The sequence below is a fragment of the Bacillus sp. 5w2 genome (assembly GCF_054353775.1).
Map to the genome: position 1 here is coordinate 1 of NZ_JBTIWT010000005.1, position 115343 is coordinate 115343.

General features: G+C 36.0%; 132 protein-coding genes, 1 tRNA gene, 3 pseudogenes and 2 riboswitches (1 of these 138 running past the window's edge). Of the genes and pseudogenes, 31 read left to right on the top strand and 105 right to left on the bottom strand.

Going from position 1 to position 115343, the window contains the following annotated elements; genetic code table 11:
* The 18 genes from ACXY7N_RS11730 to ACXY7N_RS11815 form a co-directional block, all read right to left on the bottom strand.
* Positions 1-526, bottom strand: a 526-nt coding sequence (locus tag ACXY7N_RS11730) for a L,D-transpeptidase (RefSeq protein ID WP_488592422.1), incomplete at its 3' end; no start/stop codon positions are given.
* Positions 527-542: 16 nt separating this feature from the next.
* Positions 543-1511, bottom strand: coding sequence for an aromatic acid exporter family protein (locus ACXY7N_RS11735; protein ID WP_016086363.1), 969 nt, complete (start codon positions 1509-1511; stop codon positions 543-545).
* A gap of 100 nt (positions 1512-1611) precedes the next feature.
* Entirely contained in the window at positions 1612-2334 is a 723-nt protein-coding gene (locus ACXY7N_RS11740; protein ID WP_016086362.1) for an amino acid ABC transporter ATP-binding protein, read from the bottom strand.
* Entirely contained in the window at positions 2327-2986 is a 660-nt protein-coding gene (locus ACXY7N_RS11745) for an amino acid ABC transporter permease (protein WP_001046918.1), read from the bottom strand. The genes ACXY7N_RS11740 and ACXY7N_RS11745 overlap by 8 nt, the downstream gene beginning before the upstream one ends.
* Positions 2987-3022: 36 nt before the next feature.
* Positions 3023-3802 (bottom strand): transporter substrate-binding domain-containing protein, encoded by a 780-nt coding sequence (locus ACXY7N_RS11750; protein ID WP_000735473.1) that lies wholly within the window; start codon positions 3800-3802, stop codon positions 3023-3025.
* A gap of 400 nt (positions 3803-4202) precedes the next feature.
* Positions 4203-4616, bottom strand: a complete 414-nt coding sequence (locus ACXY7N_RS11755; RefSeq protein ID WP_170959980.1) for a BrxA/BrxB family bacilliredoxin — start codon at positions 4614-4616, stop codon at positions 4203-4205.
* A gap of 142 nt (positions 4617-4758) precedes the next feature.
* Positions 4759-5166 carry a YjdF family protein gene (locus tag ACXY7N_RS11760; RefSeq protein WP_016086360.1) on the bottom strand — a complete coding sequence of 136 codons (408 nt, stop codon included), beginning with the start codon at positions 5164-5166 and terminating at the stop codon, positions 4759-4761.
* 121 nt (positions 5167-5287) lie between these two features.
* The gene (locus tag ACXY7N_RS11765) at positions 5288-5752 is read right to left on the bottom strand and encodes an NUDIX hydrolase (RefSeq protein ID WP_016086359.1); all 465 of its coding nucleotides are present in this window, start codon (positions 5750-5752) and stop codon (positions 5288-5290) included.
* Between the two features lie 69 nt (positions 5753-5821).
* Positions 5822-6526, bottom strand: a complete 705-nt coding sequence (locus ACXY7N_RS11770; RefSeq protein WP_016086358.1) for a DUF421 domain-containing protein — start codon at positions 6524-6526, stop codon at positions 5822-5824.
* A 106-nt stretch (positions 6527-6632) separates the two neighbouring features.
* On the bottom strand, positions 6633-7811 hold the full coding sequence (locus tag ACXY7N_RS11775; protein WP_000831202.1) for an FtsW/RodA/SpoVE family cell cycle protein: 1179 nt from the start codon (positions 7809-7811) through the stop codon (positions 6633-6635).
* A 340-nt stretch (positions 7812-8151) separates the two neighbouring features.
* The gene (locus ACXY7N_RS11780; RefSeq protein ID WP_016135325.1) at positions 8152-9468 is read right to left on the bottom strand and encodes a dihydrolipoamide acetyltransferase family protein; all 1317 of its coding nucleotides are present in this window, start codon (positions 9466-9468) and stop codon (positions 8152-8154) included.
* Between the two features lie 15 nt (positions 9469-9483).
* The gene (bfmBAB, locus tag ACXY7N_RS11785; RefSeq protein ID WP_016086356.1) at positions 9484-10467 is read right to left on the bottom strand and encodes a 3-methyl-2-oxobutanoate dehydrogenase subunit beta; all 984 of its coding nucleotides are present in this window, start codon (positions 10465-10467) and stop codon (positions 9484-9486) included.
* A 13-nt stretch (positions 10468-10480) separates the two neighbouring features.
* Positions 10481-11482 (bottom strand): 3-methyl-2-oxobutanoate dehydrogenase subunit alpha, encoded by a 1002-nt coding sequence (gene bfmBAA, locus ACXY7N_RS11790; protein WP_000852549.1) that lies wholly within the window; start codon positions 11480-11482, stop codon positions 10481-10483.
* Between the two features lie 27 nt (positions 11483-11509).
* A complete protein-coding gene (gene lpdA, locus ACXY7N_RS11795) occupies positions 11510-12931 on the bottom strand; it encodes a dihydrolipoyl dehydrogenase (RefSeq protein ID WP_016086355.1) in 1422 nt (473 codons plus the stop codon).
* Between the two features lie 4 nt (positions 12932-12935).
* Positions 12936-14039 (bottom strand): butyrate kinase, encoded by a 1104-nt coding sequence (gene buk / locus ACXY7N_RS11800; RefSeq protein WP_000115778.1) that lies wholly within the window; start codon positions 14037-14039, stop codon positions 12936-12938.
* Positions 14040-14126: 87 nt separating this feature from the next.
* Entirely contained in the window at positions 14127-15227 is a 1101-nt protein-coding gene (locus ACXY7N_RS11805; protein ID WP_016086354.1) for a leucine dehydrogenase, read from the bottom strand.
* 34 nt (positions 15228-15261) lie between these two features.
* Positions 15262-16161 (bottom strand): phosphate butyryltransferase, encoded by a 900-nt coding sequence (yqiS, locus tag ACXY7N_RS11810; RefSeq protein WP_016086353.1) that lies wholly within the window; start codon positions 16159-16161, stop codon positions 15262-15264.
* Between the two features lie 195 nt (positions 16162-16356).
* Positions 16357-18429, bottom strand: coding sequence for a sigma-54 interaction domain-containing protein (locus tag ACXY7N_RS11815; RefSeq protein WP_016135326.1), 2073 nt, complete (start codon positions 18427-18429; stop codon positions 16357-16359).
* Positions 18430-18565: 136 nt separating this feature from the next.
* Here ACXY7N_RS11815 and ACXY7N_RS11820 point away from each other — a divergent pair, with 136 nt between their 5' ends.
* Positions 18566-18799, top strand: a complete 234-nt coding sequence (locus ACXY7N_RS11820) for a DUF2627 domain-containing protein (protein WP_016086351.1) — start codon at positions 18566-18568, stop codon at positions 18797-18799.
* A 49-nt stretch (positions 18800-18848) separates the two neighbouring features.
* On the opposite strand, the gene ACXY7N_RS11825 is transcribed toward ACXY7N_RS11820, so the two are convergent.
* Positions 18849-19577 (bottom strand): glycerophosphodiester phosphodiesterase, encoded by a 729-nt coding sequence (locus ACXY7N_RS11825; protein WP_016086350.1) that lies wholly within the window; start codon positions 19575-19577, stop codon positions 18849-18851.
* 50 nt (positions 19578-19627) lie between these two features.
* On the opposite strand from ACXY7N_RS11825, the gene ACXY7N_RS11830 reads away from it, so the two are divergent.
* Positions 19628-19774 carry a YycC family protein gene (locus tag ACXY7N_RS11830; protein WP_001247671.1) on the top strand — a complete coding sequence of 49 codons (147 nt, stop codon included), beginning with the start codon at positions 19628-19630 and terminating at the stop codon, positions 19772-19774.
* A 187-nt stretch (positions 19775-19961) separates the two neighbouring features.
* Here ACXY7N_RS11830 and ACXY7N_RS11835 read toward each other — a convergent pair whose 3' ends face one another.
* The 16 genes and pseudogenes from ACXY7N_RS11835 to accB form a co-directional block, all read right to left on the bottom strand.
* Positions 19962-21488: a glycosyltransferase family protein gene (locus ACXY7N_RS11835; protein ID WP_016086349.1), complete on the bottom strand. Its 1527-nt coding sequence runs from the start codon at positions 21486-21488 to the stop codon at positions 19962-19964.
* A 271-nt stretch (positions 21489-21759) separates the two neighbouring features.
* Positions 21760-22280 (bottom strand): annotated as a pseudogene (locus tag ACXY7N_RS11840) (PRK06770 family protein).
* A gap of 335 nt (positions 22281-22615) precedes the next feature.
* Positions 22616-23410: a sporulation transcription factor Spo0A gene (spo0A, locus tag ACXY7N_RS11845; protein WP_000411416.1), complete on the bottom strand. Its 795-nt coding sequence runs from the start codon at positions 23408-23410 to the stop codon at positions 22616-22618.
* 288 nt (positions 23411-23698) lie between these two features.
* Positions 23699-24997 (bottom strand): SpoIVB peptidase, encoded by a 1299-nt coding sequence (gene spoIVB, locus ACXY7N_RS11850; protein ID WP_016086332.1) that lies wholly within the window; start codon positions 24995-24997, stop codon positions 23699-23701.
* Between the two features lie 118 nt (positions 24998-25115).
* A complete protein-coding gene (gene recN, locus ACXY7N_RS11855) occupies positions 25116-26855 on the bottom strand; it encodes a DNA repair protein RecN (RefSeq protein ID WP_016086331.1) in 1740 nt (579 codons plus the stop codon).
* Between the two features lie 267 nt (positions 26856-27122).
* On the bottom strand, positions 27123-27572 hold the full coding sequence (argR, locus tag ACXY7N_RS11860) for an arginine repressor ArgR (protein WP_001032581.1): 450 nt from the start codon (positions 27570-27572) through the stop codon (positions 27123-27125).
* 142 nt (positions 27573-27714) lie between these two features.
* Positions 27715-28554, bottom strand: a complete 840-nt coding sequence (locus ACXY7N_RS11865) for a TlyA family RNA methyltransferase (protein ID WP_016086330.1) — start codon at positions 28552-28554, stop codon at positions 27715-27717.
* 3 nt (positions 28555-28557) lie between these two features.
* A complete protein-coding gene (gene dxs / locus ACXY7N_RS11870; protein ID WP_016135327.1) occupies positions 28558-30450 on the bottom strand; it encodes a 1-deoxy-D-xylulose-5-phosphate synthase in 1893 nt (630 codons plus the stop codon).
* Positions 30451-30751: 301 nt separating this feature from the next.
* Positions 30752-31642, bottom strand: coding sequence for a (2E,6E)-farnesyl diphosphate synthase (gene ispA / locus ACXY7N_RS11875; protein ID WP_016086328.1), 891 nt, complete (start codon positions 31640-31642; stop codon positions 30752-30754).
* A complete protein-coding gene (gene xseB, locus ACXY7N_RS11880; protein ID WP_000428423.1) occupies positions 31642-31872 on the bottom strand; it encodes an exodeoxyribonuclease VII small subunit in 231 nt (76 codons plus the stop codon). The genes ispA and xseB overlap by 1 nt, the downstream gene beginning before the upstream one ends.
* Complete coding sequence (gene xseA / locus ACXY7N_RS11885; protein WP_016086327.1) at positions 31862-33220, bottom strand: exodeoxyribonuclease VII large subunit; 1359 nt, start codon at positions 33218-33220, stop codon at positions 31862-31864. Before xseA ends, xseB begins: the two co-directional genes overlap by 11 nt.
* Positions 33221-33246: 26 nt before the next feature.
* Complete coding sequence (gene folD, locus ACXY7N_RS11890; protein WP_016086326.1) at positions 33247-34107, bottom strand: bifunctional methylenetetrahydrofolate dehydrogenase/methenyltetrahydrofolate cyclohydrolase FolD; 861 nt, start codon at positions 34105-34107, stop codon at positions 33247-33249.
* 23 nt (positions 34108-34130) lie between these two features.
* A complete protein-coding gene (gene nusB / locus ACXY7N_RS11895; RefSeq protein ID WP_000830249.1) occupies positions 34131-34523 on the bottom strand; it encodes a N utilization substance protein NusB in 393 nt (130 codons plus the stop codon).
* Between the two features lie 347 nt (positions 34524-34870).
* Entirely contained in the window at positions 34871-35263 is a 393-nt protein-coding gene (locus ACXY7N_RS11900; RefSeq protein ID WP_000807630.1) for an Asp23/Gls24 family envelope stress response protein, read from the bottom strand.
* 22 nt (positions 35264-35285) lie between these two features.
* Positions 35286-36638, bottom strand: coding sequence for an acetyl-CoA carboxylase biotin carboxylase subunit (accC, locus tag ACXY7N_RS11905; RefSeq protein WP_016086325.1), 1353 nt, complete (start codon positions 36636-36638; stop codon positions 35286-35288).
* 16 nt (positions 36639-36654) lie between these two features.
* Positions 36655-37143, bottom strand: coding sequence for an acetyl-CoA carboxylase biotin carboxyl carrier protein (gene accB, locus ACXY7N_RS11910; protein WP_016086324.1), 489 nt, complete (start codon positions 37141-37143; stop codon positions 36655-36657).
* A 469-nt stretch (positions 37144-37612) separates the two neighbouring features.
* Between accB and ACXY7N_RS11915 the strand changes: the two genes are divergently transcribed.
* On the top strand, positions 37613-37807 hold the full coding sequence (locus tag ACXY7N_RS11915) for a hypothetical protein (RefSeq protein WP_061658350.1): 195 nt from the start codon (positions 37613-37615) through the stop codon (positions 37805-37807).
* Between the two features lie 102 nt (positions 37808-37909).
* Here ACXY7N_RS11915 and ACXY7N_RS11920 read toward each other — a convergent pair whose 3' ends face one another.
* From ACXY7N_RS11920 to ACXY7N_RS11960, 9 genes are read right to left on the bottom strand one after another with little or no spacing between them, the layout of a single operon-like run.
* Positions 37910-38566: a SpoIIIAH-like family protein gene (locus ACXY7N_RS11920; RefSeq protein WP_016086323.1), complete on the bottom strand. Its 657-nt coding sequence runs from the start codon at positions 38564-38566 to the stop codon at positions 37910-37912.
* Between the two features lie 15 nt (positions 38567-38581).
* Complete coding sequence (gene spoIIIAG / locus ACXY7N_RS11925) at positions 38582-39244, bottom strand: stage III sporulation protein AG (protein ID WP_016086322.1); 663 nt, start codon at positions 39242-39244, stop codon at positions 38582-38584.
* Positions 39234-39866: a stage III sporulation protein AF gene (spoIIIAF, locus tag ACXY7N_RS11930; RefSeq protein WP_016086321.1), complete on the bottom strand. Its 633-nt coding sequence runs from the start codon at positions 39864-39866 to the stop codon at positions 39234-39236. Before spoIIIAF ends, spoIIIAG begins: the two co-directional genes overlap by 11 nt.
* Before the next feature lie 12 nt (positions 39867-39878).
* Positions 39879-41051: a stage III sporulation protein AE gene (spoIIIAE, locus tag ACXY7N_RS11935; protein ID WP_016086320.1), complete on the bottom strand. Its 1173-nt coding sequence runs from the start codon at positions 41049-41051 to the stop codon at positions 39879-39881.
* Between the two features lie 10 nt (positions 41052-41061).
* Entirely contained in the window at positions 41062-41445 is a 384-nt protein-coding gene (gene spoIIIAD, locus ACXY7N_RS11940) for a stage III sporulation protein AD (protein WP_077317075.1), read from the bottom strand.
* Positions 41446-41468: 23 nt separating this feature from the next.
* Complete coding sequence (gene spoIIIAC / locus ACXY7N_RS11945; protein ID WP_000020914.1) at positions 41469-41672, bottom strand: stage III sporulation protein AC; 204 nt, start codon at positions 41670-41672, stop codon at positions 41469-41471.
* A 14-nt stretch (positions 41673-41686) separates the two neighbouring features.
* A complete protein-coding gene (gene spoIIIAB, locus ACXY7N_RS11950; protein ID WP_016086319.1) occupies positions 41687-42202 on the bottom strand; it encodes a stage III sporulation protein SpoIIIAB in 516 nt (171 codons plus the stop codon).
* Entirely contained in the window at positions 42196-43122 is a 927-nt protein-coding gene (gene spoIIIAA, locus ACXY7N_RS11955; RefSeq protein WP_016086318.1) for a stage III sporulation protein AA, read from the bottom strand. Before spoIIIAA ends, spoIIIAB begins: the two co-directional genes overlap by 7 nt.
* 27 nt (positions 43123-43149) lie before the next feature.
* Positions 43150-43431, bottom strand: a complete 282-nt coding sequence (locus ACXY7N_RS11960; protein WP_000816054.1) for a YqhV family protein — start codon at positions 43429-43431, stop codon at positions 43150-43152.
* 180 nt (positions 43432-43611) lie between these two features.
* On the opposite strand from ACXY7N_RS11960, the pseudogene ACXY7N_RS11965 reads away from it, so the two are divergent.
* Together ACXY7N_RS11965 and ACXY7N_RS11970 are read left to right on the top strand one after the other, a co-directional pair.
* A pseudogene (locus tag ACXY7N_RS11965) lies at positions 43612-44134 on the top strand (GNAT family N-acetyltransferase).
* On the top strand, positions 44115-44435 hold the full coding sequence (locus ACXY7N_RS11970) for a hypothetical protein (protein WP_016086315.1): 321 nt from the start codon (positions 44115-44117) through the stop codon (positions 44433-44435). Before ACXY7N_RS11965 ends, ACXY7N_RS11970 begins: the two are co-directional and overlap by 20 nt.
* 36 nt (positions 44436-44471) lie before the next feature.
* Here the strand turns inward: ACXY7N_RS11970 and efp are convergent, their stop codons facing one another.
* Genes efp through ACXY7N_RS11990 form a run of 4 tightly spaced genes read right to left on the bottom strand, consistent with a single transcriptional unit; the run spans position 44472 to position 47098 of the window.
* Positions 44472-45029, bottom strand: coding sequence for an elongation factor P (gene efp / locus ACXY7N_RS11975; protein WP_016086314.1), 558 nt, complete (start codon positions 45027-45029; stop codon positions 44472-44474).
* Positions 45030-45050: 21 nt separating this feature from the next.
* Positions 45051-46112, bottom strand: a complete 1062-nt coding sequence (gene pepQ, locus ACXY7N_RS11980; protein WP_016135328.1) for a Xaa-Pro dipeptidase — start codon at positions 46110-46112, stop codon at positions 45051-45053.
* 4 nt (positions 46113-46116) lie between these two features.
* On the bottom strand, positions 46117-46557 hold the full coding sequence (gene aroQ, locus ACXY7N_RS11985; RefSeq protein ID WP_016086312.1) for a type II 3-dehydroquinate dehydratase: 441 nt from the start codon (positions 46555-46557) through the stop codon (positions 46117-46119).
* A 52-nt stretch (positions 46558-46609) separates the two neighbouring features.
* Positions 46610-47098 carry a YqhR family membrane protein gene (locus ACXY7N_RS11990; protein ID WP_016086311.1) on the bottom strand — a complete coding sequence of 163 codons (489 nt, stop codon included), beginning with the start codon at positions 47096-47098 and terminating at the stop codon, positions 46610-46612.
* Between the two features lie 244 nt (positions 47099-47342).
* On the opposite strand from ACXY7N_RS11990, the gene ACXY7N_RS11995 reads away from it, so the two are divergent.
* Together ACXY7N_RS11995 and ACXY7N_RS12000 are read left to right on the top strand one after the other, a co-directional pair.
* On the top strand, positions 47343-48263 hold the full coding sequence (locus ACXY7N_RS11995) for a DUF1385 domain-containing protein (protein ID WP_016086310.1): 921 nt from the start codon (positions 47343-47345) through the stop codon (positions 48261-48263).
* 79 nt (positions 48264-48342) lie between these two features.
* Entirely contained in the window at positions 48343-48744 is a 402-nt protein-coding gene (locus ACXY7N_RS12000; protein ID WP_001978909.1) for an SA1362 family protein, read from the top strand.
* Here the strand turns inward: ACXY7N_RS12000 and ACXY7N_RS12005 are convergent.
* From ACXY7N_RS12005 to splB, 3 genes are all read right to left on the bottom strand, one after another.
* Positions 48741-49403: an HAD family hydrolase gene (locus ACXY7N_RS12005; RefSeq protein WP_016086309.1), complete on the bottom strand. Its 663-nt coding sequence runs from the start codon at positions 49401-49403 to the stop codon at positions 48741-48743. The two genes, ACXY7N_RS12000 and ACXY7N_RS12005, sit on opposite strands and share 4 nt — an antisense overlap.
* Before the next feature lie 53 nt (positions 49404-49456).
* Positions 49457-49885, bottom strand: a complete 429-nt coding sequence (mntR, locus tag ACXY7N_RS12010) for a transcriptional regulator MntR (protein ID WP_001143080.1) — start codon at positions 49883-49885, stop codon at positions 49457-49459.
* A gap of 143 nt (positions 49886-50028) precedes the next feature.
* Positions 50029-51054 carry a spore photoproduct lyase gene (gene splB / locus ACXY7N_RS12015; protein ID WP_016135329.1) on the bottom strand — a complete coding sequence of 342 codons (1026 nt, stop codon included), beginning with the start codon at positions 51052-51054 and terminating at the stop codon, positions 50029-50031.
* 271 nt (positions 51055-51325) lie between these two features.
* Between splB and ACXY7N_RS12020 the strand changes: the two genes are divergently transcribed.
* Positions 51326-52168: a hypothetical protein gene (locus tag ACXY7N_RS12020; protein WP_016086307.1), complete on the top strand. Its 843-nt coding sequence runs from the start codon at positions 51326-51328 to the stop codon at positions 52166-52168.
* Positions 52169-52197: 29 nt separating this feature from the next.
* Here the strand turns inward: ACXY7N_RS12020 and ACXY7N_RS12025 are convergent, their stop codons facing one another.
* Positions 52198-53034 carry a lipoate--protein ligase family protein gene (locus tag ACXY7N_RS12025; protein WP_016086306.1) on the bottom strand — a complete coding sequence of 279 codons (837 nt, stop codon included), beginning with the start codon at positions 53032-53034 and terminating at the stop codon, positions 52198-52200.
* A gap of 170 nt (positions 53035-53204) precedes the next feature.
* Here ACXY7N_RS12025 and ACXY7N_RS12030 point away from each other — a divergent pair, with 170 nt between their 5' ends.
* The gene (locus ACXY7N_RS12030; RefSeq protein ID WP_000108656.1) at positions 53205-53588 is read left to right on the top strand and encodes a rhodanese-like domain-containing protein; all 384 of its coding nucleotides are present in this window, start codon (positions 53205-53207) and stop codon (positions 53586-53588) included.
* A gap of 39 nt (positions 53589-53627) precedes the next feature.
* Here the strand turns inward: ACXY7N_RS12030 and ACXY7N_RS12035 are convergent, their stop codons facing one another.
* The gene (locus ACXY7N_RS12035) at positions 53628-54164 is read right to left on the bottom strand and encodes a hypothetical protein (protein ID WP_033659892.1); all 537 of its coding nucleotides are present in this window, start codon (positions 54162-54164) and stop codon (positions 53628-53630) included.
* A gap of 320 nt (positions 54165-54484) precedes the next feature.
* Here ACXY7N_RS12035 and ACXY7N_RS12040 point away from each other — a divergent pair, with 320 nt between their 5' ends.
* The 5 genes from ACXY7N_RS12040 (at position 54485) to ACXY7N_RS12060 (ending at position 57133) form a co-directional block, all read left to right on the top strand.
* Positions 54485-55462: a LacI family DNA-binding transcriptional regulator gene (locus ACXY7N_RS12040; protein WP_016086304.1), complete on the top strand. Its 978-nt coding sequence runs from the start codon at positions 54485-54487 to the stop codon at positions 55460-55462.
* Positions 55463-55558: 96 nt separating this feature from the next.
* A complete protein-coding gene (locus ACXY7N_RS12045) occupies positions 55559-56140 on the top strand; it encodes a TetR/AcrR family transcriptional regulator (RefSeq protein WP_003267456.1) in 582 nt (193 codons plus the stop codon).
* Positions 56141-56211: 71 nt separating this feature from the next.
* Positions 56212-56544, top strand: a complete 333-nt coding sequence (locus tag ACXY7N_RS12050) for a DMT family transporter (protein WP_000312344.1) — start codon at positions 56212-56214, stop codon at positions 56542-56544.
* Position 56545: 1 nt separating this feature from the next.
* The gene (locus ACXY7N_RS12055; protein ID WP_000312623.1) at positions 56546-56860 is read left to right on the top strand and encodes a DMT family transporter; all 315 of its coding nucleotides are present in this window, start codon (positions 56546-56548) and stop codon (positions 56858-56860) included.
* A 15-nt stretch (positions 56861-56875) separates the two neighbouring features.
* Entirely contained in the window at positions 56876-57133 is a 258-nt protein-coding gene (locus tag ACXY7N_RS12060; RefSeq protein ID WP_016086303.1) for a DUF3975 family protein, read from the top strand.
* Positions 57134-57149: 16 nt separating this feature from the next.
* Here ACXY7N_RS12060 and ACXY7N_RS12065 read toward each other — a convergent pair whose 3' ends face one another.
* The 12 genes from ACXY7N_RS12065 to gcvT all read right to left on the bottom strand — a co-directional run bounded on the left by ACXY7N_RS12065 (position 57150) and on the right by gcvT (position 66431).
* Positions 57150-57335 (bottom strand): hypothetical protein, encoded by a 186-nt coding sequence (locus tag ACXY7N_RS12065; protein WP_033659768.1) that lies wholly within the window; start codon positions 57333-57335, stop codon positions 57150-57152.
* 403 nt (positions 57336-57738) lie between these two features.
* Complete coding sequence (locus ACXY7N_RS12070) at positions 57739-58332, bottom strand: ABC-2 transporter permease (protein ID WP_001249397.1); 594 nt, start codon at positions 58330-58332, stop codon at positions 57739-57741.
* A gap of 14 nt (positions 58333-58346) precedes the next feature.
* Positions 58347-58970, bottom strand: a complete 624-nt coding sequence (locus ACXY7N_RS12075) for an ABC-2 transporter permease (protein WP_000595378.1) — start codon at positions 58968-58970, stop codon at positions 58347-58349.
* A 32-nt stretch (positions 58971-59002) separates the two neighbouring features.
* A complete protein-coding gene (locus tag ACXY7N_RS12080) occupies positions 59003-59635 on the bottom strand; it encodes an ABC-2 transporter permease (RefSeq protein ID WP_016086301.1) in 633 nt (210 codons plus the stop codon).
* Between the two features lie 14 nt (positions 59636-59649).
* On the bottom strand, positions 59650-60318 hold the full coding sequence (locus ACXY7N_RS12085; protein WP_016086300.1) for an ABC-2 transporter permease: 669 nt from the start codon (positions 60316-60318) through the stop codon (positions 59650-59652).
* Positions 60299-61171, bottom strand: a complete 873-nt coding sequence (locus ACXY7N_RS12090) for an ABC transporter ATP-binding protein (RefSeq protein WP_016086299.1) — start codon at positions 61169-61171, stop codon at positions 60299-60301. Before ACXY7N_RS12090 ends, ACXY7N_RS12085 begins: the two co-directional genes overlap by 20 nt.
* A gap of 3 nt (positions 61172-61174) precedes the next feature.
* Positions 61175-61549, bottom strand: a complete 375-nt coding sequence (locus ACXY7N_RS12095; RefSeq protein WP_001021358.1) for a GntR family transcriptional regulator — start codon at positions 61547-61549, stop codon at positions 61175-61177.
* A 118-nt stretch (positions 61550-61667) separates the two neighbouring features.
* Positions 61668-61859 carry a hypothetical protein gene (locus tag ACXY7N_RS12100; protein ID WP_000535935.1) on the bottom strand — a complete coding sequence of 64 codons (192 nt, stop codon included), beginning with the start codon at positions 61857-61859 and terminating at the stop codon, positions 61668-61670.
* 70 nt (positions 61860-61929) lie between these two features.
* On the bottom strand, positions 61930-62133 hold the full coding sequence (locus tag ACXY7N_RS12105; protein ID WP_000639160.1) for a DUF3929 family protein: 204 nt from the start codon (positions 62131-62133) through the stop codon (positions 61930-61932).
* Between the two features lie 361 nt (positions 62134-62494).
* Positions 62495-63970 (bottom strand): aminomethyl-transferring glycine dehydrogenase subunit 2, encoded by a 1476-nt coding sequence (gene gcvPB / locus ACXY7N_RS12110; protein WP_016086298.1) that lies wholly within the window; start codon positions 63968-63970, stop codon positions 62495-62497.
* Complete coding sequence (gcvPA, locus tag ACXY7N_RS12115) at positions 63967-65310, bottom strand: aminomethyl-transferring glycine dehydrogenase subunit 1 (protein ID WP_016086297.1); 1344 nt, start codon at positions 65308-65310, stop codon at positions 63967-63969. The genes gcvPB and gcvPA overlap by 4 nt, the downstream gene beginning before the upstream one ends.
* Positions 65311-65330: 20 nt before the next feature.
* Positions 65331-66431, bottom strand: coding sequence for a glycine cleavage system aminomethyltransferase GcvT (gcvT, locus tag ACXY7N_RS12120; RefSeq protein ID WP_000631766.1), 1101 nt, complete (start codon positions 66429-66431; stop codon positions 65331-65333).
* Positions 66432-66822: 391 nt separating this feature from the next.
* Here gcvT and ACXY7N_RS12125 point away from each other — a divergent pair, with 391 nt between their 5' ends.
* Together ACXY7N_RS12125 and ACXY7N_RS12130 are read left to right on the top strand one after the other, a co-directional pair.
* The gene (locus ACXY7N_RS12125; protein WP_001100033.1) at positions 66823-68505 is read left to right on the top strand and encodes a DEAD/DEAH box helicase; all 1683 of its coding nucleotides are present in this window, start codon (positions 66823-66825) and stop codon (positions 68503-68505) included.
* Positions 68492-69286 (top strand): YqhG family protein, encoded by a 795-nt coding sequence (locus ACXY7N_RS12130; protein WP_001183975.1) that lies wholly within the window; start codon positions 68492-68494, stop codon positions 69284-69286. The genes ACXY7N_RS12125 and ACXY7N_RS12130 overlap by 14 nt, the downstream gene beginning before the upstream one ends.
* Before the next feature lie 37 nt (positions 69287-69323).
* Here ACXY7N_RS12130 and ACXY7N_RS12135 read toward each other — a convergent pair whose 3' ends face one another.
* Positions 69324-69455 (bottom strand): hypothetical protein, encoded by a 132-nt coding sequence (locus ACXY7N_RS12135; protein WP_000064669.1) that lies wholly within the window; start codon positions 69453-69455, stop codon positions 69324-69326.
* 97 nt (positions 69456-69552) lie between these two features.
* The gene (locus ACXY7N_RS12140; protein ID WP_000032704.1) at positions 69553-69780 is read right to left on the bottom strand and encodes a hypothetical protein; all 228 of its coding nucleotides are present in this window, start codon (positions 69778-69780) and stop codon (positions 69553-69555) included.
* Between the two features lie 73 nt (positions 69781-69853).
* Here ACXY7N_RS12140 and ACXY7N_RS12145 point away from each other — a divergent pair.
* A pseudogene (locus tag ACXY7N_RS12145) lies at positions 69854-69971 on the top strand (GTP pyrophosphokinase).
* Positions 69972-70110: 139 nt separating this feature from the next.
* Positions 70111-70743 carry a VC0807 family protein gene (locus tag ACXY7N_RS12150; RefSeq protein ID WP_016086296.1) on the top strand — a complete coding sequence of 211 codons (633 nt, stop codon included), beginning with the start codon at positions 70111-70113 and terminating at the stop codon, positions 70741-70743.
* A 67-nt stretch (positions 70744-70810) separates the two neighbouring features.
* Here ACXY7N_RS12150 and ACXY7N_RS12155 read toward each other — a convergent pair whose 3' ends face one another.
* The 10 genes from ACXY7N_RS12155 to comGA all read right to left on the bottom strand — a co-directional run bounded on the left by ACXY7N_RS12155 (position 70811) and on the right by comGA (position 76424).
* Positions 70811-71011: a YqzE family protein gene (locus ACXY7N_RS12155; RefSeq protein WP_000106081.1), complete on the bottom strand. Its 201-nt coding sequence runs from the start codon at positions 71009-71011 to the stop codon at positions 70811-70813.
* A 38-nt stretch (positions 71012-71049) separates the two neighbouring features.
* On the bottom strand, positions 71050-71547 hold the full coding sequence (gene aroK, locus ACXY7N_RS12160) for a shikimate kinase AroK (protein ID WP_016086295.1): 498 nt from the start codon (positions 71545-71547) through the stop codon (positions 71050-71052).
* A 118-nt stretch (positions 71548-71665) separates the two neighbouring features.
* On the bottom strand, positions 71666-72316 hold the full coding sequence (locus tag ACXY7N_RS12165) for a 2OG-Fe(II) oxygenase (protein WP_016086294.1): 651 nt from the start codon (positions 72314-72316) through the stop codon (positions 71666-71668).
* 174 nt (positions 72317-72490) lie between these two features.
* Positions 72491-72862: a competence type IV pilus minor pilin ComGG gene (gene comGG / locus ACXY7N_RS12170; protein WP_033659769.1), complete on the bottom strand. Its 372-nt coding sequence runs from the start codon at positions 72860-72862 to the stop codon at positions 72491-72493.
* Complete coding sequence (gene comGF / locus ACXY7N_RS12175) at positions 72859-73329, bottom strand: competence type IV pilus minor pilin ComGF (protein ID WP_016086292.1); 471 nt, start codon at positions 73327-73329, stop codon at positions 72859-72861. The genes comGG and comGF overlap by 4 nt, the downstream gene beginning before the upstream one ends.
* Positions 73299-73601, bottom strand: a complete 303-nt coding sequence (comGE, locus tag ACXY7N_RS12180; protein ID WP_033659770.1) for a competence type IV pilus minor pilin ComGE — start codon at positions 73599-73601, stop codon at positions 73299-73301. The genes comGF and comGE overlap by 31 nt, the downstream gene beginning before the upstream one ends.
* The gene (gene comGD, locus ACXY7N_RS12185) at positions 73594-74049 is read right to left on the bottom strand and encodes a comG operon protein ComGD (RefSeq protein WP_016086290.1); all 456 of its coding nucleotides are present in this window, start codon (positions 74047-74049) and stop codon (positions 73594-73596) included. The genes comGE and comGD overlap by 8 nt, the downstream gene beginning before the upstream one ends.
* Complete coding sequence (comGC, locus tag ACXY7N_RS12190; protein ID WP_016086289.1) at positions 74046-74345, bottom strand: comG operon protein ComGC; 300 nt, start codon at positions 74343-74345, stop codon at positions 74046-74048. The genes comGD and comGC overlap by 4 nt, the downstream gene beginning before the upstream one ends.
* A gap of 11 nt (positions 74346-74356) precedes the next feature.
* Positions 74357-75388, bottom strand: coding sequence for a competence type IV pilus assembly protein ComGB (comGB, locus tag ACXY7N_RS12195; protein WP_016086288.1), 1032 nt, complete (start codon positions 75386-75388; stop codon positions 74357-74359).
* Positions 75381-76424: a competence protein ComGA gene (comGA, locus tag ACXY7N_RS12200; RefSeq protein ID WP_033659772.1), complete on the bottom strand. Its 1044-nt coding sequence runs from the start codon at positions 76422-76424 to the stop codon at positions 75381-75383. Before comGA ends, comGB begins: the two co-directional genes overlap by 8 nt.
* A gap of 205 nt (positions 76425-76629) precedes the next feature.
* Between comGA and ACXY7N_RS12205 the strand changes: the two genes are divergently transcribed.
* The 3 genes from ACXY7N_RS12205 (at position 76630) to ACXY7N_RS12215 (ending at position 79193) form a co-directional block, all read left to right on the top strand.
* Positions 76630-77325, top strand: coding sequence for a helix-turn-helix transcriptional regulator (locus ACXY7N_RS12205; protein WP_016086286.1), 696 nt, complete (start codon positions 76630-76632; stop codon positions 77323-77325).
* A 125-nt stretch (positions 77326-77450) separates the two neighbouring features.
* Entirely contained in the window at positions 77451-77693 is a 243-nt protein-coding gene (locus ACXY7N_RS12210) for a DUF2626 domain-containing protein (RefSeq protein ID WP_000440713.1), read from the top strand.
* Between the two features lie 105 nt (positions 77694-77798).
* Positions 77799-79193, top strand: a complete 1395-nt coding sequence (locus ACXY7N_RS12215) for an L-cystine transporter (RefSeq protein WP_016086285.1) — start codon at positions 77799-77801, stop codon at positions 79191-79193.
* A 214-nt stretch (positions 79194-79407) separates the two neighbouring features.
* Here ACXY7N_RS12215 and ACXY7N_RS12220 read toward each other — a convergent pair whose 3' ends face one another.
* Entirely contained in the window at positions 79408-79623 is a 216-nt protein-coding gene (locus ACXY7N_RS12220) for a DUF3912 family protein (protein WP_001008334.1), read from the bottom strand.
* 252 nt (positions 79624-79875) lie between these two features.
* Between ACXY7N_RS12220 and ACXY7N_RS12225 the strand changes: the two genes are divergently transcribed.
* On the top strand, positions 79876-80187 hold the full coding sequence (locus ACXY7N_RS12225) for a hypothetical protein (RefSeq protein WP_016086284.1): 312 nt from the start codon (positions 79876-79878) through the stop codon (positions 80185-80187).
* Positions 80188-80223: 36 nt separating this feature from the next.
* Here ACXY7N_RS12225 and ACXY7N_RS12230 read toward each other — a convergent pair whose 3' ends face one another.
* The 6 genes from ACXY7N_RS12230 to ACXY7N_RS12255 form a co-directional block, all read right to left on the bottom strand.
* A complete protein-coding gene (locus ACXY7N_RS12230; RefSeq protein ID WP_016086283.1) occupies positions 80224-80712 on the bottom strand; it encodes a hypothetical protein in 489 nt (162 codons plus the stop codon).
* Positions 80713-80791: 79 nt separating this feature from the next.
* Positions 80792-81166: a nucleoside 2-deoxyribosyltransferase gene (locus ACXY7N_RS12235; protein WP_016086282.1), complete on the bottom strand. Its 375-nt coding sequence runs from the start codon at positions 81164-81166 to the stop codon at positions 80792-80794.
* Positions 81167-81259: 93 nt separating this feature from the next.
* Positions 81260-81520 carry a DUF3966 domain-containing protein gene (locus tag ACXY7N_RS12240; RefSeq protein ID WP_000817964.1) on the bottom strand — a complete coding sequence of 87 codons (261 nt, stop codon included), beginning with the start codon at positions 81518-81520 and terminating at the stop codon, positions 81260-81262.
* A gap of 244 nt (positions 81521-81764) precedes the next feature.
* Complete coding sequence (gene murG / locus ACXY7N_RS12245; RefSeq protein ID WP_016086281.1) at positions 81765-82823, bottom strand: undecaprenyldiphospho-muramoylpentapeptide beta-N-acetylglucosaminyltransferase; 1059 nt, start codon at positions 82821-82823, stop codon at positions 81765-81767.
* A gap of 18 nt (positions 82824-82841) precedes the next feature.
* Positions 82842-86240: a methionine synthase gene (gene metH, locus ACXY7N_RS12250; protein WP_016086280.1), complete on the bottom strand. Its 3399-nt coding sequence runs from the start codon at positions 86238-86240 to the stop codon at positions 82842-82844.
* Entirely contained in the window at positions 86240-88072 is a 1833-nt protein-coding gene (locus tag ACXY7N_RS12255) for a bifunctional homocysteine S-methyltransferase/methylenetetrahydrofolate reductase (RefSeq protein WP_016086279.1), read from the bottom strand. Before ACXY7N_RS12255 ends, metH begins: the two co-directional genes overlap by 1 nt.
* Positions 88073-88142: 70 nt before the next feature.
* Positions 88143-88252, bottom strand: a riboswitch (SAM riboswitch).
* A 202-nt stretch (positions 88253-88454) separates the two neighbouring features.
* Positions 88455-88564: riboswitch (SAM riboswitch) on the top strand.
* 93 nt (positions 88565-88657) lie between these two features.
* Between ACXY7N_RS12255 and metI the strand changes: the two genes are divergently transcribed.
* The 4 genes from metI to ACXY7N_RS12275 all read left to right on the top strand — a co-directional run bounded on the left by metI (position 88658) and on the right by ACXY7N_RS12275 (position 92327).
* Entirely contained in the window at positions 88658-89770 is a 1113-nt protein-coding gene (metI, locus tag ACXY7N_RS12260; protein ID WP_016086278.1) for a cystathionine gamma-synthase/O-acetylhomoserine thiolyase, read from the top strand.
* On the top strand, positions 89767-90930 hold the full coding sequence (gene metC / locus ACXY7N_RS12265; protein WP_088084353.1) for a cystathionine beta-lyase: 1164 nt from the start codon (positions 89767-89769) through the stop codon (positions 90928-90930). The genes metI and metC overlap by 4 nt, the downstream gene beginning before the upstream one ends.
* Before the next feature lie 160 nt (positions 90931-91090).
* On the top strand, positions 91091-91603 hold the full coding sequence (locus ACXY7N_RS12270) for a cysteine hydrolase family protein (RefSeq protein ID WP_016086276.1): 513 nt from the start codon (positions 91091-91093) through the stop codon (positions 91601-91603).
* Between the two features lie 433 nt (positions 91604-92036).
* Positions 92037-92327, top strand: coding sequence for an ArsR/SmtB family transcription factor (locus tag ACXY7N_RS12275; RefSeq protein ID WP_000894375.1), 291 nt, complete (start codon positions 92037-92039; stop codon positions 92325-92327).
* 145 nt (positions 92328-92472) lie between these two features.
* Here ACXY7N_RS12275 and ACXY7N_RS12280 read toward each other — a convergent pair whose 3' ends face one another.
* Both ACXY7N_RS12280 and ACXY7N_RS12285 read right to left on the bottom strand, forming a co-directional pair.
* Positions 92473-93585: a class I SAM-dependent methyltransferase gene (locus tag ACXY7N_RS12280; RefSeq protein WP_016086275.1), complete on the bottom strand. Its 1113-nt coding sequence runs from the start codon at positions 93583-93585 to the stop codon at positions 92473-92475.
* Between the two features lie 9 nt (positions 93586-93594).
* Positions 93595-94224 (bottom strand): MBL fold metallo-hydrolase, encoded by a 630-nt coding sequence (locus ACXY7N_RS12285; RefSeq protein WP_016086274.1) that lies wholly within the window; start codon positions 94222-94224, stop codon positions 93595-93597.
* 170 nt (positions 94225-94394) lie between these two features.
* Between ACXY7N_RS12285 and ACXY7N_RS12290 the strand changes: the two genes are divergently transcribed.
* Positions 94395-94568: a DUF2759 domain-containing protein gene (locus ACXY7N_RS12290; protein ID WP_000524852.1), complete on the top strand. Its 174-nt coding sequence runs from the start codon at positions 94395-94397 to the stop codon at positions 94566-94568.
* 80 nt (positions 94569-94648) lie between these two features.
* On the opposite strand, the gene glcK is transcribed toward ACXY7N_RS12290, so the two are convergent.
* The 14 genes from glcK to ACXY7N_RS12360 form a co-directional block, all read right to left on the bottom strand.
* The gene (gene glcK, locus ACXY7N_RS12295; protein WP_016086272.1) at positions 94649-95632 is read right to left on the bottom strand and encodes a glucokinase; all 984 of its coding nucleotides are present in this window, start codon (positions 95630-95632) and stop codon (positions 94649-94651) included.
* Positions 95633-95651: 19 nt separating this feature from the next.
* Positions 95652-95852, bottom strand: a complete 201-nt coding sequence (locus tag ACXY7N_RS12300) for a YqgQ family protein (protein ID WP_000253699.1) — start codon at positions 95850-95852, stop codon at positions 95652-95654.
* A 103-nt stretch (positions 95853-95955) separates the two neighbouring features.
* Positions 95956-96534, bottom strand: coding sequence for a 5-formyltetrahydrofolate cyclo-ligase (locus ACXY7N_RS12305; RefSeq protein ID WP_016086271.1), 579 nt, complete (start codon positions 96532-96534; stop codon positions 95956-95958).
* Positions 96535-96638: 104 nt separating this feature from the next.
* Positions 96639-96788 carry a 50S ribosomal protein L33 gene (rpmG, locus tag ACXY7N_RS12310; RefSeq protein ID WP_001265616.1) on the bottom strand — a complete coding sequence of 50 codons (150 nt, stop codon included), beginning with the start codon at positions 96786-96788 and terminating at the stop codon, positions 96639-96641.
* Positions 96789-96857: 69 nt separating this feature from the next.
* Positions 96858-99212 (bottom strand): sugar phosphate nucleotidyltransferase, encoded by a 2355-nt coding sequence (locus tag ACXY7N_RS12315; RefSeq protein ID WP_016135334.1) that lies wholly within the window; start codon positions 99210-99212, stop codon positions 96858-96860.
* Between the two features lie 348 nt (positions 99213-99560).
* The gene (gene phoU, locus ACXY7N_RS12320; RefSeq protein ID WP_033659893.1) at positions 99561-100217 is read right to left on the bottom strand and encodes a phosphate signaling complex protein PhoU; all 657 of its coding nucleotides are present in this window, start codon (positions 100215-100217) and stop codon (positions 99561-99563) included.
* A 167-nt stretch (positions 100218-100384) separates the two neighbouring features.
* Positions 100385-101200, bottom strand: a complete 816-nt coding sequence (pstB, locus tag ACXY7N_RS12325; protein ID WP_016086268.1) for a phosphate ABC transporter ATP-binding protein — start codon at positions 101198-101200, stop codon at positions 100385-100387.
* A 28-nt stretch (positions 101201-101228) separates the two neighbouring features.
* Positions 101229-102095, bottom strand: a complete 867-nt coding sequence (gene pstA / locus ACXY7N_RS12330) for a phosphate ABC transporter permease PstA (RefSeq protein WP_016086267.1) — start codon at positions 102093-102095, stop codon at positions 101229-101231.
* A gap of 1 nt (position 102096) precedes the next feature.
* The gene (pstC, locus tag ACXY7N_RS12335; RefSeq protein ID WP_016086266.1) at positions 102097-103047 is read right to left on the bottom strand and encodes a phosphate ABC transporter permease subunit PstC; all 951 of its coding nucleotides are present in this window, start codon (positions 103045-103047) and stop codon (positions 102097-102099) included.
* Positions 103048-103074: 27 nt separating this feature from the next.
* Positions 103075-103992: a phosphate ABC transporter substrate-binding protein PhoX gene (gene phoX / locus ACXY7N_RS12340; protein ID WP_016135335.1), complete on the bottom strand. Its 918-nt coding sequence runs from the start codon at positions 103990-103992 to the stop codon at positions 103075-103077.
* A gap of 331 nt (positions 103993-104323) precedes the next feature.
* Positions 104324-106453, bottom strand: a complete 2130-nt coding sequence (locus tag ACXY7N_RS12345; RefSeq protein WP_016135336.1) for a peptidoglycan D,D-transpeptidase FtsI family protein — start codon at positions 106451-106453, stop codon at positions 104324-104326.
* A gap of 109 nt (positions 106454-106562) precedes the next feature.
* Positions 106563-107840 (bottom strand): MFS transporter, encoded by a 1278-nt coding sequence (locus ACXY7N_RS12350; RefSeq protein ID WP_016086263.1) that lies wholly within the window; start codon positions 107838-107840, stop codon positions 106563-106565.
* Positions 107841-107956: 116 nt separating this feature from the next.
* Complete coding sequence (gene sodA, locus ACXY7N_RS12355) at positions 107957-108568, bottom strand: superoxide dismutase [Mn] (RefSeq protein WP_001052031.1); 612 nt, start codon at positions 108566-108568, stop codon at positions 107957-107959.
* A gap of 221 nt (positions 108569-108789) precedes the next feature.
* Positions 108790-108863 (bottom strand) — tRNA-Ile (locus ACXY7N_RS12360).
* A gap of 242 nt (positions 108864-109105) precedes the next feature.
* Between ACXY7N_RS12360 and ACXY7N_RS12365 the strand changes: the two genes are divergently transcribed.
* From ACXY7N_RS12365 to ispG, 3 genes are all read left to right on the top strand, one after another.
* The gene (locus tag ACXY7N_RS12365; protein ID WP_016135337.1) at positions 109106-109864 is read left to right on the top strand and encodes a DUF1189 domain-containing protein; all 759 of its coding nucleotides are present in this window, start codon (positions 109106-109108) and stop codon (positions 109862-109864) included.
* A gap of 72 nt (positions 109865-109936) precedes the next feature.
* Positions 109937-110302, top strand: coding sequence for a hypothetical protein (locus ACXY7N_RS12370; protein ID WP_000825407.1), 366 nt, complete (start codon positions 109937-109939; stop codon positions 110300-110302).
* 164 nt (positions 110303-110466) lie between these two features.
* Positions 110467-111570, top strand: a complete 1104-nt coding sequence (gene ispG, locus ACXY7N_RS12375) for a flavodoxin-dependent (E)-4-hydroxy-3-methylbut-2-enyl-diphosphate synthase (protein ID WP_141533940.1) — start codon at positions 110467-110469, stop codon at positions 111568-111570.
* An 80-nt stretch (positions 111571-111650) separates the two neighbouring features.
* Here the strand turns inward: ispG and ACXY7N_RS12380 are convergent, their stop codons facing one another.
* The 4 genes from ACXY7N_RS12380 to ACXY7N_RS12395 all read right to left on the bottom strand — a co-directional run bounded on the left by ACXY7N_RS12380 (position 111651) and on the right by ACXY7N_RS12395 (position 114888).
* Positions 111651-112064: a Fur family transcriptional regulator gene (locus ACXY7N_RS12380; RefSeq protein ID WP_001054512.1), complete on the bottom strand. Its 414-nt coding sequence runs from the start codon at positions 112062-112064 to the stop codon at positions 111651-111653.
* A 13-nt stretch (positions 112065-112077) separates the two neighbouring features.
* Positions 112078-112911: a metal ABC transporter permease gene (locus ACXY7N_RS12385; protein ID WP_016086259.1), complete on the bottom strand. Its 834-nt coding sequence runs from the start codon at positions 112909-112911 to the stop codon at positions 112078-112080.
* Positions 112911-113681 carry a metal ABC transporter ATP-binding protein gene (locus ACXY7N_RS12390; RefSeq protein WP_001059649.1) on the bottom strand — a complete coding sequence of 257 codons (771 nt, stop codon included), beginning with the start codon at positions 113679-113681 and terminating at the stop codon, positions 112911-112913. The genes ACXY7N_RS12385 and ACXY7N_RS12390 overlap by 1 nt, the downstream gene beginning before the upstream one ends.
* Positions 113682-114009: 328 nt before the next feature.
* On the bottom strand, positions 114010-114888 hold the full coding sequence (locus ACXY7N_RS12395; protein ID WP_016086258.1) for a YitT family protein: 879 nt from the start codon (positions 114886-114888) through the stop codon (positions 114010-114012).
* A gap of 149 nt (positions 114889-115037) precedes the next feature.
* Here ACXY7N_RS12395 and ACXY7N_RS12400 point away from each other — a divergent pair, with 149 nt between their 5' ends.
* Positions 115038-115292 (top strand): DUF2624 domain-containing protein, encoded by a 255-nt coding sequence (locus tag ACXY7N_RS12400; RefSeq protein ID WP_001048965.1) that lies wholly within the window; start codon positions 115038-115040, stop codon positions 115290-115292.
* Between the two features lie 26 nt (positions 115293-115318).
* Here the strand turns inward: ACXY7N_RS12400 and ACXY7N_RS12405 are convergent, their stop codons facing one another.
* Positions 115319-115343, bottom strand: partial view of a deoxyribonuclease IV gene (locus ACXY7N_RS12405; protein WP_000912471.1) — the 3' end only. It continues 872 nt past the right edge of the window; only the last 25 of its 897 coding nucleotides appear in the window; the start codon falls outside the window, past its right edge; it ends in the stop codon at positions 115319-115321.

Genomic DNA, 115343 nt, shown 5'->3' on the forward strand with positions numbered 1-115343 from the left:
ATTCGTTGGCTTTTTCATATGCAATGGCTCCTTTTTCTTTTGCCAATTGCTGAAATGATTTTTTCGACTTCACAATCCATACTTTCGTTCCGATTGGAATGCGATCAAATAAATACTCCACATCGTTTTTCTTCATTCTTATACATCCTTGTGAAATATACTTTCCAATTGAACCAGGTTGATTTGTTCCATGTATTCCATATTTACTTCCATCAGTTCCTCTTGCATTAAATCCAATCCACCTTGACCCAAGTGGATTTTTCGGTGATCCACCTGGAATATCCTTCGCAATATAATACGGATCCTTCGCTTTCATTACAACATCAAAAGTTCCTTCTGGAGTTAATTCATTTGTTTTTCCTGTCGCTACTGGAAAAACCCTTTGAATCTTTCCATCGTCAATGTAAGCTAATTTGTTCGTTGCTTTATTTACAATAATAAAAGGATCTCCTGCACGTGGATTATCACCAAGAGGCCAAATCGGTGATAAAGAAAGACATAATATGATAGAGAGAAGATACGGCATAAATAATTCCTACCTTCTATATAAGTTCTTTTATATTATCCTTTCCCTTAAAGCGACTTTTAATGAGTAAATATTGTTCCATTTCATACACAAGTTGAACAAGTTTCGCACGTATTTCAAATTCTTCACGTGTAACTGGCAATGGCATGTCTCTAAATAATTCTCTCATTTCTTGAAGCTGTCTTAAGGAAATAACCCCAGTACTCTCCGGGCTAATAGCATTCCCAATGTTTTCAACCACATCCGCAATCATGTCAGCTTGTTCATATGTCCATGATAAAGAAGCTGCTAATGGTATCATCCGCTCTAAAATTTCGAATTGTTGCATACGCATATTAAAATAACGATAGTAATAACCATCTTCTCGCATAAATGCATTCTCAAGTTTCTTAAACGATAAATCCCTTGCTTCATTTAGCATATTTTCAGTTTCAATAAGTTCTGCCCCGCTCCAACTACTTTCTCTATTTCGTAAATAAACGACCATTTCAAACAAAATTGTTTTAAAATTACTTTCTATTTTATCCTGATACTCTTTTAGCTTATTTTCACTACTTGGCATATACATATTTACTAATAAAGCCACGCTAATCCCTATCGTTAATATCGCAATTTCATTTCCAACAATAAGCCATGTAATTTGTTTCAATGAATATAGATGCATAACAATAACTGAACTCGTGACAATACCTTCTTGAATTTTAAGCATAACTGCAGTCGGAATAAATGTAAGTAATAATACACTGATTGCAAGTGGTGTATATCCAATTGTTTCAAAAATGCAAAACGCGAATACCATTGATAATATACAAGCTAAAAAACGATGTAACGATACTTGAAGTGATTTACGCTTCGTATTTTGTACACATAATATAACTAAAATCCCCGCTGAACTATAAAATTCTAATCCTAATAACTGAGCAATAAAAACTGCTGCGCCTGTCCCTATTGCTGTTTTTACTGTACGGTATCCAATTTTGAACATAGCATTGCTCCTATATGTATAAACGTATTTACAGTTAGTATAAAAAAAGGATGACACAATGTCATCCTTTTCTACTTATTATTCACGTAACCTTTACATATTACAATATCTTTTGTAAAAATTGTTGCGCACGTTCACTTTTCGGTGCTGCAAAAAATTCTGCTGGCGCACTATCTTCTACAAGCTTTCCACCATCTAAAAAGAGAACACGATCTGCCACTTCTTTTGCAAATCCCATTTCATGTGTAACAATCGCCATCGTCATTCCTGTCGTAACTAATGATTTCATAACTTCTAACACTTCTTTCACCATCTCTGGATCTAGTGCTGATGTTGGTTCATCAAATAACATCACTTCTGGTTCCATCGCTAACGCTCTCGCTATTGCTACACGTTGCTTTTGCCCTCCCGAAAGACGGTTTGGATAGGAATCTTTCTTATCAAGTAATCCTACTTTATCCAGAAGTTCCTGAGCTTTTTTCTCAGCTTCATTCTTCGCTACTCCTTTTACATTAATAGGAGCATACGTAATATTTTCTAATACAGTCATATGAGGAAATAGATGAAAATGCTGAAATACCATTCCGACATTTTCACGAACGTGCATAATATTCGTTTTCGGATTCGTTACTTCTTCCATTCCAATCCAAATGTGACCATTTGTCGGTGCTTCTAACACATTCATACAACGTAAAAATGTTGATTTCCCTGATCCAGACGGTCCAATAATTGCAACTACTTCCCCTTTTTCAATCGTTGTTGTAATCCCTTTTAATACTTCGTTTTTTCCAAATGATTTATGAAGGTTTTCAATTTTAATCACTTTTCTTCATTCTCCCTTCAATTGCCTTCCCGACTAATGTAAGAATAATAACTAACGTATAATAAATCAGGCCAACAAAAAGTAATGGTTCAAGATATTTAAACGTTTCACCACCGACAATGTAAGCACGGCGCATTAAATCCGTCGCCCCTATTACTGTTACTACAGCCGATTCTTTCGTAAGAGTCGCAAACTCGTTCACAAGCGCTGGTAATATATTTTTTAATGCTTGAGGGAAAATGATATTTCTCATCATTTTCCCGTAAGGAATCCCTAAAGCCATCGCTGCTTCTGTTTGTCCTTTATCCACTGCTTGAATACCCGCACGGATTACTTCTGACATATATGCACCTGAATTTAAGCTAAATGCAAGTACAGCTGCTAAGAAGGCTGGTATTTCATAACCAATTATTTGCGGGACACCGAAATAAATAATCATTAATTGCAATACAAGTGGTGTACCACGGAAAATTGATGTATAAAGATCTGCCGCTATATTTAATGCTCGTATTCTAGCAATTTTACAAAGTGCTAATAACGTTCCTAAAATAAATCCTGCTAACGCTGATACTGCCACAATTTTCAAAGTAACTTCTAGACCTTTTAATATATACGGTATCGAAGGCGTAATCGCCGAAAAATCTAAGTTCATTCTTTTCATTCCCCTCACAGAAAAGTGAAAGGCAGCTTATTTTTCGCTGCCAAACCATTTCTTCACTAATTTATCCATTTCTCCATTTTCTTGCATTTTTTTAATTACTTTATTAAATTCAGCTGTTTTATCACTATTTTTTGGAAGGGCAATTGCTGCTCCTACTTCTTCTGGCGCTTCTTTAATTTCAATTCCTTGTAAATCTTTCATTTTCTCTAAATAATTTTTAGCAACTGTGTCTTCTATAATTGCAGCATCAAAACGACCAGCTTTAATTTCTTGTACGATTTCTGGTATGCGGTCACGTCCCTCAACTTTGAAATCTACTTGTTTTTTAAATTCTGCTGCTTTCTCTTCTTGAATAGATCCTGTTTGTACCCCTACTTTTTTTCCTTTTAAATCCTCTACAGATTTAATGTTAGAATCCTTTTTAGAAACGACCATGTTTTTTGCAACAAAATAAATATCTGTGAAATCAACATTATTTTTACGCTCTGCAGTTGGCGTCATACCTGCCATTACGAAATCAACTTTTCCTGAGCTAAGAGATGCTAATAAACCACCAAAATCCATATCTTTCACTTTCACTTCATAACCAAGTTCTTTTCCGATATATTTAGCAACATCAACATCAAAGCCGATAATTTCATCACTTTTTGAAGCTTCCACGTATTCATATGGTTTATAATCTGCTGAAGTCCCCATAACCAGTACTTTTTTATTTTTTCCAGTAGCTTTTTCTTCCCCATTACTACATGCGCTGAACATACTTACAATTAAAATAAGTGCAAACGATATTGATAATAACTTCTTCATCTTTCTTCCCCCTAATAATGTATATTTAAAAGTTTAATAGAATATTTATTCGATGTTTGTATTGTATCAGCACTTTCATTTTTATGCAATATATAAAATAAAAATAAATGAAATAACACTATTAACAATGTTTAACATGTATAAAATAATGCATAAAACAACATAACTATGCATGTCCCATAAATTTTAATACTAAATAAAAAAGGCGGTACATCCACTTGATTGTGGACGTACCGCCTTTTCGCTTATTTTTATCCCGCTTTAACGGGCAGTAAGACCCCCATCTCAACATTTAGCAAAAACAAAGAAGTTAGATGGGGGATCAACTGCCCGTAAAAGCCCGATTGGTTCAACTAATAATCAGTGGGGATGAACCACCCCCACTGATTAAAGTTTCACTTTATAGTTCTTCACAATTATCTTCGAAATAAGATTGTAGTTTTGCAATTACTTGCATTGGTTCATGACCTTCAATTTCATGACGCTCTACCATCGTTACAATTTTTCCATCTTTTAATAAAGCGAATGATGGAGAAGAAGGTGGATACCCTTCGAAATATTCACGAGCTTTTGCTGTTGCTTCTTTATCTTGACCTGCAAACACTGTTACAAGATGGTTAGGACGTTTATCATAATGTACGGAATGCGCAGCAGCAGGACGAGCAATACCACCTGCACAACCACATACAGAGTTTACCATTACAAGTGTTGTTCCATTTCTTTGAAACGCTTCTTCTACTGCTTCCGGCGTCGTCAATTCTGTATATCCAGCAGAAACAATCTCTTCACGCGCTTGGCGGACAACATCATTCATAAAAAAGTTAAAATTAATCAATCTTTTCCCTCCTCTAAAACTACCTATTTGTATCTTACCAGTTAATGTTTATGAAATACAAGTAAGTTTACTTGTATTTCAGCATAGAAAAGGTGTTAGAGCAGGGCTCTAACACCTTTTTTTAATGACCACGATGTTTTTGCTTTGCTTTTTGTACCTTGATTAAGCGTCTTCTTTGTTTTTCAGCTTCTCGCTTCTCTTTAGATTGCACTTTCTTTTCTTGTTTATGCAATTCATAAGATAAGCTAATTGCCTCTTGCGCCTTAGTAAAACGGTTTACATTTACTGCTTTTGCTGCTTGTCGTATAATCCGCTTTATATTTTTGGGACGCTGTTTTTCTTTCACTTCCACACCACATTTTGCAAAGTGCTGAAAATACGCTAACATTGAACCGTTCACAAATATAAGCACTTCTTCGTCTGAAGGTTCCGTTCCAAAAATATACCTTGCTCCATACAACTTCCCTTTTTCTTTACATGTAATAATCCCTACAAAAAATTGACCATCGTGATATACTGTCAAATCCATTGACAGCCCCCCCTTTAAAAAATTAGAAATACGGGACATCCCGGAGGGGAAGGTTACTGACATAAAATCATGCGTCTGGACTACCAACCAGAGCTGTGTTTTTGTATTTCTTTCACTATTATTATATCTTTTTTTCCATAATCTTCATATATTCAACAATCATTTTTTTATGAGATCCTACAATATAGTCAGGTAGTTCTGTTACTTGGAAAAATTTAAGCTGAACCGCTTCTTCTTTGTTCATAACAAAGTTCCCTTCGTATTCATCCGTATAATAAGCTGTTGTGACAGATTGAAATTCATCACCGTTTGCTAATTTTGTAAAATAGTTCGCTCCAGAAAATACATTAATTAATCGTAAGTTCTTCACTTTTATTCCTGTCTCTTCATATACTTCCCGGTAAGCTGTTTCTTCTGGTGATTCACTAAGTTCCATGAGCCCACCAGGCAGCCCCCATTTTCCGTACGGCTCTGTTCGTTGCTGTAGTAATACATATCCATTTTCATTTATAACGAGTACAACAGCACCAACTAAAATTAAAGGGCGATGACCAACTATTTTTCGTAATTCTTCTACATATCCCATCGTATCCCTCCTTTTTCGTTGTCCACACTATTGTATCATATGTATGAAAAGACAAAATGCGTATATTTTTCATTTTTTTAACAAAATATTTATTTTATGTGCTTCATCCACTGTAGCTAACATAATGGATTCGATTTCCGCACTCTTCTCTAAAAACTCTTTCGCCCACTCTTCTGTTTTTCCTAATAAAGCAAGAACATCTTGCTGAATCCTCCCATCCTTTACTAATACAAAAGAAACTGGAGATTTTTTTCCCGCTACTTTAAGATCCAGCCGCGAGACTGCTTCATATTCTGGATACCGAAATATAGAAACAACACCGCTCGCTTCCCATAGTGCTAATTTAACCGTTTGAATATCGCTCACATTTCGCATACGAAGTTCCGAAAATAAATATTCCACCGTAATTCTCGCTTTTTTCAAATTGCTAAAATCAATGGAACCATTGTGTATAAGAATAATAGGTGCTGGCTCTAAAAAGCGTCTCCATCTATCCCATTTCAACATTAGAACTGAGCTTATAATGTGAAGTACAACGAGTATGAACGTTGTAATCATCGAACCGAGTAATCCCACTTTTTCATCAGATAATGCGTTAGAAATATTCCCACCAAGCAATAACACTAATACGACATCTAAAAAACGAAGTTGTGCGATGGACCTTTGTCCCATCGCTTTCGCAACTAATATTAAAAATATGTATGCTATGATAGCCCGAATAACCCATTCACTATTAGAAAGATGCCGTGCCCCTTCAAAAATATGCATATGCATCACTTTGCACTCCTTACCATCTCAAACTGCTATTCTGTTTTAGTTTGCAACGTTTAAGAGCATATATGTAAAAAAGCTGATTCGTTTAAAAACGAATCAGCTTTTTTCACTTGACGGAAAACATATATTTTTTATACGTTTTTCGTACCGATAATATGAGACCCATCATAATCATATTTGAGAACAAGGAACTTCCCCCATATGATAAGAAAGGTAATGCAATCCCTTTTACAGGCATTAATCCAACGATCATACCGATGTTTTGGAATATTTGAACCGTTAATATCCCAATTGATCCAGCACATAATAATGTACCGAATAAATTATCAGCAGAATAACCGATAATAATTGTTCGATATAGTAGTAATAGGAACAAGAATACAACTAACGCTGCTACGATAAATCCACCTTCTTCGGCAATTGTAGCGAAAATAAAGTCAGTATGCTTCTCAGGGATATAGACGTTCCCTTCGCCAAATCCTTTCCCTTCCATACCGCCACTACCTACAGCTAAAATCGATTGCTGTGTTTGATAACCTTGATCTGTATGTTCAAATGGATCTAACCAACCTAAAATACGTGATTGTTGGTGAGGTTTTAGTAAAGTAACTAAATTATTAAAGAAGAAATCCTCATACCTTACGTAAATAAATATTAACGCAGATAATATGGTGACTGGAATAACTGTACATAACGCTATCAATTTCTTCTGAATACCTGACATAAATAAAATACATGCAATTGCAGCAGCATATAAGAACACCATCCCTGTATCCGGTTGGCTATATACAACAGCCATAGGCGGTAGGGATACTAGCACAATTTTACCTACTAATTGTAAATCCGTTTGGAATGTTCTTGCCATATACTGTGCATTATGTTTCACTGCTATACTTGCTACTACGAGAAGCAATGAAATTTTGAAAAACTCAGATGGTTGAATTTGTCCAACTAACGGAAATACAAACCATCTTTTTGCACCTAATTTTTCAGGTGTGAAAGTGGAAACCGGTAGTATTTTCAAAAGAATAAGTGAACCAAATCCAACGATATAAAGTGGCCAAGACAATTTTTGTAATTGATCTAAGTCGATGCTTGCAACAAGCAATAACAATACAACTCCAATTATGTAGTTCAAACCCTGTTTCATCGCAAAGTTTGCCTCTCCATATTGGCCAGTTTGCTGACTGCTATATATAGCAGCTATACTCGTAACACATAATGCTAACAAAATTAATATTAATTTTACATCTAAACTTTTTAGAAACTCGGTACTTCTTTTCATGACATCCTCCTGAAACATTGTTACAGCAAAATAAAAAACCAGGAGTCAACATTCTTCATGTTTTGACGACTGATTACACATTATCTATAAAACACTTATATAGAATAACTCTCTTTTTCATACAATACAATATATTATACTACAGTTTCGTCAGTAAGATTTGCCAAAAAAATTATTCTTTTCTTATTTTATATCTATATACCATATATCAGCAATGTATTTTCGTAAATTTCTAATACATACTCGTTCATTGTAAGATTGCCGGGAAAAGTGTTTTACATATAGTAGGATGTAAATGAAGAAATAAGATGATAAAAAGCTCGCATAAGCGAGCTTTTTATTAATATACAGATGTATTATTTTCTGACGTATTTTCTAGAATTTCTTTTACACGTCCTAAGAACTTACCACAAATTAAGCCATCTAGTACACGGTGATCAAGTGATAAACATAAGTTAACCATATCGCGAGCACCGAACATACCATTGTCCATAATTACTGGGCGTTTTACAATTGATTCAACTTGTAAAATAGCCGCTTGTGGGTAATTAATAATACCCATAGATTGAACAGAACCGAATGATCCTGTGTTATTAATTGTAAATGTTCCACCTTGCATTTCGTCCGCTTTTAACGATTTCGTACGTACTTTTCCTGCAAGCTCTGTAATTTCACGAGCGATACCTTTAATCGTCTTCTCGTCCGCGTGTTTAATTACTGGTACAAATAGTTCGTCCTCTGTTGCAACAGCGATAGAAAGGTTAATATCTTTCTTCTGAACGATTTTATCGCCAGCCCACATTGAGTTAATTTGAGGATACTCTTTTAACGCTTGCGCTACTGCTTTTACGAAGAAAGCAAAGAACGTTAAGTTAAAGCCTTCGCGTTTTTTGAAATCACCTTTAATTGAATTACGGTATGACACAAGGTTTGTCACATCTACTTCAATCATCATCCAAGCGTGTGGTGCTTCATGTTTACTACGTAACATGTTCGCTGCAATTGCTTTACGCACACCTGTTACTGGAATTTCGATATCGCCAGGCATTGTTGGTACAGAAACTGTTTTCGCAGGTTCTACTTTTTGTGCTACTGGCGCTGCTTTTGGTGCTTCTGGACGCGCTTCTGCTACTGCTACTACCGATTCCTCTTTTTTCGCACCTGCTTGCGGAATATTTCCAGATTCCACCAGCTTTAAAATATCTTTACGAGTGATACGGCCATTTGCTCCCGTACCTTCTACTAAATCTAAATCAACGTTATGCTCACCCGCAAGTTTTAACACAGCTGGTGAAAAACGTGGTTTTCCATCAGTTGGTTGTTTTGCTTTCGGTGCTTTTTCAGGCGTAGTTACTTCTGCCTTTGGTTCTTCTTTTGTTTTTTCCTCAACAGCTGTTGCTGCTACTTCATCTGCGCCTTCTACTTGAATAACACAAACTACTTCACCTACAGCTAACGTATCACCTTCACCAGCGATTAACTCTTTCACAATACCAGTGAAAGAAGATGGTACTTCAGCATTTACTTTATCAGTCATTACTTCTGCAAGCGGATCATACTTATTTACGTGATCGCCAACATTTACGAGCCATTTACTAATTGTACCCTCTGTAACGCTCTCCCCGAGCTGAGGCATTGTAATATTTTCTACAGCCATGTATAGTCCCCCCGATTAAAATTCCGCAAGTTCACGCATTGCTTTTTCAACTTTATCTGGATTTACCATAAAGAATTTTTCCATTGTTGGTGCATATGGCATTGCTGGCACGTCTGGACCTGCAAGTCGTGCGATTGGCGCATCTAAATCAAACAGACAGTTTTCAGCAATAATTGCTGCCACTTCACTCATAATACTTCCTTCTTTATTGTCTTCTGTTACAAGAAGAACTTTACCTGTTTTAGAAGCTGCTTCAATGATTGCTTCTTTATCTAATGGATATACAGTACGTAAATCAAGAACGTGTGCAGAGATGCCATCTTGCGCTAACTTTTCAGCTGCTTGAAGTGCAAAGTGAACACATAATCCGTACGTGATAACAGTAATATCATCACCTTCGCGTTTTACATCTGCTTTTCCAATTGGTAATACGTAATCATCCTCTGGCACTTCACCTTTAATTAAGCGATATGCACGTTTATGCTCAAAGAATAATACTGGATCTTCATCACGAATTGCTGCTTTTAATAAGCCTTTTGCATCATATGGTGTAGAAGGGATAACAATTTTTAAACCTGGTTGGTTTGCAAACATCGCTTCCACAGATTGTGAATGATACAATGCACCGTGAACACCGCCGCCAAATGGCGCACGAATTGTAACTGGACAAGTCCAATCGTTATTAGAACGATAACGAATTTTTGCTGCCTCAGAAACAATTTGGTTTACTGCTGGCATGATGAAATCTGCAAACTGCATTTCAGCGATTGGACGCATACCATACATTGCCGCACCAATTGCTACCCCAGCAATTGCAGATTCTGCAAGCGGTGCATCAAGCGCACGATCTTCACCAAATTGATCATACAAACCGTGTGTCGCTTTAAATACGCCACCTTTTTTACCAACATCTTCTCCTAAAACGAATACTTTCTCATCGCGTTCCATTTCTTCGCGCATTGCTAATGTAATAGCATCAATATAAGACATTACAGCCATGAAACGTTCCCCCCTATTCTGCGTATACGTGCTTCAATGCATCTTCAGGTGCTGCATACGGAGCATTTTCTGCATATTCTGTTGCTTCATTTACGATATGCATAATTTCGTCTAACATTTGTTTTTCAAATTCCTCAGTTAACACGCCAGCTTCTTTTAAATAAGCTGCAAATGTTATAATTGAATCTTTTTTCTTTGCTTCTTCAACTTCTTCTTTATCACGATAAACACGATCATCGTCATCACTAGAATGCGCTGTTAAACGATATGATACTGTTTCAATTAAAGTTGGGCCTTCACCACGACGGCCGCGGTCTGCCGCTTCTTTTACAGCTTTATATACTGCAAGCGGATCGTTTCCGTCTATTGTATATCCAGGCATACCGTAACCAATTGCACGATCTGATACGTTTTTACATGCTAATTGTTTTTCAACTGGAATAGAGATTGCGTATTTATTATTTTCACACATGAAAATAACAGGTAGTTTGTGTACACCAGCAAAGTTTGCCCCTTCATGGAAGTCACCTTGGTTTGAAGAACCTTCTCCAAATGTAACAAACGTTACTAAATCTTTCTTCTCCATTTTTCCAGCTAATGCAATACCAACTGCATGTGGTACTTGTGTTGTTACTGGAGATGATCCTGTCACAATACGATTTTTCTTTTGACCGAAGTGACCAGGCATTTGACGGCCACCAGAGTTTGGATCTCCAGCTTTCGCGAAAGCAGACAACATAAGCTCTTTAGCTGTCATACCAAATGCTAGTACAACACCCATATCACGGTAGTATGGTAATGCATAATCTTTCTCTCTATCAAGAGCGAACGCCGCTCCAACTTGCGCAGCCTCTTGTCCTTGACAAGAAATTACGAATGGAATTTTACCAGCACGGTTTAATAACCACATACGTTCGTCGATTTTACGTGCAAGTAACATCGTACGGAACATTTCTAATACTTGCTCATCACTTAAGCCAAGCTCTTCATGGCGCTTTTCTTTTACTTCTGCCATTTTTCATAACCTCCTAAATCCACATTTTTATGCGTGTAACGCTTTTCCATCTACAGCTAATGCTGCTTCACCAATCGCCTCAGATAATGATGGATGCGGATGAATTGTATGTGCTACTTCCCAAGGTGTTGCATCAAGTACTCTTGCAAGACCCGCTTCAGAAATCATATCTGTTACATGCGGTCCAATCATATGAACACCAAGAATGTCATTTGTTTCTTCATCAACTACAAGTTTTACAAAGCCATCAGATTCGCCATATACAAGTGCTTTTCCGATTGCACGGAATGAGAATTTACCTACCTTTAACTTATAGCCTTTTTCTTTCGCTTCTTGTTCTGTTAAACCGACAGAAGCAACTTCTGGACTGCTATATACGCATTTTGATACCATAGAATAATCAATTGGTGTAACTTCTTTACCAGCAATATGTTCTACTGCAACAATTCCTTCATGAGAAGCAACGTGAGCAAGCTGTAAGCCACCGATTACATCACCGATTGCGTAAATATGCGATTCTTTCGTTTGATAAAACTCATTTGTTTGAATGTATCCTTTTTCCACAACGATATCCGTATTCTCTAAACCAATATTTTGCGTATTAGCTTGTCTTCCTACAGATACAAGCATTTTTTCTGCTTTAAATTCTTTATTCTCACCGTTATGTTCAGCTTGAATTGTTACTCCATTATCTTTTACCAATGTTTCTGGTAATACTTTTGCACCAGTTACCACTTTAATACCTTTTTTCTTGAATAGACGTTGCATTTCTTTTGAAACGTCTTGATCTTCTAGTGGTAGTATCGTTTTCGCATACTCTAATACTGTAACTTCTACACCGAAGTCAGCAAGCATAGATGCCCACTCAATACCGATTACACCGCCACCAACGATAATAATCGAGCTAGGAAGCGTTTCCATTTTTAGGGCATGATCAGAAGACATTACGTACTCTCCGTCTAATTCTAAACCTGGTAATGAATTCGGACGAGAACCTGTTGCAACAAGTACATTTTTTGGAATTAACATTTCATTCTCTTCTCCACTTGCAAGTTCAACTGAAATTGTCCCTGGCATCGGAGAGAAAATAGATGGGCCAAGAATACGGCCAATACCTTCAAACACATCAATTTTACCTTGTTTCATTAAGTGTTGAACGCCTTTATGAAGTTGCGTTACAATCTTCTCTTTACGCTCTTGCACTTTCGCAAAGTTTAGTTCTACATTACTTGCAATAACCCCGAACTCTTCGCTTTTTTTAGCAGTTGCGAATACTTCCGCACTACGTAAAAGGGCTTTACTAGGAATACATCCTTTGTGTAAACAAGTACCACCAAGATTTTCTTTTTCAACAAGTGCAGTTTTTAAACCTAGTTGTGATGCACGAATAGCAGCAACATATCCACCAGTACCGCCGCCAACGATGACTAAATCATATTCTCTTGCCATTATCTCAACCCCTAGCTACTGTTTGTTTTTCTCTTACAACATACTCTTTCGCCGCTTCTTCTTCACGTAATACACGAAGTGCTCCTTCTGCTAACGCTTCTAACTCATCTTCCCCTGGATGTACGATAACATCTGCAATCCAGTCCACTCGTTCTTTTATTTCATCAACAAGAATTTTACTGTACGCAAGTCCACCAGTTAATACGATTGCATCGATTTTCCCGTGAAGCACAGCACTAGCTCCGCCAATTTCTTTTGCAACTTGATATGCCATCGCTTTATAAATAAGAGTTGCTTCAGGATCACCTTTTTCAACCATTTGCTCTACTTTAATTGCATCATTTGTACCGATTAGACTTACAAGTCCACCTTGTCCGACAAGCTGTTTCACCATTTCGTCTCGGTAATACTCACCAGAGAAACACATTTCAACTAGCTGTCCTACTGGTACTGTACCAGCACGCTCTGGGCTAAATGGTCCCTCTCCGTTTAAGCCATTATTTACATCGATAACTTTTCCTTTTTTATGAGCACCAACTGTAATACCGCCGCCCATATGTGTAACTAATAAATTTAAATCCTCGTATTTGTGGTTTAATTGGTCAGCTACTTTACGAGCAACTGCTTTTTGATTTAATGCATGGAAGATACTTTTGCGTTCCATGCCAGCAATACCGCTTATACGAGCAATCGGCTCCATTTCATCTACAACGACAGGATCCACAATGAATGCAGGAATATTTAATCCCGAAGCAATTTCATAAGCTAAAATGCCTCCGAGATTTGAAGCGTGATGACCACTAAACCCATTTTTCAAATCTTCTAACATTGCATCGTTTACTGTATACGTACCGCCTTCGATTGGACGAAGTAATCCACCACGCCCACAAACAGCGTTTAATTTTGAAATGTTAATACCATGAGAATGTAGAACTTCTAAAATCGTTTCTTTACGAAACTCATATTGGTCGATAATTCGCTTATATTTTCCAATCTGTTCTACGTCATGACGAATCGTTTCTTCTAGAACAGGTCTTTCATTATCAAAAACACCAATTTTTGTGGATGTACTACCTGGGTTAATAACAAGAATTCGATTTACAGACAATGTTGCTACCTCCACTAATAAATTTAAAAGGAAGTGGAAACCTCATAAGAGGTAACCACACCTTTTGTAAAAGTTATATATGAATGATTAGCGACGGCTAATAATATCGTGACCGTTGCGTAAGTATGTGCTACGAGAGTTTTTCAAGCTTGCAATGCGCTCTTCAGCTAGACGATCTGCTGCTACATAAGTTGCTATGCCATCGCGTTTTGAGATTTCGATTACTTTTGCAATTGTGTCATAGATAGACTCAACACGTTTTAGTGCACGTTCTCTATTGTATCCATATAATTCGTCTGCTACGTTAATTACGCCACCTGCATTAATAACATAGTCTGGTGCGTATACAATACCCATTTCATGAATCATGTCGCCGTGACGATCTTCTTTTAATTGGTTATTTGCAGAACCTGCGATTACTTTTGCTTTAAGTTGTGGAATAGTTTCGTCATTAACTGTTGCGCCTAATGCACATGGTGCGTAAATATCACATTCAACACCGTAAATTTCATTTGGCTCAACTGCTGATGCACCGAATTCTTCTACCGCGCGTTGTACAGCTTCTTTATTAATATCTGTAACGATTAATTTTGCTCCTTCAGCATGTAAATGTTTGCATAGGTGATATGCTACGTTACCAACGCCTTGAACAGCAATTACTTTTCCTTCTAAATTATCAGTACCGAAAGCCTCTTTCGCAGCTGCTTTCATACCACGATAAACACCGTATGCAGTTACTGGAGATGGGTTACCAGAAGAACCGAATGATGGTGAAATACCTGTTACAAAGTCAGTTTCTTCGTGGATAATATCCATATCATCTACTGTTGTACCAACATCTTCAGCTGTAATGTAACGTCCGTTTAGTCCTTGAATGTAGCGTCCTAATGCACGGAACATCGCTTCGCTCTTATCTTTACGTGGATCACCGATAATTACTGTTTTCGCACCACCTAAGTTTAAGCCAGCTGCTGCGTTTTTGTATGTCATCCCTTTTGCAAGACGCAATGCATCTTCAATCGCCGCTTCTTCAGAATCATATGTCCACATTCTTGTTCCACCAAGAGCCGGTCCAAGTGTTGTATCATGAATTGCAATGATTGCTTTTAAACCAGATTCTTTATCTTGACAAAATACTACTTGCTCATAATCATATTTTTCTAAGTATTCGAAGATTTCTAATGTCATTGTCGTTTCCCCCTAGTGTTTTACCCTATTTGGTTTATTTTGAAGCAGTCGCAACTGCCAATGCTAATGAATATACTTTTGTTTCTGCTGAATCAGCACGAGATGTTAAAACAATCGGTGCTTTTGCGCCAGCAATCATTGCTCCTACTTTTGCATCCGCAAAGTATACGAGTGATTTATATAGCACATTTCCAGCTTCAATCGTTGGGACGAGTAAAATGTCTGCCTTACCTGCTACATCACTTACTATGCCTTTATGTTCTGCTGCAATTTGTGATACTGCATTATCTAAAGCAAGTGGTCCATCAACGACACAATTTTTAATTTGTCCGCGGCGATTCATTTGAGTTAACATCGCTGCATCAATTGTCGCTTGCATCGCAGGATTAACAACCTCTACCGCTGCAATTGGTGCTACCTTTGGCAAATCCATTCCTATTGCCTGGGCAACTTCTACAGTATTCTGTATAATAGCAGCTTTTTGTGTTACATCAGGTGCAATGTTCATCGCTGCATCTGTAACAAAAATCAGACGATCGTAATTTGGAACTTCAAATGCTGCAACGTGTGAAAGTACGCTACCTTTACGAAGTCCCCACTCTTTATTTAATACAGCTTTCAAAATATTTGCTGTTGGGATGTTCCCCTTCATAAGCACATCTGCTTCGCCATTTCTTACAGCTTTAACAGAAAGTTCTGCAGCCTCAGCACTTGACTGTGCTGCAATCACTTCAATATGTTCTGAAGTTTGTAAACCATGTTCTTGTAACATCCCCATTATTTTTTCTTGATTTCCATATAGACGAAATTGAGCTAGCTGTAATTTAATTGCTTTCGCTACAGCTTCAATTACTTCATGATCTTCAGCTACTGCTACAGCCACAGTTTTTTTAGGCTGTCCTGCTGCTTGATCAATTAAGTGTTCTAACTTCATATTTTGTAATCAACCCTTTCCGTCGTCCCTCGTCTATTTATAAAGCAAATACCGTGCCAACTTTTAAAAGTGGTCTTACCAATAATGAAAACGCATTCAAAATGCAGTAAAATCAATACTTTGGAAAATAACAAAACATTCTGTCTTTATTTGTCGCATTTTGTATACCATGCAATAAATTGCATGGTACGCAATTTATTGCATGCTATTTTTTGCACAGTCATACTTTTCTAGCTTGTAATATAAATTTCGAACTGAAATTCCTAATGCTCTTGCAGTTTTTGTTTTATTTCCATCAAATCTCTCTAAATATTCATGAATGATATTCCCTTCAAACTCTGTCACTAAATGTTCAAGTGGCTTTTCTTCTAATTCCGGTAATAAGTTATTTTGTTTTAACTCCGTCTGCTCTTCTTTATGTAAAGGTGGTAAATGATGTACATCAATATATATCTCGTTATAATTCATAAAGATAATAGCTCGTCCTAAAATATTCTCAAGTTCCCTTACATTTCCTGGCCATTCATATGATTGTAAATACGAAACCGCTGAATCAGTAAGCCCTTCTACATTCCGGCCATAATCTTGGTTAATTTTTTGAATTAACCTTTCTGCAATCGATGGTATGTCCCCCTTACGTTGACGAAGAGACGGGATTTGAATCGGGATTTTATTTAATCGATAATATAAATCCTCCCTAAACTCCCCTTCTAGAATTGCCTTTTCTAAATTCACATGCGTCGCTGCGATTACTCTCACATTAATAGGTATCGCTTTCGTTCCACCAACTTTTACAATCTCTTTTTCCTGCAGTACTCGAAGGAGCTTCGCTTGCGTATTTGCAGATAGCTCTCCTATTTCATCTAAAAAAATACTTCCATTGTTCGCTTCCTCAAAGAAACCACGTTTCCCGCCTCTTTTCGCTCCAGAAAATGCACCTTCCTCATAACCGAATAATTCACTTTCTAACAACGTCTCCGAAATAGCCGCACAGTTTACACGAACGAATTTATTATATTTTCGATTACTTCCATTGTGAATTGCATGCGCAAACAATTCTTTACCTGTCCCGGACTCTCCGCGTAGTAACACTGTTGCTGGTGTATTTGCTCCAAGTTTCGCCTGTTCAATAGCGGCTGTTGTTTCATCTGAATTTCCGACAATATCATCAAATGAATATTTCGCTTCTAACGTTCGGATAATTTGCCTTGCTCTATTCAATTCATTTGTTAACTTTTGAATTTCCGATACATCACGAATTACACCGACGCTTCCTTTCAATATCCCATCCACTATAACTGGCGCTACGTTTACAATTACATCACGCTTCTTTTGTCCAATCTTCATATGTATACCTCGTACCGCCCTACGCGTTCGAAGTACTTTCATATGCATACTTTCACCTTCTACAATATCGGTTGTAGCCGGCTTCCCAATAATGTCCTCTTCTGTTAAACCTGTTAATTTCGTATACGCAGGGTTAATTACTAATCCTCTTCCTTTTTCATCCACGACTGAAATTGCTTCCTCAGACGAGTTGATAATCGCCTCAAGTAACGTTTGAACCTCTTTTAAATCTGTAACTTCTTCCGCAAGATCTACAACTTCTGTTATATCTTTAAAAATCGCAAATGCCCCTTGTACCTCTCCTCCCTCTTTTAATATCGGAATACGTGTTGTAATAATTTTCTTTTCATTCTCTAATGTCAGTTCATAATTTACTTCTATTTGTTTCGTACGTATAATACGAAGCAACTTACTGGTTGGAATAACTTCTAAAATATATTTCCCTATTGCATCTTCTTTTTTATACCCGATAATACGCTCTGCACTTTTATTAAATAGGCGAACTTGTCCCTCTCGATCGATTACAATCATACCGTCATGCGTAGAATTTAAAATTAAATCACCTTGCTGCGTTTGTTCTTCTAACTTTCCAATTAAATCTTCCTTCTCATGTGCTAATCTCGTTACAATTTTCGCAATATCACCTGGTATAAGAAGAGTATCTTTATGCTTTTTCTTTAATAAATCTTTATGTAAATCAGCGTCACCTGTCATATCAAACATTACATCAATGTGCATAGAAAGAAACGGAGTTACACTCTCTCCAATTGTAACCCCATATTCTTTAGCCATTTGTAACCCTGTTGCTATCGGATTTATATCAATAATCCCTATAATTTGAAATATATTCGAACTTTGCAACAGATTCAGTAGTGTACTGCCACCTTCACCTGCACCAACAATTAAAACTTTTTGTTTCATATGTTACACTTCCTCTCGAAGTATCTCTGCAAAATTTTTCACACCCTTATCTTACTCGTTCAGCCCCCTCTTGACAAACCCCCTTTTCATATAACATCATTAAAATAAACGAAATAATCTGAAAAGGAGAGTTTATATGCAGCGTTACCTTGCTCTATTATTAGCACTCATCCCTATTTCATTAGCTGTGTTTGGCATTAAGTTAATGAGAGATACTGTATTCGGGATTCTATTTCCTCCACTCTCTATACTCTCGTTACAATTTTTAATTGGCGCCCTTTGCTTCGGGCTCGGGTTTTATATCTTTGGCGGCTTCGTCTTACACCGAGACCGCAAACGAAATAAAGTACAAGCTCGCTTTAGAAGATAGGCAGGCCCCACTATTTATAAATAAAAAAATGAGACCGTTACACGCGGTCTCATTTTTTTATTGGCAATAACATTCTTGCCGTTTCAGGGTAATCAGTAATAATCGCCGAAATATTCATATCAAAATATTTACGCATAAGTGTTTCTTCATTAATGGTATAGGGCCGAACCTCTACATCACTTTCCATCGTTAGTTCAGCAACAGCATCTTGAAGGTAACGATAATTAGGGTGCACTGCTGTAGCGCCCATTTTTTTCGCATATGCCCACGGACTATGCAAACCTTCGCGATATAAAATCGCTGTTTGAATATCAGGAGCCATCATATGACACCGTTTCATACTGTAGTGATTAAATGAAGAAAATATAACACGATCTTCTAGACTAAATTTCCGTACAAGCGTTATAACTTCTTCCTCTAAACCTCTGTATGGAAATTTATTATTTTTAAGTTCAATATTAAGTAGCAACTGTGTTTTTTCAATCCATTCTAACACCTCTTCTAAAAGAGGTATTTTACAAAAACCTACTTTATCACCAAATTTATAGCTCGCATCTAATTTACATAAATCCTCATATAAATAATTTCGAACCGCACCTTTTCCATTTGTTGTCCTGTTCACTGTTTCATCATGAATGACGACAACCTTTCCGTCTTTCGTTAATTGAACATCAAGTTCAATTCCATCTGCTCTAAAAGATTCAGCTGCTTCAAATGAAATCATTGTATTTTCTGGGTATGTTCCCGCTGCACCACGATGTGCAAATATAAGAGTCATCCTCACTCCCCCAATCTTATGCTATACTATACGAAAAAGGAGGTACTTCTATGAGACCATTACAAATTTCTCCAGACACTGCAGTCCGCCTATCAAAAGCATTAGGTGTTCCACTTGAACAACTTATGCATATGCCGCAGCACATTTTAATTCAAAAGTTAGTTGAATTAGAAAAACAAAATAAAGACGAAGAATAATACAGTCCTGTTTTGCAGGACTTTTTATTATTCTCTATTATATCACGTATGACTTCCCCGCTAAAATCCTTTAACGGATATACTATGATTCCATTTAATCTTTTTTCAAATATTTATAGTCAATTAAATGAAACCCCCTCTTTTAATAAAAGAGGGGGTTTCTTACTACTCGTTTCAGTTACTCAAATTATGCATTTTTCTTTTCTTTGTTAAAAATCATAAACAATTTATACAATCCTAAAGAAGCTGGAATATTCATAAATGCAAATGCCTCATAAGTATAATGAGGAGCTGTTTCCCATAGTAACAAGAAAGTAAATACCCCTAACGTACTAATCATCGCAATTCGTATAACTTCCGATTCATTTTCATCTTTCTTTTTATAAAGAATAATAGCTGCCAGAACAGCTACATAAACGAATAATTTGATAATATACGAATATACAGTAACGATTTTATAATTCGTTGTACTATAGTTCGATACGTAATTAGTTACAGTGTCGTTCTTCTGCTCAAACCATTGTCCAATACGGTACATAGAGAACTGGCTCGATACCCATTCTCTAGTTATTTTTTCATTTAAATGTTGTACATAACCCGTTACACCAAGTTCACTGAAACGCTGCACTATAACTTCTTTATTGTGTTCATTCAAATCCTTCGTATTCTTTATATTTTCATCATCAATATAATCTGCATCTGCCTGATTCCACACACCATACGTATCTTTGTTCAGACCCATTTTCACCCAATGAGTGAATGGAATTTTTTCAATTTCATTATCGGTACTGAGATTTAGCTTTGTCGTTATACCTTTAAAACTTATAATAAGAATTAAACAAAATAAAACACTACTTAACACCTTTACAGAATATTCCTTACGAAACTTAAAAATATTTTCAATTAAAATCGCTAACGCTACGGCTAATGCTGTCGGTCTTATAATATAAGTACAAGCTGCAAAAACCCCTAATAAAATCCATAAAATAATCTTCATTCTTTTGGTTTCCGCCGTTTTCAAGCACAAATATGTATACATCGTTGCTGAAATAAAAAATATTACTAATGTATGTGTATAGAAAACTGGCGCCTGCCAATATATAAAAATATTTAGCACAGATAACACGATCGATATGTGAGCAACTTTAAAATTTGTAATTTTTCTTACAATCAATACATTGAAAATAATACTACCTGTTATACACACTATTGGTAATATTTTTATCGCTAAATCTACGCTTCCTACCAATTTAGCAAAATATCCTCCTAATAATACAATATGTGTATTATATGGATAAAATAGAAGCTGCCCCATTTCTAAAAATTGATTATCTCCATTAAACACAGAGACAATCCCTTGTTTAAGGATGGCATAATCCCCTACAACAGGGTTAAATGCTATGGAAGTAATAATTATTTCCATCATCAAAATGATTATGATACCTAAAGCAATCATAATATTTGTGTACGTTCTTTTCATTTTATTAATAACCCATTTATAATACATAAAGAAGAGTGCAAATAAAAGCAACGTCGCCGCTATAACAGCACCGACTTTTTTTGGAGTATACTCCTCAGTGGGATAAGGAAATTCACCACTCATCAATATTGTTTTCGGGATAAAAAATTTACTTACTATCATTGAAAATATAGCTAAAAACACCGTCATAACAATGATTGGGTAAGCTCGATTCACTATTTTTTTAAAAGTCATTCATCCATTCTCCTATATCTTTAACTTTTCCCAATCAATAATACGTTATAGAGATGATGATGTCCAACCCACGTATTTCTTGTACATATCCTTATTTTCACTGCATTTTTCTATATAAATATGTATCGAAGTAAATAAAAAGAGCTCCCTAAAAGAAAGCTTCTAAATACTCTATAATTTATCTCACTATTTACAGACATTAAAAATCCCGGCTCACAATTTGGCAAGGACGTTAAGTGCAGGATGGGCCTCTACTAATTAAAGGTTCATTTTATTGCACATGTGGCGCGTCTCCTGAATTGTATAGTTCTTTCGCTTTTTCCTCCCCGAATGTAGTTAAAATATAATATTGCTCTTCTATCGCATCCATTTCTCTAGTAGCTTTACAAGTGTTACCTTCTTGAGCATCCGAGAAATAATTGTGATCTTCTACAATTTGACTAACGTCTTTTTTCGCCCATCTATCAGCAATTGCTAAAAGCTCATTTCTCTTCGCAAAGCTACTCTTATTTATGATTTTTTTAATTTTTCAGCATTATTTTGAACCATTGGGATAAATCCCGATTTTCGTTCTGCCACTACTTTTTGATGAGTCATGTGATGCATCGCTGTAATAACTTCGCTTTCAGTAGAATTTTCAGTAACATACACATCAACAAAGACTCCATCTACCTCTCTACCTACTATCGTCAGATCTTCTTTTTTATCTATTTGAGCACTCACTTCTTTATCTACTGGATTATCGGCAAGTTCTAACATTCCAAATGTAACCGCAACAGCAAGAACTCCCATAGCTGCTACTATTCCTAGCCAAGTTAATATTTTATTTTCCGTCTCCCTATGTATACCTATTTAATGGTCTTATAAAAAACTCACTTATATGTAACATTACTAAAAACAGGATTTATTTTCCATAATATCAAACAAGCCATTTTCATCTACCAAAATAATTTCAATAAAATTGATATTACTTCCCCTCTTTTTTTCAACAAAATAAAAAGACCAACGAATTCTAACATTCATTGGTCATTAAATAAAAAGTTCATTAGTTTTAAATTTAATATGGAGTATAAATTTAAAGAATGATTAAGCTTTACTAAAACTTAAATCCCTTACTACTTTTACTCTCAGCTAGCCTTATGTTCAAGTCTCAGCTTATCCGCAACCATTGCGATAAACTCGGAATTCGTAGGTTTTGCTTTTGACATGGATACTGTATAACCAAATAAGGACGAAATAGAATCAATATTCCCACGACTCCATGCTACTTCAATTGCGTGACGGATTGCACGCTCGACACGGCTTGCTGTTGTATTATATTTCTTTGCAATATCTGGATACAATACTTTCGTAATAGATCCAAGTAATTCGATATCGTTGTACACCATAGAGATTGCTTCTCTTAAGTACATATACCCTTTAATATGAGCAGGCACACCAATTTCATGAATGATACTCGTAATGCTCGCATCTAAGTTCTTCGGTTTTCCATCTATTGTCGTTGCTGAACGGAAAGATGGAAGTGGACGTTTAATGGTAGCGTTCGCCTTACCGCTCACTTGACGAATATGACTCGTTAAATTCTCCATATCAAATGGTTTTAATATGAAATAAGAAGCACCTAAGTCAACTGCTTTTTTCGTCACATCTTCTTGTCCAAATGCTGTCAACATAATTACGCTAGGCTGTCTTAGCCTTTCAATATGTCGCATTTTCTCTAATACAGCTAACCCATCTAAATGTGGCATAATAATGTCTAAAACAAGTACATCCGGCTGCTTATCTGTTAATAAATTTAAACACTCTTGACCATTATAAGCAGTACCGATTACTTCCATATCATCTTGAGCAGCTACATAACTCTCTAGCATTGATACTAATTCTTTATTATCATCCACAAGACATACTTTAATTTTCTCCACAGCTTTTCCTCCCTTACCGAATCGATTCTCCGACATGTGTATCCTTCTAGGCTACATGAATTGTTCGACAATTGTGTGAAAATTCCCTTTTAAAGTTTGTTACTTTCCGATAAAATCACAAAAAAATATGTTTATCGTCCATTTATTCCCTTTCGCAACACATTCCATCATAGAAATACAACGAAACGTTCAACCCTTTTCTTTTATTTTACAACAAAAAACACCTCTTGCGGAGCTTTTACAAAATTTCAACGAATTTTTCAACAGAAAAGCGAGCTAATTAAATAATTAGCTCGCTTTTCTTTCTTGATCATAAATGTTAATTCCAGCCTCATGTAACATCCATTCAATATGAACACCATATCCTGATGTCGGATCATTTACGAATACATGTGTAACAGCACCAATTACTTTCCCGTTTTGTACAATTGGACTTCCGCTCATTCCTTGTACGATACCACCCGTCTTCGCTAATAAACGTTTGTCTGTTACTTTTATTACCATACCTTTTGTAGCCGGAAACTTTTGCGGTACTGTACTAACAACTTCAATATCAAACGCTTCCACTTTATCTTGATCAATAACTGTTAATATTTTTGCCGGTCCCTCTTTTACTTGATGAGATAATGCAATAGGCATTGCTTTATCCATTACGCCATTTGTCATATTTGTATTCAATTTCCCAAAAATACCAAATGGACTATTTATTGTAATATTACCAATCACTTCACGATCTGGTGAGAACCTTGCTAATTTCTCTCCTGGATTCCCATGACTACCTCTTTCAATTGATGTAACCGTTGAACGCATAATTTGTCCATCTTCGACTTGAATCGGCTTTTTCGTATCGTTATCAGAAATGACATGACCAAGTGCCCCATATTTCATGGAATCAGGATGAACAAATGTCATTGTTCCGATTCCAGCTGCCGAATCACGAATATATAAACCGATACGATAAGACGATTCACCACTGTCTTTTTGTGGTGTTAACTTAGTGCGGATGTATTTTCCATCTCTTAACAAAACAAGATTAAGCGGTTCACCTGTTTCACCACTACTATGAATAAATGGTGCTACATCACTCATTTTTTCAATTGTTTTACCATTAATTTCAGTAATCATATCTCCAATTTGCACACCAGCTGTTTCACCAGGAGATACTTTCCCTTTTTCAGTTTGAATTAAATGATGGCCTACAACAAGTACCCCTTTTGTGTTTAACTTCACACCAATTGATTGCCCACCTGGAATAACTTTGAAATCTTTCAATACTTTCACATTTACTTTTTTTACTGGAAAACCAGCAAGTTGAAACACCATATCCGCTTCACCATTTTGATGAGAATTTACCATAAGTCCTTGTTTTTGTTCATTTGAACTCACTGTAAACACATGACGATCTGTAGATGAAGCTTTAAATACTGATAATGAAGCTATTTCTGATTGTTGTCCTTCAAAGACAACAATCTGCTTCGGGGATGAAATAAACGTCCGAAGCGGTTTAAAACATCCAATAAAAACTAAAGAAACAAGGAGACAAATACCTATTATTTTGCGAAATCTTTCTAATTTCAATTTGTTCACTCTCCTCGCTCCTACCCCACATTCAGCCTCTTGGCCTCACTTTTTAATCTCTCCTTGCAGTGCTTTATTTATAACCGGAAGAATTAAGTAATCATTATTTGAGAAAAAAAGCTATCCATTACTGGATAGCCTCTGCTGTCTGTTTAAAATGATGCGCTTGCGTAAGTAATTCTTTCGCATGTTCTGTCGTTAAATCTGTAATTTCCACACCAGAAATCATTCGAGCTATTTCTGTTACTTTATCCTCCATAGTTAAAACGGTAACTGACGTAATTGTTCGATCATTCGCTACCTGTTTTCGAATAAATAAATGTGAATCCGCCATTGAAGCTACTTGAGGTAAGTGCGTAATACAAAGTACTTGCGAGTTTACAGATACTCGATAAATTTTTTCTGCAATAGCCTGTGCAACTCGACCACTTACACCTGTATCCACCTCATCAAAAATAACAGATGCAACACCTTGATGCTTAGAAAAAATGCTTTTTAAAGCTAAAATAATACGAGATAACTCTCCGCCAGAAGCGACCTTTGAAAGTGGTTTTAGCGGCTCACCTGGATTTGTTGAAATATAAAATTCCACATGATCGTAGCCATCCGACGTAAGTCTTACCGGGGCCCCCTCCACAAGAGGCTCTTCAGCATTTCCTTCTCTCTTCATGATTCTCACTTCAAATTTTGTTTTTTCCATATATAATTCTTTTAATTCCTGATGAATAGCATTTGTAAGATGTTCTGCAAGCTCATGACGCATATTACTTAACAACGTTGCTTCTTTCAGAATGACACTTTCTAATTCCTTTAACTGCTTCTTCGTCGTTTCAATATGAACGTCTTTATTTTCAATCGTAAAAATTTCTTGTTCAATTTTATCAGCATACGCTAAAATCTCTTCTACAGTATTTCCATATTTTCTCTTTAGCATACGAATTTCATTTAAACGCGTTTCAATCTCGTCTAAACGATTCGGATCATATTCCATCATATCGAGCTTTTCTCTCAGTTGATACGCAACTTCTTCTAATAAGTAATAACTATTTGCAATTGAATCATGATTCTCTTGATACACTTCATCTAAATGTGTAATACTCTCCATTTGTCCCATTGCGCTTCGTACATTATCTAATCCTTGTCCGTCAGCGCTTAACGAGCGATATGCATCACCTAATGCTTTGTAAATTTTTTCGAAATTAGAAATTTGCAATCGTTCTTCAGTTAATTCATTTTCTTCATCCATCTTTAAATCCGCCTTACGGATTTCTTCATGCTGGAATTGAATTAAATCTAAGCGATGCGCCATTTGTTGTTCATTTTCACTTAACGATTTTAACTGTTTTTTTAACTTCTCATAGTCAGCGTATACGTTTTGGTATCTATCCAATTGTTTAACAATACGCTCTCCATCAAAATGATCGAGCATAAATAGATGACGCTCTTCATTCATTAAATCTTGTGTTTCGTGCTGCCCATGAATATCAACAAGTGTTTTTCCAATTTCTTTTAATATACTAAGGGTAACCAGTTTCCCATTTACACGACATACACTCTTTCCGTTTGCAGCGATATCACGCTTCAAAATAATCATGCCGTCTTCTATTTCTATATCCAACTCTTCTGCCTTTTCAATACATGGATGCTTATCATCTTCTACATAAAATAGCCCCTCGATCTCAGCTTTTTCTGTTCCATATCGAACAAATTCTGCTGAACCACGGCCACCTACAAGCAAACTAATCGCATCAATAATAATCGATTTTCCGGCCCCTGTTTCACCACTTAAAACCGTTAATCCTTTTTGAAAAGAAATATTTAATGCCTCAATAATAGCAAAGTTTCTAATCGATAATTCCGATAACAATGCTCCATTCACCTCGTTATAAACTAATCCCCTATTAAGGGCTTTTTTCAGTTCTTTATTCAAATAGTTATACTATATGTTTGTATGTATAAATTACTTTTCTAACCGCTCCATTGTACCAAACATTTGTTTTACGGGTCAATCCACCTATTTTCTAATTTTATTCAAAGAAAATATTATATTACAATTAAAAATCCACATTTTTAACCAATAAAAATATCCTGTTCACTTTCCACTTTACAGAGGAAAGCAAACAAGATTTTTTTGTTACAACATATTTAAGAAACGATCAGAGACAACACCTGTATCTTCAGGTGTACGGCAAATAATTAAGCAAGTGTCATCACCACAGATGGTTCCGATGATCTCATCCCACTCTAAATGATCAATAAGTGCTCCAAGTGAATGAGCGTTACCAGGCAATGTTTTTAGCACAAGCATATGTCCTGCCGTGTCTAATTTTACAAATGAATCCACTAGATTTCGTTTTAATTTTTGTAACGGGTTAAATCGTTGATCTGCTGGCAAGCTATATTTATAGCGACCATCATGTAATGGCACTTTCACTAAGTGCAATTCTTTAATATCGCGCGATACTGTTGCTTGCGTTACATTAAATCCCTCATTACGTAAAATATCAACTAATTCATCTTGTGTTTCAATTTCTTTGTTCGCAATAATTTCCCTGATTTTAATATGGCGCTGACCTTTATTCATACATTTGCACCTCACACTATCTCTTACCATAGTTTAAACATTGGTATACTTCACTTATTTATGTTAACTTATAATTCGTTACTTGTACACAATTGTTTTTACAATCATTATACAATTACAACAAAAAGAGGAACAACATATGTTATTCCCCTTTACCTTTTTGTTTTAGGACATCATGCGCCTCTGTAACTACTTGCTCAACAGAAACTGGAGAATGATTTTCGCCATTCTCACGTTCACCATGCCATTTCAGATGAATTAAAAATTCAATATTACCATCCCCGCCCGTAATTGGTGAGAATGTTAAACCTTCTACATCGTATCCTTCTTTTACAGCAAAATCGACAATCATTTCCACGACAGCTTCATGTACTTTTCGATCACGAACGATACCTTTTTTCCCAACTTGCTCTCTTCCAGCTTCAAACTGAGGTTTAATTAACGCTGCTACATCCCCATTCGGCATAAGCATTGTTTTTAAAACTGGCAATATAAGCTTTAATGATATAAATGAAACATCGATACTCGCAAATTGCGGTAAACCACGCTCTAAGTCTGCTGGTGTCACGTAACGGAAGTTTGTTCGTTCCATTACAACAACACGCTCATCTTGACGCAATTTCCATGCAAGTTGATTGTACCCTACATCTAATGCATAAGATAATTTCGCTCCATTTTGAAGCGCACAATCTGTAAAGCCACCAGTTGATGAACCAATATCTATCATAACTTTATCTTGTAAATCAAGATGAAATGTCTCTAGTGCCTTTTCGAGTTTATAACCACCACGGCTTACATACGGCATAACTTGTCCCTTCACCGTAATCTCTGTATCTTGTGGGATTTTCTCTCCTGGCTTATCAAGTCTCATCTCATTCGCATATACAAGTCCGGCCATAATGGCGCGTTTTGCTTTCTCACGTGTTTCTATAATTCCTCGCTCTACTAATAGTACATCTACTCTTTCTTTTTTTGCACTCATTTGTTACGCCCTTTTTTGTTTTGATGGAATCATTGTATGAATACGGTCTACAACAGCATCTGTCGTTAAACCGATTTCTTCTAATAATTTTGTTACACTACCGTGCTCTATGAAACGATCTGGAATACCCATTCGTTCAATTAACGCACTATGGTACCCGTTCTCAGACGCAAATTCAACTACTCCCGTTCCAAAACCACCGATCAAGCACGCTTCTTCAATCGTTAAAATCGGTATATTTTTCCCTAAGAGATCATGTAAATATGCTTCATCCATCGGTTTAATAAAGCGAGCATTCACTACTTTCACTGAAACTCCAGCCTTTTCAAGACGCTCAGCTGCTTCCATTGCCATTGGTATTGTCGTACCAAATGTTAAAATAGCCGCTTGTGTACCTTCTTTTAACGTTTCCCATGAACCGATTGGAATCGCCTTTAATTCCTCATCCATAGGAACACCAAGTCCATTACCGCGCGCATAACGTAATGCGATTGGTCCATCTTCATATTGCATCGCCGTATATACTAAATGTTGCCCTTCATTTTCATCTTTTGGCATCATAATTACCATATTCGGCAAGTGGCGTAAGAATGAGATGTCAAATACACCTTGATGCGTTTCACCATCTGCTCCTACTAATCCGGAGCGATCGATTCCGATGAAGACATTTAAATTTTGGCGGCATATATCATGAACAACTTGGTCATATGCTCTTTGTAAAAATGTTGAATAAATTGCAAGGAATGGCTTCATACCTTGTGTTGCCATACCCGCTGCCATTGTTGTAGCATGCTGTTCTGCAATACCTACATCAATCATACGATCCGGGAATTCTTTTTGGAATTTCTCAAGTTTCGATCCAACAGGCATTGCAGGTGTAATTGCAACGATACGCTCATCCGTTCTCGCTAGCTTAAGTACTGTATCACTAACAACAGCACTCCACGCTGGTGCAACTTCTTTCGGTTTAACGAAGTCACCTGATTCAATTTTATAAGGTCCTGTTCCATGCCAAGTTCCAATAACATCACTCTCAGCTGGTTTATAACCTTTTCCTTTTTTCGTAATAACATGAACAAGCACTGGGCCTTTTGTTTTCTTTGCATATTGCAACGTTTCGAATAACTTTTCATAATCGTGCCCATCAACTGGACCCAAATATGTAAAGCCTAACTCTTCGAAAAAGACACCGGATACTAGTAAATATTTAAGACTATCTTTTATTTTCTCTGCTGTTGCAGCAACTTTCCCACCGACTGCTGGGATTTTCTTCAATATATACTCTAGTTCGTCTTTTACCCAATGGTATTTTCCTGCGGTACGTAGACGTCCAAGCACATTATGAAGCGCGCCAACGTTTGGCGCAATTGACATTTCATTATCATTCAAAATAACAATCATGTCTGTTTTTTCATGTCCAATATGGTTCAATGCCTCTAAAGCCATTCCGCCTGTTAAAGCACCATCTCCAATGATTGGTATAACATATTCTTTCGTTTTCTTTAAATCACGTGCTAGAGCCATTCCCATTGCAGCAGATAATGATGTCGAGCTATGGCCAGTTTCCCATACATCGTGCTCACTCTCGCAACGTTTTGGGAAACCACATAAACCTTGATATTGCCTTAATGTACCGAATTCTTTTGCACGTCCTGTTAAAATTTTATGTACATAGGATTGATGTCCTACGTCCCATAAAAATTTATCATTCGGGCTATCAAATAATTTATGCAGAGCAATTGTGAGTTCTACTACACCTAAATTAGGTGCAATATGTCCACCTGTTTGAGAGAGCTCTTCAATTAAAAACTTACGAATATCCTCACTCAATCCCTCTAGTTCACTGATAGACATATCTTTCAAAAAACTAGGGTTTTGAATTTGCGTTAGATCCACATGGATCACTCACTTTCATTTCATAATCTGTCAACATGTCAAATATTATAAAAAACATTTACACAAAACAAGAAATTCTCTTTTTTATTTTTCGCCTTGTCCTGCTATTAACCAGTCTATTGCGCCCTAATCCTATTATAAACCATATTTCTTTAGGCGATGAAAAAAATAGCCGCTAACACGAAGTGATAACGGCAATGTAATCTACATATATTTTTGCCAATAACAAGAAAAGAAAAACCTTTTCCTACATTTATATCATAAAATGATGAATGACTCAACAAATGGAAACGCTGTTATATTAGTTATTACGTTTTGCAATCAAATCGCAAATAGATAGTAAATATTCATCTTGTAATTGCAAGGAACCAATAGCATCTTTTGCCTTTGCAATTGTTTCTTCTAAAATATCCTTTGCTCTATCTACAGTAAATAACGTCGTATATGTGCTCTTTTCGTTGGAAACATCACTACCAATCGGTTTTCCGATCTCTTCTTCGGTTCCTTCCACATCTAAAATATCATCTCGAATTTGGAACGCTAGACCGATATATTTTGCAAACGCAAGTAACTTTTCTTCTTGTTCTTCTGTGGCATCTGAAAGTATCGATCCTGCAAGTACAGCGAATTCAAGTAGTTTCCCAGTCTTATGCTTATGAATATACTCCAACTCATCAATCGTAAGCTGTTTTCCTTCAGCTTCCATATCCGCCACTTGTCCGCCAACCATTCCTTCTGGCCCTGCCGCTTTTGCAAGCTCAAGTACAAGTCTTACTTTTTTCTCAGCAGTAATTTCCTTTTGTTCATATGCCATAATAACTTGAAAAGCATACGTCAACAAACCATCGCCTGCTAAAACTGCCATCGCTTCACCAAATACTTTATGATTTGTGGGCTTCCCTCTTCTTAAATCATCATCATCCATACAAGGTAAATCATCATGAACTAACGAGTATGTATGTATCATTTCAAGAGCACAAGCTGCACCTACTCCAAGATTTTTTTCTTTACCAAACGCTTGTAATGTTGCAAATAAAAGTAACGGGCGGAGACGCTTCCCACCCGCTTCCAAAGAATATGCCATCGCTTCACGAAGTACATTTGGACATTGTAATTCATTTGCATAGCTTACAAGCTTCTCTTCTACGAAAGTTTTACTTTCTTTCAAAAAAGTATCAAAAGCAACAGTCACTATGCTTCATCTCCTAAAGCAGTAAACGGTTCAAGCTCTCCATCTTCCCCAAGAATAACTGCCATTTGTTCTTGTACGTTCTTCAACTTCTCATCACAAAGCTTAGATAATTCCATACCCTCTTTAAAATAAGAGATTGCTTCTTCTAAAGGTACGTCACCTTGTTCTAGCTTAGAAACGAGATGCTCAAGTTGCGAAATTGCCTCTTCAAAACTTAATTTATTTTCCATTATTCAATTCACGCTCCTCTATGCCTGATACGCTACAATCTAGTATTCCATCTTGTAATTGAACTGAAACAGCATCTCCAAGGCTGACATCTTTCACACTTTTTAACACTTGCTTCTCTTCATCATATACAAGCCCGTACCCTCTCATCATTACTTTAAGCGGACTTAACGCTTCAAGTTTTTGAGCAGCTCTTACAAAGGCAAATTCTTTCGTTTGAAGTAATGTTTGCATTTCACGTTGCAATTGCTTTTGCAATGTTTCAACTGCTACCTTCGTTTGCATAATTTTTTGAGATGGGTGGTGCTTCTCTAAATAGAATGAAAGCTGTTTTAACTGATTTACCTTTTTATCAATATAGCGCTCTTTCGCTAACACAAGCTGTTCTAACGCTCTATCTAATTGCTCTTCTTTTTGCTCATATACTTGTCTTGGATAACGGAACGCATAAGATTTTTGCAATACTTGTAGTTTTTCTTCTTTTTTATGTACTAACTCTCTCATTGCTCTTTGCAATCTTAGAGTTCTTTGTAATACCTTTTCTTGTAACTCTATAATGTTAGGCGCTGCCAGCTCAGCTGCTGCAGTCGGTGTTGGCGCACGTAAATCGGCAACAAAATCCGCAATTGTAAAGTCCGTTTCATGTCCTACTGCCGAAATAATAGGGATATCACTCTTAAAGATTGCCCTTGCTACCATTTCTTCATTGAAAGCCCATAATTCTTCAATAGAGCCTCCCCCGCGCCCAACGATTAGGACATCTATCTCTCCCATTGCATTCGCTGTACGAATCGCTTGTACAATTGAGGGAGCTGCTGACTCCCCCTGTACAAGTACCGGAAACACAATAACATTTCCAATTGGATAACGACGTTTAATCGTTGTTATAACATCACGAATCGCTGCCCCTGTTGGCGACGTAATCACACCTATTGTTTTAGCATAAGGAGGAATTGTTTTTTTATAAACTTGAGAAAACAAACCTTCTTCCTCTAAACGAACCTTTAATTGTTCGTAAGCTAAATGCAGGTTTCCGACTCCGTCAGGCTGCATATCTTGAATATAAATTTGATAAGAACCACTCGCCTCGTAAACGGAAATTTTCCCCTTCACAAGTACCTTCATCCCATTTTCAGGTCTGAATTTAATATTACGATTATGACCCGCAAACATAACCGTTGCGATTCTTGCATTTTCATCTTTCAATGTAAAGTACATGTGGCCACGACTATGATTTTTAAAGTTGGAAATTTCACCTTTTAACCAAACAGACTGTAAATGCGGATCATATTCTATTTTTGTTTTTATATAGCGTGTTAACGCTGTAACGGTTAAATATTGTTTCTCCATTTCTCTCTCCTCATAGCCGACTCAAATTATTTACAAACGACACCTGCACGTTTAGCAGATTCAACAGTATTATGAAGAAGCATTGTGATCGTCATTGGACCAACACCCTTTGGTACAGGTGTAATGTAACCTGCAACATCTAACACGTTGTCAAAGTCAACATCACCACAAAGTTTACCTGTTTCTAAACGGTTTACACCAACGTCGATTACAACCGCTCCTTCTTTAATATAATCAGCTGTTACCATTTTAGGTCGTCCAACAGCTACGATTAAAATATCAGCTAACTTCGTTAACTCTTTCATATTTTGCGTTTTAGAATGACAATATGTGACAGTTGCATTTTCATTTAAGAACAATTGCCCCACTGGCTTGCCGACAATATTACTTCTTCCAATTACTACAACATGTTTTCCCGAGATATCAAGATTTGTTTCTTTTACTAATTCTACAATACCGTGCGGTGTACATGGAAGGAATGTATCTTGTCCCGTCATCATACGTCCCACGCTGATTGGGTGAAATCCATCTACATCTTTTTCTGGTGAAATTCTTTCAATGATAGCTTTTTCTTCAATATGTTTTGGTAAAGGTAATTGCACTAATATGCCATTAATACGGTCATCGCCATTTAAGCGATCGATTTCAGCAAGCAAACGCTCCTCAGTAATTGTTTCAGGAAGTTCAATTAGCTCTGAATAGATTCCTACTTGTTCACAGCCCTTTTCTTTTCCTTTTACATAAGAACGAGATGCTGGATCTTCTCCAACTAGAATAACTGCTAATCCTGGTACAATCCCTTGCGCTTTCAACTTCACAACTTCTTCTGTTAATTGTGCTCGTTTTTTCTCCGCAACTTCATTTCCTTTGATGATTACTGCTACCATTTTAAGATTCCCCCTTAAAGAAATTACAGTGTATCTTTTATATTAGATAAAACGCCGTTAATAAAACGACGAGATTCCTCATCCCCAAATGTTTTAGCAATTTCAATTGCCTCGTTAATTGTTACGTTGTGTGGAATTTCTTCCATGTATTTCATTTCATACACAGCTACACGTAAAATACTGCGATCAACAATACTAATACGCTCAAGCTTCCATTTTTTTAAGTTTTGACGAATCGCTTCATCAATTACTTCTTTATTTTCTACAAAACCTACTACAAGTGATTCTAGAAACTCATTTGTTTCTTCACCTTCATCTAGCGTGTTTTCCACCGCTACTTTCGGTTCTAATTCACCTGTAATATCCATTTGATATAATGCTTGCATAGCTCTTTCTCTAGCCGTCCTACGTTTCATTGTAACTCTCCTTTATGCTTCAAGTCTTTCCTTATGCTTTGTTATATTATTATAATTTATAAGCCGTCAATTCACTTACTCTTACAGTTTTCATTGATTTTCCAACCTTATAATACAATGATAATAACACAATTTATCGTTTCACACACGGGTTACAAGGCTGAAAAATAATAAAAAGATTAACTTCAAGTTCCATATCTTATCACAATGTACGTTTTTTGGAAAAACGAAACATTTTCTTTTTGATTTCTTATTTTTTGAAATAGTATAATAATTAGAGGGTTTTTATTTGTGAAGAAATGAAACGATAAAAAAGATGCCTATGTTACTAGGCACCTTTTTCATTCTTACACTGGTTCGATTTCTGTTTTTTGTGTTTCGAATGTTACGCCAACGATGTGAACATTCACTTCTTTTGGCTCAAGCCCTGTCATTGTAAAGAGTGCTTGGCGAATGTTGTCTTGAATCTTTTGTGCAACAACCGGAATCGCTACGCCAAAATACATCACAACATAAAGGTCAACGATAATATCTTCGTTTGCTAATTCAACCTTTACACCTTTACCATGATTTTTCTTACCTAACTTCTCAACAACATCTGTAGCAAAATTCCCACGCATTGCCGCTACACCTTCTACCTCAGCAGCTGCAATACCTGCGATTACTTCAATTACTTCTGGTGCAATTTCTACTTTACCAAGAGTTGTATCTTGACCCATATCTAACATATGTTCAGCCATGAAAAAAACCTCCTTTAATGTATCACTGCGTCACAAGTTCATGCTCTTCCAAAAATTTCGTATTAAACTCACCTTTTACAAAATCAGGATGATCTAGCAATTGCAAATGGAACGGGATTGTTGTATGTACGCCTTCGATGACAAATTCACTAAGCGCTCGCTTCATTTTTGCAATTGCCTCTTCACGTGTTTTCCCGTGAACAATTAATTTAGCAACCATCGAATCATAGAAAGGTGGGATTGAATATCCCGGATATACAGCTGAATCGACGCGAATACCAAATCCGCCTGGTGGCAAGTACATTTCTACTTTACCTGGAGATGGCATAAATTTTTTGGCAGGGTTTTCCGCATTAATTCGACATTCCATTGCCCAACCATTAAATTGTACTTCTTCTTGCTGTAACGATAACTTTTCTCCAGAAGCAACACGAATTTGTTCTTTAATTAAATCCATCCCTGTTACCATTTCAGTAACTGGATGCTCAACTTGAATTCTCGTATTCATCTCCATGAAATAAAAGGTTTTCGTTTTATATTCATAAATAAACTCAACCGTACCAGCACCTGTATAATCAACTGCTACCGCTGCTTTAACTGCCGCCTCACCCATCTGCTTGCGCACATTTTCATCAAGTGCAGGTGATGGACTTTCTTCTAATAGTTTTTGCAAGCGGCGCTGAATTGTACAATCACGCTCTCCTAAATGAATGGCATTCCCATGTGTATCTGCCATTATTTGAATCTCAACATGGCGGAAATCTTCAACGTACTTTTCTAAGTATACACCAGGGTTCCCAAAAGCGGTACTAGCTTCTTGCTGTGTAATTTGAATTCCTTTTACAAGCTCTTCTTCATGACGTGCGACACGAATACCTTTTCCGCCGCCACCTGCTGTCGCTTTAATAATAACTGGATATCCAATTTGATTAGCAAGCTCGATCGCTTCTTCGGTATTTTTAATAATCCCTTGTGAACCTGGTACAATCGGAACCCCTGCTTCTTTCATTGTATCACGAGCAACGTCTTTTGTGCCCATCTTTGAAATAGCTTCTGGACTTGGACCGATAAAAATTAAGTTACATTCACGGCATAACTCTGCAAAATCTGCATTCTCTGCTAAAAATCCGTATCCCGGATGAATAGCATCGCAGCCTGTTAACTTCGCAACACTAATAATGTTCGTCAAATTTAAATAACTTTCTTTCGAAATCGTTGGTCCTACACAATACGCCTCATCAGCAATTTGTACGTGAAGTGACTCTTTATCTGCTTCTGAATAAATTGCGACTGTTTCAATATCCATTTCTTTACAAGCACGAATAATTCGTACAGCAATTTCCCCACGATTGGCTATTAATACTTTTTTTATCATCACAAAGACTCCCTTATTACGCTTTTACAAGAAATAGCGGTTGTCCATACTCCACAAGCTGTCCATTATTAACAAGAATCTCAACAATTTCGCCATCTACATCAGCATCGATTTCGTTAAATAACTTCATAGCCTCGACAATACATACAATAGAATCTTTCGATACTCTATCCCCTACACTTACATATGCAGGTGTATCAGGCGAAGAAGAAGAATAGAATGTACCTACCATCGGTGATGTAATTTTATGTAGGTTCTCATTTTGAACAGATTTTTTCTCTTCTTGATTTGGTACTTCCACTTGTGCTGCCGCTACTGTTGTTTCAACTTCAACAGGTGCTACTGGTTGCACGGCTTGTTTTGCTACAGGTGCTTGCACCGCAACAACTTCATTACCACGCTTTTTCATTTTGATTGTCGTACCATCTTTTTTGTATTCAAATTCATCAATATTAGAGCTATCAATTAATTTAATTAATTCACGAACTTCTTGAATTTTAAACATGTAAAATCCACTCCCATACTCTTGTTTGTCCCGTTTTTACAGATTCTCGTCACTAAAACTAGATTGACTGTAAAAATACGATGTACTCTATTAGAAAATGCATTTCATTTCCTAATAGAAATAGTTACTATTTCCATCTTACGATAAATTTTTTAAACATTCCAATTTATATTTCTTTATAATAAATCGAAACTCCTGTAAAAATATTATTCCAATAAAAATTTATTACCTAGTAATAATACCAAGTTTCACATGAAATTGGCAAGACCACTTCCTCAAAAACATTCCTTACTTTTTCAAAAGGCTACACAATAAACAGATAATTACCGCTCCACTCTTCACCTCATCTATAGTCAATAACATATTTTTACCAAATATTATTTTTTTGTTTACACACCGTTCATCATTCCTTCATATAAGAATAGTATGTTCAAAGTGTAGAAAATATATCGTATCGAGGTGTGGACATATGATATGGCTCATTCTCTTCTTACCTGCCGTAATGGTCTGGGCATTCGTTCTCTTCATCCACGTCAAATCCGGAAAAAGTAACCATCGCTACCATGAACCGCTAATCTTTTACTCACAACGTATCTCTCCGTTCCGAGTTGAGCATAGTAAAAACAACTACAAAGACGAAATAGAAAAAAGCTATCGAAAATGATAGCTTTTTTCTATTATTATTTTCATCAATTAACTATTTTCAAACAATCCGATTCGTAAAAACTAATAATCCGCGGGGAATTTCCCCGCGGATTATTAGTTTTTATTTTGTTGGTGGATCAAATTTCACACCTACATCTTTTGATCCGCCTTCACTTCTTACAAGTTGTATAATTTTATTCGCTTCTTTTTGTGAATGCTTTGCTGCTTTTACAGTTACTCTAATATCAGTTCCATCAGCTCTTACAAGGGCATCTTTATATCCTCCTTGAGACTTAATCACTGTCTCAAGTAATTCTTGCTTCGTTTCCATTGTAGTAATTGCATCAAAATTATCTTTCGCTTTACTCTTTTCTGTTGCTGAAGATTTTGCTGAATTCATCACTTCTTGTAATCTTGATTTTTGTTCACTTAGCTGATCTTCCATTTGCATACGTAACGCTGTGAAATTTTCATCACTTGATTGAACTGTTACGTTAGCATCTTTTTTACTTGTTTCTTTGTTAGCACTCTCTTTTTTGTCTGTTTCTTTATTTGTTTCTTTATTTGATGTTTCCTTGCTTGTATTTTCTTTTTTTGGCGTTTCTTTAGGTGCTTCGTTTGTTACTGCTTTATCAGTACCTTGTTTTTCTTGTCCAATCTTTTCACCTGTCGCCGGCGATGCTGTATTCATTTTGTCAGGAGTTGTTACGTAATACACAGATAGTACAACAACTAAACTTAACATCGTTAATAGCCAAACCGTTTGTTTTTTTAACACTTTATTTCCTCCCTATCAATTTTTCGGTGAAACTGAAACGCGATGGGCTGGTACATCTAATAGCCGTATTACAGCTTCTTTTACCATCGCTTTAACTTGTATATTATCCACTCCTTTTGCTACGACAAGAACACCTCGTACTTTCGGTTTCTCTGTTCGTAAAACAACGGGAGTTTCTTTATCCCCTTCACGTATAATGACGGTCTTTTCATCAAGAGACTCATCTTCTACTTCCCTCTTACCGCCTGTTTTATCTGTTTCACCTGTTGTTTGTGAACGTTTCACTGTATTTTTTTCTAATATTTTTTCTTCTGATGAATCCAAATTCACTTTAATCGTTACATCTTTTACTCCTGCTATTTCTTCTAAAGCTGCTTTTAATTCTTGTTCATACGCTTTTTCATACTTTTCTACATTTGACATACTATCGTTACTTTTTTGTCCGAAAGTTGGTACATCTTTTTCTTGGTTTTGCGTTTTTTGTTCTTTAAATACAGGTACTTCTTCTTTTTTACTTGAAAATAAACTACTAGAAAACATAAGCAAAATCCCAAGTATGAGTAGGACAAGTAAAAACTTAGGTGTTACCTTTTTTCCCTTCTCATTGCTTTCCTTTTCATCCCCATTCAATAAGTTTCGAAAAAATGAGAATTTCGAATTTTTATCTTTATTGTCCATTTACTCCACCTGTCCTCCCTTCCATTTGAACTTGGATTTGTTTATTCTCTAGTTGCCACCTGCTTGAAAAGAAGTCTTGCATTTCTACATTCGTTTCTTCTACTTTTTTCGGCGGTTCTTTCATGTTAATTTCAACTGGCTTTACTGTTTCGATTGCATCATTTTTACTACGTTCTTTTTCTTTCAACGTCACAACAACAGATTGAATATCTTTCGCTGACTTTACTTCCGTTGTACTTTCCGCTGCGACTATTTGTATTTCAGAGACTGTCATACCATACTTTTTCTCGAACTCTTTTCCTACTTCTTTTTTCATTTTGGTAGCCATCTCTTCTAAACTATATGCACGTGTTAGAGCTTGTATTTCTTTTTTCTTCGAATCTATTGAATTTTTTACAGATCCTTCTGCTACATACTTCTCTTCATTAAAATTTGCGATTACTTCATTTACATCTGTTTGCAATAGTTTAAAAAGAGGCGTTAAGATTAATACAACTAATAATAGACTTACAACGAATTTAACGTACTTTTGCAAATTTGAATTTGGAAGAATAAGATGAAGCATTGTCGCTAAGAGTAAAAAAACGATAATATTTCTAATCCACTCTGTAACAAATTGCATACCCTTCACCTCCTACCGCATCATAAGTGTAATGTTCCCCGCAGCAATAATAATTGTGATACTTAAAAAGAACATAAACGATACGATAGCTAAGCAAGCAAATACATAAATGATGCTCCGTCCAATGATATCTAAACATTGAATAATTGCTCCGCCGCCAACTGGCTGTAATACTGCTGCTGCGAATTTATAAATAAACGCGATACAAAAGATTTGAATCGCTGGAAAAGCGACAATTAGACATAGGATGACGAGCCCAATAATTCCGACGGTGTTTTTTAATAATCCCGACGCACTAATAACAGTATCCGCCGCCTCTGTAAACATTCTTCCTACTACAGGAATAAAGTTCCCTGTTACAAATTTAGCAGTTTTCACAGCGATTCCATCAGCAACAGCTGTCGCTGTTCCTTGTACAGATAATACCCCTAAAAAAATCGTTAAAAAAATACCGATAATCCCAACACTAACGTTTTGCAGAAGCTTGGACAATTTCGTAACTTTATATTGATCACTCATCGTACTTACAATACTTAATATCGTTGCAAGTAATAAAAGTGGTAGAACGATATAATTCATCAAAAGCCCACTCGTGTTCATTAAGAAGATGATAATCGGATGAAAAAACGCTACAGATACAACACCGCCTCCCGTTGCTATGAGTGCAAGCAAAATTGGCAATAGCGCTAATATGAAATCCACCATTGTTTGTATCGTTTCTCTGGCATATGTCATAACGACATAAAAACTATTTAAAGCGAAAATAATAAGTACCATATATACAACCGCATCGGCAATTTTACTTACACTACTCTTTGAAAATGCAGATTGCAGTGATTGCAACAATGCACTGAAAATTGTAAGCATAATGAGCGTTCCCAGTAGCTTCCCATTTGCAACAAGCTCGTGAAATAAATACTTTAATAAACCAAGCATCCACTCTTTTATAGAAACTTCTTTTTCTCCCTTTACAAACTCCATAAAGCTACCTTTTTGACTTTCTGGTAAATAACCTCCATATTTTGTAACAAGCCCGTCCCAAAATTGCTTCACATCTTCAATTCCGAGCTTATCCAATTGTTGATCAACGACGTTTGTTTCTACAGGAGAAGCTTGTACAACAACCGGTAAAGAAAAGAAAAGGAAGCAAGCAAATAGCAGCTTAGCTCCAAAGCCCCTCAACATTCACTCCCCCTTATCCCGTCGGTAAAAATCCGAGAATAGTTTCAATTACAACCGTTAAAATAGGAATCGCCATAACGAGAATTAGAATCTTTCCAGCTAATTCAATTTTCGAAGCGATTGCACCTTGCCCTGCATCTTTTGTAATTTGTGCTCCAAACTCAGCAATATAAGCAATCCCTATAATTTTTAGCAACGTTTCTACATACACGTTGCTAACTTTTGCTTCACTCGCTACTCTCTCAATCATTTGTAAAATAGCGTGAATTTGATCGATTAAAAGAAGGAACATCACGCTACCTACGAACACAATAAATAACGACGTAATGCTAGATTTATGCTGATTCAGTACAGCTGCTAAAAACGTAGCAACGAGGCCTAATCCGACAATTTGTATAATTTCGATGCGAACCGCCTCCTTTACTGGAAGAGAAAGACACTTTTAATCTTGTCGAATAAAGTATTAATTAAAAATGCGACATGAAATAAAATAACGACAAAACCGACAAGGATAACCCAATTTGCAATATCCTCTCTCTTTAATTCTTTTAGTACGGTATGAATGAAAGCTAAAACAATGCCGATTCCGGCGATTTGAAATATTAATCCAACATCAATGGACATCGCCTTTCTCCCTCCTATAGCAGTAAAATTACGATAAGTAGCCCCGCTAGTACCCCTAAGCTCTTAATCATTTTTTCGTATTGTAGTTGTAATGCTTTCGCTTCTTCTTCTTCTCTCTCTAAATGCGTAATACATAAGCGAATATGTTTTTGTTGTGATTCACGATCATGTTGTCCAAGCGTTTCACCGAATTGTTGCAAAATCTCATACTCAGTTTGTTGAAACGCTGTTAGCTTCCAATTTTCTTTCAAACTATCTATCCAAGCCTCTCTAACTGTTTGTTCTCCACTTTCTAACCTTCTAGCGAAACTTTGAAATATCCAATTTAGTGGCTTCGGCATTTGTTTCACTAATCGCTCAGCGGCTTCTGATAAAGGTGTATGCCCGTACATAATTTCTGCTTCTAGTGATTGAAGTGCCGCTTTCAATAATCTAAGTTGCCTCGGTCTCTCACTGTACCTTTTAGCGTATGAAAACCCGAAAAAGGTACTGACGGCAACGATTAACACTGCACCAAATATTTTCACCATACGCCTTGCACCTTTCTATGAGGTAATACCGATTTTCCATCTTTATCTTTCACTTGCATTACTGTTCCTGGCCCTCTTGCTTTTGACAATTCCACAAACCTATCAAATACGCCGAGCTCTAGCACTGCCTTTAGTGATGGGCGCTTCACCACATCATCATAAGAAAATCCATGTGCGCTTATAAAAAGCTGAACCCCCGCATGTACTGCCTCCATAATTGCTTCACTATCTTCTTTACGACCAATTTCATCCACAATTAATATATCTGGGCTCATAGAACGAATCATCATCATCATTCCTTCAGCTTTTGGACATGCGTCTAACACATCTACTCGTGTGCCAAAATCATATTGCGGGATGCCTTTCACACAACCTGCAATTTCTGACCGTTCATCAACAATCCCCACTTTACAAGAAGGAATTTTTGAAGCACTTACACCTTGACTCATGCAACGTGCTACATCTCTTAAAAGTGTTGTTTTCCCCGTTTGCGGTGGGCCAATTACCATCGTGTTTAACCAGCGTGATTTATACAAGTACGGCAAAAGTGGTTCAGCAATTCCTATTTTTTGACGAGCAATACGAATATTAAAGGAAGAGACATCCCGAATCATTTTCACTGCGCTTTTTTCTGTAATGACTTTTCCCGCTAAGCCGATTCTATGTCCTCCTCGAAGTGTCACATACCCACGTTTTAACTCCTCTTCCATCGTATAAATTGAGAATTGACTTAACTTATTTAGTAAATAGATTGCATCCTCTGCTGTAACGATATAGTCATAAAAAAACACTTCTCCATGCGCAATACACTCTAGCGGTCTTCCAATTCGAACACGAATTTCCTCTAGAGCATCGCACCACTTACAACTTTCCACTAGCTGCTTCATCGTTTTCGGTAAAACTTCTAATACTTCTTTCATCAGCTTCTCCCCACTATACTCGACTTACTATTTCAACAGCGCGATAAAAATGCAGCCAATTCCAAGCGCTAGAAAAAAGAGTTTCAAGAAGGAAATCTCACTTGCCACACTCGCTATGCCTATTGTCATTGTTAAAATTAATACGGTCGGTCCAACAAACGCCAACATACCATTTATAAACAATGCTTTCTTCGCATCATTCACATAAAGCATAAGCAAAGCGGCGAATATTTCCGCGCTACCTGAAAACAACCGAAGTAACCCCATCACAAGCACGGATGTTTCCATTGCCGCTAGCCACTGTTTCATTCTCCCACCTTCTCCCATAACGGTTACTAGTGCTGCACTCCAAAAAAGAATATATTTGTACAACCATATGCAGAGGTTGTCTATTTCAGAAGTAAAAACATATTTTTTCTCTAACGCCTTTGTTAAATCTGAATATTCTCATTAATTTATGGTATATTTAATTTAAAAGGGGTATAGACGATGCAGCACGTTACTTTAGTACCACTCGATTTACGCTATGCAAATGTGATTTTTGAGCTATCAAGTGATCCACACATAAAAAATGCATTAGGAATACAGGTAGAAAAAATCGTTATCGAGAGTGATTGTAAATGAAGCGAATGAAATAATTGGTCTCACCACGCTTAAACATATTAATTATGAGAAAAAGCAATCTCACATTGGCAGTTGGCTTGGTTATCCATACTGGGGAAAAGGCTATAATGAGGCTGCCAAAAAAGAAATTTTAAAAATCGCTTTTTTAGACTTACAACTTACATACGTATTTGCTGGTGCTAAAACGACTAATATCCGCTCGTTAAAAGCACAAGAGAAACTACCTTATATTTCATTGCATGTGGAAGATAAATTTCCAGACGAACATGCTGCATTAGAGAGAGAAGTAAAATCACCTTGCGTACTGCATGTCGTATCACGCGAAAATTTTTTAAATTGGCTGGAATTAGAAATTGAGGGGGGAAAATATGAAGGTATTGAAAATTAGTTTAACTATTGTAGTAGAATTAGCTCTTATTTATCTTTTTTCATTATTGGTCGGTTGGTCATTTATGGAGGCCTTTTTCCTTGGTAGTTTAGCGATATTTGCAATTACGTGGTTCATTATTATGAGTAATCATAGAAACAACATTACAGATCACGCAATAAGTAAAACATTAACTGGCGTTGAGACTGGCGAGATAAAACCATTTCAAATTGTTTTGACTCCATATATTATGGGTACCCTTTCACTTGTCTTAGTTAGTTTTGTTATAACAGCGATTTATTATTTGCCCTATTTTCTATAAAAAAAAGCACTCGTGATGATCACGAGTGCTTTTCTACTATGCACGAGAAACGTATTTACCTTCACCAGTGTTGATGATAAGCATTTCGCCTTCGTTAATGAAGATTGGTACTTGTACAACAAGACCAGTTTCTAATGTAGCTGGTTTTGTTACGTTAGAAGCTGTATCCCCTTTAATACCAGGCTCTGTTTCTGACACTTTTAATTCAACTGTGTTCGGAAGTTCAACACCAAGTACTTCGCCTTGGTAAGTCATAATAGATACTTCCATGTTTTCTTTTAGGAATTTAAGCTCGCGCTCGATTTGGTTTTCACCAAGTTCGATTTGCTCATAAGTTCCGTTATCCATAAATACGTGAGCCTCACCGCTTGCGTATAAGTATTGCATACGACGGTTTTCGATGTGTGCTTTTTCTACTTTCTCACCTGCACGGAATGTTTTCTCTTGAACAGAACCTGTGCGAATGTTACGTAGTTTAGAACGAACGAATGCAGCACCTTTACCTGGCTTTACGTGTTGGAAATCAAGTACTTGCCAAAGGGCATTGTCCACTGAAATTGTTAAACCTGTACGAAAATCGTTTACTGAAATCATGTAAAAAAATCCTCCTGTGTATTACAAAATAATAAGTTCTTTTGGTGATTTCGTAATTACTTCATTACCTTCACTTGTTACAATGATATCATCTTCAATACGTACGCCGCCAATACCTGGAATATAAATACCTGGTTCTACTGTTACAGCCATACCTGGTTCAAGTACTGTATCAGAACGGAACGCTAAACCTGGTGCTTCATGGATTTCAAGACCGATTCCATGACCAGTAGAGTGTCCGAAGTATTCACCGTATCCTTTTTCCGTTATGTAATCGCGCGTTAACGCATCCGCCTCGCGGCCACTTAAACCAGCTTTAATACCGTTCACACCACGTAGTTGTGCTTCTAAAACGATATTATAAATTTCTTTCAATTTATCAGATGGTTCACCAACTGCAATCGTACGAGTAATATCAGAGCAATATCCTTTGTAATAAGCGCCGAAGTCTAATGTAACGAAATCTCCTGTTTCTATCACTTTTTCAGATGCCACGCCGTGCGGTAATGCCGAACGAAGACCTGAAGCAACGATAATATCAAACGAAGAAGATGTTGCTCCTTGTTTTCTCATGAAAAATTCAAGTTCATTTGACACTTCAATTTCAGATACTCCCGGGCGAATGAATGATAGAATATGTTCAAAGGCAGCATCTGCAATCTGTGCAGCTTCCTTTAATATCTTAATCTCTGAATCAGTCTTTATCAAGCGTAACTTTTCTACAAGCCCAGAAGTTGGGATAAATTCAGCATCGATCGCTTCTTTATGCGCTGAATAAGAACTATATGTAAGAGTATCTTGCTCAAAGCCAAGCTTTTGAATTCCTAGTTCCTTCACTTGATTTGCAACTTCATCAATGATTAATCCTGCATGCTGTACAATCTCGTATCCAACCGCTTGTTTACTAGCCTGCTCTACGTAACGGAAATCCGTAATAAATTGAGCACGGTTTTTCGAAATCAGTACAACACCAGCTGTTCCTGTGAAGTTAGCCATATATCTACGACTATGTTCATTTGTTAACAAAATACCGTCAATACCAGTCTCATCAAATGCACTTCTTAATTTTTCAATCTTCTCCATTACTTTATGCCTCCCTCAGTTTCTCCATTAATGCAAATAACGCTAACTTATAGCCATAAAAACCAAATCCAACAATTTGTCCCGCACAAACAGCCGCCGTCACAGATTCATGACGGAATGATTCACGCTGGTGAATGTTAGAAATATGTACTTCAATAACAGGAATCGAAACGCTCGCAATTGCATCTCGAATCGCATAGCTATAATGCGTAAATGCTCCAGGATTTAAAATGATCCCTTCATATATATCTTCCGCCTCATGAATACGATCGATAATCGCACCTTCATGATTCGATTGGAAACATTCTAACTCCACTCCCATTGTTTCTGCTTCTTGCTTCATATCTGCTTCAAGTGTCGCTAGCGTGCCCTTGCCATATACATTTACCTCACGAACACCGAGGCGATTTAGGTTAGGACCGTTTACGAGGAGTACCTTTTTCATATGCTTAAAACTCCTTAATATTAAATGTCTATACAACATTTTAACATAGGAGTTACTTGTTTGAATAGTTTGTCTTCTCCTCTCCTTCTCGCTCAGCTTTATTGGTATTTACTGCGTAGGAAACAGAGTATGCTATAAACACACCATACAATATAAAAATACATATTGTCGTCACAATTGTTTCTTTTGGTAAATGGAGTGCACTTTTAATAGCGGGTGCTAGTAACCCCATTCCGAAAAATAGTAACGCCCACCAAAATAGACCGTAAATCATTCCTGGAAGAATTCCTTCAAACTTTGCCAAAAACGCTTTATACAAAAAGGCAATTAAAATCGAAAGTAGTGCCATACAAACAATTCCTGACACATTGCCCCATACCCCTTCTTTCCAGCTTCCAAAGGCAAATGGTAATAGTAAATAATTCGGTCCCGCTTCCGTAAATGAAAATATATGAAGGAAATACCATATTCCTCCCCAAAAGAGTCCACCAAATAAACCAATTTGCACAAAATTCCTTGTTCCTAATTGTTCTTGACTCACATCGACACCTCCGCTCAATAGTATGCCCGAAACTATTTTGAACCATGTTTAAATACTGCGAAATTTGTCTATAAAAAGAATAAGAAATGTCCGACTCTCGTAACATTTCCCCTTGTCATCTACTTGTATTTGTCGATAAAATAAAGGAAACTCGGTGATTGTCTTATTTCGAAATGACAGAACCCAGTATGACAATTGCCTCTTTTTCTACATAAGAGAGAAACAAATACAGGTTGGTGTTAACATGGCAGAAGAGTCAAAACAAATATATGGCGGGCAAGCAGTCATAGAAGGAGTTATGTTTGGCGGTAGAGAATATACTGTTACAGCGGTTCGTCGTAAAGATAAATCGATTGAATTTTATCGATTACCACGCGTTCGTAATAAAGCATTATCTATCCTAAAAAAAATTCCATTTTTACGAGGGATTGCCGCTATTGTGGATGCAAGTGCGAACGGTGCAAAACATTTAAACTTTGCTTCAGAACGATTTGATATCCATCCAGAAGAAGACGAACAAATTGCAAATAAAAAAGAAGAACAATCGAAATTAACGATGGTATTAGGAGTTGCAGCAGTTGGCGTTTTATCTTTCATATTCGGTAAAGTCATTTTCACAGCAGTTCCTGCACTACTAGCTGAATTAACGAGACCGATTTTCCCATCTCATACAGGGCAAATCATTGTCGAAAGTGTCATTAAGCTCATGCTATTATTGAGCTATATATACTTTATTTCTTTAACCCCACTTATTAAGCGGGTATTTCAGTACCACGGTGCGGAGCATAAAGTAATTAATGCCTATGAGAATAATCTTCCAATGACTGTAGAAAATGTTCAAAAACAAACTCGCCTCCATTATCGCTGTGGCAGTAGCTTTATTATATTTACAGTCATTATTGGAATGTTTGTTTATTTCCTTGTCCCTACAGATCCACTTTGGGCCAGAGTCGTAAACCGTATTTTATTAATTCCAGTCGTTCTCGGCATTTCTTTTGAAGTGTTACAATTTACGAATCGATTACGCGATATTCCCGTATTACGCATACTTGGATATCCCGGATTATGGCTGCAACTATTAACAACGAAAGAACCAACAGACGATCAAGTGGAAGTAGCCATTGCATCGTTTGAAGAATTATTACGTTTAGAAAACAAACAATAATTATTTAAAATTGGTGTTCAACTCCTTTCCTCATCGTTAATATACTAATTTTAATATATGTTTTTAGGAGGTGTCCCTTATGAACGGTCGTTCGTTTACTTTCGCTATATTTGTGCTTATTATCGGATTAGCAATATTCGGCCTTGTTTCATCTGTCATTACAGATCCAATGGGAGTGTTAAGAAATATTGGTATCATGTTGGCTGTCGTTGGTATCTTTTATTTACTCTACAAAATGTTTACAAACTCTAGTGGTTCTGCAAATTCACAAAGCTCTTATAAGCGTGCTGCAAAACAATCGAACCGCAAACATGGGAAACAAAATGTAGCACCCCTAAGCAATTCTTTCTTTAAATCAAACGCTTCTAATGACAAAGGGAAAAAAGGCACTCCTTCCACTTTGAAGCGAAAAAGAAAACAATCTCATTTAACTGTCATTGAAGGTAAAAAAAACAAAAAGAAAGACCGTGCTTCCTTTTAGGAAATACGGTCTTTTTTTATATTTTGAAGCACTTCTTTCAGACTTTTATCTTTCATACTCTCAATTCGAAGGTGATGATTTTCAAATGGTAAATTTCGTGTCACATCATTAGGCACAACAACGCACGTTAACCCTGCTGCAATCGCTGCTTTCAATCCATTTAACGAATCTTCAAACACAACAGCTTCAGATGGCTCAATTTCTAAATCCTCTATTGCAATTCGATAAAGTGCTGGATCTGGTTTTACCTTCTCAACATCTTCTCTCGTTTTAATGACTTCAAAATAATCTCGAATTTGTAGCTCTTCTAAAAAATGAATAACCCATTCTCTAGATGAACTGGAAGCTAATGCGATTTTTAATCCCATTTCTTTCGCTTCCTCTAAATATTCTTTTACCCCATCACGCGCTTCTGGTATTTTCATTTTCTCTTTATGTAAAGTTTTCACTTTTTCTTGTAATGCGTGCTTGTTAAACTTCTCTTTTAATTGCCCATTTAAATATGTATACAGTACATCGTCTGTCGTTCCAATACATTTTGCAAATTCCTCTAAAGGTAACTCCCCGCCGTACTCACGAACAGCATCTCTGAAAGAGTGAAACCATATTGTTTCTGTGTCCACAATTAATCCATCAAAATCAAAAATAATTGCTTTCATAATTCTCCCATCCTTTTCGATTGTAATAAAAAAGGAAACGCCATACGTTCCCCTTAATTACTTTTCTCTTCATTTGCTTTTTGAACACCGCGAAGTGTTTCCACTCTAACTTCATCTTGTTCAAAGTATTGCACTAAATCACCGATACGGTCAATTGATTCCCAACTTAAATGATGTTCAATTCCTTCTACATCATTATAAATTTTACTTTCATCCACACCAATAATACGCATAAACTGCTCTAACAATTCATGACGATATACGAGACGTTCTCCGATTTTTTTACCTTTTGATGTTAATACAAGCCCTCTATATTTTTCATAAATTAGATATTCGTCTTTGTCTAATTTTTGTACCATTTTTGTTACAGAGGATGGATGTACACTAAGTGCTTCAGCAATATCAGATACACGGGCATAACCCTTTTCATCAATCAACAAATAAATTTGTTCAATATAATCTTCCATACTAGGGGTAGGCATCGGTTTCCTCCATCCAATTTCATTTTGCTCATTCCGTACGAAGCAATCAATAAAATGATACACCAGAAAGAATAACGTGACAAGGTAGAAACGAGCCTAAATATATAAAACAAAAAAGAATCTGTATTCCCATACAGACTCCCTTATGTAAAATATTGAATTTCTGCATCAGGAAAAAACTCATGTATATAACCTCTTATCGTTTCTTCCAATACTTCTGCGTCATCTTTTTTATATACGTATTTCCCAATACCATATCGTCCCCATTTATACTTTCGCTTCTCTTCATCCATTTCAAGCTTCGTATTCGGATAACGCTCTTGAATCACTTTTTTTGCCGGCTTTGTAAAGCGATGTTGAATTAATTCAAATGATAAATTTGGTATCGTCATATCTTTCAATGCATTGTACAATCTTTCAAATAACTCACGGTATCCTTCTTCCCATCCTTCATGCATATAAATTGGTGCTACTATAAATCCGAGCGGATAGTTAGCCCCCGCTACTTTGCGAGCAGCCCCAATTCGATCTTCAAACGGTGATGTCCCCGGCTCAAAATTTTTAATCACATAACGAGAATTAATACTAAACCGGAAACGAGTTTTCCCATTATGTTTTGCATCTAATAAATGATCAACGTGCGAATATTTCGTAACGAAACGTAAACGCCCATGCTCACTTTCTCCAATGAATTCAATCGCCCGCTTTAATGCATGTGTTAAATGATCAATTCCGACGATATCTGATGTACAAGCCGCTTCAAACCTTGTTATTTCAGGTGCTCTTTCATCCATATATTGCCTTGCCTTCTCAAATATTTCATCAAGATTCACATACACGCGAACGTAAGGCTTACTCCCAAGTGTCGTTTGCAAATAGCAATAATGACAATGTCCCATGCACCCCGTTGCGAGCGGAATTGCATATTCAGCTGACGGTTTTGACGTATCAAACTTTAATGTCTTCCTCACTCCAACAACAAGCGTTGCTTTTGCATTACGATACTTTTGCAAATCATTTTCACCTGGCAAATTTCTAATTTGATTATGGGATGTCGTTTCACGAATTTCCAATCCCATCTTCGTAAACTTCTCATACAGCTCTTTTCCAAGCGGATATTCGAGTGCCTTCGGTTCAAAGTAAACGAGTTTTGGCATAAATGGTTTCATAGGCTTCCCTCCTCTCGTTAGTATGGGAAACGATGAAAAATTAACACGCATTAAAGTTTTCCACGTTTTAACAGCCTTTCAAAAGGCTGTTTTTCTTCTGTCTAATTTTACAAATTGAAAAATTTCATAAAGAAAATAAGAAAAATGCAAAATAATTAAAGTTAATTGTTGACGTGATGCTTTTATTATCGGTATCATAAATCTTCGTGAGCAATTATTTTTCGTTATACGATTTTTTTATTATTACTGAATTTTTGAGAGGAGAAATTAGATGTCAGTTAAGAAGAAAACGCAAGTACGCACCGGCAAAATGGTACGTGAACTAATGTTAGCAGACGAAGATGTAAATGCTTCGCTAATTATGGTATATAGTGAAAACGGTGTAAACGCAGAAATTAAAATCGAGGGCTTAACGCCGAAATGTAACGAAGAATTATTTTTGAGCGGAAACGTGGATTGGAACAAGAGTGTTATTTATAAAATTGTTGATTTCACTGGAAACGCTGAAGTTGGTAAAGTTACATTAACAGCGATGAACAAAAATAATGTTTCTCTAGAAATAGAACGCGTTATGTGGAGTAAAGAAAATAAAGAAGCTGCTGAACAAGAAGAAACATCTGTAGAAGCAGCGCCGAAAAAAGAAGTAGTTGTAGAAGCGCCAAAAGCAGTTACACCTGTTCCAAAGCCTGTTACACGTGTGGAAACACCTGCTATAACACCTAAGCCTACTCCGGTACCGACGCCGAAGCCAGTAAGTGTAGAAGCAGCTGTGGAACTATCTACTCCAACACCTGTGAAAAAAGAAGTACCAACTCCAGTTACAAAGCAAGTGACAGCACCGGTTGCTCCTGCAAAACCGAAGCAACCTGCTTTGACTGAAACAAATACAAAACTACAAGAAAATTATGTTAAACTTGTGAAAAAGACAATTGAAGTTTGTCAAGATTACGAGCTTGGCATCGACATAGATGATTCTATTGAAAGCTTAAAAGGAGAACTACAAAGCCAAGGTATTAGCGTTACATTTGACAAAGAAATTATGGACGTTGTAAATCGCCTTCGTTCTTTACAAGATAAAGGAATCAAAGTAGAAAAAGTACTTAATTTACTATAAAAAAAATAAGAGATGGCAATTGCCACCTCTTATTTTTTATAATTCCATTCCTTACTTTCATACTTCTCTTTTGCTAACGTTTGCACTTCATGTAACTGTTCTTCTGTTAATTCATACGGAACAAGCTCTACATCTAATCCTTTTTCAAACCCAACCTCAAACGCTTTAATTAACTGCTGGATTGTAAACGTACGGTCTGTTAGTTCATTAATTGCTACCGCTTTAGAAGAGAACATACTCTTCATACGTTCTTTTACACGTTCATTCGGGAATAAAAACAGATCGTATAATTCATCTAAATCTATTTCTAATGGAATCGACCCGTGCTGTAAAATCACACCTTTTTGACGTGTTTGCGCACTACCTGCGATTTTTCTTCCTTCTACTACAATTTCATACCAAGACGGTGCATCAAAGCATACGCCTGAACGTGGATTTTTTAAATTTTCACGGTCTGCTTCTGTTTTTGGAACTGCATAATACGCTTCTAATCCTAATGCCTTAAAACCGTCTAGTAAACCTTGCGAAATAATACGATACGCTTCTGTAACTGTTTTTGGCATATTTGGATGATCTTCAGACACAATAACACTGTACGTTAATTCTTTATCATGTAGTACACCCCTGCCGCCTGTTTGACGACGAACGAATCCATATTTCTTTTCGTTAACTACATCCATATTAATATCTTTTTCAACACGCTGGAAATATCCCACTGTTAATGTTGGTACTTCCCATTCATAAAAACGAATGGTTGGTGGCATTTTCTTTTCACTTTGCCAATTTAATAAACATTCATCTAACGCCATATTAAATGCCGGTGAACATTGACCAGAGTTAATATAACACCATTTTTCTTTTCCCATCCTGCACCTCATATAACCAATTATTTTTCACATTCTCTAGTCTACCAAATTCGACAAAATTTGTGAAAGAATACGAAATTTCTTCTTATATGCAAATGAATCTGTTGCATAAATACATACGGGCATTATAATATTGAAAGTAGGATAAGAAAAAAGGGAGCGATAGAATCGTGTCAACAACTTGGATTATTTTATTAGCCGTAATCGTAGCGTTCATCGGCTACACTGTATGGATGTATTTCTATCAGAGAAAATTAATTAAAACACTTTCAGAAGAAGAGTTTCGCGCTGGCTACCGTAAAGCCCAGCTTATCGATATTCGCGAAGCAGACGAATATACTGCAGGGCATATTTTAGGCGCACGTAACATTCCGTTATCACAAATTCGCCTTCGTCATAAAGAACTTCGCAAAGATCAACCAGTTTACTTATACTGCCAAAGTGGATTCCGTACTGGTCGTGCAGCTCAATACTTAAAGAAACAAGGCTACAAAGATTTCTACCAATTACAAGGTGGATTCAAAACGTGGACTGGAAAAATTAAAAAGAAATAATAACATACAAAAACTAGCTGAATGATTCAGCTAGTTTTTTCATTCCATATTATTTGCAATGTATAATAAATTTTGCTTAATCACATCTTTATCATTCTCTTGTGCATTACGATACAAGAGCTGATATTCAAGTGCTTTCTCTTTCCATATAAGCGTAGCAAATTCATCCCCTCGCTTGGAATCATCCTTATTTTTAAAATAAGCGAATGCTCCATTATTCAATTTTATTTGTTCTTGAAATTGCTTCTCTTCCACAAGATCCGGAAAACTATAAGGAAAGTTCGCAACATTTAACTCAATATACTCATTTCTACCCGGCTCCCGCTGTTTATATTTAATCATTAAGACAGCGTTCTTTTTTCCAATCGTTCTGACTTCCCCCTTCACATCACTCGTAATGTCGTACGGTAAAAACGCTGGAACTTTAAATTTCACTGGAAAATATTTTGGAAGCTCCTTCAGCGGAATTGGATCCGTAACACGATCCATAGCTCCCCCTGTTGTTCCCACAAAGTTTTTTTCCTCCTGCATCGTTTGCTGAAACGAACATGAACTTAGCACTAGACTAGAAAACACGAAACAAATGATTCCTTTTTTCAATTTGTTTCCGCCCTTTCTTCATACCGCTTTCTTTACGAATGAAGCGTTTATATGCTCTTCATATTCGCTTCGTTATGAAACTCCACCTTTGAAAACTTTCCACGTTATTCTCACACATTTTGACAAAACCTCTTTTATAGACGCAAAAAAGACCCCCATCATTCTCACGCCCAAATAAAAAGGTTACGCGAATAACAGAAGTCATGTTTATAACATAGTTTGTGAAAAGCTTTTCAGGTCAAGATTTTTTCATTCTTATTATTTTCCCTTTATAATAAGGGAAAGAGGTGATACATATGGCTAATATAAAACAAATTGCAAAAACCGCTGGTGTATCCATATCAACTGTTTCCCGCGTCCTTAATAATCACCCTTACGTAAAAGATGAAAAACGTAAGCGTGTTCTAGATGCTGTTGAAGAATTGAACTATGCAAAAAATATAAATGCTATTCATTTAATAAAGGGAAAAACATATACGATCGGTGTCATGCTCCCTTTCATTAACCTTCCATACTTCAGTACCATTATTGAAGGAATCGGAAACGAGGCGTTAGCAGCTGGATATCACATTAATTTATGTCAAACGAATTACGATAGTATTGAAGAAATACGCGTTCTTGAAATGATGAAAATGAAACAATTCGACGGGATGATTATTTGTTCCCGAACGAGTTCATGGCAACAAATTGAACCTTTCGCAAAATTTGCTCCTATTATTTCATGCGAAAAAATGAACCACCCCCTCATTTCGTCTGTCTACGTAGATCATTATGAAGGCTTCCGTCTTGGTACTGCCTATTTACTCAGTAAAGGTCATGAAAAAATCGGGATTTGTTTAGCAAGAAAAACAAGTGCAAATTCCATGGAACGTGAAAAAGCGTTTGCTGATACACTCCGTAACGAGGGCAAAACATTACATCCCGAATGGATTTTTCATCAATGCTATACAATGCAGGACGGTGCACAAATACTCCATCGTATTTTAAACATGAAAAATCGTCCAACCGCTATTTTTACAGCGAACGATCAAGTTGCAGCTGGTTTATTAACAGAGGCTCGAAAACATGGCATTCGAGTACCCGAAGACCTTGCTATCCTAGGATTTGATAATCATGAAATTTCAAAGGCTTTAGAAATTTCCACAATTGAGCATCCCGGTCTCGCAATGGGCTCACATGCGTTTTCTTTATTCCATAAACAAATCCAAAGTGAGCAAATTATTGGGAACGCAAAAGAACTTTCATTCCATTTAATCGAGCGAGATACTGTCTAAAAAGAGCGTTATCTATAGCGCTCTTTTTCAGCTCTTCACCTATTGACTTTATATTTTTACTCGCATATAATTAACCTAACGAACGGTAGGTAGGGGATGAAAATGACAGCAAACCGCATTAAAGCTGTAGCACTTTCTCATTTCGCACGCTACGGCTACGAAGGAACTTCATTAGCAAATATTGCTCAAGAAGTTGGGATTAAAAAACCATCAATTTACGCACACTTTAAAGGAAAAGAAGAGCTATATTTTATATGCTTAGAATCCGCTCTTCAAAAAGATTTGCAGAGCTTCACAGGCGATATCGAAAAATTTTCAAATTCGTCTACCGAAGAATTGCTCTTACAGTTACTAAAGGGCTATGCAAAACGATTTGGTGAAAGTGAAGAATCAATGTTTTGGTTACGAACTTCTTATTTTCCGCCTGATGCATTTCGCGAACAAATTATTAATAAAGCGAATGTGCACATTGAAAACGTCGGAAAACTTTTATTCCCTGTATTTAAAAGAGCAAGCGAACAAGATGAGCTGCATAACATTGAAGTAAAAGATGCCTTAGAGGCTTTTCTATGCTTACTTGACGGTCTTATGGTTGAACTACTGTACGCAGGTTTAAATCGTTTTGAGACACGTTTAGACGCTTCTTGGAAAGTATTTTGGCGCGGACTTTCAAACTGACGGATTGCTCCTTTGCAATGCGTCGTTTTTAAGCCCTTTACCTAACGACTGGTAGGAAGGAGAAATGACATATGGCTTGGATTTATGTAATCATAGCTGGTATTATTGAAATCTTTTGGGTGATTGGACTAAAAAAAGCGGAGGCACCACTTGAATGGGCTGGTGTTGCGCTATTAATTACAATTAGTTTCGTCTTATTATTTAGAGCTTATAAAGATTTACCTGTCGGCACTGTATACGCAGTCTTCACAGGAATTGGAGCCGGCGGAATCGTTCTTACAGAGATTTTCGTCTTCGGAGAACCTTTCTCTATTGTAAAAGTATTATTAATTGGTTTAATCTTCTTTGGCGTAATTGGTTTAAAACGAGTAACAGAAGAAAAAGAAGCAAAGGAGGCCGCATAAAATGGCTTGGGTATTTTTAATTCTAGCTGGTATTTGTGAAATTATTGGTGTACTCTTTATGAAAGTAGCCACTGAAAAGAAAGGCTGGGCACCAAAAGTTATTTTAATCGCTAACTTCGGCGTAAGCTTCTTCTTCTTATCTCTTGCGATGAACACATTACCGATGGGAACTGCTTACGCGATTTGGACTGGAATTGGAACTGCCGGAAGTGCACTTCTAGGCATTCTAATTTTCCGCGAATCAGCGGATTGGCGTCGCCTTGCCTTCTTAAGCTGCATTCTATGCGGCGCTGTTGGCTTAAAACTATTAAGCTAACGCGAGGTGACTGTCATGTGGAAAGAAAAAGGAAAGCAAATGTTAGCATGGATTACACTCGGTATCGTCATTCTATTACAAATAAGTTTTCATATAATAGAATGGTTGTTTCATAAAGTAATATCCATTCTCACATTCCTTCCTAACATGACACTTGAAATGATATCAATCGTTTGGTCCATTATTGCCTCCATTGCAATCGTCATTATATGGAGTATCGCCAAGCTATGGAATAAGTTATTTAAAAAGGACAGTACTTCTGAAAAAGAGTAACTGTCCTTTTTTATATTCATTCAGACTTTCTATAGAAGTTTGATGCGATAAGACAAAGAAGACCAACTATGACAACACTTATACAGACCCCTTTATGTAAATTAGGAAACGGTGATGGTATATCTGAATAAAAATTTGATAATATGAGACCGATTGAAACGAAAAGTACCCCTATTCTATAGAACCATTTTCTTTTATTCATCATTCTCCCCCCTAACATTTTTCATACACTCCTTTCTTTTGGACATACTACCTAAAAAAGGAGTGGATAATATGCAAAATTCTATACATAAGCAGATCCTATTTTTATTTTTCCTCTTTCTCATTCTCGTTATCGTTTTCAGCTTTATATTACATACTCCAAAAGATGTTGTACCAAACAGCCTCTCTGTTTATAAAGTGAAACTTTAATCAGTGGGGGTTTTGTTTATCCCCCCACTGATTATTAGTTGAACCAATCGGACTTTTACGGACAGTTGATCCCCCACCTAACTTCTTTGCTTCCACTGAATTTTGAGGTGGGGGTCTTACTGCCCGTTAAAGCGGGATAAACTCTTACTTTCCTATTGTCGTTATTGAAGAAGGTGCCTTTTATAGGGCACCTTTTAAAATTCTCTCTTCTCATACAATTTCACTGAAACGAAGACAGATGCTATGAATATGCATATTGAACTAACGAATAACACGCTGTTGTATAGTTGAATTTGTTCCATGCTGATTTCAAAGAACATAGTACCAATTGCTGTCGGTGCTATTAGTATGAAAAACGTAATAAAAGAAGCTTTTTTATAGCCAAACCAAAACAATATCGGTAAAACAATGCTAAAATATATAAAAACAAAGCCAGAAATCGTAATTACTGTTGTCGTTATAAATTCAAAAGTTCCATCTTCAAATCGATTGATTACTACAGGACTAGACACTATCATACTTATAATAAAAATAATAAGTGCCATTATGTATTTAGCTAACACAATTTGCTTTCTCGCTAGCGGTAAACTATTTAATATTACTTCACTATTATATTTTTTATCGTCATTAAATGTTTTTAAAATTGCTATAACTGGAATTATAGCTGACATAATTACGTAAAAGCTTTTAATATCTGTTAATGTCATATACAAAAAAAGAGGGTATATTAAGCACCATATTAAATGCTTCCATTGCATAATAAAATCTTTTATTATGAGTTGCCTCACGATTACTCCTCCCCTCATAAATCACGTTCATTATACAAGCTAACTGAAAGCAACATGGACATAATATACAAAAGAATAAGTCCTGCTATAAAACAAACATTTACAACTAGACTCGTGCTCCAAACATTTTCTACATCTAACCAGACGTTACTTACAATCAGTCCACTTAAATACCCCAACGCAAGTCCGGCGAACGGAGCAATTTGTTTTGCACTGCTATATCCTACTGAGAATTCAATCGGAAGTACAATTATGCTACAAACAAACCCACCTGTTATACCTCCGAGAATTTCTCCCCACAGCATAAATCCAGTCATATGCCCATCTTGTAGCTGTATTAAACCAACCACTAGTGAAAAACATCCACCTAGAGCAACTAAAATACTTACAAATATGTATTTTCCTATGACAATATCTTTACGGTCAAACGGTAAACTATTTACTATCAGTTCACTTTTATTTTTCCCCTCATAACTCATTGACAGTATCATGCCAAGAGCAGGTACAAACATGCTAAACGTCATCAAAAAACTATCACTACGAAAATCAACAATGAGCAGAAACAAGAAACATATAAGATAAACAAACCCTAACTTTCTTTGCATCATCATATCTTTTAAAACTAATTGCTTGATCATGTATTACACCTCCTAATATGAAAATGTCCCTTCTATAACTCTGCCTCCTGAAACATTTTCATTGAGAGGAACATTGATATGAATATACTCACTAATACTCCAATACCAAGAACACCCATTGCTTGTGTAGCCTCTTGAGAGTGAAGTACTTTTAACATAATTGTTTTATCACCAAAAATATTACACATAAAGCCAATCATACCCATTAAAGGAAAAATCATAATCACATTCAAGACAGTAATAGCTTTATATCCTCCAATGTAATTAGTAGGTATCGTTACTACACAATAAATCAAAGTTGCTACTATTCCTGAAAACACTGCATATCCAGGCATAACTATATCCCCGTCCAACAAAATATTTTTTAATATTATGACTATAAAAGTTGCACTCAAACCAACCATAATAAATACTGTGCTTGAAATATATTTAGCTATAACTATCTCTTGTCTCGTTATAGGCAAACTCACTAATACTTTTTCTGCTTTACTTTTCTCCTCATGATAAAAAGAAATATAAATAATTGTACTACATGTTATAAATAATCCTATTGCAATCCCCATTGGTTGAACGGAATCCTTAAAAATAGATAACATAGGTATTAAAAAATAGAAAGGAAATATCTTCTTCTGTAAGAAAAACTCCTTCAAAATCAACTGTTGCATCTGAATTCTCCTCTCTATAAATCACGTGTTTCATAAATTTTAATTGTAAGAAACATAGAAGCAATGTAAATACTAACTAATGTAATAATTCCAACTATAAACATACCAACATGCATAGGATTCATAATCCACTCAATGAACGAAGGTGCTGTTTTATTCAGTCCATCACTAATAAATATCCAAAGTATCCCACCCACTCCTATTGAGGCTGCTGATATTATACTTCTTACTATCTTCGATTTTGTACCATAATAACTAGGGTAAAAGGTGACAACTAAAAACACGGCGTAAATAAGCCCATTTACTACTCCATACCATGGAATTTCAATGTATAAATTAGGATGATATGCACCTATATCACCAATAACAGCGATACCTCTTATAAGAAAAGCAACCAACATCGTAGAGAACATGCCACCTACAATAAATATTGCACTGGAAATATATCTAGCAATTATGATTTTCTTTCTACTTAACGGTAAACTATTCATAATAATGTCGCTTGTATTTCGTTCATCTATTACGACTAGTATCGTAACTGAGGAAAGAGTTATAAATAAACAACTCATAGGAAACAGCATTTCATCACCGTTTTCAAATAAAAAGAATACAAAAGGTATAATAAGATACACTACCCATATCCCCCGAAAAAAGAACAAATCTTTATATATGAGCTGAAGCATAGGCACCTCTCCCTTTCGCAGTGTAAACGATAATATCATCTAATGTAGGCTTTTCTATTACAACCTCATTTCCAAACCAATCGACAATTGCTTGTTTATCCTTCGCTAAACCTTCAAAACCAAATTTATTTTTTCGTAATCCAACAAATAGCTCTTTTCCTTCTCGGTCTAATAAATCATTACTTCCCTTTACGATTACGTAGTTCTCCATTAGTTCATCTTTCTCACCAGTAAATATAATTTCTCCATCGTTGATGAACGTAATATAATCTGCAATGAGCTCTAAGTCTGTTGTAATATGAGTTGAGAATAATACAGATACTTCATCCTCCATTACAATCTCTTGCAGCATATCAAGTAATTCACTTCGAACAACCGGATCTAATCCTGCTGTCGGTTCGTCCATAATGATGAACTCCGCGTGGTGCGAAAGTGCGATAGCAATCGCAAATTTCATTTTCATCCCTTTTGATAATTCTTTAATTTTTTTATACTTCGGAACTTGCAATCTATGCATATACGATTGATACTGCTCTTCGTCCCACTTTTTATATAGCGGTGCAATAATACGTTTCATTTGTTCACACGTTAAATCTTCGTAGTAATGATTTTCATCATATACAAAACCAATATTTTGTTTTATTTCCTTCTCGGCTTTTTTATTGTCCTTGCCAAAAATTTTTATATCACCACTATCTTTTCTAATTAAATTCATAATCATTTTGATCGTCGTACTTTTCCCTGCTCCATTCGGTCCGACAAATCCCATAATATATCCGCGTGGTAACGTAAAACTTATATTTTTCACTGCAAAATCTTGATAACTCTTACAAACGTTTTTTAGCTCTAACATCTCTTATTCCCCCTCATATAAACACGCAATCATCTGCTGTAAATCTTCAAGTGAAAGCTGCAACGCTTTACTTTCATTTACAACCTCTTCTGCTTTACTTTCCAATAGACGCAGCCTTTGTTCTTTTAGTAGTTCATTATTTTTACGTGAAACATAAGTCCCCTTCCCAGCAACAGTTTCTATATATCCTTCTTTTTCAAGCTCCTCGTACGCACGCTTCGTTGTAATTACACTAATTTGTAATTCCTTCGCTAAGCTACGAATAGACGGTAATTGATCTCCACCCTTTAAACCACCATTTAAAATAAGCTGGCTTAATTGTTTTCTTATTTGCACATAAATAGGGTCTTGGGAAGAATTCGAAATAATAATATTCATGTTTTCCTCCAGTGTGTGTATATACTGTACATACTTTATATATACAGTATATACACACCATCCTATTTTTGGCAAGAAAAAAAGACCAACATTTTCCTGTTGGTCTTTCGTATATGTATCACTTTTCAAAGCGATCTAACATCTCATCTCTCATTCCGAAACTCACTACCGCAATTCCTACATACATAAACAGCAGGAACGCTGGATGAACTGTGTTGTACCAAGTGCTATCAACAATTAAATAAATCGTTAATGCCACAACAAGAACAAACGCTAAGATAAACATATAAAAGTGTCTTGTACTACCCATAATAAACTCCTCTCTTCTCACTTCACCATTCAACAGTATATTTTATCGAATAATTCGATATGACTCAAGGTTAACTTTCTGTTATGTAATCAAGTTCCACCTTTACAATGTCCTCACATGCTATTGAAATGATCGTTCCTTGCTTATCAATTGCCGTCACTTCTCTATTATCCATTACACGATGCGCTACTCTTTCTAGTACTTTTCCTTGGTCTCGATAACAAAATTCTTTTACATCTTTAATCGTTTTTCCGTTTTCTAAATGGTATATCATTCTATAACACCGATATCCCACATTTTCACCCCCACCTTGCTCGTTTTTTCACATATACATAAAAATGAGTTATGCCTATCTCATTACATCTTCTTAATTTCAATAAAATTCTAACAAAAATAAATACTTTTATCAAACCGACTTTTTCAACAAAATCACCTATAAAACCGCTTCTTTACACCATTATGAAACAAAAAATATAAAATTTTAACATTTTCTTCACTACTTCTGCATAAAGTGAAACCTTAATCAGTGGGGGTTTTTGTCCATTCCCACTGATTATTAGCCCGCAAATAGCGGAATAAATTCTCCATACAAAAAAAGAACCCGCATATAGCGAGTCCTTCCTTAGTTATTCTAATCAAACTTGTACAGGAGCTAGCTTTTCATAACGTAAAACTGGTTTACGAGCAGCCAATGTTTCATCCAAACGTTTAATTACCGTTGTATGCGGCGCTTCTTGTACAACTTCTGGATTTTCTTCTACTTCTTTAGCAATTTGAATCATCTTATCAATGAAACCATCTAATGTTTCTTTTGATTCTGTTTCTGTCGGCTCAATCATAATACATTCTTCCACATTTAATGGGAAGTAAATTGTTGGTGGATGGTAACCGAAATCAAGCAGGCGTTTTGCGATATCTAATGTACGTACACCAAGTTTCTTTTGACGACGACCTGATAATACAAACTCATGCTTACAATGTCTATCGAATGGAAGATCATAGAATGGCGCTAATCTTCTCATCATATAGTTCGCATTTAATACAGCATACTCAGTTACTGCACGTAGCCCATCTGGACCCATAGAACGAATATATGTGTATGCACGAACGTTAATTCCGAAGTTACCATAGAATGGTTTTACACGCCCAATTGCTTCTGGACGATCGTAGTTAAAGTGATAGCCATTTTCCGTTTTCTCTAAAATTGGTTTTGGTAAGTACGGAATTAAATCAGCTTTCACACCTACTGGACCAGAACCTGGGCCACCGCCGCCGTGAGGGCCTGTAAATGTTTTATGAAGGTTTAAATGCACAACGTCAAACCCCATATCTCCTGGGCGCGCTTGGCTTAATACCGCATTTAAGTTTGCACCATCATAGTATAATTTACCGCCTGCGTTATGGACAATTTCTGCCATTTCTAAAATGTTTTCTTCGAATAGACCTAATGTATTAGGATTTGTTAACATAAGTGCTGCTGTTTCTTCGTTTACAACACGTTTTAAATCTTCTAAGTCAACAAGACCATTTTCATTTGATTTTACTGTAATTGTTTCAAAACCAGCTACAGTTGCGGATGCTGGATTCGTTCCGTGAGCAGAGTCAGGCACAATTACTTTCGTACGGTTAAAGTCACCATTTGCTTCATGGTATGCACGAATTAACATTAAGCCTGTCCATTCTCCGTGTGCACCAGCTGCTGGTTGTAAAGTAACAGTATCCATACCTGTAATTTCGATTAAATGCTCTTGTAAGTCGTACATTAATTCCATTGCACCTTGTACTGTCTTTTCATCTTGAAGTGGATGAATATTTGCAAATCCTGCGAAACGAGCTACACTCTCATTAATTTTCGGATTATATTTCATCGTACAAGATCCAAGTGGATAGAACCCAGAATCAACGCCGTGGTTACGGTTTGAAAGTGCTGTATAGTGGCGCATAATGTCAAGTTCTGATACTTCTGGTAGCTCTGCATCTTCTACTCGAATATAATCGCTCTCAAACACATCTTCTAGTTTCACTTCTTCTACATCTAATTTGGGTAAGCTATATCCTACGCGTCCTTCTTTAGTCACTTCAAAAATAAGTGCTTGGTCTTGGTTCTTCATTGGATAGCCCCCATTTCATTTACAAGTGTGTCAATTTCCTCTTTTGTTCGAAGCTCAGTTACTGCTAAAAGCATATGATTATCAAATTCTTTATAGTCACGACCTAGATCGTAACCACCGATAATATTCTTTTGTAGTAATGCGTCGTTTACTTCTTTTACTGGACGTTTGCAATCTACAACGAACTCATTGAAGAAAGGTCCAGCAAATGTTACTGTGAAGCCTTTCGCTTCGAATTGACGTTTTGCGTATTGTGCTTTAGAAATGTTTTGACGTGCCATTTCTTTCACACCTTGTTTTCCAAGCGCTGTCATTGCAACAGAAGCTGCTAATGCATTTAACGCTTGGTTTGAACAAATATTAGATGTCGCTTTATCACGACGAATATGCTGTTCACGTGCTTGTAACGTTAATACAAACCCACGTTTACCATCTGAATCTACAGTTTGTCCAACAAGACGTCCTGGAATTTTACGCATAAATGCTTTCGTTGTTGCAAAGTAACCACAGTGTGGTCCACCAAACTGCGTTGGGATACCAAATGGTTGTGCATCACCGATTACAACATCAGCACCAAATTTTCCTGGTGGTGTTAGTGCGCCTAATGATAATGGATTTGAAGAAACGATAAATAATGATTTTTGTTGATGAACGATTTTTTCAATATCAGCTAATTTTTCAACTTGTCCGAAGAAGTTTGGATATTGAACGATTACACAAGCAACTGTATCATCTACTTCACTTTGTAATACGTCTAAATCTGTTACACCATCTTTATGATTAATTTCAACAACTTCAAGATGTTGACCTTTTGCATACGTTTCAAGTACTGCTCTTGATTCCGGGTGCACTGCACTAGATACAAGAATTTTCTTTTTGCGAGTATGGCCAGCCGCTAGCATTGCCGCTTCAGCTAAAGCTGTACCTCCGTCGTACATAGAAGAGTTTGCTACATCCATTCCTGTTAATTCACAAATCATTGTTTGGAATTCAAAGATTGCTTGTAATTCCCCTTGTGAAATTTCTGGTTGGTATGGCGTGTAAGCTGTATAAAATTCTGAGCGAGAAATAACATGATCTACAATTACTGGAGCATAATGATCGTATACGCCTGCTCCTAAGAAAGAAGCATATTCTTTTAAGTTAGCATTTTTACTAGCCATTTGAGATAACTCTTTTAAAAGCTCTGGCTCTGATTTTGCTTCTTTAATTTTTAAATCCCCTTTAAAACGAACACTCTCTGGAATATCAGAGAATAACTCATCGATCGTTTGAACGCCGATCGTTTGTAACATTTCTTTTTTGTCTTCTTCTGTCATTGGAAGATAACGATGCAACATGAAATCTACCCCTCTCCCCGTTACTTTGAACGTTTATAAAATGGTGTTGGAACAACTACTGCTTTGACGCGTTTATTACGAATTTCAATTTCTACTTCTGTATCAACTGCTGCGTATTTTACATCAATTAGTGCTAAACCAATGCTTTTCTTTAACGTTGGAGATTGTGTACCACTCGTTACTTCCCCGATTTTTTCTTCTCCAATAAATACAGGGTAATGCGTACGAGGAATTCCACGTTCGATTACTTCGATGCCGACTAATTTGCGAGGCGCCCCGTTTTCTTTTTGTTCTTTTAACGTTTCTTTTCCAAAGAAGTCTGCTTCTTTATTTGGTTTTACCGCAAAGCCAATTCCAGCTTCAATCGGTGTAATATCTTTTGATAATTCTTGACCATAAAGTGGTAATGTTGCTTCGAAGCGAAGTGTATCACGAGCACCTAAACCACATGCTTTTAAGCCTTCTTCTGCTCCAACTTCAAGAAGTTTCTCCCAAAGTTTTGCAGCATCTTCACTCTTACAGTAAATTTCAAATCCATCTTCACCTGTGTAACCTGTACGAGATACAAGTGCTGGAATTCCATCTACAAGAATATCGTTTTTAAATTTAAAGAACTTAATTTCTTTCAAATCTTCTGACACAACTTTTTGTAAAATGCCTTCTGCTTTTGGTCCTTGGATTGCAAGCTGTGCAACTTCACTAGAAACATTGACTACTGTCGCATCGCCAATTACATGGCTAGCTAACCATTCGTAATCTTTCTCGATATTTGATGCATTGATTACTAATAAATAGTCTTCTTCACCACGTTTGTAGATTAATAAATCATCTACTGTACCACCATTTTCATAGCACATAGCTGTATATTGTGCGCCTCCTACCTTTAAGGTAGATACGTCATTTGTAACAACACGTTGTAAAAATGCTAAACTATCTACACCTTTTACCTCAACTTCTCCCATATGAGACACATCGAACAAACCTGCCGCTGTACGTACAGCTTCATGTTCTTCTTTAATGCTTGAAAATTGAACTGGTAACTCCCAACCACCGAAGTCGATTGTTTTCCCACCATACTTCGCGTATACATCAAATAACGGTGTACGTTGTAATGTAATCATGCTCTCTCCCCCTTATGCTCTGACAAATCAATAAAAGTTGTTTCCCTTATCTAAACATTTTCACTCTGAAAAGATAGGATATACGGAATCTCATTACATTTTTTTATGAAAGCGTAAATAAAAAATCACTTTCTTGGATAAAATACGAAAGATTCCATACATTTCACACCATTATCCTAACATTATTCGCTATATTTCATCAATATTCTAGCATAAAAAATAATTTAGAATTTTTTATTCTTAATCCTATTAAATACAACTTTCAAAATTTAGCCCTTTATCTTTGCCTATTCTTTAACTTTTAGTATGTGTAATAGCGCCTTGTTACAAGGCTTATATAATAAAGATTTTTTCATAATTACTTTAGTTTATAAAAGGTGGGAGAGTCATAATGAATGTCGATATTTCCGTAGATCGGACGTGGCAAAACAATTTTTTAAATAGAATTGACGAAGATGGCCCTTGGACAAACTGGGATTTATACCATTTAGCTTATGAAACAGAAAAATCGTTACTTGTTCCTACTTTCGATGGACTACAAGCACCGAAACATTTATCTCATTTCACACCGCTTCCTCATCAATTAGAAGTGGCTCAAAATGTCATTGAACAAATGAATGGCAAAGCGATTCTAGCAGATGAAGTAGGACTTGGGAAAACGATTGAAGCTGGACTTATTTTAAAAGAATATATGGTCCGTGGCCTTGTGAAAAAAGTACTTATACTCGTCCCGGCCTCTCTCGTATCACAATGGGCATACGAACTAAATACAAAGTTTTTCATTCCAGCTGTAGCCCAAAAGAAAAGCTATTCATGGGAACAAGCCGATGTGATTGTATCATCCATTGATACTGCAAAACGTTCACCGCATCGTGATATCGTTTTGAACTTAGAATATGACCTTATTATTATCGATGAAGCACATAAACTTAAAAATAATAAAACAAAAAACTATGAATTTGCACAACGTTTAAAAAAGAAATTTTGTTTATTATTAACTGCTACTCCTGTTCAAAATAAGATTGATGAAATTTTCAACCTCGTTTCTTTATTAAAACCAGGACATTTAGGCAATCAATCCAACTTTGAAGAATATTACGCTTCAAAAAATCGTTCTGCCGAATCTGATGAAGATTTAAAAGCTCTTATTAACAAAGTAATGGTCCGAAATCGGCGTCATAATACCGGAATTGATTGGCCAAAGAGACATGTACGTACAATTTTTGTTGAGTTTAATGAAGAAGAGCAAGCTTTATATAATGATATTGAAAATTGGAGAGGACAAGATGCCTTCACATCCGCTTTCTCATCGTTAACTTTAAAACGGGAAGCGTGCAGTAGTCGTGAGGCTGTTTACTATTCATTAAAAAAACATGTAGAAAAACGACAGAAGGAAAATGAACATTACATAAAAGACCCGCATATTGATGTGCTAATGGACAAAATTAATCATATTCCTTTTAACTCAAAAGCGAATAAAGCTCTAGAGCTTATAAAAGAAATTGACGATAAAGTCATCATCTTCACGGAATATAGAGCGTCACAAATGTACTTACAATGGTTTTTACAACAACACGGTATTTCTTCCGTACCATTCCGCGGTGGGTTTAAACGCGGGAAGAAAGATTGGATGAAGGAACTTTTCCAAAACCGTGCGCAAGTGTTAATTGCAACTGAAGCTGGTGGTGAAGGGATTAACTTACAGTTTTGTAGCCATATGATCAATTACGACTTACCATGGAACCCAATGCGCCTTGAACAAAGAATCGGACGTATTCACCGTCTTGGTCAAAAGAATGATGTTCATATTTATAACTTAGCTACAAAACACACTGTTGAAGAACATATTTTGAAACTGTTATATGAAAAAATCAATTTATTCGAGCGTGTTATCGGTGAACTCGATGAAATTTTAACGAGAATTAATATGAAAAACATCGACGCGCACATTCAAGAAATATTTGCGCAATCAAAAAGCGAAGGAGAAATCCGAATTAAGATGGAAAACTTAACATCTATTATCGACTTCGCGAAACGAAATGAAGCTGAGGTGCAAGGCTATGCAGCAACATGAAATTCATAATTACTTATACAATTTTTTCGAGGCGAATAACTGCGAAATTTTAGAGCGTTCTCCTCAATTATTAGACGTGCAGTTAACAATTGAGATGGATAAATTATTAATGAACCGCCCTTTTTATTGGCACTATCTTGAGAAAACAGGAGGCGTACCGAATCCGATGCGCCTTACCCTTATTACAAATCCAGAAAATGAAGAAAACGATGGCGAGCTTATTCACTACGGTTCACCACGTCTTCATCAAATTTTTCAAACGACAAAAGAATTAGGGTCTTACATACGTTTATATGAGGAAGTACGGCATAGCGGGGCGACACATACACCGCTCCATCCGTGGCTCGGTGTAAATATTAAAGTTTCCTATCAATGTGATCGAAAAAAAGATATCCTCCACTCCATTGGAATTCATCTTATTTCTGGCACAATGATTGCAAACTTTCATGAAACATTAGCTAAAATTAAACTCACACCGAAAATACCTGACTTTTGTTTTACGCTCTCGCCTATCATTAAACCGCAAAGCGGTTTACAACGCATAGAGGATGCTTTAAAAAGCATTATTGCAGAAGATGACCATACGTGGGCGAAAGAAGCAAGGGTGCGCTGGAATCACGATTTGGACCTTTTAAATCGTTTTTATGAAGAAAGTGATGAACTTCCTGAAAGCTATGAAATTGAAAAACAAGCACTGCAAGAACAGTATGAACCCCGCATTACAGTGCAAATTATTAACGGTGGACTTTTTTATGTTACCGCGAATCATTTTCTATCTTAAAAAGCTCCTTCTGTTTTAGAAGGAGCTTTACTTTGCGTTATCCTCTATCGCCATTACGCTCTTGTTGTTTTTGCTTTGCCATACGTTTTTGATACGCACGATCCTTTGCACTCACATGATTTGCATCAGTTGGAAGATTTTCTTTTGAACGGCCAATTCCATTGCTCATCTGTTTCACTCCTTTTATATCTTTCAAAATACACCCTTATTTTCAGCTAGAGGCACCATCCTTATGCAAAAAAAATAAGAGTAGCCATCGGCTACTCTTACTCACTCACATATTTTCGAAACATATCATGGATGCCTTTATTTACGAGGTTCGAGATCTGTTCGTCAGATTTATTCGGATAACGATCACGCAATCTGATAGATGCCTTCACCATTAAATTTTCTAATACAGAACGGCCACCTTCTCCATAAATAATTTCAGCATACTTAACAAGCCTTCCATCCTCTACTGTTGCTGGATTATGATTGAAGAAAAATTTACTCATTGTTTCCACCTCTCTATTTTGATAACGTTTACATTTATATAGATTATTTATGTTATTTATTTCACAATATTGTATGCATGTATATTTAATTAGTTTCATTATAAAGCAACATATCGACAGTAACTATGTGATTTTCCGTCCATTTTGTGAACAAACCAAAAAATGAAAGCGTTTCCTTTATTATATACTAAAAAAACTTACTACGCTAGGGGCAATTTTTTAATCTACCAATACCTCAAATATGAATATACTTTTGCTTTTCCCACTAAACCTTATATAATTTTCAGAAATTATATTATAAAATATATGTATGACTTAAGGAGGCCATGTATGAATCAAAATAAAAAAGCTATATTGGATCTTGTGTTTTATCTCGTAATCCCATTCCTCATTTGGAAATTCGCAAAACCTTATATCGACCCTTATTACGCGATGTTACTTTCCTCTGTTCCGGGGATTATTTATACACTGTATACCTTTAAAAAAGAAAAACAGTTTAACGTGACAGGGTTCTTTATTTTAATTACACTCATTTCTAATACAACGGTAGATTTATTATCTGGATCAGCCGAACGAATGTTGTGGAACGATGCGTATTATCACATCGTACTCGGCGTTATCGTCACATGTACAATTTTTATAAAAAAACCACTTATGTTATATTTCGCAGCAGATATTGCCGCATTGCAAGGCCATGACCGTGATAAAAGTCGTGAGCTGTATCGTGATAGTCGTATCTATCCAGCACTACAATATTTAACGCTATTTTTCGGGCTACAATTCATATTAAAAAGCTTCTTAAAAATTTATTTCATCTCTGTTTTCGGTGTAGATGGCTATGGTGAAATGAGGGCGATTATGACCGCTGTTGGGTGGGGCATTTCCATTTGTATCGGAATTGGATTTGTCTGGGTAAACAATAAAATACATAGCGTTACAGAGGAAAAAGAATCTGTGCAGTAAATGAAAATCCCCTAGTAGTATCATACTACTAGGGGATTTTCATTTTGCTAGACATATTACGAAATCGTTAACTTGATTTTTTTCTTTTATTTTTTACATTTCGATAAAACAAAGCAGCACTAAGCGGCATAACACCAAACCACTTATTCATAAATGGCTCTTTTTCAGCACGGCGTTGTTCTTTCTTTTGTTTACGATCTTCTTTTGGAGCATCCATATATGACACAAACTGCTGTGTCACAAAGCGAACATAATCATTAGTAGACATATTATCATCACCTCTACTTGATTAGTATGTCCACTTTTTTATGCATTAATCTTTTCTTTCAATTCATTCATAATTTGCTTTACAGACTTATTCGTCGTATCGATATGAATATGAGCCTCTTCATAATAAGCTCGGCGCGATTCAAATTTCGTCACAAATGCCTCTATATCTTTCTTCTGAAATAGTGGACGTGTCGTATCTTCACGAAGCCTTTCTGCAATTAGATGTGGATCACAATATAAATACACGACAGTTCCATTCTCCTTCATCCACTTTCGGTTTTCCTCTCGCTCAATGATTCCGCCGCCAGTTGTAATAATGACATTACAACTGGGGAGTGAACGTAACATTTCACTTTCATATTCTCGAAAAGCCATTTCGCCTTCCTCGGCAAAAATTTCACGGATCTCCTTCTCTTGCTTCTCTTCAATTTTTTGGTCTGTATCGACAACATCCATATGAAGTTCTTTACTTAATGCCTTTCCAATTGTTGTTTTCCCAGCTCCCATATAACCGGTTATGTATATAGATTTCATGTTCGTTCCTCTCAATCATCCGTTATTATTTGTTATTATAACGAAAGATTACATTAATTAATAAAAAAACGTTTTGTTCTCATTATGCAATGAAGAACAAAACGTCACATACACACTTTTACTTATAAGTACCTCTTCTCACCCACTGCGTTGCAATCCACTTCTCACCTTTCGTTACAGGTGCCCCTCCGTGTAACGTAAGCTCATTTAGTGATTGGTCTTGATAGAAATACTCAAAGTATACTGCCATTCCCTTTCTAGGGTTCACAGAAAGATTTAATTTCGGAAAGAACGTTTCTCCGCCCTCTTCTACATCATTTAAATACATTACAAGCGTACTGATACGATTATTAGCAGCTGATCTACTATGTTCTGCAAAATAATCATAGTGCGCTTTATATTGTTGATCCACTTCATAATTTAAAATGTGTAATCCTTCTCCATGCGACGCAGGAACATTCATGATAGATGAAATTCGTTTTTCAATCTTCACAGTAAGTTCATTATCATCCAAAAATGCACCACTACTTGTTCGAATATCATTTACATCACGTGATGAACCAACTTTAGAACGTGCTAACTTATTTTTAGACAATTCGATTAATTCTTCACACTCTTCATCACTTAATACATTTCCTAACACGACAATAAGAGGTTCTTCGAATTTTGAAATAATTTGTATTTCCCTATCTTCTGTCATAATTGCATTTCCTTTATGATCAAAAATAGTTTGTTCCTTATTTTCACCTATTTGATTGTTATTTGTCATTTCCCTATTCTCCCTAAAAAATATGTTTGGATAGCATGAATATATCATATTCTTTCTACCTTTCTCTTTTTTGAGAAAATTTAAACTTTTAATCGTTTTATTTATCCATTTTCTTAAAAAAATAGCCTATTTTCAAATGAGAAATCATGGTTTTTTATCCATATATTTTACATACTATCCTTCTATCCAATCGAATATTTTCTCATCCTTTTTTCTATACCGAAAGCTTACTTTATAAAAAACTTCTTGTTTTATTTTGCACTGCAACGAAACGAGAATAACATCGTTTTCAAAGACATAATTTCCACTTGCTTCGCCCTTTTCATATTGAAAGAAAAAAGTATCTTCCTTTTCTTTTTGCTGTAAGTCCTGTTTTATATTTGTAATAGATCGATTTAGTAGTTCCTCCAGTACAAACTTTTGCTCTATTTCAATATAAAATTTTTTATCTATAAGCAACATATTTGTTTCGTATACAAAGAACGAAGTTAATAATACAAGAAAAATGATTGTTCCTGGCATCGTAAATCCACCTTGTTTCCTCATACATTTATTTCCATACCACTATACCTTACAGCTACACCTTCATATATTTTCCCGCTCCTATCTTTCACATTTATAAAGAGCAAATGAGGTGTTACTTCATACGAAACCATTTCAACATTTTGTAATATAACTTCTCTTCCGCGCATATTCACTTTTCTTATAAGATGATTATTCAATTTTTCATACGTCACTTCATCTCCAGTGCGAAGGCGAAAGCGCAAAAGACTACCTTTATTCTCAGGGACTATTTTTTCTACAAATGATACTTCACGAAACTCTAACTGTACTTGTCCTAAAAACACATCCCATTCCCAATTATTTAATCCTTTTGATTGGTTGTTTTCTATTCCAATAAAATGTAAACGTGGCAAGAGTAAAAAGAACAGTGATAACAGAAAAAAACATACGATCATTTCTATTAATGTAAATCCAACTTCTAATTTATTTTTTCTCCTGCATAAAAGCATTGTTCCATCATTCTTCCTTTCACATCTTTCCACATAGCACAAACTTCATTTCCTCCCCAATATGTGTAATATACATTTCCGTTTATGACTTTTTCTTTCTGTTGCTTTGTCTCATTCTCATACATATATAAAGCTGCTTCTCTTTTTAATAATACAAATGCCTTATAACGAATTTGTATGTTTTTTCGTTCTTGCATAATCAATACTGTTTGCGGAAGTAGTAAAGATACCGCCATCATTAATATACTTAATGCTACAAGCATTTCAGCCATCACTGACCCTTTTTGACATTTCACGATACGTAAATCTCCCTCTTCCAAGCTGAAATACAACCTCATATTTATAACTTCGATACGAGAGTAAAATTGTTCCACCTCTATTAATATTTCCACTCGGATTATATGTCATTGGATTAGGAAAAGTATTCAAATCAATTTGTACATCGCTATCATATTCTCTTTTAATGATAGAAAGATTCGTACTCGAATCCCCTATATAATACATATGCCTATCTTTATGCCATCGTAATGTATAATGTTTTTGACGGTTTATCGCTAATTGTTGCATATACAAAATATCATTTGAAAACTGTCTCAAAAATTGTTCAATTTTTTGTTTTTCATATAATGAATGTACGTTAAAATACGTGACCATACTTAGTATAGAAATTGCAAATAGAACGAGTAGCATTTCTAAAAGAGTAAAACCTTGTTGTTTCACAGTTTCCCACTTGATACTGTGCCATCATTTGAAATATGAATGGATTCACCATTCGGACACTTATCAGATGTAATATATTTTTCATCACTTAGCTCTTTTAGCGAGGGAATTTTATTATGTTGCAATTGGTATACTTGTATTTGCGCTTCTATAGATTTTACATAGGCTTTACATCCTTTTCCTTCGACGGATGAACGCTGTGTAACTACATTTGGAATAATTAATAGTAATAATACAGTTATGACGACCATAACTAATAACATTTCTAAAAGGGTAAACCCCTCCTCATTCTGCATGAAAATACCTCCTAAATAGAATTCATCATTTGAAACATTGGCATAATCATCGCTAAATACATAAGAACAACTATCCCTCCAATACACGTAAATAAAATCGGTTGAATGATCACTAACATACGCTTAATTTTTTGTTCCATCTTTTCCATAATAAGATCGCTATAGTCACCTAATTCAATCGCCAAATTACCGTTTGCTTGTCCATGCGTAATAATATAAGAAAGTTCTTTCTCATAATATCCACTTTTAGCAATAATAGATTGCAACGGTTCTCCCGCAATTAATTGGCGTTCAATTCGTCCCGCTTCATATTGAAAGAACGGATGATATTTTTGCTCCATCATTATTGTTAGAGCCTCAAGTACTGATAGTCCGCCGTGTAATAAACCGCTCAATTGAGTGGCGAAATAATGCGAATGCTTTATAATAAGAAATGTTTTTATGAGGGGAATACGAAGCATAATTTTTACCTGTTGCATATGTGGGAGTTTCCGAAAGTAAAACATATATAAACTACATCCAATCATAAAGATAAAAATAGTACTAAACATCAGGTAGGGTAGTAGCTTAATTGTACTTAGTATTTGTTCTGTAAGTAACGGTGCTGTAGAACCAAACGAACTATATACCATGTCAACCTGCGGTAATAAAATGCGGTTAAAAACAAAAATCATGATTATTAAAAAGAACGCCAAAAACATAGGATACTGCATTATTTTCATCATATCTTTCCTATACTTAACCTTTTTATAAAGAAGTGCGCTCCCTTGTTGCAACGCAAAAGAAATATCACCATGTTGCTCGGCATAAAATAAGTAGCTTAACATCTCCTGATGAAACATTAATTGATGAAAAGAATCGTGTAGACTTTTTCCATCTTTTAATCCATCAATCATGCGCTGCAATTGTACTTTCTTTTCTAAAGGTAATTGAAACCGTAAAAATTCTAATGCCTGTAAAAGGGAGTATCCTTTTTCTAACAGTTCTCCTAATCGTTTCAGTAATACCACTTGATCACTTAAACTCCATATTTTCTTAAACATAAACATCCTCTTCTATAAATCCTAAAGCGTATCCTTTTCGTATCGAAGATTCTAATGTTTCATGCTTGTATGTGACACATTCCCCGTTTGCTTCTTTAATCGCTTGTTTTAACTCATATTCATATAACAACTCATAAATACTCGCTTGTCTTACCTGCCTCATTGATTTACATAAAGTTGAGCACTTTCTTTTGCAAAACGGACACTTCAATTCGACAAGTCGCTGTGCAGCTATAGCCAATAAAGATTGTTCAATCTCTTGCCTCGTTATGCCAAAATCCATAAATCGGAGTATCGCCCCTTTCGCATCCTTAGTATGAAGTGTCGTCATTACTAAATGTCCAGTCAAACTTGCTCTTATAGCTATTTTCGCTGTTTCTTCATCACGAATTTCACCGACTAAAATAATATCGGGATCATGACGTAAAATAGCCTTCAGTCCCGCCTCATATGTGATACCTGCTTTTTCATTTATTTGAATTTGTAATACATCTTCCTTTCTTTTTTCAACTGGATCTTCCAGTGTAACGATGCGACGTGTTTTCTTTTTTCTAATTACCTCTAATAATGCATACATTGTTGTTGTCTTTCCAGAACCTGTCGGTCCAGTAAATACGAGTAACCCATGTGAATACTGTAAAAAAGAGAGTAGTTTTTTCGCTGTACTTGGAAATAATGAAAGATGAGATAACGGCTGAATAGATGCTTGTAAATGAAGGCGAATAACGAGACTTTCTTGGTATACGGTTGGAAGCGTGGAAAGGCGTAAATACACTTCTTGTCCATCCATTTGTAAATACAGTGAACCATTTTGCGGCTTCCGCCTCTCCCCTATATCCATGGATGCTAAAAATTTAAAGTGTGAAACAAGTTTTTCTCCAAATTCCTTTTCAATGTATTGTTTCGTCATTAAATCTTTCCCTATACGCAGTTGAACCACTACATCCTTCTGCCGGGGTACAATATGTAAATCCGATGCTTGTACCCTACATGCTTCTTTCAAAATCATATTCGCAAAACTTTCAATTCCATTCATCATTTTTCCCTCCCCACTATGTATATAGCACGAAAAAACACATAAGAAAAATTGGAACTTTTGTATTTTCACCAGAGGGAAAAGGCAAAATATGTTTGTGAAATTATGAACAATTTCCGAATTATTGTCTGAAATTACCTATATGGAAGTTTATCTGTATTATAATGTTATTATCTTGGATAAAGTGATAAAGGTGGAGATCCTCATGGAACAAGCTTTAAAAATTACAGGTGTTTTAGCTGACCCAACTCGTTATTACATTTATAAATATATTTCTCAAAAACATAGTTACGTAACTGTACAAGAAATTGCAGATGAGTTTGACATTCATCCAAACGTAGCACGTTTGCATTTATCTAAATTAGAAGATGTTCATATGCTGAAATCGGAAACAAAGAAAACTGGAAAAGGCGGAAGACCAAGCAGATTATATGTATTATCTGAAGATGTTATCCAATTGCAATTTCCATTCCGTGATTATCAATTGTTAGCAAGAATAGCATTTAATTCTTTACTTAGCCTTGGCGCTGCTGGTGAAAAAGCGCTATACGAAACAGGAAAACAATTTGGGGCTGAATTAATGCAACAACATATGCAGCGTTTACATGTGAGTGAAGATGCTTTAACAGTAGAGCAAAAAATTCAAATTGCAAAAGAAGCCTTTTCGACAGCTGGCTTATCACCAGCATTTGAATTAAGTGCAGACGGAACAAAAATTTTCTATGATGTACACAATTGTCCATTTAAAGAAGTTGCTGTTCATCACCCAACTGAAATTTGCAATATGCACGGAGATATGATGAAAGGGATTTTTGAAATCCTATTCCCTAACACGGAATTAACACGAAATGATAGTCTACTAGATGGATGTAAATCTTGTAATTATAAACTAACAATTTAATTTTCCGTATAAAAAGAAGCCATTTATAAATGGCTTCTTTTTGTATGAACGAATATTTACAATAGTAAGAAAAATAAACTATAATGAGGAGAGGTTTACTTTTTTTAGAAAAGGAGGGAGATGGCATGGAGCGCATGTTTCGCGTTCTCGGCTTTTGGACTGGAATTTTCTCGGTTATGTTTTACGTAGGGGATATGCACTCGACCGCACTACTATTTTTAGGACAAACAGGATTCTTCGTACTTTTAAGCTATTTAAAATTAACAGAGCGTATGTATATATACGTATTCGGGGCATATTTAACTGTTTTCTTCATAGGATTTACATACTACACGACGTTTTTACTTGTCCCTGGAGCTGGGCATTAAAGATGGCATTTTGCCATCTTTTTTTAATTCCGCAATTTCCTAGTTGACTTATAGGTTTTATTACCTTATATTCTATATAACAGATTGGAATTAGGGGGAATCAACATGAATACACTGCTTGTCGGAATTAACGTTGCAGTCATGATCATCTTAGTTGGCGTATTATATTATATGCAACGTAAGCATGTATCTTTTAATAAACGTGTATTTACTGCTTTAGGAGTCGGAATTATATTCGGTCTTATATTACAATTTATTTATGAGCCAACTTCTAAAGTAATTATTGAATCAAATACTTGGTTTGGCTTAATCGGTAACGGTTATGTGAAATTACTTCAAATGATCGTTATGCCACTTATTTTAGTATCTATTATTTCAGCATTTACAAAATTACAGTTAACGAAAAACCTTGGTAAAATCAGTGGTCTTATTATCGGAATTTTAATTCTTACTACAGGAATCGCTGCAGCTGTCGGTATCGCTGCAAGTGCAGGATTTGATGTATCTGCAACAGGCCTGCAACAAGGTGATGCAGAATCTGCTCGTCTGAAGTTAGTTGAAGAAAGATTTACTTCTATTGAGAAAACTACAATTCCAGATAAATTATTAGAGCTGTTACCTACAAATCCGTTTCTTGATTTAACAGGCGCTCGTCCAACATCAACAATTTCTGTTGTAATATTTGCAGCATTTATCGGTATAGCCTTTATAGGTGTAAAACGAAAATATCCAGAACAAGCAGAACTATTTAAGAAGATGCTTGATGCTGTATATGCAATCGTAATGCGTATGGTAACATTAATTTTACGTCTTACTCCATACGGCGTATTAGCTCTTATGGCAAAAACAGTTGCTGGTAGCGATATAAATGCTATTTTAAAACTCGGTAACTTCGTGTTAGCGTCTTACGTGGCACTTATCGTAATGTTCGTTATTCACTTATTATTAATTGCTCTATCTGGTTTAAATCCAATTCAATATTTGAAAAAGGTGTTCCCTGTATTAACATTCGCATTCACATCTCGCTCTAGCGCTGGTGCAATGCCATTAAATATTGAAGCACAAAAAGAAAAACTTGGTATTTCTGAAGGAATTGCAAACTTCGCAGCATCATTTGGAGTATCTATCGGACAAAACGGTTGCGCAGGTATTTATCCAGCAATGCTTGCAATGATGGTCGCTCCAACTGTAGGAATTGATCCATTACAACCACAATTTATTTTAACTTTAATCGCTGTCGTTGCAATTAGCTCATTTGGTGTTGCCGGTGTTGGTGGTGGTGCAACATTCGCAGCGTTAATCGTACTATCTACAATGAACTTACCAATCGGCATTGTCGCTCTTGTTATCTCAGTTGAACCATTAATCGATATGGGTCGTACAGCTCTTAACGTAAGTGGTTCTATGACAGCAGGTCTTATTTCTAGTAAATGGCTTGGTGAATTAGATCAAGATACGTACAATCAAGATGATACAAAAACTGGTGAAATTGCTTCATAATAAAAAAAGGGCGCTAACAAAAATGTTAGCGTCCTTTTTCATTTCTTTCCATCTTCTTTATCTTTTAAACACAAGGCATAACATATTGTCTCAAACACTATGTATAATCTTGTTCTTTATACTTCATCTTCATCCCCTTACACATAGAAAAAGAGAATACAATAACATATTCTCTTTTCTCAAATATATTTCATTATCTCACAGCCCGTCCTTCTCACAAATAACCATTTTGTTCGCACCATTTATGAAATTGTCCTACATCTACTCCAACTAGCACGATATCCTTTAGCTCTACATCAATGATTTGTTCTCCAATTACAATAGCAAACTGCGATTCTAATTTTGTCTCGCTGTTCTTTACAATTCCAATTCGGTTCCGATGCGGTCCATCTTTTATATATGCTTTTTGTCCTACAATATCAAAGTTCAAGATTTTCACCTCTTTTACTGCGCTCAAATTGGAAATACGATCTCCACCTCGGAAAATTTCCTTTCATTGCACTATTTCTCTATATATATGACGAAACAATAAAAGAGTCCTTCCTTCTTTACAATTATTTTTTCTTTGTTTCATTTTTGTGATTGAAACGTAAAGTTTATAATAAAATACACTTGGAAGCGCTTTCTATGTAATTTTTTATGTTATAATATAAAAGTAGAACTTCGTAAAGAGGGTTAAAAAATGAATACAAAAATGATTAAAAAAGTAATTGAAGCATTAAAAGTATATGGCTTTCAGGATGTATCATTCTGTGACAAAACGAAGCAATTTTTATTTCATAACGAAACCGATATTATGAGCGGCTATGCAGAAATAACATATAGTAGTCAATTTGAAAAATTCAACGTACAAATTCATCCGATTGAAACGCATCACCAAGCAGAGTTACAAGAGGTTGAAAGACATATACAAGCCTGTATAAGAAAAGTGGAATATTTAAACGCTCTTCTTAGCGGACAAACAAAACTAAATGACAAAATTATTATAATGTAAAAAAAGAACGTGATAGCCTCACGTTCTTTTTTTACATTATACGTTCATCTTTTCTTTCAGTTGTAATCCTGTCACAGATTCTAATGCATCTATTGCTTCTCCAAATGTCATATCAAAAACTGTCTTCTCTTCTATGTATGGAAATTGTCTAAAGCGTTTCTCTAACATTTTCACAGCGTCCGACGTAAAGTGTGCACTATCAATGCCAAATTCTGTTTCAAGAAGAACGATCCAATCTAACACATGAAAACCTAATCCATTTACGAATGAAATAAGTTTTTTTTCTGGCTTTGAAGATAAGAATACGTGTCGTTCCATCTCATCGAAAAGTTCTTCACCTAAAACTTCTGCTAACTCATCATCATGTTCGCGTTCAATAATCTCTTCATAACCGTAATCATCAACAAGCTCTTCTACTTCTTCACCATCCGCAAAAAGCAATTGACTAAGAATTGCATCTTTCTTAAATTCACTGTTTTGTACAACTTCTAAAAAACTCGTTTCCCAACCATTTTCTAATTTCATATTATATACTCCTTTATATACGGTTCTTATCATCACTGTACCCAAAAGATCACTTTTATAACCTTTTAGGTAGTTACTATTATTTCACATGATTCATAACATAAGATGCAAATCCAGCTGCATCTCCTTCAAAAATATTTATTTCTGGCAAGTGATAGAACGTTGTTTGAAGCGGGTTTCTTTCATGATATACATATATCTTTTTCTCTAGCGCAATCGCCATTCCAAACTCTGTATGGCTCCCGTTTCCGCCATCTAATATAAGTAAAAAGACATCCGCTTCTTGAATAGCATTCTTTTCTGCCAGACCAATTTCTCTTAATTGCTTTTGATTCACTGCCCTTTCATTTCTTGTCCAATCATATGTATGATGCCAACCTGCATGTTTCAGTTCATTTGCTATAGAACGTACAAGGTGTTTATTTTTGAATCCCGAGGCGATATAAAAATTCATTTATATACACTCCTTCTTGATGTACGGGAAACTCCGTTTTAGTGTTACTTGCTAAATATAATAAAAAACGAATCCAAAAAAAAATCCCCATCTTTAAAACTTATTTGCGTTTAAATGATGGGATGCTTCATGATCTTCTTTTATTTTTTGCTTTTTATAACTTTCATCAGCTAACATTTCTAGTTCAGCTGTTATCTCTGATTTTTCAAGCTCTCTTTCTTGCGAAAATTTCCTTGAAATATAAACAATAACACTACCAACGTACAACACAAAGCATATAATAAGTGCAGTATTTTCATAGAGACTTAGCTCCAACACAGTCACTCCTAATCCATTCGTATTTTCACGCTTCATTACTTGGAATTTCCCTACTAACCATTTGTTACCCCGCTATTTGAGGGCAGTAAGACCCCCCACCTCAACATTCAGCGAAAACAAAGAAGTTAGGTGGGGGATTAACTGCCCGTTAAAGCCCGATTGGTTCAACTAATAATCAGTGGGGGTAAACCTCCCACTGATTAAAGTTTCACTTTATTGTAACATAAAAACACCGTTTCTTGGAATCTTTCAACCTACTAAAAGAGACATGATTGTTTCATCATGCCTCTGAAATATGGTGAATGATTGTTTTAATCGCTTCTTTTCCATTATATTTTTTTAATGCGGTTTTATACGCCTCATTATTATGAGATAACTCTTCAACATGCTTTATAAGAGAATTCACAGTCACATCTTCTTCATACAATACCGAGGCATATCCTTGTCTTTCAAATGATTCTGCATTTAGTATTTGATCTCCACGACTTGCAAATTTCGATAGCGGAATTAAAACCATCGGCTTTTGCAATGTTAAAAACTCAAAAATGGCATTGGACCCTGCACGTGAAATAACAAAATCTGTTATCGCCAATATGTCTGGTAGTTCTCCATGTACATATTCAAATTGTCTATATCCTTCTTTATTTTGTAAACTTTCATCAAGATTACCTTTTCCGCAAAGATGAACAATTTGATACTTTTTCAGAAGTTCTGGTAACGCTTCTCGAACCGCTTCATTAATTTTCTTTGCGCCCAAACTTCCTCCCATGATTGTAATAACTGGCTTTTTACGTGAAAAACCTAAAAACGCTAAACCTTTTTCACGATTTCCCCTTAGCACTTCTTCACGTACAGGAGATCCTGTATAGATTACTTTTTCTTTCGGTAAATGTTTCGCAGCTTCTTCAAATGTAACAAATATTTTCGAAGCAAAACGGAGCGCAATTTTGTTTGCTAGTCCTGGCGTCATATCGGATTCATGTAATAAAACTGGTACGCGATTTAGCCACCCTCCAATTACGACTGGTACAGATACGAAACCACCTTTTGAAAAAATTACATCTGGTTTTAGTTTTCGAATCCTTACATACGCATCCATAACACCCTTCATTACAAGAAAAGGATCTTTTATATTTTTCAAGTCAAAATAACGGCGTAGCTTTCCGCTGGCGATACTATAGTACGGAATGCCTTCCTTTTCTATAATCGTTTTCTCAATTCCTTGATGAGAACCAATATAAGAAATATCCCAATTCTGTTCTTGTAAATGTGGAATGATGGCTAAATTAGGTGTTACATGTCCGGCCGAACCGCCACCTGTAAAGACTATTTTCTTCATACGTCTCCCCCTTCTAGATTATAATACACTAAAATATCTTGCCTCGGGGTGAGAAAATACCATAGCCGTTACAGATGCTTCTGGCTCCATCATAAATCCTTCCGTTAATGAAATACCTATTTCCTCTGGATGAATTAAGCGAAATAGCTTTTCTTGATCTGCAAGTTCTGGACATGCTGGATAACCGAAGGACACGCGTATCCCTCTATATTTCGTACGGAAACGTTCTTCCATCGTCAGTTCTGGTGAATCTGGAATGCCCCAGCGATCACGAATGAGCATATGTGTTTTTTCAGCGAGTCCTTCTGCTAGTTCAAGCGCTAACGATTGAATGGCATGACTGCGTAAATAATCACCCTTCGCTTTCCACTCTTCAGCAATGTCCCGAATGCCTTCCCCAACCGTAACAGATAGGAAAGCAACATAGTCCATCTCATCTCCAATTGGTCGTAAATAATCACCTAAAGTACGATATGGTGCTTTTCCTTGTCTTGGGAATGTGAAACGCTCTATCATACGCGTATGATCTTCTGGATCATATATTACAATATTTTGTCCGTCGCTTTGCGCTGGGAAAAACTGATACACTGCTTTCGGTTTTAACCAAGATTGTCCTTCCTGCAATAATTCGTCTATTAAATCATTTAATTCGTGTGCTCTTTTATCTCCCTCTTGCAAAAGCTTCTTCACATTTCCTTTTAATCCAAGGTGATGCCCAAGTAGCATTTGTCTATTTAAAAATGGAGCGAGATGCGCAACTGGAACATCTCGTAATACAATTCGTTTTGTTGAATCAGGTATCATAACCTCAGCCTTCGGTAATGGCTCAATTACTGCTGGAATTTCTACTTTCTTCTCCTCTTTTTTTACGATATGAAGATGACGCTCTTTTTTATCTTGTTTCATCTTCTCGCGCTCTTCTTCTTTTTGTAGCTTATTAATAATATCGAGCCCCGTCATCGCATCACTCGCATAACATACGAGTCCTTTATATGATGGTGAAATACGATTATCTGTAAACTTTCTCGTTAACGCTGCCCCGCCTACAACGATTGGAATATCAATATTTGCCGCTTGTAAATCTTCAGCAGTCGTTACCATTTGTTGAGCTGACTTTACTAGTAAACCAGAAAGACCAATTATGTCAGGCTTCTTCTCTTGTACTTCTTGAACAATTCGATCCGAGCGAACATTGATTCCTAAATTAATAATCTCATATCCGTTATTCGATAAAATAATTTCAACGAGGTTTTTCCCAATATCATGTACGTCACCTTTCACAGTTGCTAATAATACTTTCCCTTTTTTCGCACTATCGCTAGATTCCATATATGTCTCTAAATAACTTACGGCAGCTTTCATACTTTCAGCACTTTGCAATACTTCAGCAACGATAAGCTCATTATTATTAAATAATCTTCCCACCTCATCCATTCCTGTCATAAGTGGGCCATTAATAATATCCAAAGGTTTTCTTCCTTCTGTAAGTGCGAGGCTTAAATCTTCTTGTAGCCCTTGTTTCGTACCTTCTACAATGTAATTTGCCAGCCTTTCATCAATAGTTAATGTTTCTTGGATAACGACATCTTTCTTTTTTGCCGCGCGATAAAAATTTGTAAATTCTTCTAACGTCTCTTGCGTCGTTTCAAAAAGCAATGCATCTGCAAGACGTTTTTCTTCTTCCGTAATTGACGCATAGCGCTCTAATTTTTCAGTATTCACAATCGCGTAATCTAATCCAGCTTTCGTTGCATGATATAAAAAGACGGAATTTAATACTTCGCGTCCAGCTGGTGGTAAACCAAATGATATGTTACTTACACCTAAAATCGTTAAACACTCTGGTAATGCTTCTTTAATAAGGCGAATTCCTTCTATCGTCGCTGCCGCCGAGCCAATATATTCTTCATCACCTGTACCTACAGGAAATACAAGTGCATCAAAAATAATATCTGACGGGCGTATACCATATTTCGTCGTCAATAATTCATAACTTCTTTTCGCAATTTCGAGTTTTCTTTCCGCACTTACTGCCATACCTTCTTCATCAATTGTTCCTACAACAATAGCGGCACCATATTTTTGGAGAAGAGGTGTCACTTTTTTAAATCGTTCTTCTCCATCTTCTAAATTAATTGAATTGATAACAGCTTTTCCTTGAATATAAGTAAGAGCTCTCTCCATCACATTTTCATCTGTTGAATCAATCATAATTGGTACTTTTAATACTTTTGTAACTTCTGCCAAGAAATTTTCCATATCTTCTATTTCATCCCGGTCCGGGTCTGCCATACAAATATCAATAATATGAGCATTTTTCTTCACTTGCGCTCTTGCGACTTCAGCAGCCTCTTCAAATTTCCCTTCTGCTACTAATCGTTTAAATTTACGTGATCCAATAACGTTTGTTCTTTCTCCAACAAATAACGGCCTCATAGAATCATCATATTGTAGTGCCTCTAATCCACTAACACCATGTCCATCTCGTTCACGGTGTTCACGCGGCTTCAGAGACGCTAACGCGGATTTCATTGCTTTTATATGTTCTGGTGTTGTGCCACAACAACCACCGATAATATTAACCCATCCTTCTTCGGCAAATCGCTTCACTTTTTCGGCGAGAGAAGATGGAGATTCATGATAATGTCCATCTTCATCAGGAAGGCCTGCATTTGGATAACAAGAAATGTAACACTCCGATAAATCAGATAGTGAACGAATATGGTCTCTCATAAACTCCGGACCAGTCGCACAGTTTAACCCAACCGATAACGGCTTCATATGTTCTATCGATAAGTAAAAAGCCTCAATTGTTTGCCCAGCCAGAGTCGTTCCCATCGGTTCAATCGTTCCCGAAATCATAATAGGAACAATTGTATTTAGTTCATCAAAAGCTGCTTGAATTCCAATATAAGCTGCCTTCACATTACGCATATCTTGACTCGTCTCAACGAGTAATACATCAACTTCTCCATTCAATAATCCTCTTGCCTGCCGTGTATAGGCTTCAATTAATTCTTCAAACGTCACACCACCAGTAACACTAATCGCTTTCGTTGTCGGCCCCATTGCTCCCGCAACATATACTTCCTTCCCGCTTTCTATAACAGCTTGCTTTGCTAAACGTGCTGCTTTCTCATTTAGTTCCTCATCTAAATGAGACAACTCATAATCATTTAATACAATATTCGTCGCCCCAAATGTATTTGTTTCAATAATATCCGCACCAGCTTCAATATAAGCTTTATGAATCTTTAAAATGACATCAGGCCTTGTTTCTACTAAATATTCATTACAGCCTTCGTACTCTTCTCCTCCGAAATCTTCCGCAGTTAAGTCCTCTTGCTGGATCATTGTCCCCATTGCACCATCTAATATTAAGATGTTATTTTGTAATTTTTCTTCTATACGTTTCATCAATTAATACCTTCTTTCACTTCTTGCTTTTCTCTCACATATTTAACAAGGTGTTCTGTAATTTCATATTTTAGAAATGGTGTAATAAGATAAATGCCGTTAAAATATTTCATCGCCGCATCAATTAGTTCTTGTGAAATGCGAATTCCTTCCTCAATTGCTGCCTCTTTCGTTTCATGTCCATCCATTCTCTCCCTTATTTCTTCAGGTAGCGTAATTCCTGGCACCTCAAAATGAAGAAAATCTGCATTCCGTTTACTTATTAATGGCATAATCCCAATAAAAAGCGGTTGTTCCAAATGTTTTGTCGCTTCATACACTTCTTCCATTAACGCGACATCGTAAATCGGCTGAGTTAAGAAATATTCTGCTCCAGCATCTATTTTCCGTTCCATTCGCTTAACCGCTGCTTTTAAATGTCTTACATGCGGGTTAAACGCACCTCCCACTGAAAATCTTGTTGCTGGACCTATTGATTTCCCTAAAATAGAGCGCCCATCATTCATTTCTTTAATCATTTTAATGAGCTCAATAGAGGACAAATCATATACAGAAGTGGCACCTGGAAAATCACCAACACGTGCTGGATCACCAGTTAAAGCTAACACTTCTTCCATACCTAACGCTGATAGGCCTAGTAAATGAGATTGTAGTCCGATGACGTTATGATCTCTACACGTTAAATGCGTCAATACTGGAATATCATGCTTCGTTAATAATGCTCCCATTGCCATATTCGAGATGCGAGGCGATGCTAATGAATTATCTGCTAGAGTAATAGCATCTGCTCCAGCTCTTTTCAATGCTCTTGCGCCTTCAAAAAACCGCTGCGTATCTAACGTTTTCGGTGGATCTAATTCCACTACTACTGTCGTTTGTTTTTTTGCTTTCTCTGCTAAAGTGACATGAGCTTTTGAACGTTTCTCATGTGTATGAACTACTTTTGGTCTTTGAATCGTATCCTTTTCTATTACAGGCGTAACATTTAGAGTAGCACGTTTCATACTTTCAATATGTTCTGGAGTCGTGCCACAACAACCACCCAATAACCGAATACCTTGCTCAATAAATTTCGGTGTCATCGCTTCGAAATAAGCCGGACTTCCTTCATATACGTAACGTCCCTCCACATAATTTGGAAGACCTGCATTTGGATATGCTGACAAGTAGCCATTTTGAGGAATCGATATCATTTTAAAAGCTTCCGTCATATGAAGTGGCCCTAGTTGGCAGTTCAATCCAACAACATTTGCACCGTAATCTAATAGCTGTTTTAATATTTCATTTACATCATTTCCATTTTGAGTCGTACCTGCCTCATGTAACGCTAATTGAGCTACAATTGGAATATTCGTTTGCTTTCGTAACACCTGAACAGCATGAAGTAATTCAAACTCATCATAGAAAGTCTCTAATAGCAGTCCATCAACCTGTTCTTCTAATAATGCACTTGCCTGTTCCAACAACATAAATTCTCGCTCCATATCAGTTGTCGTAACAGCTCCGATATGTTTCATACCGCCAATTGTTCCTAAAATTGCATTTTTGTCGGTAACAGATGCTTTCGCCAGTTTTACTGCCGCTCTATTAATTTCAGTAACTTGATTTTCTAAACCATACATACGTAATTTTGCTTCATTTGCTCCGTACGTATTTGTTTGAATCACATCTGCCCCAGCAGCTACATATTGCTTATGAATCGATATAATTAAATCTGGATCAGATATATTCAATTCTTCAAAACTACTTTGCAAACCATGTGAATGTAATAACGTCCCAACCGCACCGTCACCTATTACAATTCCTTTTGACAATAAATCTAGTAATTTCACAAATCTCCCTCATTTCTATCAATATAAAAACCCCCTCTTCACTTTGAAGAGGGGGACATAATCGTTCCTCCTCTTATTATGCAAAACATTCGTTTTGCAGGTATTAGCACCGTTTCAAACATTTCGTTTGAAGGTTGCCGGGTTTCACAGGGCCTTTCCCTCCACCGCTCTCAATAAGAGTTGTCTTTATTATTTTATTTATGTAGCTAAAAGGAAATGCGTTCCCCTTTTAACAATGTTTGCTAATTTTTTAATAAATTTAGCACGCACAAATGCAAAAGTCAATGACACTTGCGGAAAAATAAAAATTATTTAAAATAAAGTTGCAATTCAATTATCTTTTGTTGTAAAGTTAAAAACATAATAAAATTTCATACGAACATTCTTATCTAGAGAGGTAGAGGGACTGGCCCTACGACGCCTCAGCAACCATTAACATTTGTTAATAAGGTGCTAATTCCAGCAAATTGTGAAAGATTTGACAGATGAGAAGAAGACTCTATTCAAACCGAAAGCCTTCTTCTTAGAAGGCTTTTTTTATTTTACATTCACTTAATTGTTAATTTAAAAGGGAGGAATTTTCACATGTCAACTATCGAAACAAAACTAGCACAAATCGGAAACCGGAGCGAAACTACAACAGGAACTGTTAATCCACCTGTTTATTTCTCAACTGCTTATCGTCATGAAGGAATTGGCAAATCTACTGGCTTTGACTACTCACGAACTGGCAATCCAACTCGCGGCCTTTTAGAACAGGCAATCGCAGATTTAGAATACGGTGAACAAGGTTATGCCTGTAGTTCAGGGATGGCAGCTGTTCTCCTTGTCCTTTCCCTATTCCGTTCCGGAGATGAACTTATTGTATCCGAAGATTTATACGGGGGCACTTATCGATTATTTTCTGAGCACGAAAAAAAGTGGAACGTTCGATGTAGATACGTAAATACACAATCTATTAAACAAATTGAGCAGTCTATCACAATTGAAACAAAGGCTATTTTCATAGAAACTCCGACTAATCCATTAATGCAAGTTACTGATATTGCCGCTGTCGCAACTGTAGCGAAAAGACACGGACTACTTCTTATTGTAGACAACACATTCTACACACCTTATATACAGCAACCATTAACAGAAGGTGCTGACATTGTACTTCATAGCGCAACAAAATATTTAGGAGGACATAACGATGTCCTAAGCGGACTTGTCGTTGCAAAAGGTAAGGAACTTTGTGAGGAAATCGCTCATTATCATAATGCCTCTGGTGCGGTCTTAAGCCCATTTGACTCATGGCTATTAATTCGTGGTATGAAAACGTTAGCGCTTCGTATGAGACAACATGAAGAAAATGCAAAAGCAGTTGTCGCTTATTTAAATGATGAAGACGGGGTGACAGATGTATTTTATCCTGGAAGAGGCGGCATGATCTCATTTCGTCTGAAAGATGAAACATGGATCAATCCATTCTTACAATCTTTATCCTTAATTACATTCGCTGAAAGTCTTGGTGGTGTTGAAAGTTTAATGACATATCCAGCAACGCAAACACACGCTGATATTCCTGAAGAAATCAGAACAGCAAACGGTGTATGTAATCGTCTTCTGCGATTTTCCGTTGGCATTGAAAATAGTAACGATTTAATTCAAGACTTACAGCAAGCCATTAAACTTGTAAAAGAAGGTGTAAGAATATGAGTTATTCTATAGATACACTCTTACTGCACAACCAATATAAACATGACTCGCAAACAGGAGCTGTTAACGTTCCCATCTATAATACATCAACATTCCACCAGTTTGATGTAGATACGTTCGGAAAATATGACTATAGCCGATCTGGTAATCCAACTCGTGAAGCTCTTGAAGATATCATTGCTTTATTAGAAGGCGGAACAAAAGGATTTGCCTTCGCATCAGGGATTGCAGCGATTTCTACTGCATTCCTCCTTCTTTCACAAGGTGATCACGTACTCATTTCAGAAGACGTATACGGAGGCACTTATCGAATTATAACTGAAGTTCTCTCCCGTTACGGTGTTTCCCATACATTTATTGATATGACTAATTTAGAAGAAATAAAGCAAAACATTAAGCCAAATACAAAACTCTTTTATGTGGAAACACCCTCTAATCCGCTTTTAAAAGTGACAGATATTCGTGCTGTTTCTAAACTTGCAAAATCTATTGACGCCCTTACTTTTGTTGATAATACATTTTTGACACCACTATTCCAGAAGCCACTTGACCTTGGCGCCGATGTCGTTCTTCATAGTGCCACAAAATTCATTGCTGGTCATAGTGATGTTACTGCCGGATTAGCGGTTGTAAAAGATGCCGAACTCGCTCAAAAACTTGGATTTTTACAAAATGCATTCGGCGCTATTTTAGGCCCTCAAGATTGTTCTCTCGTGCTTCGTGGTCTAAAAACATTGCATGTACGTCTTGAGCATTCAGCTGCAAACGCCAATAAAATTGCACACTATTTACAAGAGCACGCTAAAGTTCAAAATGTCTATTATCCTGGCTTACAATCACATCTTGGATTTAATATTCAACAATCTCAAGCTACATCAGCCGGAGCTGTCCTATCTTTCACTTTACAATCAGAAGACGCACTCCGCCAATTTCTATCAAAAGTAAAATTACCTGTCTTTGCGGTTAGTTTAGGTGCTGTCGAATCGATTCTTTCCTACCCAGCTAAAATGTCACATGCAGCATTGTCACAAGAAGCTCGTGATGAAAGAGGGATTTCTAATTCATTACTTCGGTTATCCGTCGGCCTTGAAAATGTTGACGATTTAATATCCGATTTTGAAAATGCCCTTTCTTATGTAGAAGAACCTGTAAATGCATAGAGAGAATAGAAGATATGAAATTAAGTTATCATATCTTCTTTTTTATGCTGTTAAGTATATTTTTCACTTTTCGTATAGTTCATAAAAAACGACAGAGCACCATCTATTTCCAAGTAATGAATTAATTGATATATTAAGAAGTAAAAAAGGGGCAAAAATAATGGATACTTGTGCAGATGTTTTAATCGTTATCGATTTACAAAATGGAGTATGTTATAGCGAAGAGCATTTATTTGATTTACAAAATTTACTTACAAAAGTAAATAAAAGAATTTCTTCATACAGAAAAACAAATAAACCAATTCTTTTCGTTCAACATTGCGATGATGATTTAGTACCCGAAAAAGAACTTTGGGCTATTCATGCTGATTTAGATGTTCAAGAACAAGATTTTTTTGTAAGAAAAACACATGCCAATTCATTTTATAAAACAAACTTAAAAGAGATTTTAGATCAATTATCTGTACATCGTATTGAGTTTTGTGGTGCCCAAACAGAGTACTGCATGGATGCTACAATTAAATTTGCCCATGGACTAGGATACGAAAACTTCATGGTACAGAAAACAACCTCTACGTTACATAATCCATTTATGTCCGCAAAAGAGACAATTGATTTTTATGAGAATATATGGAACCGTAGATTTTTAAAGTTGATGAACGATGAATGCTAGAATACATAACTAATGACTTGGCAATTCTAAGATTTATCAGCTATACTCAAACATTTCATTTTCACCATAAAGGAGCTGATTACATTCAGCTTCTTTTCTTTTAACCTGTTTTATATTCTATATATATCATTATAATTCCTTTGTCATATTATTTTAAAAATTTTGTATATTCATTTGAAAGAATAAGAAAATCATGGTAAGATTGTGTTACAAATATATCTATATCTTTCAATTTTTAAAACGCATCTAAATTTTCACCCAAAAATGTCATTTTACAAAACCGTGCTAAATCATCTACTTTATTTACATCAGGGTCTCTTTTCTTACAATTTCTTTACTTTAGGACTTTTTTTCTGCAACAACTGTTTTCTTTTCTTTGATTTTTTGGTATGTATAGTATGGTATAACAGCTCACACGGAGGTGGAAAAGAACATGTTAGAAACCTTTCAAAAAGAAATTGAACTATATGAAAGCAATGCAGAATTATTGAAAGTACTTGCTCATCCTGTTCGCTTATGTATTGTAAAAGGATTAATTGAACGTGGTCCAAGCAATGTTTCTACAATGTACACTGGCTTAAACATGCCACAATCTACAATTTCACAGCATTTAGCAAAGTTAAAAAGCGCTAAAATCGTTTCAAGTGAAAGAAAAGGATTGGAAATCTATTACAAAGTAGAAAACGAGACAATTATTCAACTCGTTCGCGTATTATTAGGTTAGGGACTCATAAACAGAGAAAAAAGGACGTATTTTATATTTTTCATCTCATATCTTTAATATAAATATATATCATGAGAGGAAATATATGATGCTACATAAGTCGTATTAAAAAACAAGACACAGAAATATGCTGTGTCTTGTTTTTTTATAGTTTCAAATACCGATCTAAGTGTAACTGTTGCATATGTTTCGTATGTATAACAACATCAAATGCACTCCCTAATCCTCCGCTCAAAATCATCGAACGAACTGCACGATTTTGTTTTTGAGTTTCAGAAAAAGGATTCCTATCCTGATGATCGGTAAGCTGATCTAATATTCCTGCTGCTAACAAAAACTCAGCTTGCTTCTTATGCCATACTGTCTGCATACCTTGCAGGCTAAACATCTCTTTTAGTTCGTCCCAATGAATATGAGTAGTAAGATCCATTTCACCTGGATGTGCTAAAGGATTACGGATTAACTTATGCTCATAATACCCTCGTAAGCTTCCTTCTTGATGTGCAGGATGCATCCATTCTTCTTTTGTGTATCCATAATCAACTGTAATACATACACCTCGTTGAAACCATTTCGCAATTTCTTTTATATATTCTTCCATCGCAATCGACACTTCAAAACGCTGACCTTCAACAAGGTGAATATTATATTTCAATAAGTATCGACCGATGCTTTTATGTAACGGTCTACATACTTCTGCAAGTTTCCCCTCTTCTGTGTATGTAACACGTACTTCATACAATATTCCATTTCTCTTCTGAATTACTTCAACAGGAAATGCATCAAATAACTCATTCGAAAAAAGAATTCCTTCGAATGATTCCCCCATTTCACTATGCGACGTATAATATGCCACATTAGAAAACGAACAAAGATTTTTCTGCTGTAATTTTCTATGAAAAGGGCTCATTTCAATCAATGAATAGTTTAAATCAATAAAGGTTTCTGGAGACAATTGCTTCCATTCTTGTAAAACATCATAGGCAAACTTTCCTGTTCCCCCACCAATCTCACAAATATTCGGAGCAACTTCACCATTTTCAACAAGACGAATAAAAAACTTAGCAAATGTTTTTGCAAAAACAGAGGATACGTTACTACTTGTAAAAAAATCCCCTTGTCTTCCAATTTTCTCACGTTCCTTCATATAATAACCATGTCCCTCTGTATACAATACGAGGTTCATATACGTACTATATGAAATTGAATAATCCTTCTCTTTCGCCATCCATTCTTTTAAAATAAGCTCCATCCCCATAATGACTCCTTACTGTAAAAATGGATTATTTTCTTTTTCAAAACCAATGCTTGTTTCTGGACCATGTCCACATAGCACTGCTGTTTCATCAGGTAATACAAATAATTTTTCTTCAATACTTCCAATTAATTCAGCAAAGCTCCCACCAGGTAAATCAGTTCTTCCGATACTCATTTGGAACAATACATCTCCAGAAAATACAGCATTCGCCTCTTTACAATAATAAGAAATACTGCCTGGAGAATGTCCTGGCGTCTCAAAAACCTCAAAATTAAATGAACCAATTGCTAATGTACCTTCTGCATCAATAATATGATCTGCTGGTTTTGCTGTAATGCTGCGATTCATCATAAAAATTTGAGAGCCATTTACAGTTGCATCGCCTAACCAATCTTCTTCTTCTTTATGTACGTACACAGGAATATGGAAAGCGTCTCTTACCGCGTCAACAGCACCAATATGATCAAAGTGAGCATGGGTTAATAAAACAGCTAGTGGCTTTAACTGCGCTTCTTGTAAATATGTAACGAGCTTCTCTCCTTCGTGACCAGGGTCAAAGATAATACACTCATTTTGATCATTCGTTAAAATATAAGCATTCGTTTGTAATGGGCCTAACGGCATTTGTGTCCATTTCATATGAAAATCTCCTCCAATTATTAAACTTACTTTCAATGATACAACATTTTTTTCTCTTAGGAAAAGAAAGGATGCTATCTCGACAATCATTTTTAAAACATGTACAATATAAAAGAGTAAATATTCCAAAAACTCATATTAAGGAATGGGTAGACAGAGGAGGATATTGTATGGGCCTTGTTATTATTTTTACGCTTGTCACTCTGTTAGCTGTATTTGCTACGCTTAGAACACTTCGTGAAAAGAACTTTTTCGCGAGCGGCTTTGCAATTGCAACTGTACTCGTTTTCGGATGGTTTACGATCATGACTGTTCTATATAACGGGTACCCACCGGCAGCTTAATTCATTTACATGTTATTCTTCATCAAGATTTCACACAAAAAGAGGAAGGGTTTCCCCTTCCTCTTTTCATAGTTCATAACTTATATCATCTTCACTTCGTATTTGTGCTTTTTTACAAGCCAAGCTCCTCCGATAACACCTGCGTCATTACCAAGTGTTGCAATAGCTAGCTTCGTGCTCTTTACAGCACGTGAGAAAGCATATTGCTCGAAATAACGTTGAATTGGTTCTAATAGTGCATCTCCAGCTTTAGAAACGCCGCCACCAATAACAATTTTCTCTGGGTTCAACGTGCTAGAAAGGTTCGCTACAGCTAATCCTAAATAAGAAGCTACTTTTTCTACTACTTCGCCTGCTAGTTCATCACCTTGTCCATGTGCTTCAAATACGTCTTTTGATGTAATACGCCCTTCTTCTGCTAACATAGAACGTAGCATACTCTCTTTATCAGTCTCTTGTATTTTTTGCATAGCAACACGTACAATACCCGTTGCAGATGCTACAGTTTCTAGGCAACCAGACTTCCCGCAATTACATGGAAAAGCATTCTCTGTAACTACTGTAATGTGTCCAATCTCACCAGCAGCACCGCTTACGCCGTGTACAATCTCACCATTGGCAATTACACCGCCACCAACACCAGTGCCAAGTGTCATACAAATTAAATCTTTTGCTCCTTCACCAGCACCTTTCCACATTTCACCAAGTGCTGCTAAGTTTGCATCATTATCAATAACAACAGGTAATCCTGTTTCTACTTCTAATAAATCTTTTAACGGATAGTTTTTCCATCCTAAGTTAACAGCTTCATATATCATTCCAGACGCCACGTGTACAGGACCAGGAGCTCCCATACCAATACCAATTAACTTACTTTTTAATTCACCTAACTCTTCTAACTTTTTATCAATCGCTTTCGCTACATCAAGCGTAATATGTTTTCCTTGCTCATTTGTATTCGTAGGGATTTCCCACTTATGTAAAATTTCACCGTACACATTAATAAATGCTAATTTAATCGTTGTACCACCAAGGTCAACACCAACTAACCATTTCTCTTCCATGTTGCTTACCTACCTTTATCTAATTCTTATTTAGCTCTTTTTGAATTTCTTGCTTCAATAAAAATAAAGCTGTTTGATAGTCTTGTGGATCGATTAGCTGTGATTGATTTAATTCACGCAATTCATCTTGCATTAATTGTAAATCTGCAATTCGATCTCCCGTATAAATAATCGTACCAAATTTCTTTAGCAATTGCTGAATATCATAAATAGATACCATTTCATCACCCTCTATGCTCACTTACTATAAAAAACTATAATAAGAAAACGTTCACATATTTTATTATAATCAAGAAGAAAAAGTCTCGTCAATTTTTATTTGTCTATACAAGCCCATTTTTAACCATTGTTCCTTTTTCTGTAATAATTTTTTCTACATTTTTATCAAACGGCTCTACAGGAATATGCTTTACCATTTGAAAACTATAAGCTAATGATAGCGTTTTCCCTTTATAATGCACGAGATAACGATCATAATAGCCACCGCCATATCCAATCCGCTCTCCTCGCTCTGTATAAGCTACGCCTGGCACGATTTGAAGATCAATTTCATCTGCATTCACTTCTTCCGTAAGCGCTGGAATTGGTTCACGTAAATTCATATACACTGTTTCTAATTGATCAAAATTACTAATGTGCCGGAAGGACATTGTTCGTGTTCCTTTATTACACTTCGGAACAACAACTTTCTTTCCCTCTTCCCAAGCTTTTTCGATAATAGGATATGTATTCACTTCATTTTCCATTGAGAGAGTGATTCCAATTGTTTTAGCTTCAGCCCACTCTTTTTGCGCATACAACGAAAATGCAATTTGCTCTGATAAAGTTGTATATCGTTCTTCTGATAAAGAATTCATGTGCTCTATTATTTGTTTACGTAAACGTAGTTTCTCTTCTCTCACACATTTTCCCCCTCACAGTGATACTTTGCTCTACGATGATAGTGTATCACTTTTAACAGAGGAATCGAATAAAAAAAGAAACAGTAGGAAAATATTCCTACTGCTTACTTTGTTTCACGGTGTAACGTAGACTTCTTGTCACGCTTGCAATACTTTTTAAGCTCGATACGCTCAGCGTTGTTACGTTTGTTTTTCTTTGAGATATAGTTACGATCTCCGCATTCTGTACATGCTAGAGTAATATTCACACGCATTCTTATTTCCCTCCAGTACTAATAACTTAAATCAGACTATACTATAATACCACTTTTAAAATAAAAATTCTACACCTTTTGATATTGTCTAATTTTTTCTATAAGATTTTTCATGTTTTCCCTTGCTATTACTGGGTTTCTAGCATGCGAATACACTAAAAATTTCGGTTGTTTTGTGTCAGAAACGATATAAGACCACTCTTTTTCCGTATATTTGAACTGTACGCCTTCAAATATACCTTCTTCTTTTCTTTCCATATCAGCTAATAATTTCCTCATTACTTTCCCTTTTTCATTCCATGAACATACCACTTCATCACAAAGTAGATAGAGCGGAGGTGATTGCTCTACTATGCTGAGAAATGTCTTTCCCTGCAATGCTATTAGCTCAAATAATTTCCCAATTCGATATAAAATATCTCGCTTCCATCTCGCTTGAAACGACTTTTTTTCATCCTGCGTATAAAATAGAAGGTAACATTCTCCTAATTTCAAAGACATCGGGTAGATATTTCCTGCCGATTCAAGTAATAAATCCGGAATATCTACTTCTTCAAAATCTGTTCCCTGGTAAATATTACTATGATTATCATATAACTCGAAATAATTTCCTTGCTCTGAAAACATAAGCGCCATATTTGCTTTGCTTGATTTCATCAATGCTTTCACATGATCCTTTTGTTCGCCCGCATAAATCCACGTAACCGTGCATCCAAGCCTTTGCAAAAAGTGCATAAGTAAATGTTGTAACATATCATTTCTCTTATTAATAAGAAGATGAAACTTCTGTTTTTGTATTTTTTCAATATCAATACGCTCCAATACAACCTCTATATAATCATGTAAAGAAACGTGGACTAGCTTATTCCGTCCCATTTCTTTCTCACATACGTAATAAAACGACTCAGACATATATACTTGTTCTATCGCTTTTTGTTGCTTATACGTTAATTGTACCCCATCCTTACCATACAACTTTATAACAACCTCTTTTTCATTTTCCACTTGAATGAAAACCCCACCTGCACATTGTAAATCCTGAATACTGTACTGAAAAAGCGATTCGTTCATTTCTTTACATTCCATCGTATGAATCCCGATACCATGAATCGCATGAAGAAAAAGATTTTTATAAGAAGTCGTTTCTATATGTTCTTGACTCCCGATTAATATACTTTCTCCTTTGGCAAAAAGAGATCCGTACGCCATCGCAACCTTTACAATAAATTGAGGAGTAATCTCAACATTACCTCTTCCTACAATGCGGCTTTTTTGCAACCATCCTGCACTCTTTTCACTTTCTTGTACACCAGCCGATCCTACTACCGAATAGCTGTCAATTGCCTTATATGGCCATAGTTTTCCCTTTTGCTTAATTACCGTACTTTTCCCTATATGACAATGATCCGCTACAATGCTTTTTTGAAACAGTGTAACGTCATCTTCCACCATTGTATGCTCTCCTATTGTCGTTTCTAATAGCTCGCAATACTGCCCAATGTGTGCATTTGCAAAAACAATACTTTTTTGAAGATGAGAATAATTTGAAACAATACTATTTTTCCCAATAATAGAGTACGGCTCAATTACAGCTCCAGCACCAATCTTTGCTCCTTCTCCAATAAAAGAAGGGCCGTGAATCTTCGTTCCTTTTCCAATCGTCACACCTTCCCCCATCCATACCATCGGCAATACTTCCGTATAAGGAATAGGTACTTGCAATTTTTTCGTTAACAAATCAAATTGTGCTTGTCGATATTGATCAAATGTACCGATATCTAACCAATAACCTTTTGACAAATATGCAAATAATGCGTTCTTATTTGCCAATAAAGGAAACACATCTTGACTGAAATCAAAAAATTCTTGGGGCGGTATGTAAGAAAAGATTTCTGGCTCCATAATATAAATACCTGTATTCACAATATTAGAGACTACCTCATTCCAGCTCGGTTTTTCTATATATCGTGTAACCTCTTGTTCTTTGTTCATTACAACTAAACCGAATGAAAGAGGGTTTTCTACTTCCTTCACAAACATAGTTACCATTCTTTTCTTTTGTTCATGAAACGTAATTCCTTCTGATAATTGAAAGTCAGTTAACGCATCCCCGCTTATGACAACAAATGTTTCATCTAAAAACTTTTCCGCTTGTTTAATACTCCCTGCTGTTCCAAGCGGAGGAGAGTCTTCAAAATAGTACAAGTTAACTCCCCATTTACTGCCGTCACCAAAATATTGCTTAATGGACGTACTCATATACTGAACAGTAATTGCAATTTCACGAATACCATGCTGACGTAATAATTCAATATTGTATTCCAAAACTGGCTTTTCTAATAACGGCAACATCGGTTTTGGAGTATTACATGTTAATGGTCTAAGGCGTCTTCCTTTTCCTCCAGCTAAAATAACCCCCTTCATATACTTCAGCCTCCACTTATATAATGTTCAATAACTTCATATACGATATGTATATTATCTACCCTGCATTAACTAGCAGTATAAGTTTGATTATTTCAATGAATCATCACTGGTGAGAAAAACTTTGATTAAGACTTCCTATATACATGTATCTTTCTAACCCCCCACAAAAGAAAGCGCTTACTATTAACTTAGAAAAATAATACTCAATAAGTCACCAACATATATGTCCTAATTTTTCCATTATATTATGATACATCTTATCATCATAAACTAATGGAAACAACGAGCTTTTTTTGTCATGTTTTGACTAAAAAAAGCAGGCGATGTTTCACCTGCTTTTTTTCTTTATTCATTTAATAAGTAATGCTTTCCTTTTACTAAATAAAAAACATTCTCAGCAATATTTGTAATATGGTCTGCTACACGCTCAATATATCTCGCTACAAAAGATAATTGTGTAATTTGTGTAATCGCTTCTGGTTGTTCTGGGACTGAAGATATAAATTCACGAATCGCTTTCCCATATATTTCATCAACAGAATCATCCATTTCGGCAATTTGTTTCGCGAAAGTTAAATTTTCCTGTTCGTATGCTTCTAATGCTAAATTTAACATCTCATTAGCAATAGCAAACATTTCCTCAATATTATGCAAACTGACAGTTACTTCTTTTTCCCCAAGACGAATTGTTGATTTCGCAACATTAACAGCATGATCTGCAATACGCTCTAAATCTGTCGCTGTTTTAATTGAAATAAAAATCCTTCTTAAGTCACCTGCTACAGGTTGCTGCTTCGTAATAAGCATAAGCGCAAGATCATTTATTTCCTCTTCTAAATTATCCATACGATAATCACCATCTATAACCTCTAACGCTTTCTCTACATCCCTTGTACGAAGACCTTCCATGGCAAGCAACAAAGCTTCCCTCGCTAGTACACCAAGCTCAATCACCTTTTGCTGTAACGTTTTTAAATCACATTGAAACTGTTCTCTTACCATTTTTTCTTCCCCCTCAATATTAAGTGCCATTGTATATATAGATCTCCTACCTAGCGTACTTGTAATAAGCCTTAAGATAGGAGACGTATTACTTCTCTAATTAGATGAGGTAAAAATAAGAAATGCCCTCTGTTAAGAAGGCATTTGCTCTGAGCCTTGCAACGATATCAACCGAATCGGCCTGTAATATAATCTTCTGTACGCTTATCTGAAGGTGTCGTAAATAATTTATTTGTATCTGTATATTCCACAACTTCTCCACTTAAGAAGAAAGCAGTTTTGTCTGAAATACGTGCTGCTTGTTGCATATTATGCGTTACGATAACAATACTAAAGTCTTTCTTTAACTCTTGAATTAATTCTTCTACTTTTAATGTTGAAATTGGGTCTAGTGCCGATGTTGGCTCATCCATTAAAATAACGTCGGGTTCAATCGCTAAACAACGTGCGATACATAGACGCTGTTGCTGTCCACCGGATAAACCGTATGCATTATCGTGCAAACGATCTTTTAACTCATCCCAAATTGCTGCTCCACGTAAACTTTTTTCAACAATTTCATCCAACGTTTTCTTGTCGCTTATACCATGAATTTTTGGGCCGTATGCTACATTTTCATAAATAGATTTCGGAAATGGATTTGGCTTTTGGAACACCATTCCTACATGTGTTCGTAATTCTTCAACTGGATATGATTTATCAAATATATTGCGCTCTCTATATTCAATTACACCTGTAGTTCGCACGATTGGTACTAACTCTACCATACGATTTAATGTTTTTAAGTACGTTGATTTACCACAACCACTTGGCCCGATAATTGCTGTAACCTCATTCTCATGAATGCTTAAGTTAATATCTTTTAAAGCATGGTCTTCTCCGTACCATAAATTTAAGTTTTTCGTATTAAATACTACTTTCTTTGGCGCAGTCTCGATTTTCTCCTCGTTTTTCACCTGTACATTTACTACTGTTGCTACCATTTGAATTCCCCTTTCATCCATTTCCAACTTATTTTCGATTTCGTAACCATAGGACAAATATATTGATAAAGAGCAACAAACCTAACAAAACGATCATCCCAGCAGCTGCTACATACTGAAATTCTTCTTGCGGTCTACTCATCCAATTAAAAATTTGAATTGGTAAAACTGTAAATCTATCAAACATACTAAATGGAACATAATTTGCAAATGCAAGTGCCCCGATAACTAATAACGGTGCCGCTTCTCCAATCGCTCTTGATATCGCTAACGTACAACCCGTTATTATTCCTGGGAAAGCATATGGCAATACAATTTGATACATCGTTTGCCACTTCGTAGCACCTAATCCGTAAGAAGCTTCTAATAATGAACTTGGTACAGATCGTATTGCTTCTTGACTCGCTACAACAACTGTCGGTAAGACGAGTAAACTCATCGTCAGTGCCGCCGCAATGATACTCTCACCTAGATGAAGAGCATATACAAAAATAGTTAAGCCGAGTAATCCAAATACAACGGAAGGTACTCCTGCTAACGTTTGATTATTAATTTCTATTACCTTTTTAAATATAGATTCCTTCGCATATTGCTCTAAATAAAGAGCAGTTCCGACCCCAAATATAAAAGAGACTGGTATAACAATACTCATAAATAATATTGTTCCTGACAAAGCTGCAGCAATCCCAGCTTCTTTCGGATTACGCGAAGCAAAGTTTGTAAAGAAATCTAATGAAAGATAACTTATACCTTTTTCAAAAATTTGAAAAAGCAAAATAAGCAGTATTACTATTGAAAACAAAATTGCCATATAAAATAACAATTTGTAAACTCGATCTTTTAAAAAACGCGATGCCATATTTTCTTGTATCTTTTTATGATTCAACATTCGCATATTATGTCACCCTCCTAAAGCGGCGCATAATAAACTGCGAAATGATGTTCATTATAAAAGTAAACAAAAATAACGTTGCACCTACAGCGTACATGCTGTAATACGTAATGGTTCCATGCGGAGCATCACCTAAACTCACTTGCACAATATAAGCTGTTAACGTTTGAATGGAGTGTGTCGGATCGAGCGATACGTTCGGCGTGGATCCCGCTGCAATTACAACGATCATCGTTTCACCAATTGCCCTGGAAGCAGCTAATATAATCGCTGCCATAATCCCTGTAAAAGCCGAAGGAAACACGACTTGTTTTACCATCTCAAACCGAGTTGCTCCAAGTGCTAACGAAGCTTCTTTCGTTCCTTTTGCTACAGCTCTCATTGCGTCTTCAGACAGAGATGCAATTGTAGGTATCATCATAAAGCCAATAACAATACCTGGACTAATCGCATTAAAAAACTGTAAATCAGGTATAATCCGTTGTAAAAGCGGTGTTACAACTGTTAATGCAAAAAAACCATATACAATTGTCGGGATACCTGCTAATAATTCTAACATTGGCTTTAACACTTTCCTTGCACCGTTTGAAGCATATTCGCTTAAAAATACGGCACACGCTAAACCGATAGGAATTGCTACGAACATAGCAATTGCTGTTACAAGGACCGTTCCACATATAAGTGGTAATATACCGAATTTAGGATCTTCAAAAAAAGGTAACCATTCTTTCTCCATCAAAAAGGAGTGTAATGGTATTTTTTGAAAAAACATCATTGTTTCATTTGCCAAAGTAAAAATAATTCCAATTGTCGTCACAATAGACACGCTAGCAATTATTTTTAGTAATAATGGAACGATTCGATTGATTCGCTGCGTTTTTTTTCTTTGTTTTGTATTTCTTTCAATCAAATGTTGTACAGAAAATGTAATTTGACTTTTGTCATTATAAGCCAAAGATGAAAACCCCTTTCCACCCTGACATTACCTTTTTATTTCTGTTAACATCCGCAGCTGTTCATTGTACTTTTCTTTTGGTAATTTTACATATCCAACCTCTTCAGCGAGATTACCAACATGTTGAATCATAAACTCAATATAATTTGCTACATTCATTTTATTTCGGATAGATGCATCATTCACATAAGCAAATAGCGACCTAGATAACGGCTTATACTTACCTGATTGAATCGTATCTTTCGTCGGAAGTACACCATTCACTTTTATTGCTCTCACCTTATCTCGATTGGCCATATAATAAGCATATCCTACAAAAGCAATGGCATTTTTATCATTCATTACCCCTTGCATAATAACTTGATCATCTTCAGACAAAGAGACTTTTTTTACAATGCGACTATTTTGTAAGATGACATTTTGAAAATAATCATACGTACCAGAGTCTACACCTGGCGCATAAAACTTCACCTGTTCGCGTGGCCATGATGAATGAATGTGTGACCATCGCTTTTCACTTTCATCTTCACTCCACAGTAGACGTAACTCGTCTACCGTCATATTGTCTACCCAAGTGTTTTGGCGATTCACAACGATCGTCAGACCATCATAAGCGACTTCAAATGATGTAAACTGAATGGAGTTTTTCTTCATTTCATTTTCTTCCACTTGTTTCATTACTCTCGAAGCATTATTTATATCCACTTCTCCTTTACTGAAACGATTAAATCCTCCTCCTGTTCCAGAAACACTGATAGAAATTTTCACGTTCGGATGCACCTTTGTATATTCCTCCGCTACTGCTTCTATAATAGGAAAAACTGTTGAGGATCCATCAACTCTCACTTCTCCCATTTCATTTACAGCAAATGCAGTAGACGTGCCAACATAAAGGAAACATGTCGACAGTATGAAAACTTTAATCGATGCACTTATCCATTTCACGTGTTCTTCCTCCTAGAAGTAACCGGAAATAACAGGATTACAGATATAAGAATACTGCTAAACTATTAATTCGGTTTTAATTGTTTGTAAAAGTTTTGTAAAGTTCCACAAGAATCAACATTAAGTAAAATTTTAATCCGTAGCCACTGCTCATCTTCACTGATGATTGGTTCATAAAACCTTTATCCTCCAGAGGAGAAGTAAACGTATTACTTGTTAGGCCTCTTAATTTTTCGATACGATATGCTTGTCCACTTTATTAAAACGTATGCATGGACCATAAAAAAAAGCACACTATCTTTTCAGATAGTGTGCTTTTTTTACAACTTTTTTATTCATCATCTTGATCTACATTTTTCTTTTTATTGTCTTTTGCATCTGTTGGAGCTTCGCCATTTTCTACTTTTTTCAAATCAAAGTACGCGTCCATAATGTCACGACTAATATAACCGTTAATACCTGATTTATCATCTACCCAAGGTACAACAACAGAAAACGCTACTTCAGGATCTTCAAGTGGCGCATAACCTACTAACGTTAAGTTATATGTTTCTTTACGCTCACCGTTTGCCTTTCTACCAATCTCTTTATCTCCGCCATACACAGTTTGAGCTGTACCTGTTTTACCAGCAGCTTTATATGGTGCACCTGTAAAGTATTTCGCAGCTGTACCACCAGAATCGTTAAATACTTGTCTAAATCCTTCCTGAACACGTTTAATTTGTGATTCAGGCATATCAATACGGTTTAGAACTTTCGGTTCCATTGAATGAACAACTTTTCCAACTTCATCTGGTTTCGCTGCCGGTTGACGAATTTCTTTTACAACTTGTGGCTGCATACGGTAACCACCATTTGCAATTGTTGAAACATATTGTGCTAATTGAAGTGGTGTATACGTATCGTACTGTCCAATTGATAAATCTAATAAGAAACCTGGCTGATTTCCTCTACCTGTTTGGCCCGCTGATTCATTCGGTAAATCAATACCTGTTTTCACACCAAGTCCAAACTGTCCGAAATAATAACGCATCGTATCAAATGCTTTTTGTGGAATATCTAACGTACCACCTTTCACATATTGAACACCTGCAAGATTCATCGCTGTTTTAAACATATATACGTTAGAAGACATTTTTAATGCTGTCAAATCATTAATGTAACCCATATTCTTCCAAGAAGCTTTTTGTGGCGTTCCCTTTAATCTGATTGGTTCGTCATATTGAACTGAACCCGGTTGAATCGCACCTGTTTGATACCCTGTAAGTACTGTCGCACCTTTTACAGTCGATCCCATTGGATAAGAACTTGTCATCGTTCCTAATGCGAAATCTTGTACTTTCGTTTCGCCATTTTCATTCACTAACTGTTTCCCTGCCATAGATAAAACTTCACCATTTTTTGGATTCATCATTACAACGAATGCACGATCTAAAAGAGGTTGTCCACCTTTATATCTCAATAAATTTTTCGTGATAATTTCTTCTACACGCTTTTGTAATTCCATATCGATTGTTAAGTTCAGGTCATTACCACTTTGCCCTTTTGATACATTAATCGTTTCTAAAATATTACCGTTTTTATCTGTAATATTTTTCACTTCTGCTTTCGTACCGTGCAGGCTATCTTCATATTGCTGTTCAAGGTAACTTTTCCCTACGCGATCATTCCGATTATAATCACGAACAAGATAGTAATCTAAACGCTCTTTCGGTAAACCTTCATCAGAAGTTGTTACACCACCAAGTACACTTCGGAACAAATCACCATCATATGCATATTTTCGCTCCCAATCGACACTTGTATCTACACCTGGCAATTCCGCTAATTTTTCACTAATAATCGCATATTCTTCATCAGTTGCATCCTTCTTAATGACTTGTGGTGTCATTGCATATCCGCCGTCCATTTTGCTTTTAATCGCTAGTATTTCTAAATCTTTTGCGGATAATTGATTCACTTCTTCTTCTGTCACGCGACTTCGTTGACGCTCCTCTAATTCTTTATCGTCAATTTTTTTATCTTTCAACTCTTGACGATCTTTATTCGTAATTTTTTCTTTCGCTTCCTCTTTATGCATAGCAAGCCAATAATCTTTTTTATCGCGATCTGTTAATTTATCTGTCGGTACTTCAATCAACTCTGCTAGCTTTTTCGCTGTTTCTAAGCGAGCTTCTGCAGTTGATCCTTTCATTTTTGTAAATGTAATCGTACGTACAGCTGCATTATCTACTACAGCTCGCCCATAACGGTCAAATATTTTCCCACGTGGTACAGGATTACTTATCGTCGAGTTCTCTTTCCTCTCCACTTCATTCTTGTATTCCTCACCGCGAACAATTTGTACATATCCAAGCCTTACAATAACCGCGGAGAACATTAAAAACACGCAGAAAAACAGCACGTTTAACCGAAAAGGAACGTGAGTCTTTTTCTTTTGTTGTTTCTGCTTCTTGCTCATACAAACCCCCTCTACCAACAGCTATGTAATGTGAAAGGGACACCTTCATACAGGTGTCCTCACTGCTGTCTTACATCTTTTTCTATTCTAGCATAAAACAACCGAGAAGTTAACCTTCTGGTTCTGTTTGATTCTGCGTAGTTCCTTGCGTTACAATACTTGTTTTACTCGTATTTCCCTCATCATATTTGACATTTTTAACTGCAAAATAAATAAGAAAATGTCCTGCACCTAAAATACATAATAAGTAAGGCAAACTTTTTTCAGGCGGAAAGAATAGTACAGCACATAAAAAACTTAAAATCGAGCAAATTCTTCCTGCATTTAACCATAATTCCCGGACAACTACATATTCTACACGCCACTCTCTCGCATTTTTCGCCCTACCAATTACATCATATGTCATGGACCCGTACGGAACGAGCAAAATAGGGTATGCAATTGCGATACACGCTGCATAAATAAGTAATTTTGTGTATGTAACATTGAATATAACTAAAAATACGACAGCATATAAAATAATGCCTCCGAGCAAAATTGCTTTTTTTCGCCACTCTTTCTTTAACATACGAGTGACTAAATAGTAACAAACAAATGATACAGCAGAATTTACTAAGCTATATTTCCCTAAGGCGAGTTCGCTATCAGTTGCTAAATACACGTACACTGAAATAACAAAAATAAACGTTCCCTCTCTCAGCCCTTGAAAAAAATGAGCTCGTGTAATTCTTCCCCAGTTTTTATCAACCTGCCGCTCTTTCAATACTTGAACAATTTCATACCGTCCTTCACATTCTCTCTTAGATACAAAAAAGCTTAAAATGACAGCAATTGCAAATAACAGTAACGAAAGAAAGAATATGACCGTATAGCCACTCCATTTTTCCATACGTGAAATTGTATATCCCGCTGCTATCGGCCCAATCATGCCCGAGAATGATGTAAGAAGTCCAAGAAAACCATTAAAGAAATCTCTTGTTTCTGGTTCTGTAATCTCAAATGTTAATAAATTAAACGCGAGCCAGTAAAAACCATACCCGACTCCTAAAAGAGCCCCCATTAATAAAATATAGTGAGAAGCGCTTTTTCCCGCTACTAAAACAACGATAAAAAAAATAGCTAACGTGCCTACGCCTATTCGTAACAAAATTGAGCGATCAATACGCTTCGCTAATTTCCCACCTATAAGAAATGTGAGAGGCTGTAATACAACGCTGGCCAAATTATACAAGCCAAGATTCACATAATTTTGTGTTTGTTTCCATAAATAAATGTTAACAAACGTATTCGATAAAGAAATTGCGAGCGTGTATAAACCTCCAATAAGGAGCAATAACACTAAATCCCGATTCACTTCAACGTCACCAATTATATGTTTCCACTTCATACACAACTCTCCTTTACTTCATGTTCTAGTCTTCCAAAGACAAGCTCAATTATGTAAAAGGAAAGCACAGAAAAAAGCTAGGAGCATTCTCCTAGCTTTTTCTATCGTTATTACAATTATTTTGCTTCTTGGTAACGTTTTTCAGCAGCGTTCCAATCTACAACATTCCAGAATGCACCGATGTAGTCTGGACGACGGTTTTGGTAATTTAAGTAGTAAGCATGTTCCCAAACATCTAAACCGATAACTGGAGTTTTACCTTCAGTTAAAGGAGAATCTTGGTTTGGTGTGCTTGTTACTTCTAACTCACCATTATTTACTACTAACCAAGCCCAACCAGAACCGAAACGAGTTGCGCCAGCTTTTGCGAATTCTTCTTTGAATGCATCGAAGCTACCGAATTTCGCTTCAATTGCAGTTGCAAGTTCACCTACTGGTTGTCCGCCGCCATTTGGAGATAAGATTGTCCAGAAGAATGTATGGTTAGCATGTCCGCCACCATTGTTACGTACTGCTGTACGGATTGCTTCTGGTACTTCGTTTAAGTTCGCAACTAATTCTTCTACGCTTTTGTCAGCTAATTCTGCATGACCTTCTAAAGCAGCGTTTAAGTTTGTGATGTACGTGTTATGGTGTTTTGTATGATGGATGTTCATTGTTTCTTTGTCAAAGTGAGGCTCTAAAGCATCATACGCATAAGGTAAATTTGGTAATTCGTGTTTTGCCATTGTTATATTCCTCCCAGTTTATGTATTGCCACTTAAGTGACATACAACTTCATTCTACCCTAATTGCCATAGGGTGCAAACAAATAAATCACATTGTCTTGCTATCATTAAAGTAGCAAAATTCCCACTTCTTTTCAATTAAAATGCTCATATATTTCATAAAAAAAGCTCCCTTCTACAAGGAAGCTTCCTGCTGACGTAATAAACATGTGAAATGGATATGGACCCTGTAGGACTCGAACCTACGACCGGACGGTTATGAGCCGTCTGCTCTAACCAGCTGAGCTAAGGGTCCACAATTATGTATGTAACAACATATCAAATAAAGGAATCCCTATCGGATATATTCTTTAAGAAATGTAAGATAAATTTACCATATGGAAAAGAAAAGTGTCAATTGTATTTTTCTCATTCAAAAGAAGAAAATTAATAAAAAGAAATTTAGTTATCTCCACTATATGTAAATATAATATATCTTGAGATTCTCTAGATTCCTACGTTACAATGATTTTATACATACATAAAGGAAGTGAATCTATGTCCATATTTACCCAATTAGCAAAAAGCGTATATTCGCCTAAAGATATGGCGCTATTCCGTTTTCAAAAAATCGGAAAAACCATTTTGTATATTATGCTACTTTGTCTAATCACTACTATTCCAAGAACATTCTTTTACGGTAGCTTTATTCAAGATAGTGTTACCATGGTAAATCAAGCAATTGAAAAAGATTTACCTGATTTTAAAATTGAAAATGGTGAACTAAAAGCCGATATTGAACAACCTATTCAAAAAGAAGAGGGAGATGCTCTTTTCGTATTTGATCCAAATACAACAGATATAGAAAAATATCAAAACAAAACTGGTTTATTTATTTTAAAAGATAAAGTAGTTTCTATAGGAAATGGTCAAACACAAACATACTCCTATAATGATTTATTAGGGACATCTCTTGAGAAGAAAGATTTAAAAGATTTTATTTCTGTATTCGATAGTATTTATCCAATTTTACTAGCCGTTATCGGAGTTTTAGTATACCTATTCCAATTATTTATTACTTTCTTAGGAATTACTTTACTTGCGTTTATAGGTTCGGCTATGAGCGGTCAACGTAAATTATCTTATAAGCAAGTATGGACGTTAACTGCTTACAGCTACACAATTCCAACAATCTTCTTTATGATTATGGATTTATTCAAAATCGTTGTACCTGGTTCAACATTCATTTATATCGCAGTTGTTTTAATTGTTCTATACTTAACAATTAAAGAAGTTCCAAAACCGAAAGAAAAATAAGAACGAAAAAAATGCCTAATTAGGCATTTTTTTTTTGGACAAGCATATATTCCTAGCAAAGGAGTGAAGAATATGAAAAGATTAGGTATATTCTTATTCGTGCTTGTTCTTGGTTATATATTTTATTACGATATAAAAATCGGCACTTTACCGATGTTAAGTTCATATAAAAAAACAAATGCGGCCCAAACGATAAAACAAGAAAGTACAGATACAAAACAAAAGAAAGAGAACAAAGCAGAAAAAGAAACAGATGTCACTTATAAAACAATTGAAGTCAAAACAGGTGAGACAGTTCTTTCTATTACCGAACAAATTAACAAGAAAAAAATCCCTTCTATTGAAAAGGTAATTGATGACTTTAAACAACTGAACAAAAGTACATCTGCTACAAAAATACAAATTGGAAAGTCTTATAAATTCCCGTTATATCAATAAGCAATCACTTAATCCTTGTCAATTACATGAAGGCGCTGATACAATAGTAAAAGTGAAACCGAGCACTTCGGTTTCTATAGCCCTGTATCACGTATACTATCATTGATATGAGGGACTAAATAAGAAACTTCTTTTATAAGGAGAGCGATCTATTCGTGAATGAAATGACTCATCGTACAAAAACACGTCCAGTTAAAGTCGGTAATTTAACAATTGGCGGTAATAATGAATTAATTATACAAAGTATGACAACAACAAAAACACATGATGTTGAAGCAACAGTTGCTGAAATTAAACGTTTAGAAGAAGCTGGCTGTCAAGTCGTGCGTGTTGCTGTTCCAGACGAACGCGCAGCAAATGCTATTGCTGATATTAAAAAACAAATCAACATTCCACTTGTTGCTGATATTCATTTTGATTATCGCCTTGCTTTAAAAGCAATTGAAGGTGGCATTGATAAAGTACGTATCAATCCAGGTAACATTGGTCGTCGCCATAAAGTAGAAGCTGTTGTAAATGCAGCAAAAGAACGCGGTATTCCAATCCGTATCGGTGTAAACGCAGGTTCATTAGAGCGTCACATTTTAGAAAAGTATGGATACCCAACTGCAGATGGTATGGTCGAGAGCGCCCTACATCACATTAAAATTTTAGAGGACTTAGATTTCCACGATATTATCGTATCTATGAAAGCCTCTGATGTTAACTTAGCAATTGAAGCATACGACAAAGCTGCTCGTGCTTTTGATTATCCATTACATTTAGGCATTACAGAATCTGGAACATTATTTGCTGGAACTGTAAAAAGTGCCGCTGGTCTTGGAGCAATCTTAAATAAAGGCATCGGAAATACACTACGTATTTCATTAAGTGCTGACCCAGTTGAAGAAGTAAAAGTTGCGCGTGAACTATTAAAGTCATTCGGCCTTGCATCTAATGCAGCAACACTTATTTCTTGTCCAACTTGCGGTCGTATTGAAATTGATTTAATTAGCATCGCTAACGAGGTAGAAGAATACATCTCTACACTAAAAGTACCAATTAAAGTTGCAGTACTTGGCTGTGCTGTAAACGGTCCTGGTGAAGCTCGTGAAGCTGATATCGGTATTGCCGGTGCACGTGGAGAAGGATTATTATTCCGTAAAGGGCAAGTTGTTCGTAAAGTGCCAGAAGAAATAATGGTAGAAGAACTAAAAAAAGAAATCGACGTAATCGCTGCTGAAATGGCTGCTGAACGAGAAAAAGAAAAAGAAACTCAAGAACAATAAAAAGAAGGTTGCCCACAATATTTGTGAGCAACCTTCTTTTCTACGTAAAAAAGCTCGTCAGTTATATAACTGACGAGCTTTTACTTTGCACATTTTGGACAACGACCGTATATTTCAAACTTATGACCTGTTACTTCATAACCGTTAAAATCTTTATTCATAAAATCCATCGGGCAAGAAGTAATCTCTTTCGTTCCCCCGCAATCTAAACAAATAAAATGATGATGATGTTCCATAATAGAACATGTAAAACGAAAATGCTTTTCACCATTTAATTCCGTTTGTTCTAAAACACCGATTTCAGCAAACACCGTTAAGTTACGATAAATCGTATCAAAGCTAAGACCTGGATAATCATCCTTCATATGCTCTAAAACGTCTTTCGCCGTTAAATAACGATTGTGAGCTGCAAATAACCTGAGCATCTCTTCTCTTTTCCCAGTATGTTTGTATCCTTTATCTTTCATTAGGCGTAAAGCTTCTGTTAGATTCATATCTATCCCTACTTTATGCAGTTTTTTTCTTTTTCCATAAAATCGCACCAATTAAAATAAGAACTGCTATCATAACAATTGTACCACCTGGCGCTAGATTAAGTTGATACGAAGCAAACATTCCACCAATTACTGCAATTTCACCAAATAAAATGGAGAAGAAAATTGTTTGTTTAAATCCATTTGCAATACGAATACTTGCTGCAACTGGTAACGTCATTAATGATGATACGAGAAGAACCCCGACTACGCGCATTGATACCGCAATGACAAGAGCAACCAATATAATAAAAATAAAGTGAATCCACTTTGCACTCAAACCGGTTGATACAGCGTATTCCTCATCAAACGATAGTAAAAATAACTCTTTGTATAATAAAGTAATCGTTACAATAACAACAATTGCTACAATGCCGATGATTATTAAATCCGTACTTGTTACAGCACTTACACTACCAAATAAATAACTAAATAAATCTGTGTTAAATCCATTTGCAAGTGAAATAAAAATAACGCCAATCCCCATTCCTGCTGAAAGAATAATCGGAATTGCTAATTCTTGATAATGTTTATATACAGTACGTAATTTTTCAATAAGTAACGCCCCACCAATAGAAAAAATCATTCCCATATATAGCGGATTTAAAAATCCTCCTGTGAAAATTGTTTTTTCTAGTAGTAAACTTGCAGCAATACCCGATAATGTCACGTGACTTAATGCATCCGCAATAAGCGACATACGGCGAATGACAACAAATACACCGATAAGCGGCGCAACAAGCCCTATTAAAATCCCTGCATATAAAGAGTTACGTAAAAAGTCATATTGTAAAAAATCTTGTATCATTATATCCTCCCGTGATGCTCATGCTCGTGTTCTAAACGATGAACATGATGTCCATATAAGACGGACATTTCCGCATCTTCTAACTCTCGGAACTTCTCTACATTTCCATGGAAATGTAAATGTTGGTTTAAGCATGCAACATGTGTTACTTTCTCGGTAACAGCTCCCATATCGTGAGTAACGAGAATTAATGTGATTCCTAACCTTTTGTTTAAATCCTCTAATATCTCATAAAAACTTTCTACATTCTTCACATCGATTCCAACAGTGGGCTCGTCCAAAATAAGTAATTCAGGATCACTAACGAGCGCACGAGCAATAAATACACGCTGTTGTTGTCCACCGGAAAGTTCTCCTATATTGCGCCCTTGAAACTCACTCATCCCTACATCAGCAATCGCTTTTTCTACCTTTTCCTTATCGTTTTTCGTGAAAAAGCGAAACAGCCCTTTTTTCGAAACGAGTCCCATTGACACAACTTCAAAAACAGTTGCCGGAAAACCAGAATTAAAGCTATTTGCCTTTTGCGACACATAACCAACTTTGTTCCATTCTTTAAACTTCTTACTATCAACACCAAACAAACGAATACTTCCCTGTTTTGGCTTTAAAACGCCTAATAAACATTTTAGCAAAGTTGATTTCCCAGAACCATTCGGTCCAACTAAACCTAAAAAAGCTCCCTTCGGAACTTGCAAATTAATATCTTCTAACACATTTCGATCTTCATATCGAAATGACAATCCTTCTATTTCTAATATATTATTCATAGCATCTCACCTATTTTAATTCAGAATGATTCCGATTTATATCTATTTGAATTATAGTACAGCTTATTATAGTTGTAAACCAATCTGCCTAAAATATATCTACTTTTTTCAAGAAACCTTACTATTATAACAAAAAGCAGAGAAAAATTCTCTGCTTTCAAAAAAAATTCCTATAAAGTGAAACCTTAATCAGATGAGGCCATCCCCTACCGATTATTTGCCCTCACCAATCGGGATTTTACGGGCAGTAGCTCTCCGCCTAACTGCTTTGCCCCATCCGAATTTTGAGGTGAGAGTTTTACTGCCCTCAAATAGCTGGATAACTTTTTTAGTGAATAGCCGATTTAAACTTACCGCCATTTGTCTCTTGTGTACTCATAATCGTAACAAACGCATTCTCATCAATTTCATACACAATTGATTTTAACTTTGTCACTTCCAGACGTGTTACAACTGCATAAATAACTTCTTTTTCTTTATCCGTGTAACCGCCTTTCGCTACAAGCTTTGTAGTTCCACGACCAAGACGATGCAAAATCGCATTTGATACTTCCTCATATTGATCTGATACAATTAAAACTGCTTTCGTTTCATCTAAACCTTGAATGACTGTATCAATTGTTTTGAATGCGATATAGTACGTCATAACAGAATACATAGCTTGTTCAACACCAAATACAAATGCTGCCCACGCAAAAATGAATAAGTTCACAAACATTACAAATTCGCCAACAGAGAAAGGTAATTTCTTCGTTAATAAAATCCCCATAATTTCTGTTCCGTCCATTGATCCACCATGACGAATAACGAGCCCTACACCAATACCTAAAATAAGACCACCAAACACTGTCGCTAAAATTGGCTCCGTTGTAAATGGCGGAACAGCATGTAACGTTGATTCAATAAACGCTAAAGCTACAATACCGAACGCCGAAGATAGCATGAACGTTTTTCCGATTTGCTTATAACCTGAATACATAAATGGGATATTGAGAATAACGACTAAAGTAGAGAAACTTAACCACCAAATATTCGGAGTAAGATAATCTAATATAAGAGAAATACCAATAATTCCACCATCAATAATTTTATTTGGCATTAAAAATAGTTCAATCGCTACCGCTGCGCATGCTGCACCAAAAATAATCATAACTAAACGATAAATAAGATGGATAACACTCTCTTTTCGATGTTGCTTTTGCTCCATAAGTCCTCCCTATACTCTTTTTCTATAGTTTTGTCCTTATATTATAACATACGCTTCTTTTTCTCATGAAAAAAGAAACTCTATACGAATATGTACAAGCTACGTACTCATATATTTCGATAGAAGAACGTGTGAAGGAGGATAACTTAATGAACCTCATTAAACAACTTGTAAATAAAAAATTAAATCATATTTCTACAAAAGAGTTATTGAAATATAGCAAAGAATATGAAGTTTCTATTACGACTGCCCAAGCCGATCAAATTGTTTTACTTATGAAAGGAAAGAATATTAACATTTACGATAATGACGAACGACTAGAGCTCTTAAAACAAATAGCAAAAGTAACCTCCCCTGCTACTGCACAACAAGTAAATACTTTATTTCAACAACTACTAAAATAAGGAGGGGAAAACCCCCTCCTTATTGCTTATTGCGCTTTAATTTTCTCAAGA

What these genes read in the sequence shown, in the direction of transcription:
- ACXY7N_RS12380 (WP_001054512.1), bottom strand. Translation starts at nt 112,064, where the DNA reads ATGAATCTAACAGAAGCTTTACGCCTAATGAAAGATAAAGGATACAAA.
- accC (WP_016086325.1), bottom strand. Translation starts at nt 36,638, where the DNA reads ATGATAAAAAAAGTATTAATAGCCAATCGTGGGGAAATTGCTGTACGA.
- rpmG (WP_001265616.1), bottom strand. Translation starts at nt 96,788, where the DNA reads ATGCGTGTGAATATTACTCTAGCATGTACAGAATGCGGAGATCGTAAC.
- nusB (WP_000830249.1), bottom strand. Translation starts at nt 34,523, where the DNA reads ATGAAACGTAGGACGGCTAGAGAAAGAGCTATGCAAGCATTATATCAA.
- spoIIIAA (WP_016086318.1), bottom strand. Translation starts at nt 43,122, where the DNA reads ATGAAAGAAGTATTAGAAGTTTTACCGAAAACGATGAAGCAGCTAGTG.
- ACXY7N_RS12005 (WP_016086309.1), bottom strand. Translation starts at nt 49,403, where the DNA reads ATGAAAGCAATTATTTTTGATTTTGATGGATTAATTGTGGACACAGAA.
- ACXY7N_RS12315 (WP_016135334.1), bottom strand. Translation starts at nt 99,212, where the DNA reads ATGAAGGGGGTTATTTTAGCTGGAGGAAAAGGAAGACGCCTTAGACCA.
- ACXY7N_RS11765 (WP_016086359.1), bottom strand. Translation starts at nt 5,752, where the DNA reads ATGGGATATGTAGAAGAATTACGAAAAATAGTTGGTCATCGCCCTTTA.
- ACXY7N_RS11915 (WP_061658350.1), top strand. Translation starts at nt 37,613, where the DNA reads ATGATATGGCTCATTCTCTTCTTACCTGCCGTAATGGTCTGGGCATTC.
- ACXY7N_RS11755 (WP_170959980.1), bottom strand. Translation starts at nt 4,616, where the DNA reads ATGAATGATGTTGTCCGCCAAGCGCGTGAAGAGATTGTTTCTGCTGGA.
- ACXY7N_RS12165 (WP_016086294.1), bottom strand. Translation starts at nt 72,316, where the DNA reads ATGACAAATAACAATCAAATAGGTGAAAATAAGGAACAAACTATTTTT.
- accB (WP_016086324.1), bottom strand. Translation starts at nt 37,143, where the DNA reads ATGTTTAAAATTCAAGAAGTTCGTGAATTAATTAAATTAATTGATAGC.
- ACXY7N_RS12095 (WP_001021358.1), bottom strand. Translation starts at nt 61,549, where the DNA reads ATGAATATTATTATTTCGAATTCTTCCCAAGACCCTATTTATGTGCAA.
- ACXY7N_RS12240 (WP_000817964.1), bottom strand. Translation starts at nt 81,520, where the DNA reads ATGAAGCGTGAAAATACGAATGGATTAGGAGTGACTGTGTTGGAGCTA.
- ACXY7N_RS11780 (WP_016135325.1), bottom strand. Translation starts at nt 9,468, where the DNA reads ATGGCTGTAGAAAATATTACAATGCCTCAGCTCGGGGAGAGCGTTACA.
- metH (WP_016086280.1), bottom strand. Translation starts at nt 86,240, where the DNA reads ATGAAACGTATAGAAGAAAAATTACAAAATAACATCTTAATATTAGAT.
- ACXY7N_RS11815 (WP_016135326.1), bottom strand. Translation starts at nt 18,429, where the DNA reads ATGAAACAAAAAGTTTTAATTGTTGGTGCAGGTGAAGGTGGCAGTACA.
- ACXY7N_RS11750 (WP_000735473.1), bottom strand. Translation starts at nt 3,802, where the DNA reads ATGAAGAAGTTATTATCAATATCGTTTGCACTTATTTTAATTGTAAGT.
- ACXY7N_RS12090 (WP_016086299.1), bottom strand. Translation starts at nt 61,171, where the DNA reads ATGTTAGAGCTAAAAAACGTTTGTAAGAGTTATCAAGATTTTGCAGTG.
- yqiS (WP_016086353.1), bottom strand. Translation starts at nt 16,161, where the DNA reads ATGAAGTTAGAACACTTAATTGATCAAGCAGCAGGACAGCCTAAAAAA.
- murG (WP_016086281.1), bottom strand. Translation starts at nt 82,823, where the DNA reads ATGAAGAAAATAGTCTTTACAGGTGGCGGTTCGGCCGGACATGTAACA.
- ACXY7N_RS12400 (WP_001048965.1), top strand. Translation starts at nt 115,038, where the DNA reads ATGAACCTCATTAAACAACTTGTAAATAAAAAATTAAATCATATTTCT.
- ACXY7N_RS11760 (WP_016086360.1), bottom strand. Translation starts at nt 5,166, where the DNA reads ATGGATTTGACAGTATATCACGATGGTCAATTTTTTGTAGGGATTATT.
- ispG (WP_141533940.1), top strand. Translation starts at nt 110,467, where the DNA reads ATGACTCATCGTACAAAAACACGTCCAGTTAAAGTCGGTAATTTAACA.
- ACXY7N_RS12055 (WP_000312623.1), top strand. Translation starts at nt 56,546, where the DNA reads ATGGCTTGGGTATTTTTAATTCTAGCTGGTATTTGTGAAATTATTGGT.
- ACXY7N_RS11820 (WP_016086351.1), top strand. Translation starts at nt 18,566, where the DNA reads ATGCAGCGTTACCTTGCTCTATTATTAGCACTCATCCCTATTTCATTA.
- ACXY7N_RS12000 (WP_001978909.1), top strand. Translation starts at nt 48,343, where the DNA reads ATGAACGGTCGTTCGTTTACTTTCGCTATATTTGTGCTTATTATCGGA.
- ACXY7N_RS12285 (WP_016086274.1), bottom strand. Translation starts at nt 94,224, where the DNA reads ATGAAATGGACACAAATGCCGTTAGGCCCATTACAAACGAATGCTTAT.
- mntR (WP_001143080.1), bottom strand. Translation starts at nt 49,885, where the DNA reads ATGCCTACCCCTAGTATGGAAGATTATATTGAACAAATTTATTTGTTG.
- ACXY7N_RS12235 (WP_016086282.1), bottom strand. Translation starts at nt 81,166, where the DNA reads ATGAATTTTTATATCGCCTCGGGATTCAAAAATAAACACCTTGTACGT.
- folD (WP_016086326.1), bottom strand. Translation starts at nt 34,107, where the DNA reads ATGGTAGCAGTAATCATCAAAGGAAATGAAGTTGCGGAGAAAAAACGA.
- xseA (WP_016086327.1), bottom strand. Translation starts at nt 33,220, where the DNA reads ATGGAGAAACAATATTTAACCGTTACAGCGTTAACACGCTATATAAAA.
- splB (WP_016135329.1), bottom strand. Translation starts at nt 51,054, where the DNA reads ATGAAACCATTTATGCCAAAACTCGTTTACTTTGAACCGAAGGCACTC.
- ACXY7N_RS12075 (WP_000595378.1), bottom strand. Translation starts at nt 58,970, where the DNA reads ATGATCAAGCAATTAGTTTTAAAAGATATGATGATGCAAAGAAAGTTA.
- ACXY7N_RS12205 (WP_016086286.1), top strand. Translation starts at nt 76,630, where the DNA reads ATGGAACAAGCTTTAAAAATTACAGGTGTTTTAGCTGACCCAACTCGT.
- ACXY7N_RS12270 (WP_016086276.1), top strand. Translation starts at nt 91,091, where the DNA reads ATGGATACTTGTGCAGATGTTTTAATCGTTATCGATTTACAAAATGGA.
- ACXY7N_RS11865 (WP_016086330.1), bottom strand. Translation starts at nt 28,554, where the DNA reads ATGAGTGCAAAAAAAGAAAGAGTAGATGTACTATTAGTAGAGCGAGGA.
- ACXY7N_RS12085 (WP_016086300.1), bottom strand. Translation starts at nt 60,318, where the DNA reads ATGCTTCAGCTCATATATAAAGATTTGTTCTTTTTTCGGGGGATATGG.
- ACXY7N_RS11735 (WP_016086363.1), bottom strand. Translation starts at nt 1,511, where the DNA reads ATGTTCAAAATTGGATACCGTACAGTAAAAACAGCAATAGGGACAGGC.
- spoIIIAE (WP_016086320.1), bottom strand. Translation starts at nt 41,051, where the DNA reads ATGTTGAGGGGCTTTGGAGCTAAGCTGCTATTTGCTTGCTTCCTTTTC.
- ACXY7N_RS12225 (WP_016086284.1), top strand. Translation starts at nt 79,876, where the DNA reads ATGAATACAAAAATGATTAAAAAAGTAATTGAAGCATTAAAAGTATAT.
- ACXY7N_RS12345 (WP_016135336.1), bottom strand. Translation starts at nt 106,453, where the DNA reads ATGAGCAAGAAGCAGAAACAACAAAAGAAAAAGACTCACGTTCCTTTT.
- ACXY7N_RS11900 (WP_000807630.1), bottom strand. Translation starts at nt 35,263, where the DNA reads ATGGCTGAACATATGTTAGATATGGGTCAAGATACAACTCTTGGTAAA.
- aroQ (WP_016086312.1), bottom strand. Translation starts at nt 46,557, where the DNA reads ATGAAAAAGGTACTCCTCGTAAACGGTCCTAACCTAAATCGCCTCGGT.
- glcK (WP_016086272.1), bottom strand. Translation starts at nt 95,632, where the DNA reads ATGGAAGAGAAATGGTTAGTTGGTGTTGACCTTGGTGGTACAACGATT.
- lpdA (WP_016086355.1), bottom strand. Translation starts at nt 12,931, where the DNA reads ATGGCAAGAGAATATGATTTAGTCATCGTTGGCGGCGGTACTGGTGGA.
- ACXY7N_RS11830 (WP_001247671.1), top strand. Translation starts at nt 19,628, where the DNA reads ATGAGACCATTACAAATTTCTCCAGACACTGCAGTCCGCCTATCAAAA.
- ACXY7N_RS12210 (WP_000440713.1), top strand. Translation starts at nt 77,451, where the DNA reads ATGGAGCGCATGTTTCGCGTTCTCGGCTTTTGGACTGGAATTTTCTCG.
- ACXY7N_RS12100 (WP_000535935.1), bottom strand. Translation starts at nt 61,859, where the DNA reads ATGGGTAGTACAAGACACTTTTATATGTTTATCTTAGCGTTTGTTCTT.
- ACXY7N_RS11770 (WP_016086358.1), bottom strand. Translation starts at nt 6,526, where the DNA reads ATGCATATGCATATTTTTGAAGGGGCACGGCATCTTTCTAATAGTGAA.
- pepQ (WP_016135328.1), bottom strand. Translation starts at nt 46,112, where the DNA reads ATGGAGAAGATTGAAAAATTAAGAAGTGCATTTGATGAGACTGGTATT.
- ACXY7N_RS12385 (WP_016086259.1), bottom strand. Translation starts at nt 112,911, where the DNA reads ATGATACAAGATTTTTTACAATATGACTTTTTACGTAACTCTTTATAT.
- pstA (WP_016086267.1), bottom strand. Translation starts at nt 102,095, where the DNA reads ATGCGAATGTTGAATCATAAAAAGATACAAGAAAATATGGCATCGCGT.
- gcvPA (WP_016086297.1), bottom strand. Translation starts at nt 65,310, where the DNA reads ATGTTGCATCGTTATCTTCCAATGACAGAAGAAGACAAAAAAGAAATG.
- efp (WP_016086314.1), bottom strand. Translation starts at nt 45,029, where the DNA reads ATGATTTCAGTAAACGATTTTCGTACAGGTTTAACAATTTCAGTGGAC.
- ACXY7N_RS12050 (WP_000312344.1), top strand. Translation starts at nt 56,212, where the DNA reads ATGGCTTGGATTTATGTAATCATAGCTGGTATTATTGAAATCTTTTGG.
- ACXY7N_RS12275 (WP_000894375.1), top strand. Translation starts at nt 92,037, where the DNA reads ATGTTAGAAACCTTTCAAAAAGAAATTGAACTATATGAAAGCAATGCA.
- sodA (WP_001052031.1), bottom strand. Translation starts at nt 108,568, where the DNA reads ATGGCAAAACACGAATTACCAAATTTACCTTATGCGTATGATGCTTTA.
- ACXY7N_RS11745 (WP_001046918.1), bottom strand. Translation starts at nt 2,986, where the DNA reads ATGAACTTAGATTTTTCGGCGATTACGCCTTCGATACCGTATATATTA.
- ACXY7N_RS11970 (WP_016086315.1), top strand. Translation starts at nt 44,115, where the DNA reads ATGAAGGTATTGAAAATTAGTTTAACTATTGTAGTAGAATTAGCTCTT.
- xseB (WP_000428423.1), bottom strand. Translation starts at nt 31,872, where the DNA reads ATGGAAAATAAATTAAGTTTTGAAGAGGCAATTTCGCAACTTGAGCAT.
- ACXY7N_RS12370 (WP_000825407.1), top strand. Translation starts at nt 109,937, where the DNA reads ATGAAAAGATTAGGTATATTCTTATTCGTGCTTGTTCTTGGTTATATA.
- comGF (WP_016086292.1), bottom strand. Translation starts at nt 73,329, where the DNA reads ATGCTTTTATGCAGGAGAAAAAATAAATTAGAAGTTGGATTTACATTA.
- ACXY7N_RS12390 (WP_001059649.1), bottom strand. Translation starts at nt 113,681, where the DNA reads ATGAATAATATATTAGAAATAGAAGGATTGTCATTTCGATATGAAGAT.
- ACXY7N_RS11825 (WP_016086350.1), bottom strand. Translation starts at nt 19,577, where the DNA reads ATGACTCTTATATTTGCACATCGTGGTGCAGCGGGAACATACCCAGAA.
- ACXY7N_RS12040 (WP_016086304.1), top strand. Translation starts at nt 54,485, where the DNA reads ATGGCTAATATAAAACAAATTGCAAAAACCGCTGGTGTATCCATATCA.
- ACXY7N_RS12080 (WP_016086301.1), bottom strand. Translation starts at nt 59,635, where the DNA reads ATGCAACAGTTGATTTTGAAGGAGTTTTTCTTACAGAAGAAGATATTT.
- ACXY7N_RS12150 (WP_016086296.1), top strand. Translation starts at nt 70,111, where the DNA reads ATGAATCAAAATAAAAAAGCTATATTGGATCTTGTGTTTTATCTCGTA.
- ACXY7N_RS12105 (WP_000639160.1), bottom strand. Translation starts at nt 62,133, where the DNA reads ATGATATACCATTTAGAAAACGGAAAAACGATTAAAGATGTAAAAGAA.
- metI (WP_016086278.1), top strand. Translation starts at nt 88,658, where the DNA reads ATGTCAACTATCGAAACAAAACTAGCACAAATCGGAAACCGGAGCGAA.
- ACXY7N_RS11775 (WP_000831202.1), bottom strand. Translation starts at nt 7,811, where the DNA reads ATGAAAAGAAGTACCGAGTTTCTAAAAAGTTTAGATGTAAAATTAATA.
- spoIIIAG (WP_016086322.1), bottom strand. Translation starts at nt 39,244, where the DNA reads ATGGACAATAAAGATAAAAATTCGAAATTCTCATTTTTTCGAAACTTA.
- phoU (WP_033659893.1), bottom strand. Translation starts at nt 100,217, where the DNA reads ATGGTAAGAGAACAGTTTCAATGTGATTTAAAAACGTTACAGCAAAAG.
- comGB (WP_016086288.1), bottom strand. Translation starts at nt 75,388, where the DNA reads ATGTTTAAGAAAATATGGAGTTTAAGTGATCAAGTGGTATTACTGAAA.
- ACXY7N_RS11960 (WP_000816054.1), bottom strand. Translation starts at nt 43,431, where the DNA reads ATGAAACAGTGGCTAGCGGCAATGGAAACATCCGTGCTTGTGATGGGG.
- comGE (WP_033659770.1), bottom strand. Translation starts at nt 73,601, where the DNA reads ATGGCTGAAATGCTTGTAGCATTAAGTATATTAATGATGGCGGTATCT.
- ACXY7N_RS12350 (WP_016086263.1), bottom strand. Translation starts at nt 107,840, where the DNA reads ATGAAGTGGAAACATATAATTGGTGACGTTGAAGTGAATCGGGATTTA.
- aroK (WP_016086295.1), bottom strand. Translation starts at nt 71,547, where the DNA reads ATGAAATCTATATACATAACCGGTTATATGGGAGCTGGGAAAACAACA.
- gcvPB (WP_016086298.1), bottom strand. Translation starts at nt 63,970, where the DNA reads ATGAAGAACCAAGACCAAGCACTTATTTTTGAAGTGACTAAAGAAGGA.
- ACXY7N_RS12125 (WP_001100033.1), top strand. Translation starts at nt 66,823, where the DNA reads ATGAATGTCGATATTTCCGTAGATCGGACGTGGCAAAACAATTTTTTA.
- ACXY7N_RS12280 (WP_016086275.1), bottom strand. Translation starts at nt 93,585, where the DNA reads ATGGGGATGGAGCTTATTTTAAAAGAATGGATGGCGAAAGAGAAGGAT.
- comGA (WP_033659772.1), bottom strand. Translation starts at nt 76,424, where the DNA reads ATGAATGGAATTGAAAGTTTTGCGAATATGATTTTGAAAGAAGCATGT.
- ACXY7N_RS12065 (WP_033659768.1), bottom strand. Translation starts at nt 57,335, where the DNA reads ATGAATAAAAGAAAATGGTTCTATAGAATAGGGGTACTTTTCGTTTCA.
- ACXY7N_RS12215 (WP_016086285.1), top strand. Translation starts at nt 77,799, where the DNA reads ATGAATACACTGCTTGTCGGAATTAACGTTGCAGTCATGATCATCTTA.
- ACXY7N_RS12060 (WP_016086303.1), top strand. Translation starts at nt 56,876, where the DNA reads ATGTGGAAAGAAAAAGGAAAGCAAATGTTAGCATGGATTACACTCGGT.
- ACXY7N_RS12140 (WP_000032704.1), bottom strand. Translation starts at nt 69,780, where the DNA reads ATGAGTAAATTTTTCTTCAATCATAATCCAGCAACAGTAGAGGATGGA.
- argR (WP_001032581.1), bottom strand. Translation starts at nt 27,572, where the DNA reads ATGAATAAAGGTCAGCGCCATATTAAAATCAGGGAAATTATTGCGAAC.
- bfmBAB (WP_016086356.1), bottom strand. Translation starts at nt 10,467, where the DNA reads ATGGCTGTAATGTCTTATATTGATGCTATTACATTAGCAATGCGCGAA.
- ACXY7N_RS11805 (WP_016086354.1), bottom strand. Translation starts at nt 15,227, where the DNA reads ATGACATTAGAAATCTTCGAATACTTAGAAAAATATGATTATGAGCAA.
- metC (WP_088084353.1), top strand. Translation starts at nt 89,767, where the DNA reads ATGAGTTATTCTATAGATACACTCTTACTGCACAACCAATATAAACAT.
- spoIIIAF (WP_016086321.1), bottom strand. Translation starts at nt 39,866, where the DNA reads ATGCAATTTGTTACAGAGTGGATTAGAAATATTATCGTTTTTTTACTC.
- gcvT (WP_000631766.1), bottom strand. Translation starts at nt 66,431, where the DNA reads ATGATTACATTACAACGTACACCGTTATTTGATGTATACGCGAAGTAT.
- ACXY7N_RS12290 (WP_000524852.1), top strand. Translation starts at nt 94,395, where the DNA reads ATGGGCCTTGTTATTATTTTTACGCTTGTCACTCTGTTAGCTGTATTT.
- ACXY7N_RS12230 (WP_016086283.1), bottom strand. Translation starts at nt 80,712, where the DNA reads ATGAAATTAGAAAATGGTTGGGAAACGAGTTTTTTAGAAGTTGTACAA.
- ACXY7N_RS12395 (WP_016086258.1), bottom strand. Translation starts at nt 114,888, where the DNA reads ATGGAGCAAAAGCAACATCGAAAAGAGAGTGTTATCCATCTTATTTAT.
- spoIIIAC (WP_000020914.1), bottom strand. Translation starts at nt 41,672, where the DNA reads ATGTCCATTGATGTTGGATTAATATTTCAAATCGCCGGAATCGGCATT.
- spoIIIAB (WP_016086319.1), bottom strand. Translation starts at nt 42,202, where the DNA reads ATGGTGAAAATATTTGGTGCAGTGTTAATCGTTGCCGTCAGTACCTTT.
- ACXY7N_RS11835 (WP_016086349.1), bottom strand. Translation starts at nt 21,488, where the DNA reads ATGACTTTTAAAAAAATAGTGAATCGAGCTTACCCAATCATTGTTATG.
- comGG (WP_033659769.1), bottom strand. Translation starts at nt 72,862, where the DNA reads ATGAGGAAACAAGGTGGATTTACGATGCCAGGAACAATCATTTTTCTT.
- ACXY7N_RS11995 (WP_016086310.1), top strand. Translation starts at nt 47,343, where the DNA reads ATGGCAGAAGAGTCAAAACAAATATATGGCGGGCAAGCAGTCATAGAA.
- ACXY7N_RS12130 (WP_001183975.1), top strand. Translation starts at nt 68,492, where the DNA reads ATGCAGCAACATGAAATTCATAATTACTTATACAATTTTTTCGAGGCG.
- ACXY7N_RS12045 (WP_003267456.1), top strand. Translation starts at nt 55,559, where the DNA reads ATGAAAATGACAGCAAACCGCATTAAAGCTGTAGCACTTTCTCATTTC.
- bfmBAA (WP_000852549.1), bottom strand. Translation starts at nt 11,482, where the DNA reads ATGGCAGAAGTAAAAGAAAAGCGCCATGAAGAGCTTGGCTTAAGTGAT.
- ACXY7N_RS12300 (WP_000253699.1), bottom strand. Translation starts at nt 95,852, where the DNA reads ATGGTATCTATTTATGATATTCAGCAATTGCTAAAGAAATTTGGTACG.
- comGC (WP_016086289.1), bottom strand. Translation starts at nt 74,345, where the DNA reads ATGCAGAATGAGGAGGGGTTTACCCTTTTAGAAATGTTATTAGTTATG.
- ACXY7N_RS12020 (WP_016086307.1), top strand. Translation starts at nt 51,326, where the DNA reads ATGTCAGTTAAGAAGAAAACGCAAGTACGCACCGGCAAAATGGTACGT.
- ACXY7N_RS12135 (WP_000064669.1), bottom strand. Translation starts at nt 69,455, where the DNA reads ATGAGCAATGGAATTGGCCGTTCAAAAGAAAATCTTCCAACTGATGCA.
- ACXY7N_RS12025 (WP_016086306.1), bottom strand. Translation starts at nt 53,034, where the DNA reads ATGGGAAAAGAAAAATGGTGTTATATTAACTCTGGTCAATGTTCACCG.
- ACXY7N_RS12365 (WP_016135337.1), top strand. Translation starts at nt 109,106, where the DNA reads ATGTCCATATTTACCCAATTAGCAAAAAGCGTATATTCGCCTAAAGAT.
- ACXY7N_RS12155 (WP_000106081.1), bottom strand. Translation starts at nt 71,011, where the DNA reads ATGTCTACTAATGATTATGTTCGCTTTGTGACACAGCAGTTTGTGTCA.
- pstB (WP_016086268.1), bottom strand. Translation starts at nt 101,200, where the DNA reads ATGGTAGCAACAGTAGTAAATGTACAGGTGAAAAACGAGGAGAAAATC.